General features: G+C 61.2%; 107 protein-coding genes, 4 tRNA genes, 2 pseudogenes and 1 riboswitch. Of the genes and pseudogenes, 58 read left to right on the top strand and 55 right to left on the bottom strand.

The genetic code is table 11. The features are described 5' to 3' along the window. Window positions 1-173: 173 nt before the first annotated feature. Complete coding sequence (locus GOQ25_RS18290) at window positions 174-800, bottom strand: hypothetical protein (protein WP_160351909.1); 627 nt, start codon at window positions 798-800, stop codon at window positions 174-176. Window positions 801-1,037: 237 nt separating this feature from the next. On the opposite strand from GOQ25_RS18290, the gene GOQ25_RS18295 reads away from it, so the two are divergent. The 4 genes from GOQ25_RS18295 (at window position 1,038) to GOQ25_RS18310 (ending at window position 4,749) form a co-directional block, all read left to right on the top strand. Continuing rightward, complete coding sequence (locus GOQ25_RS18295) at window positions 1,038-1,970, top strand: DMT family transporter (RefSeq protein ID WP_202109533.1); 933 nt, start codon at window positions 1,038-1,040, stop codon at window positions 1,968-1,970. Between the two features lie 192 nt (window positions 1,971-2,162). Continuing rightward, on the top strand, window positions 2,163-3,836 hold the full coding sequence (gene ettA / locus GOQ25_RS18300) for an energy-dependent translational throttle protein EttA (protein ID WP_160351910.1): 1,674 nt from the start codon (window positions 2,163-2,165) through the stop codon (window positions 3,834-3,836). A 9-nt stretch (window positions 3,837-3,845) separates the two neighbouring features. Next, entirely contained in the window at window positions 3,846-4,379 is a 534-nt protein-coding gene (locus GOQ25_RS18305; RefSeq protein ID WP_160351911.1) for an isochorismatase family protein, read from the top strand. Between the two features lie 145 nt (window positions 4,380-4,524). Next, complete coding sequence (locus tag GOQ25_RS18310; RefSeq protein WP_160351912.1) at window positions 4,525-4,749, top strand: glycine zipper 2TM domain-containing protein; 225 nt, start codon at window positions 4,525-4,527, stop codon at window positions 4,747-4,749. A 177-nt stretch (window positions 4,750-4,926) separates the two neighbouring features. Here the strand turns inward: GOQ25_RS18310 and GOQ25_RS18315 are convergent, their stop codons facing one another. From GOQ25_RS18315 to GOQ25_RS18340, 6 genes are all read right to left on the bottom strand, one after another. Continuing rightward, a complete protein-coding gene (locus GOQ25_RS18315) occupies window positions 4,927-7,269 on the bottom strand; it encodes an ankyrin repeat domain-containing protein (protein ID WP_160351913.1) in 2,343 nt (780 codons plus the stop codon). 242 nt (window positions 7,270-7,511) lie between these two features. Continuing rightward, window positions 7,512-7,748, bottom strand: coding sequence for a hypothetical protein (locus GOQ25_RS18320; RefSeq protein WP_160351914.1), 237 nt, complete (start codon window positions 7,746-7,748; stop codon window positions 7,512-7,514). Between the two features lie 93 nt (window positions 7,749-7,841). After that, on the bottom strand, window positions 7,842-8,111 hold the full coding sequence (minE, locus tag GOQ25_RS18325; RefSeq protein ID WP_160351915.1) for a cell division topological specificity factor MinE: 270 nt from the start codon (window positions 8,109-8,111) through the stop codon (window positions 7,842-7,844). A 3-nt stretch (window positions 8,112-8,114) separates the two neighbouring features. After that, window positions 8,115-8,930 (bottom strand): septum site-determining protein MinD, encoded by an 816-nt coding sequence (gene minD / locus GOQ25_RS18330; RefSeq protein ID WP_160351916.1) that lies wholly within the window; start codon window positions 8,928-8,930, stop codon window positions 8,115-8,117. A 116-nt stretch (window positions 8,931-9,046) separates the two neighbouring features. After that, window positions 9,047-9,880: a septum site-determining protein MinC gene (minC, locus tag GOQ25_RS18335; RefSeq protein ID WP_160351917.1), complete on the bottom strand. Its 834-nt coding sequence runs from the start codon at window positions 9,878-9,880 to the stop codon at window positions 9,047-9,049. 8 nt (window positions 9,881-9,888) lie between these two features. Continuing rightward, complete coding sequence (locus tag GOQ25_RS18340) at window positions 9,889-11,652, bottom strand: glutamine--tRNA ligase/YqeY domain fusion protein (RefSeq protein WP_160351918.1); 1,764 nt, start codon at window positions 11,650-11,652, stop codon at window positions 9,889-9,891. 119 nt (window positions 11,653-11,771) lie between these two features. Here GOQ25_RS18340 and GOQ25_RS18345 point away from each other — a divergent pair, with 119 nt between their 5' ends. Both GOQ25_RS18345 and GOQ25_RS18350 read left to right on the top strand, forming a co-directional pair. Continuing rightward, window positions 11,772-13,115, top strand: a complete 1,344-nt coding sequence (locus tag GOQ25_RS18345) for a cytochrome ubiquinol oxidase subunit I (RefSeq protein ID WP_160351919.1) — start codon at window positions 11,772-11,774, stop codon at window positions 13,113-13,115. Next, window positions 13,112-14,140 (top strand): cytochrome d ubiquinol oxidase subunit II, encoded by a 1,029-nt coding sequence (locus GOQ25_RS18350; protein WP_160351920.1) that lies wholly within the window; start codon window positions 13,112-13,114, stop codon window positions 14,138-14,140. Before GOQ25_RS18345 ends, GOQ25_RS18350 begins: the two co-directional genes overlap by 4 nt. 56 nt (window positions 14,141-14,196) lie before the next feature. Here the strand turns inward: GOQ25_RS18350 and GOQ25_RS18355 are convergent, their stop codons facing one another. Both GOQ25_RS18355 and GOQ25_RS18360 read right to left on the bottom strand, forming a co-directional pair. Then, window positions 14,197-15,612: an ATP-binding protein gene (locus GOQ25_RS18355; RefSeq protein WP_160351921.1), complete on the bottom strand. Its 1,416-nt coding sequence runs from the start codon at window positions 15,610-15,612 to the stop codon at window positions 14,197-14,199. 13 nt (window positions 15,613-15,625) lie between these two features. Beyond that, the gene (locus GOQ25_RS18360) at window positions 15,626-16,327 is read right to left on the bottom strand and encodes a response regulator (RefSeq protein ID WP_160351922.1); all 702 of its coding nucleotides are present in this window, start codon (window positions 16,325-16,327) and stop codon (window positions 15,626-15,628) included. Between the two features lie 378 nt (window positions 16,328-16,705). On the opposite strand from GOQ25_RS18360, the gene GOQ25_RS18365 reads away from it, so the two are divergent. Together GOQ25_RS18365 and recQ are read left to right on the top strand one after the other, a co-directional pair. After that, a complete protein-coding gene (locus tag GOQ25_RS18365) occupies window positions 16,706-18,112 on the top strand; it encodes a fimbrial protein (protein WP_370519992.1) in 1,407 nt (468 codons plus the stop codon). 80 nt (window positions 18,113-18,192) lie between these two features. Then, window positions 18,193-20,007: a DNA helicase RecQ gene (recQ, locus tag GOQ25_RS18370; protein ID WP_160351923.1), complete on the top strand. Its 1,815-nt coding sequence runs from the start codon at window positions 18,193-18,195 to the stop codon at window positions 20,005-20,007. 12 nt (window positions 20,008-20,019) lie between these two features. On the opposite strand, the gene ruvB is transcribed toward recQ, so the two are convergent. Next, window positions 20,020-21,081 carry a Holliday junction branch migration DNA helicase RuvB gene (gene ruvB, locus GOQ25_RS18375; protein ID WP_160351924.1) on the bottom strand — a complete coding sequence of 354 codons (1,062 nt, stop codon included), beginning with the start codon at window positions 21,079-21,081 and terminating at the stop codon, window positions 20,020-20,022. Between the two features lie 133 nt (window positions 21,082-21,214). Here ruvB and GOQ25_RS18380 point away from each other — a divergent pair, with 133 nt between their 5' ends. Next, window positions 21,215-22,180, top strand: a complete 966-nt coding sequence (locus GOQ25_RS18380) for a threo-3-hydroxy-L-aspartate ammonia-lyase (protein ID WP_160351925.1) — start codon at window positions 21,215-21,217, stop codon at window positions 22,178-22,180. On the opposite strand, the gene ruvA is transcribed toward GOQ25_RS18380, so the two are convergent. From ruvA to GOQ25_RS18410, 6 genes are all read right to left on the bottom strand, one after another. Continuing rightward, the gene (gene ruvA, locus GOQ25_RS18385) at window positions 22,181-22,753 is read right to left on the bottom strand and encodes a Holliday junction branch migration protein RuvA (protein ID WP_160351926.1); all 573 of its coding nucleotides are present in this window, start codon (window positions 22,751-22,753) and stop codon (window positions 22,181-22,183) included. 168 nt (window positions 22,754-22,921) lie between these two features. Then, window positions 22,922-23,476 carry a crossover junction endodeoxyribonuclease RuvC gene (gene ruvC / locus GOQ25_RS18390; protein WP_160351927.1) on the bottom strand — a complete coding sequence of 185 codons (555 nt, stop codon included), beginning with the start codon at window positions 23,474-23,476 and terminating at the stop codon, window positions 22,922-22,924. Further along, window positions 23,476-25,065: a bifunctional phosphoribosylaminoimidazolecarboxamide formyltransferase/IMP cyclohydrolase gene (gene purH, locus GOQ25_RS18395; protein WP_160351928.1), complete on the bottom strand. Its 1,590-nt coding sequence runs from the start codon at window positions 25,063-25,065 to the stop codon at window positions 23,476-23,478. Before purH ends, ruvC begins: the two co-directional genes overlap by 1 nt. Window positions 25,066-25,120: 55 nt before the next feature. Next, window positions 25,121-25,360 (bottom strand): helix-turn-helix domain-containing protein, encoded by a 240-nt coding sequence (locus tag GOQ25_RS18400; protein ID WP_160351929.1) that lies wholly within the window; start codon window positions 25,358-25,360, stop codon window positions 25,121-25,123. 35 nt (window positions 25,361-25,395) lie between these two features. Beyond that, complete coding sequence (dusB, locus tag GOQ25_RS18405; protein WP_160352035.1) at window positions 25,396-26,421, bottom strand: tRNA dihydrouridine synthase DusB; 1,026 nt, start codon at window positions 26,419-26,421, stop codon at window positions 25,396-25,398. 79 nt (window positions 26,422-26,500) lie between these two features. Continuing rightward, a complete protein-coding gene (locus GOQ25_RS18410; RefSeq protein ID WP_160351930.1) occupies window positions 26,501-27,667 on the bottom strand; it encodes a UbiH/UbiF/VisC/COQ6 family ubiquinone biosynthesis hydroxylase in 1,167 nt (388 codons plus the stop codon). 36 nt (window positions 27,668-27,703) lie between these two features. Here GOQ25_RS18410 and GOQ25_RS18415 point away from each other — a divergent pair, with 36 nt between their 5' ends. After that, entirely contained in the window at window positions 27,704-28,156 is a 453-nt protein-coding gene (locus GOQ25_RS18415; protein ID WP_160351931.1) for a TM2 domain-containing protein, read from the top strand. A gap of 51 nt (window positions 28,157-28,207) precedes the next feature. Here GOQ25_RS18415 and GOQ25_RS18420 read toward each other — a convergent pair whose 3' ends face one another. Then, entirely contained in the window at window positions 28,208-29,545 is a 1,338-nt protein-coding gene (locus tag GOQ25_RS18420) for an aminopeptidase P N-terminal domain-containing protein (RefSeq protein ID WP_160351932.1), read from the bottom strand. Between the two features lie 123 nt (window positions 29,546-29,668). Beyond that, a riboswitch (yybP-ykoY riboswitch) is annotated at window positions 29,669-29,872 on the top strand. Between the two features lie 9 nt (window positions 29,873-29,881). On the opposite strand from GOQ25_RS18420, the gene GOQ25_RS18425 reads away from it, so the two are divergent. The 3 genes from GOQ25_RS18425 (at window position 29,882) to GOQ25_RS18435 (ending at window position 32,668) form a co-directional block, all read left to right on the top strand. Continuing rightward, on the top strand, window positions 29,882-30,871 hold the full coding sequence (locus GOQ25_RS18425) for a sodium:calcium antiporter (protein ID WP_160351933.1): 990 nt from the start codon (window positions 29,882-29,884) through the stop codon (window positions 30,869-30,871). Window positions 30,872-31,285: 414 nt separating this feature from the next. Further along, the gene (locus GOQ25_RS18430; RefSeq protein ID WP_160351934.1) at window positions 31,286-31,636 is read left to right on the top strand and encodes a hypothetical protein; all 351 of its coding nucleotides are present in this window, start codon (window positions 31,286-31,288) and stop codon (window positions 31,634-31,636) included. A 183-nt stretch (window positions 31,637-31,819) separates the two neighbouring features. Next, the gene (locus GOQ25_RS18435) at window positions 31,820-32,668 is read left to right on the top strand and encodes a cytochrome c oxidase assembly protein (RefSeq protein WP_160351935.1); all 849 of its coding nucleotides are present in this window, start codon (window positions 31,820-31,822) and stop codon (window positions 32,666-32,668) included. A gap of 36 nt (window positions 32,669-32,704) precedes the next feature. On the opposite strand, the gene galU is transcribed toward GOQ25_RS18435, so the two are convergent. After that, window positions 32,705-33,538, bottom strand: coding sequence for a UTP--glucose-1-phosphate uridylyltransferase GalU (galU, locus tag GOQ25_RS18440; protein WP_160351936.1), 834 nt, complete (start codon window positions 33,536-33,538; stop codon window positions 32,705-32,707). A 64-nt stretch (window positions 33,539-33,602) separates the two neighbouring features. Here galU and GOQ25_RS18445 point away from each other — a divergent pair, with 64 nt between their 5' ends. Continuing rightward, complete coding sequence (locus tag GOQ25_RS18445; protein WP_160351937.1) at window positions 33,603-35,117, top strand: M48 family metalloprotease; 1,515 nt, start codon at window positions 33,603-33,605, stop codon at window positions 35,115-35,117. Between the two features lie 92 nt (window positions 35,118-35,209). Here GOQ25_RS18445 and GOQ25_RS18450 read toward each other — a convergent pair whose 3' ends face one another. The 3 genes from GOQ25_RS18450 to GOQ25_RS18460 are packed head-to-tail and all read right to left on the bottom strand — an operon-like array spanning window position 35,210 to window position 36,994. After that, a complete protein-coding gene (locus GOQ25_RS18450) occupies window positions 35,210-36,319 on the bottom strand; it encodes a YheT family hydrolase (RefSeq protein ID WP_202109534.1) in 1,110 nt (369 codons plus the stop codon). A 5-nt stretch (window positions 36,320-36,324) separates the two neighbouring features. Next, on the bottom strand, window positions 36,325-36,747 hold the full coding sequence (locus tag GOQ25_RS18455) for a nuclear transport factor 2 family protein (protein ID WP_160351939.1): 423 nt from the start codon (window positions 36,745-36,747) through the stop codon (window positions 36,325-36,327). 34 nt (window positions 36,748-36,781) lie between these two features. Further along, window positions 36,782-36,994, bottom strand: a complete 213-nt coding sequence (locus GOQ25_RS18460) for a zinc-finger domain-containing protein (RefSeq protein ID WP_160351940.1) — start codon at window positions 36,992-36,994, stop codon at window positions 36,782-36,784. A gap of 423 nt (window positions 36,995-37,417) precedes the next feature. On the opposite strand from GOQ25_RS18460, the gene GOQ25_RS18465 reads away from it, so the two are divergent. The 3 genes from GOQ25_RS18465 to GOQ25_RS18475 all read left to right on the top strand — a co-directional run bounded on the left by GOQ25_RS18465 (window position 37,418) and on the right by GOQ25_RS18475 (window position 39,987). Beyond that, a complete protein-coding gene (locus GOQ25_RS18465; RefSeq protein ID WP_160352036.1) occupies window positions 37,418-38,089 on the top strand; it encodes an AzlC family ABC transporter permease in 672 nt (223 codons plus the stop codon). Then, window positions 38,086-38,421 carry an AzlD domain-containing protein gene (locus GOQ25_RS18470; protein ID WP_160351941.1) on the top strand — a complete coding sequence of 112 codons (336 nt, stop codon included), beginning with the start codon at window positions 38,086-38,088 and terminating at the stop codon, window positions 38,419-38,421. Before GOQ25_RS18465 ends, GOQ25_RS18470 begins: the two co-directional genes overlap by 4 nt. 150 nt (window positions 38,422-38,571) lie before the next feature. Next, window positions 38,572-39,987: a DEAD/DEAH box helicase gene (locus GOQ25_RS18475; RefSeq protein WP_202109535.1), complete on the top strand. Its 1,416-nt coding sequence runs from the start codon at window positions 38,572-38,574 to the stop codon at window positions 39,985-39,987. Window positions 39,988-40,041: 54 nt separating this feature from the next. Here GOQ25_RS18475 and GOQ25_RS18480 read toward each other — a convergent pair whose 3' ends face one another. After that, window positions 40,042-40,431 carry a thioredoxin family protein gene (locus GOQ25_RS18480; protein WP_160351942.1) on the bottom strand — a complete coding sequence of 130 codons (390 nt, stop codon included), beginning with the start codon at window positions 40,429-40,431 and terminating at the stop codon, window positions 40,042-40,044. A 64-nt stretch (window positions 40,432-40,495) separates the two neighbouring features. Between GOQ25_RS18480 and GOQ25_RS18485 the strand changes: the two genes are divergently transcribed. From GOQ25_RS18485 to GOQ25_RS18495, 3 genes are all read left to right on the top strand, one after another. After that, complete coding sequence (locus GOQ25_RS18485) at window positions 40,496-41,299, top strand: EI24 domain-containing protein (RefSeq protein WP_160351943.1); 804 nt, start codon at window positions 40,496-40,498, stop codon at window positions 41,297-41,299. A 19-nt stretch (window positions 41,300-41,318) separates the two neighbouring features. After that, complete coding sequence (locus tag GOQ25_RS18490; RefSeq protein WP_160351944.1) at window positions 41,319-42,116, top strand: molybdopterin-binding protein; 798 nt, start codon at window positions 41,319-41,321, stop codon at window positions 42,114-42,116. Between the two features lie 150 nt (window positions 42,117-42,266). Further along, window positions 42,267-43,127: an IclR family transcriptional regulator gene (locus GOQ25_RS18495; protein WP_160351945.1), complete on the top strand. Its 861-nt coding sequence runs from the start codon at window positions 42,267-42,269 to the stop codon at window positions 43,125-43,127. A 51-nt stretch (window positions 43,128-43,178) separates the two neighbouring features. Here the strand turns inward: GOQ25_RS18495 and GOQ25_RS18500 are convergent, their stop codons facing one another. The 3 genes from GOQ25_RS18500 to GOQ25_RS18510 form a co-directional block, all read right to left on the bottom strand. Then, window positions 43,179-44,315: an AAA family ATPase gene (locus GOQ25_RS18500; protein ID WP_160351946.1), complete on the bottom strand. Its 1,137-nt coding sequence runs from the start codon at window positions 44,313-44,315 to the stop codon at window positions 43,179-43,181. Further along, window positions 44,312-45,025 (bottom strand): RNA ligase family protein, encoded by a 714-nt coding sequence (locus GOQ25_RS18505; protein ID WP_160351947.1) that lies wholly within the window; start codon window positions 45,023-45,025, stop codon window positions 44,312-44,314. The genes GOQ25_RS18500 and GOQ25_RS18505 overlap by 4 nt, the downstream gene beginning before the upstream one ends. A gap of 221 nt (window positions 45,026-45,246) precedes the next feature. Further along, a complete protein-coding gene (locus GOQ25_RS18510; RefSeq protein ID WP_160351948.1) occupies window positions 45,247-46,224 on the bottom strand; it encodes a tripartite tricarboxylate transporter substrate binding protein BugD in 978 nt (325 codons plus the stop codon). 330 nt (window positions 46,225-46,554) lie between these two features. On the opposite strand from GOQ25_RS18510, the gene phaP reads away from it, so the two are divergent. After that, on the top strand, window positions 46,555-47,133 hold the full coding sequence (gene phaP / locus GOQ25_RS18515) for a TIGR01841 family phasin (RefSeq protein ID WP_160351949.1): 579 nt from the start codon (window positions 46,555-46,557) through the stop codon (window positions 47,131-47,133). 146 nt (window positions 47,134-47,279) lie between these two features. Here the strand turns inward: phaP and GOQ25_RS18520 are convergent, their stop codons facing one another. The 5 genes from GOQ25_RS18520 to GOQ25_RS18540 all read right to left on the bottom strand — a co-directional run bounded on the left by GOQ25_RS18520 (window position 47,280) and on the right by GOQ25_RS18540 (window position 51,335). After that, the gene (locus tag GOQ25_RS18520) at window positions 47,280-48,323 is read right to left on the bottom strand and encodes a quinone-dependent dihydroorotate dehydrogenase (protein WP_160351950.1); all 1,044 of its coding nucleotides are present in this window, start codon (window positions 48,321-48,323) and stop codon (window positions 47,280-47,282) included. Window positions 48,324-48,367: 44 nt separating this feature from the next. Then, window positions 48,368-49,096 (bottom strand): arginyltransferase, encoded by a 729-nt coding sequence (locus tag GOQ25_RS18525; protein ID WP_160351951.1) that lies wholly within the window; start codon window positions 49,094-49,096, stop codon window positions 48,368-48,370. A gap of 113 nt (window positions 49,097-49,209) precedes the next feature. Beyond that, window positions 49,210-49,977 carry a leucyl/phenylalanyl-tRNA--protein transferase gene (gene aat / locus GOQ25_RS18530; RefSeq protein WP_160351952.1) on the bottom strand — a complete coding sequence of 256 codons (768 nt, stop codon included), beginning with the start codon at window positions 49,975-49,977 and terminating at the stop codon, window positions 49,210-49,212. An 82-nt stretch (window positions 49,978-50,059) separates the two neighbouring features. After that, window positions 50,060-50,641 (bottom strand): NUDIX hydrolase, encoded by a 582-nt coding sequence (locus GOQ25_RS18535; RefSeq protein WP_160351953.1) that lies wholly within the window; start codon window positions 50,639-50,641, stop codon window positions 50,060-50,062. A 91-nt stretch (window positions 50,642-50,732) separates the two neighbouring features. Next, on the bottom strand, window positions 50,733-51,335 hold the full coding sequence (locus GOQ25_RS18540) for a DUF2946 family protein (RefSeq protein WP_160352038.1): 603 nt from the start codon (window positions 51,333-51,335) through the stop codon (window positions 50,733-50,735). Window positions 51,336-51,615: 280 nt separating this feature from the next. On the opposite strand from GOQ25_RS18540, the gene GOQ25_RS18545 reads away from it, so the two are divergent. Next, complete coding sequence (locus GOQ25_RS18545; protein ID WP_160351954.1) at window positions 51,616-52,341, top strand: lipopolysaccharide kinase InaA family protein; 726 nt, start codon at window positions 51,616-51,618, stop codon at window positions 52,339-52,341. 117 nt (window positions 52,342-52,458) lie between these two features. Here the strand turns inward: GOQ25_RS18545 and GOQ25_RS18550 are convergent. The 4 genes from GOQ25_RS18550 to GOQ25_RS18565 all read right to left on the bottom strand — a co-directional run bounded on the left by GOQ25_RS18550 (window position 52,459) and on the right by GOQ25_RS18565 (window position 54,231). Beyond that, window positions 52,459-52,532 (bottom strand) — tRNA-Cys (locus GOQ25_RS18550). Window positions 52,533-52,570: 38 nt separating this feature from the next. After that, a complete protein-coding gene (locus GOQ25_RS18555; protein WP_160351955.1) occupies window positions 52,571-53,188 on the bottom strand; it encodes a DUF6097 family protein in 618 nt (205 codons plus the stop codon). Window positions 53,189-53,295: 107 nt separating this feature from the next. Continuing rightward, window positions 53,296-53,371, bottom strand: a tRNA-Gly gene (locus GOQ25_RS18560). 107 nt (window positions 53,372-53,478) lie between these two features. Then, window positions 53,479-54,231, bottom strand: a complete 753-nt coding sequence (locus tag GOQ25_RS18565) for an IclR family transcriptional regulator (RefSeq protein WP_160351956.1) — start codon at window positions 54,229-54,231, stop codon at window positions 53,479-53,481. Between the two features lie 104 nt (window positions 54,232-54,335). On the opposite strand from GOQ25_RS18565, the gene GOQ25_RS18570 reads away from it, so the two are divergent. The 8 genes from GOQ25_RS18570 to GOQ25_RS18605 all read left to right on the top strand — a co-directional run bounded on the left by GOQ25_RS18570 (window position 54,336) and on the right by GOQ25_RS18605 (window position 63,053). After that, window positions 54,336-55,325 (top strand): tripartite tricarboxylate transporter substrate binding protein, encoded by a 990-nt coding sequence (locus GOQ25_RS18570; protein WP_160351957.1) that lies wholly within the window; start codon window positions 54,336-54,338, stop codon window positions 55,323-55,325. A gap of 17 nt (window positions 55,326-55,342) precedes the next feature. After that, window positions 55,343-56,848 (top strand): AMP-binding protein, encoded by a 1,506-nt coding sequence (locus GOQ25_RS18575; RefSeq protein WP_160351958.1) that lies wholly within the window; start codon window positions 55,343-55,345, stop codon window positions 56,846-56,848. Next, the gene (locus tag GOQ25_RS18580; RefSeq protein WP_160351959.1) at window positions 56,845-57,627 is read left to right on the top strand and encodes a citryl-CoA lyase; all 783 of its coding nucleotides are present in this window, start codon (window positions 56,845-56,847) and stop codon (window positions 57,625-57,627) included. Before GOQ25_RS18575 ends, GOQ25_RS18580 begins: the two co-directional genes overlap by 4 nt. Window positions 57,628-57,629: 2 nt before the next feature. Beyond that, window positions 57,630-58,382 (top strand): SDR family NAD(P)-dependent oxidoreductase, encoded by a 753-nt coding sequence (locus tag GOQ25_RS18585; RefSeq protein WP_160351960.1) that lies wholly within the window; start codon window positions 57,630-57,632, stop codon window positions 58,380-58,382. Further along, window positions 58,379-59,221: an SDR family NAD(P)-dependent oxidoreductase gene (locus GOQ25_RS18590; RefSeq protein ID WP_160351961.1), complete on the top strand. Its 843-nt coding sequence runs from the start codon at window positions 58,379-58,381 to the stop codon at window positions 59,219-59,221. The genes GOQ25_RS18585 and GOQ25_RS18590 overlap by 4 nt, the downstream gene beginning before the upstream one ends. A gap of 96 nt (window positions 59,222-59,317) precedes the next feature. Further along, the gene (locus tag GOQ25_RS18595; protein ID WP_160351962.1) at window positions 59,318-60,313 is read left to right on the top strand and encodes a tripartite tricarboxylate transporter substrate binding protein; all 996 of its coding nucleotides are present in this window, start codon (window positions 59,318-59,320) and stop codon (window positions 60,311-60,313) included. Between the two features lie 50 nt (window positions 60,314-60,363). Beyond that, the gene (locus GOQ25_RS18600; protein ID WP_160351963.1) at window positions 60,364-61,956 is read left to right on the top strand and encodes an amidase; all 1,593 of its coding nucleotides are present in this window, start codon (window positions 60,364-60,366) and stop codon (window positions 61,954-61,956) included. A 128-nt stretch (window positions 61,957-62,084) separates the two neighbouring features. Beyond that, a complete protein-coding gene (locus GOQ25_RS18605) occupies window positions 62,085-63,053 on the top strand; it encodes a tripartite tricarboxylate transporter substrate binding protein (protein ID WP_160351964.1) in 969 nt (322 codons plus the stop codon). An 86-nt stretch (window positions 63,054-63,139) separates the two neighbouring features. Here GOQ25_RS18605 and GOQ25_RS18610 read toward each other — a convergent pair whose 3' ends face one another. Beyond that, window positions 63,140-64,336, bottom strand: a complete 1,197-nt coding sequence (locus tag GOQ25_RS18610; protein WP_160351965.1) for an isochorismate synthase — start codon at window positions 64,334-64,336, stop codon at window positions 63,140-63,142. 315 nt (window positions 64,337-64,651) lie between these two features. On the opposite strand from GOQ25_RS18610, the gene GOQ25_RS18615 reads away from it, so the two are divergent. Further along, complete coding sequence (locus tag GOQ25_RS18615) at window positions 64,652-65,914, top strand: MFS transporter (RefSeq protein ID WP_160351966.1); 1,263 nt, start codon at window positions 64,652-64,654, stop codon at window positions 65,912-65,914. A gap of 45 nt (window positions 65,915-65,959) precedes the next feature. Here the strand turns inward: GOQ25_RS18615 and GOQ25_RS18620 are convergent, their stop codons facing one another. From GOQ25_RS18620 to GOQ25_RS18630, 3 genes and pseudogenes are all read right to left on the bottom strand, one after another. Beyond that, window positions 65,960-66,571 (bottom strand): hypothetical protein, encoded by a 612-nt coding sequence (locus tag GOQ25_RS18620; RefSeq protein ID WP_160351967.1) that lies wholly within the window; start codon window positions 66,569-66,571, stop codon window positions 65,960-65,962. Between the two features lie 275 nt (window positions 66,572-66,846). After that, window positions 66,847-66,922: transfer RNA gene (locus GOQ25_RS18625), tRNA-Gly, on the bottom strand. A 205-nt stretch (window positions 66,923-67,127) separates the two neighbouring features. Next, window positions 67,128-67,769, bottom strand: a pseudogene (locus GOQ25_RS18630) (response regulator); the annotation flags it as partial. Window positions 67,770-68,050: 281 nt separating this feature from the next. Between GOQ25_RS18630 and murB the strand changes: the two are divergent. Continuing rightward, entirely contained in the window at window positions 68,051-69,109 is a 1,059-nt protein-coding gene (gene murB / locus GOQ25_RS18635; protein ID WP_160351969.1) for a UDP-N-acetylmuramate dehydrogenase, read from the top strand. Between the two features lie 58 nt (window positions 69,110-69,167). Here the strand turns inward: murB and dapB are convergent, their stop codons facing one another. Further along, the gene (dapB, locus tag GOQ25_RS18640; RefSeq protein ID WP_160351970.1) at window positions 69,168-69,959 is read right to left on the bottom strand and encodes a 4-hydroxy-tetrahydrodipicolinate reductase; all 792 of its coding nucleotides are present in this window, start codon (window positions 69,957-69,959) and stop codon (window positions 69,168-69,170) included. 296 nt (window positions 69,960-70,255) lie between these two features. Next, window positions 70,256-70,684, bottom strand: a pseudogene (locus GOQ25_RS18645) (outer membrane protein assembly factor BamE); the annotation flags it as partial. 167 nt (window positions 70,685-70,851) lie between these two features. On the opposite strand from GOQ25_RS18645, the gene fur reads away from it, so the two are divergent. Beyond that, window positions 70,852-71,271: a ferric iron uptake transcriptional regulator gene (fur, locus tag GOQ25_RS18650; RefSeq protein WP_160351971.1), complete on the top strand. Its 420-nt coding sequence runs from the start codon at window positions 70,852-70,854 to the stop codon at window positions 71,269-71,271. A 47-nt stretch (window positions 71,272-71,318) separates the two neighbouring features. On the opposite strand, the gene recN is transcribed toward fur, so the two are convergent. Together recN and GOQ25_RS18660 are read right to left on the bottom strand one after the other, a co-directional pair. Then, window positions 71,319-72,983: a DNA repair protein RecN gene (gene recN, locus GOQ25_RS18655; protein WP_160351972.1), complete on the bottom strand. Its 1,665-nt coding sequence runs from the start codon at window positions 72,981-72,983 to the stop codon at window positions 71,319-71,321. Window positions 72,984-72,994: 11 nt separating this feature from the next. Continuing rightward, window positions 72,995-73,894 (bottom strand): NAD kinase, encoded by a 900-nt coding sequence (locus tag GOQ25_RS18660; protein WP_160351973.1) that lies wholly within the window; start codon window positions 73,892-73,894, stop codon window positions 72,995-72,997. 137 nt (window positions 73,895-74,031) lie between these two features. Here GOQ25_RS18660 and hrcA point away from each other — a divergent pair, with 137 nt between their 5' ends. From hrcA to dnaJ, 7 genes are all read left to right on the top strand, one after another. Beyond that, window positions 74,032-75,036, top strand: coding sequence for a heat-inducible transcriptional repressor HrcA (hrcA, locus tag GOQ25_RS18665; RefSeq protein ID WP_160351974.1), 1,005 nt, complete (start codon window positions 74,032-74,034; stop codon window positions 75,034-75,036). A 157-nt stretch (window positions 75,037-75,193) separates the two neighbouring features. Then, window positions 75,194-76,282: a ferrochelatase gene (gene hemH, locus GOQ25_RS18670; RefSeq protein WP_160351975.1), complete on the top strand. Its 1,089-nt coding sequence runs from the start codon at window positions 75,194-75,196 to the stop codon at window positions 76,280-76,282. A 78-nt stretch (window positions 76,283-76,360) separates the two neighbouring features. Further along, window positions 76,361-76,609, top strand: coding sequence for a hypothetical protein (locus tag GOQ25_RS18675; protein ID WP_160351976.1), 249 nt, complete (start codon window positions 76,361-76,363; stop codon window positions 76,607-76,609). 88 nt (window positions 76,610-76,697) lie between these two features. Then, complete coding sequence (grpE, locus tag GOQ25_RS18680; RefSeq protein WP_160351977.1) at window positions 76,698-77,249, top strand: nucleotide exchange factor GrpE; 552 nt, start codon at window positions 76,698-76,700, stop codon at window positions 77,247-77,249. Window positions 77,250-77,259: 10 nt separating this feature from the next. Then, window positions 77,260-77,652 carry a thioredoxin family protein gene (locus tag GOQ25_RS18685; protein WP_160351978.1) on the top strand — a complete coding sequence of 131 codons (393 nt, stop codon included), beginning with the start codon at window positions 77,260-77,262 and terminating at the stop codon, window positions 77,650-77,652. 113 nt (window positions 77,653-77,765) lie between these two features. Continuing rightward, window positions 77,766-79,688: a molecular chaperone DnaK gene (gene dnaK, locus GOQ25_RS18690; RefSeq protein WP_160351979.1), complete on the top strand. Its 1,923-nt coding sequence runs from the start codon at window positions 77,766-77,768 to the stop codon at window positions 79,686-79,688. Window positions 79,689-79,807: 119 nt separating this feature from the next. Further along, a complete protein-coding gene (gene dnaJ / locus GOQ25_RS18695) occupies window positions 79,808-80,935 on the top strand; it encodes a molecular chaperone DnaJ (RefSeq protein WP_160351980.1) in 1,128 nt (375 codons plus the stop codon). A 93-nt stretch (window positions 80,936-81,028) separates the two neighbouring features. Here dnaJ and GOQ25_RS18700 read toward each other — a convergent pair whose 3' ends face one another. Beyond that, entirely contained in the window at window positions 81,029-81,355 is a 327-nt protein-coding gene (locus GOQ25_RS18700) for a DUF4148 domain-containing protein (protein ID WP_160351981.1), read from the bottom strand. 305 nt (window positions 81,356-81,660) lie between these two features. Next, complete coding sequence (locus GOQ25_RS18705) at window positions 81,661-84,417, bottom strand: pitrilysin family protein (protein WP_160351982.1); 2,757 nt, start codon at window positions 84,415-84,417, stop codon at window positions 81,661-81,663. Between the two features lie 102 nt (window positions 84,418-84,519). Here GOQ25_RS18705 and GOQ25_RS18710 point away from each other — a divergent pair, with 102 nt between their 5' ends. After that, entirely contained in the window at window positions 84,520-85,077 is a 558-nt protein-coding gene (locus GOQ25_RS18710) for a GNAT family N-acetyltransferase (protein WP_160351983.1), read from the top strand. Window positions 85,078-85,108: 31 nt separating this feature from the next. On the opposite strand, the gene GOQ25_RS18715 is transcribed toward GOQ25_RS18710, so the two are convergent. Continuing rightward, entirely contained in the window at window positions 85,109-86,281 is a 1,173-nt protein-coding gene (locus tag GOQ25_RS18715) for a VWA domain-containing protein (RefSeq protein WP_160351984.1), read from the bottom strand. A 1-nt stretch (window position 86,282) separates the two neighbouring features. Next, window positions 86,283-87,149, bottom strand: coding sequence for a MoxR family ATPase (locus tag GOQ25_RS18720; protein ID WP_160351985.1), 867 nt, complete (start codon window positions 87,147-87,149; stop codon window positions 86,283-86,285). Window positions 87,150-87,290: 141 nt separating this feature from the next. Between GOQ25_RS18720 and GOQ25_RS18725 the strand changes: the two genes are divergently transcribed. Then, window positions 87,291-87,632: a cytochrome c gene (locus GOQ25_RS18725; RefSeq protein ID WP_160351986.1), complete on the top strand. Its 342-nt coding sequence runs from the start codon at window positions 87,291-87,293 to the stop codon at window positions 87,630-87,632. A gap of 13 nt (window positions 87,633-87,645) precedes the next feature. Beyond that, on the top strand, window positions 87,646-88,008 hold the full coding sequence (locus GOQ25_RS18730; RefSeq protein WP_160351987.1) for a cytochrome c: 363 nt from the start codon (window positions 87,646-87,648) through the stop codon (window positions 88,006-88,008). 116 nt (window positions 88,009-88,124) lie between these two features. On the opposite strand, the gene GOQ25_RS18735 is transcribed toward GOQ25_RS18730, so the two are convergent. Continuing rightward, complete coding sequence (locus GOQ25_RS18735; protein ID WP_160351988.1) at window positions 88,125-88,550, bottom strand: DUF1841 family protein; 426 nt, start codon at window positions 88,548-88,550, stop codon at window positions 88,125-88,127. Between the two features lie 249 nt (window positions 88,551-88,799). Here GOQ25_RS18735 and icd point away from each other — a divergent pair, with 249 nt between their 5' ends. The 4 genes from icd to GOQ25_RS18755 all read left to right on the top strand — a co-directional run bounded on the left by icd (window position 88,800) and on the right by GOQ25_RS18755 (window position 94,303). Next, the gene (gene icd, locus GOQ25_RS18740; protein WP_160351989.1) at window positions 88,800-90,056 is read left to right on the top strand and encodes an NADP-dependent isocitrate dehydrogenase; all 1,257 of its coding nucleotides are present in this window, start codon (window positions 88,800-88,802) and stop codon (window positions 90,054-90,056) included. Between the two features lie 360 nt (window positions 90,057-90,416). Next, window positions 90,417-91,556 (top strand): porin, encoded by a 1,140-nt coding sequence (locus tag GOQ25_RS18745; RefSeq protein WP_160351990.1) that lies wholly within the window; start codon window positions 90,417-90,419, stop codon window positions 91,554-91,556. Between the two features lie 393 nt (window positions 91,557-91,949). Beyond that, window positions 91,950-92,228 carry a DUF4212 domain-containing protein gene (locus tag GOQ25_RS18750; RefSeq protein ID WP_160351991.1) on the top strand — a complete coding sequence of 93 codons (279 nt, stop codon included), beginning with the start codon at window positions 91,950-91,952 and terminating at the stop codon, window positions 92,226-92,228. Next, on the top strand, window positions 92,228-94,303 hold the full coding sequence (locus GOQ25_RS18755) for a VC_2705 family sodium/solute symporter (RefSeq protein WP_160351992.1): 2,076 nt from the start codon (window positions 92,228-92,230) through the stop codon (window positions 94,301-94,303). The genes GOQ25_RS18750 and GOQ25_RS18755 overlap by 1 nt, the downstream gene beginning before the upstream one ends. A 52-nt stretch (window positions 94,304-94,355) precedes the next feature. Here the strand turns inward: GOQ25_RS18755 and GOQ25_RS18760 are convergent, their stop codons facing one another. From GOQ25_RS18760 to trxB, 3 genes are read right to left on the bottom strand one after another with little or no spacing between them, the layout of a single operon-like run. Next, window positions 94,356-94,685, bottom strand: coding sequence for a multidrug efflux SMR transporter (locus tag GOQ25_RS18760; protein ID WP_160351993.1), 330 nt, complete (start codon window positions 94,683-94,685; stop codon window positions 94,356-94,358). After that, complete coding sequence (locus GOQ25_RS18765; RefSeq protein WP_160351994.1) at window positions 94,682-95,380, bottom strand: Smr/MutS family protein; 699 nt, start codon at window positions 95,378-95,380, stop codon at window positions 94,682-94,684. Before GOQ25_RS18765 ends, GOQ25_RS18760 begins: the two co-directional genes overlap by 4 nt. Next, complete coding sequence (trxB, locus tag GOQ25_RS18770; protein WP_160351995.1) at window positions 95,370-96,326, bottom strand: thioredoxin-disulfide reductase; 957 nt, start codon at window positions 96,324-96,326, stop codon at window positions 95,370-95,372. Before trxB ends, GOQ25_RS18765 begins: the two co-directional genes overlap by 11 nt. 42 nt (window positions 96,327-96,368) lie before the next feature. Between trxB and GOQ25_RS18775 the strand changes: the two genes are divergently transcribed. The 6 genes from GOQ25_RS18775 to GOQ25_RS18800 all read left to right on the top strand — a co-directional run bounded on the left by GOQ25_RS18775 (window position 96,369) and on the right by GOQ25_RS18800 (window position 104,000). Further along, window positions 96,369-98,732: a DNA translocase FtsK gene (locus GOQ25_RS18775; protein WP_202109536.1), complete on the top strand. Its 2,364-nt coding sequence runs from the start codon at window positions 96,369-96,371 to the stop codon at window positions 98,730-98,732. Next, complete coding sequence (gene lolA, locus GOQ25_RS18780) at window positions 98,732-99,370, top strand: outer membrane lipoprotein chaperone LolA (protein WP_160351997.1); 639 nt, start codon at window positions 98,732-98,734, stop codon at window positions 99,368-99,370. The genes GOQ25_RS18775 and lolA overlap by 1 nt, the downstream gene beginning before the upstream one ends. 47 nt (window positions 99,371-99,417) lie before the next feature. Continuing rightward, window positions 99,418-100,755, top strand: a complete 1,338-nt coding sequence (locus GOQ25_RS18785) for a replication-associated recombination protein A (RefSeq protein ID WP_160351998.1) — start codon at window positions 99,418-99,420, stop codon at window positions 100,753-100,755. A 113-nt stretch (window positions 100,756-100,868) separates the two neighbouring features. After that, window positions 100,869-102,218: a serine--tRNA ligase gene (gene serS / locus GOQ25_RS18790; protein ID WP_160351999.1), complete on the top strand. Its 1,350-nt coding sequence runs from the start codon at window positions 100,869-100,871 to the stop codon at window positions 102,216-102,218. A gap of 159 nt (window positions 102,219-102,377) precedes the next feature. Further along, complete coding sequence (locus GOQ25_RS18795; RefSeq protein WP_160352000.1) at window positions 102,378-103,577, top strand: HPP family protein; 1,200 nt, start codon at window positions 102,378-102,380, stop codon at window positions 103,575-103,577. A 174-nt stretch (window positions 103,578-103,751) separates the two neighbouring features. Then, on the top strand, window positions 103,752-104,000 hold the full coding sequence (locus tag GOQ25_RS18800; RefSeq protein WP_160352001.1) for a hypothetical protein: 249 nt from the start codon (window positions 103,752-103,754) through the stop codon (window positions 103,998-104,000). 176 nt (window positions 104,001-104,176) lie between these two features. Here GOQ25_RS18800 and GOQ25_RS18805 read toward each other — a convergent pair whose 3' ends face one another. Beyond that, entirely contained in the window at window positions 104,177-104,494 is a 318-nt protein-coding gene (locus GOQ25_RS18805) for a virulence factor (protein WP_160352002.1), read from the bottom strand. A 281-nt stretch (window positions 104,495-104,775) separates the two neighbouring features. Between GOQ25_RS18805 and GOQ25_RS19435 the strand changes: the two genes are divergently transcribed. Further along, window positions 104,776-104,973, top strand: coding sequence for a hypothetical protein (locus tag GOQ25_RS19435; protein WP_202109545.1), 198 nt, complete (start codon window positions 104,776-104,778; stop codon window positions 104,971-104,973). A gap of 4 nt (window positions 104,974-104,977) precedes the next feature. Here GOQ25_RS19435 and GOQ25_RS18810 read toward each other — a convergent pair whose 3' ends face one another. From GOQ25_RS18810 to GOQ25_RS18820, 3 genes are all read right to left on the bottom strand, one after another. After that, window positions 104,978-105,679, bottom strand: a complete 702-nt coding sequence (locus GOQ25_RS18810; protein ID WP_160352003.1) for a MarC family NAAT transporter — start codon at window positions 105,677-105,679, stop codon at window positions 104,978-104,980. Window positions 105,680-105,814: 135 nt separating this feature from the next. After that, entirely contained in the window at window positions 105,815-107,215 is a 1,401-nt protein-coding gene (locus tag GOQ25_RS18815) for a HAMP domain-containing sensor histidine kinase (RefSeq protein ID WP_160352004.1), read from the bottom strand. Continuing rightward, a complete protein-coding gene (locus GOQ25_RS18820) occupies window positions 107,212-107,919 on the bottom strand; it encodes a response regulator transcription factor (protein ID WP_160352005.1) in 708 nt (235 codons plus the stop codon). The genes GOQ25_RS18815 and GOQ25_RS18820 overlap by 4 nt, the downstream gene beginning before the upstream one ends. A gap of 152 nt (window positions 107,920-108,071) precedes the next feature. Here GOQ25_RS18820 and GOQ25_RS18825 point away from each other — a divergent pair, with 152 nt between their 5' ends. Further along, a complete protein-coding gene (locus GOQ25_RS18825) occupies window positions 108,072-108,506 on the top strand; it encodes a MarR family winged helix-turn-helix transcriptional regulator (RefSeq protein WP_160352006.1) in 435 nt (144 codons plus the stop codon). A 185-nt stretch (window positions 108,507-108,691) separates the two neighbouring features. Here the strand turns inward: GOQ25_RS18825 and GOQ25_RS18830 are convergent. Then, window positions 108,692-108,781, bottom strand: a tRNA-Ser gene (locus tag GOQ25_RS18830). A 221-nt stretch (window positions 108,782-109,002) separates the two neighbouring features. Here GOQ25_RS18830 and GOQ25_RS18835 point away from each other — a divergent pair. The 3 genes from GOQ25_RS18835 to GOQ25_RS18845 are packed head-to-tail and all read left to right on the top strand — an operon-like array spanning window position 109,003 to window position 111,844. After that, window positions 109,003-109,785, top strand: coding sequence for a 3-hydroxybutyrate dehydrogenase (locus GOQ25_RS18835; protein WP_160352007.1), 783 nt, complete (start codon window positions 109,003-109,005; stop codon window positions 109,783-109,785). Between the two features lie 56 nt (window positions 109,786-109,841). Beyond that, on the top strand, window positions 109,842-110,612 hold the full coding sequence (gene yaaA, locus GOQ25_RS18840; protein ID WP_160352008.1) for a peroxide stress protein YaaA: 771 nt from the start codon (window positions 109,842-109,844) through the stop codon (window positions 110,610-110,612). 8 nt (window positions 110,613-110,620) lie between these two features. Further along, on the top strand, window positions 110,621-111,844 hold the full coding sequence (locus tag GOQ25_RS18845) for a nitrate/nitrite transporter (protein WP_160352009.1): 1,224 nt from the start codon (window positions 110,621-110,623) through the stop codon (window positions 111,842-111,844). Window positions 111,845-111,858: the final 14 nt, after the last annotated feature.

Raw genomic sequence — 111,858 nt, forward strand, 5'->3', positions numbered from 1 at the left:
GTCGGGTTGCGCGGGGCACCGGCCAGATCGCACGGGCTCGGCCCACGAGCAGGGGCCTCGGTCCCTTCGGGACTTCCCCGCGCTCAACAGGCCGGTGCCCCGCGCAACCCGACGCCCGGGACTCGCGTTTGCGGCTGACGTAGGGCGCTGGGAGGGCAGCGGGGCAGACTGCTCTAGTGCAGCGTGTGGCCGTTGGAGTTGACTGGGGGCGTGCCCTGAGCGCCGCAGTCGCAGTTTTCGTCGTGAGCGTGGTTGTGTTTGTTGGAGGCAGGATTTAACGATTGGGGCGGCTGTTTGGTGAGGGGTGCTGCTTCATCGTCTGCATCGGTTTCCTGCTCGTCGTCGTCCTCGGTATCCTCGTCTTCGTCATCATCGTCCTCTGGCAACGGCTCGTCCGTCAGCGCGAAGGGCAACATGTCGTTCAAATCGTCGGACCATGCGGTTTCTTCACCGTTTTGGTCCAGTTTCACGAAGCGCTCGCCTTCGTTCAACGTGATCTGAATCGCCCACAGGTACAGACAGTCGTAGGTGTCGTTATCGGCGGGGTCCAGGCCGCCGCGATTGCCTAGGACCTGCGCGTCCGGACCGCCTAATTGCACGTGGGGCTGGTCGTCATCTTTGGCGCCTTGCTGCACGGGGATGCCAAAGCTCACCCATTCAGTGCCTTCTTCACCCATGACGACTTCGGCCAGAACGGGTTTGCCCAGGTACGCACTGAGCGCATCGGCGGTTTTGGCGAGCATGTCCAGCTCTTGCGTAGTGAAACGCGGGGACGGGGCGACAGGGGTAGAGGCAGTCATGGTGAATCCTGGAGACAGTGCGCCGATGATCGAGGGCCGTTTGACGTGGCGCTGGCCGACGTGCGCGCCAAGCGCGCAAGGCGGCGTGACCGGGCGGCGTGTGTAAAGCGTTATTGTCGCGCGTTTCCAGCAGGGTTCAAGTTTTGCCGCGTGATCTCGGGTCCGGACCGTTAGTCCCGCCGGGGCAGGCAAAAGCCGTAAGCGCTATGATCGCGCCTTTGCTTGCGCAATGTAGTCATGTCGAACGCCAGTCCTGCCCCTTCCGCCCGCCACATGCTGTTTCCGTTGTTCGCGGCGTTGATCTGGTCGCTCAATATGGTGGTGACCAAGATGGCAGCGGATGTCATCGCGCCGGCTACGATTGGGTTTTATCGATGGGTGTTGGCGGGCGCTATTTTGACGCCGTTCTTGTTGCTGAGCGTGCTGCGAGATTGGCGCAAGATCGCACCTCACCTGGGAAAGCTGGCCGTGCTCGGCGCGCTAGGGATGGCGATCTATCAGGGGCTGACGTATGTGGCCGCGGCGACGACGACGGCTACACATATGGGGATCATCACAGCGATGGTGCCGCTGATCACGATTGCGCTGGGCTGCATCGTTCTGCGCGAATGGCCGGTGTGGACGGCGATTGCGGGCGGGGCGTTGTCGCTGTTCGGCCTGGGTGTGTTGTTGGGCGAAGGCAATCCGCTGCAGTTGCTCGAAGGTAGCGGCAGCGTCGGGGATGCGTTGATGGGCGTGGCTGCGCTGTCGTATGCGCTCTATGGCGTGCTGCTGCGGCGCTGGCCCTTGCCGATCGGCGTGTGGCAGTCCTTGTATGTGCAGGTGCTGTTCGGCATTCTGTTTCAACTGCCGACGTTCTTGATGGGACCGGCATCGCCGCTGAATGCGGACAATATTCCGCTGGTGTTGTACGCGGGGATTTTTCCGTCGCTGTTTGCACCGTATTTGTGGATGCAGGGCGTGCGGTATCTGGGGCCGAATCGGGCGAGTATTTTTCTTAATTTGATGCCTGTGGGCACGGTTGCCATTGCTGCCTTTACGCTGGGCGAGGTGCCGCACGGTTATCACATCATCGGCGGGGTGATGGCGTTGGCCGGCGTTAGCGTGGCGCAATGGCGTCCGCGTGGCAAAAAGCAGCGGCGCGGCGCGAAACCGTCAAGACCAGTCTGATCAGACCCGCGCCCTGACCGCCTCCCGCAAGAGGCAGGCGCAATCAGCCCGAGGTGAACTGCGCAACGGGGAGTGCCATGGCGTCGCGCGTGGCACATGACTCCCACTACCCCAGCGGTTCGGACCGCCCGCAGCACCCTTTCCGGCCTACAATCGAGGCTTCTTTGTGATTCGTCCATTTTTTACGAGCCCATGGCCCAATACGTCTACACCATGAATCGCGTCGGCAAAATCGTGCCGCCGAAGCGTCAGATTTTGCGTGATATCTCTCTTTCGTTTTTCCCCGGCGCCAAGATCGGCGTGTTGGGCCTGAACGGTTCGGGCAAATCGACACTGCTGAAGATCATGGCCGGCGTGGACAAGGAGATCGAGGGCGAAGCGATCCCGATGCCGGGTTTGAATATCGGCTACTTGCCGCAAGAGCCGCAACTCAATCCCGAGCACACCGTGCGCCAGTCCGTGGAAGAAGGCCTGGGCGCCGTGGTCTCGGCGAAAAAACGCCTCGATGAGGTGTACGCCGCTTATGCCGAGCCGGACGCGGATTTCGACGCGTTGGCCGCCGAGCAGGCTGAACTCGAAGCCATCATCGCCGCTGCCGCCTCCAGCGGAGCCGACGATATCGAACATCAGATGGAAATCGCCGCGGACGCGCTGCGTCTGCCGCCTTGGGACGCAACGGTGGGCAATCTGTCCGGTGGTGAAAAGCGTCGCGTAGCGCTGTGCCGCTTGCTGCTGTCCAAGCCCGATATGCTGCTGCTGGACGAGCCGACCAACCACTTGGACGCCGAAAGCGTGGAATGGCTGGAGCAATTCCTGCATAAATTCCCCGGCACCGTGGTCGCGGTGACTCACGATCGCTACTTCTTGGACAACGCCGCCGAATGGATCCTGGAACTGGATCGCGGACATGGTATTCCATGGAAGGGCAACTACAGCTCGTGGCTGGAGCAGAAAGAAAACCGCCTCAAGCAAGAAGAAGCCTCGGAATCCGCGCGCCAAAAGACCATCAAGAAAGAATTGGAATGGGTGCGTCAGAATCCCAAGGGCCGTCAAGCCAAGGCCAAGGCCCGTTTGGCGCGCTTTGAGGAACTGTCTTCCTACGAATACCAGAAGCGCAACGAGACGCAGGAAATCTTTATTCCCGTGGGCGAGCGCCTGGGCAACGAAGTCATCGAGTTCAAGAACGTCAGTAAGGCTTATGGCGATCGTCTGTTGATCGATGACCTGAGCTTCAAAGTGCCCCCGGGCGCGATTGTCGGCATCATCGGCGCCAACGGTGCTGGTAAGTCCACGCTGTTTCGCATGATCGCTGGCCGCGAGCAACCGGATTCGGGTACCGTCGAGCTGGGTAAAACCGTGCAGCTGGCTTTCGTCGATCAATCGCGCGACTCGTTGGAAAACAACAAGTCAGTCTTTGACGCCGTGTCGGATGGCGCGGACTTGATCACCGTGGGCAAGTTCGAAATGTCTTCGCGGGCTTACCTGGGCCGCTTTAACTTCAAGGGCGCGGATCAGAACAAACAGGTCGGGCAGTTGTCGGGCGGTGAGCGCGGTCGTCTGCATCTGGCCAAGACGCTCGTGGCGGGCGGCAACGTGTTGCTGCTGGACGAGCCGTCAAACGATCTGGACGTCGAAACCCTGCGCGCGCTTGAAGACGCGTTGCTCGAATTCCCGGGCAGCGTGATGGTCATCAGCCACGATCGCTGGTTCCTGGACCGTATCGCCACGCACATCCTGGCCTTCGAAGGCGAGTCGCAAGTGGTGTTCTTCGATGGCAACTACCAGGAATACGAGGCGGACAAGAAGCGCCGTCTGGGCGAAGAGGGTGCCAAGCCGCGCCGTCTGCGCTATAAAGCTCTGAAATAAGGGAACGCCATGCTGCTTGATGCCGCCGACTCGACCGTATTGATTGTGGATATGCAGGAACGTCTGATGCCCGCGATCATGCGTGCGGAAGACTCGGCGGCTCGAGCACGGGTGTTGGCTCAGGGCGCACAGCTGCTGGGCGTGCCTGTGCTGGCGACGGAACACAATGCCGACGCGCTAGGCGCGACGATTTCTTCGTTGCAATGCTGCGTGCAGTCGGTTTTCCACAAGCGTCACTTTTCCGCCGCTGGCGAGCCCGGTTTCGAGGCTTGGTTGCCGCCCGGGCGCAAGACCATACTGGTCGCCGGCTGGGAGTCGCACGTGTGTGTATTGCAGACGATACTTGGCTTGCAGGCGGCCGGCTGGCGGCCCGTGCTGGTGGCGGATGCGGCCAGTTCGCGTCACCAGTTTGATTACGACATCGGGATGCGGCGCATCCAGGCCGCAGGCGTCCCGCTCATCACCACAGAGATGGCCCTTTTTGAGTGGATGGGGTCTTGTGACCACACCCAGTTCAAACAGGTGTTACGGTTAGTGAAATAGCAGCTAACATTCCCCAGGGATGTCTTAGGGTTTGTCCTACCCATCGATACAATTTCTGGGCTTCCCTCACAGTCAACCCCTCTTCTTTTTGAGATTCTGAGAACTCGAAATAGCACGTGCTTGGAAGCGTGCATAGGAGCTTGTTATGAAAAACGTGAAAACTCTCTCGAAAGCTGGGTTGGCTCTGATGCTGGCGGTGTCCATGGCCGGCTGTTCATCGTGGGACAACATGAGCCGTCGTCAAAAGAGCACGGTCGGCGGTGCGGCCGCCGGTGGTCTGGCTGGCGCCGTGATCACCAATGGTGGTGTGCTGGGTACCGTCGGTGGCGCTGCACTGGGCGGCATCATCGGGGACCAGGTGGGGAAGTAAGTCTCCAAGGCGCGACCGCCCCGGGAAGGCAGAGCTCGGGACGCAGTGTCGAGATGGTGACAAGGCAGTTGAAGTTGCGCAGCACCCCAAGCGTTGGATAATAATCCGACGCTTGGGGTGTTTTTACTGGGCGTTCGCGCTGTACGGCACGGTCCAAACTATGGGGTGCGCCGGTGGTTAGATGGTCGTGTTGGTGCTGCCCTTCGCCTTCGCGAGTCGTTCCGTCGCCAATTTGTCCCTCACTACCGTCAATGCCAACCCTAATGTAGAGCGAGCATCATTCTCCCCATTCGCATGCAGGGCGCGCATCGCCCCGATGAAATCGGCGCCGGCGAGGATCATGCGTTGGGCCGCCAGCCGATTGCCGTCCCAGGCTAATGTCATCAGCGCGTCTTGTGTAGGAACACCAAGGGTGATCAGCGCGCGTAATTTCGCATCGTTGGCGGTATCTTCGGCTAGAGGGTTGATCAAGGAGGAAAACCGCATCGAGGATTGGCGAAGTACGGTATCAGTCAAGAATTTCACTTGGGCGGCTTTGGTGTCGGCCGCCATCGCATCATCATTCGCCAGCGTCAACAGGGCCTCCAGCAAGCTCGCGGGCTTCTGACGAATCAATCTAAACGCTCGCATGTCTTGTTCGCGCTGGGCTGCGCGCAGCAGTGCCATCGGCCACTCGGCGCCTATCGCTTCGAGGAGAGGTACATCGTCCTCCGAGACATCCACTAGCGCGTCATGGAGATTGACGCCGGCGGCCAGTAGCCGCCCCGCTACCTCGGCTTTGTTGTATTGCAACAGCTCTCTGATCGCAGACCCACCTCCTTCAGCACCCGAGTGCAGCAGGAGGTTGGCTAAAGGCAGATCGCCGATTTGTGCTGCTTCGACGAGGGCGCCAGTTCCCTTGCTGACGATGGAGAACAGCTGCTCGACACGTGTGAACTCGCCTTGCTTCACGAAAGCGAGGATATAGGGAGTCAAGGGGTCGATTCCCCATAGCCTCGTTGTGCGCATCGCGAAGGCGACCTTGAATAGATGACCGTCGTTAAGGTTTCCATCCGTCCAGGCCGCCATCATTTCATGAAGCAGTTTATTTGGCGATCCCACGCCCGTTTGGAGCAGCTTGCTGGTTCCGAGGCACCAGGCTGTTATGAGCATGCGCTTCAAATCAGCTTTAGCGCCGCCGCCTTGTAGCAGCCACGCCGCTTCGCCCGGTTTTCCAGCCGCGACGGTGTTTTCGATGGCAATACGTCGGTCATCGGTGGTTAACTGGTCGACATCGAGCTTACGTTCAATCAAAGCGTTGATGATCCCGGCGACAGATGGGTCATCATTGCTCAGCTCGCCTGGCGGTATGCCTGCGGCCATCAAGGTCGCGATGGCATCGCGGCCTTTACGCGGGTCGCGGCCCAACCTGTGGAGCAGCGTCGACGACGGCATGCCGGCGTCCATCAATGTCGTCAGCGCTGTGACGCAGCCGTCTGCCAGCAGATTCTTCAGTACGCCGGCATTGGGCTGCTTCAGCCCGGCCTTGTACAAACTTTTCAAGGCCGCGACATCGCGGTTGATCAAGAGCAGCTCCCACACCTTTGAGTCCCTGATTTGCCCATCGAGCAGCTTCAGCAGGCGGCTTATGCCGATCTCATTGTTGCGCTCGATAAACTTTAGCAAGGTGGCGACCAATGCGGGCGATGTCGGATTGGATAGTCGTCCATTTACTCGGGCGTCAACGACGATGAGCCTCTTCGCGTCCTTCAGAGCGTCAGCGTGGACCAGCTCACGTAGCGCAGTCTGCACGTCGGCGCCTCCGCTCACCAAGGTCGACAACTCCTGGTCAGTGCAAGTGCCATTTTTGAAGCGGGCCAAGATCAGTGCGGACCCGCTGACACCTAGCAGGTGCAATGCTCTGACGGCATTGGTATGTGCCGTCCTGGCCGCTAAAGACAGGCCGTCAGACAGGTTTGCACCCAACGACCGTAGCATGGCCAGCCCTTCGGCACGACCGCCGGGATGAGAGTCGAAGTGCAGGAAATCGACCATGGCCGACGTAGGGTTGGCGCCCGCTTCAACCAGTCGTTTTGCGGCTTGTACGTGTCCGTTTTGTGCGGCCGCGCAGAGCGCGTCCTCGAGTCTGCCGTGTACGCCGGTCTCAAGCAAGGCCTGCACGAGATCAGGGTCGTCGCGAAGCCCGGCGACGGCATGCTCCAATGGAGTACGGCCCTCGTCGTTGCGTGTGTTGACCAGGTCGAACCCCCATTGGTGATTTCGGTGAGCAATGTCGAGGGCGATAGCGCGGCAGCCGCGTCTGACCGCCACATGGAGGATATTTTCCCCGTTATCGAAAAGCCCGTTCGCGGACTCCGCGAAGAGGGGTCCGGACAATTCCCAGAAAGCCGCGACGTCGTCGCTAGCCAGGGCCTTCTCAAGAGCCTTGAGCGCTCCCGGATCAGGAGGTGTATCTTCGCGAACGCTGCCGGGCGTGACGGCGGGTACGAAAGGGGATGCGCAAGGCGAAACAGGTCTCATAAATCGACGCTTTGGAGAAACAGTGGCCGCATGGATCCATGAGCGCTGACCGCAGGGTCAACGCTTGTGGATTACCAATCGGAGAGACGTCACTGGTTCGCCGGCTTCGATGAAGGAGGAAACCTGCGCTGGAAAGCGGGCAGCCATCAGGCACAGTGACTGATGGCTTTGTAACGGCTACTGGGGGCGAGTTCCGTCGCGCGTAAGGAGAAGCTTGGCTGGCGCGGGCTGCTAACCGTTGTTTAACGGCTATTGACCCAATTCTCGGCGTCCTGCACAAACCAGGGCAGGTTCAGTTTCTCGCCTTCACCGGCCTGAATGGTCAGGCGCTGGCCAGACTGCGTGTGATCGGGCGGCGTGGGGTCGGCGCGATAGTCCACCGGATCCGGCTGACGGGATGGCCCGTTGGCGCACGCGGCCAGCATGATGCCGGTCGCTGCCAGAACGGCGAAACGCAGGGCGGGGCGCAAGGGCTTCATCGTGTTGGTTCCGGGTTTTAGGGGGACAGGCAGGGGGACTGCACGACGGAGGCCTGGTGCGGCCTCCACCGCGCTTCGATTGTCGCCAGAGGCTTAAGCCTCTTTGGCTTCCTTCTGAGGCATCTCGATTTTCACCTCCAACACTTCGAGGGTGTCCTGACGTTCCAGCTGTACCTTGATGTCTTCAGGATTGATGTTCACGTACTTGGAAATCACGGCCATCAGCTCTGCCTGCAGTTGCGGCAGATAGTCAGGCGACGTACCGCGCCCAGTGCGTTCGTGGGCCAGGATGATCTGCAGACGCTCCTTGGCAACGTTCGCGGAGGTCTTCTTCTGGCCAAGCAGAAACGACAGGAAAGACATTGCTTACTTCCCTCCGAACAGGCGCTTGAGCAAGCTGGGTTGCTTGTAGTCCGTGAAGCGCAGGGGTTTTTCTTCACCCAGGTAGCGCGCCACCACGTCCTTGTAGGCTTCTGCGACGTCGGTTTCGCGCAGGTGAATGGCCGGCAGACCTTGGTTGGAGGCCTGCAGCACCGCTTCGGACTCGGGAATCACGCCGATCAGCTTAATGCGCAGGATGTCCTCGATATCGGTCAGGGACAGCATTTCGCCATCATTGACACGCTTCGGGTTATAGCGGGTCAACAACAGGAATTCCTTGATCGGTTCGTCGCCTTCGATGGCGCGGCGCGATTTCGCCGACAGAATGCCCAGGATGCGGTCGGAGTCGCGCACCGAGGAGACTTCCGGGTTGGTCACGACCAGCGCGTCATCGGCGAAATAGGCCGCCATCAGCGCGCCCGCCTCGATACCGGCGGGGGAATCGCACACGATGTAGTCGAAGCCCATTTGCTTGAGTTCTTCGATGACCTTGCCCACGCCTTCTTGCGTCAGCGCGTCCTTGTCGCGCGTTTGCGAGGCGGGCAGGATGAACAGGTTCTCGAGGTTCTTGTCCTTGATCAACGTCTGTTTGAGCGAGGCTTCGCCCTGGATCACGTTGACGAAGTCATACACGACGCGGCGTTCGCAGCCCATGATGAGATCCAGATTGCGCAGGCCGACGTCGAAATCGATGACGACGGTTTTATGGCCGCGCATGGCCAGACCGGAGGAAAAGCTGGCGCTCGTGGTGGTCTTGCCAACGCCACCTTTTCCGGAAGTCACCACAACAATTCGTGTCATGACTGTTTAACCCTTATGTTCGAATAAATCGCGTTATCGTAAAGCAAAAAGCCATAAAAGGCTTCTTACAAGATGAGACCGCTCGTGTTTAAAACGGGCGGCCTTTCGTCACAAAATCATTTTTTCAGCGCATCGACGCGCAGCGTTTCGCCATCGAGCGATACGAGCGCGGGCTGATTATGCAGCGAACTGTCGAGTTTGGCTTCCACGACGCGGTACACCCCGGCGATGGCCAGCAGCTCGGCGTCGAGCTGTGTGGTGAAAATGCGGGCCGACGTATCGCCGCGCGCACCCGCCATGGCCTTGCCGCGCAACGGGCCGTACACGTGCACGTTGCCATCGGCGATGACCTCCGCGCCCTGGCTGACCATGCCGATCACGACGAGGTCCGTGTGGCGCGCGTACACGCGCTGACCGGAACGCAGCGGGCGCGTGATCACCATCGCCGTGCTGGGCGCGGCGTGCTCGGTTTGCGAGGCCGAGGCGGCTTTCGCTTGCGTCGCCGTGGCCGTGTCCTCGGTCGTGGTGGCGGCCGGGGCCGGCGTAGGTTTGGTTTCTAACGCGCTTGCCGCGACAGCGGGCACCGGGGTGGCAACATGATTCGCGGGCGCGACTTCCACGGCGGGCGCGGGCCTGCTGACGGGCGTGGACAGCTCCACCGGCGCCAGCCCAGCTGTCTTCGCCGCAGCGAGGTTCGCGCCTTCGGCGACCACGCCTATCGAGGGCAGGTTGTGCTCGCGCAGGGCGGCCAACAGCGCGGGCCAGTCGATCGGGTCTGCGACGCGGCTCGCGTCGATCACCACCGGCTCGTTTTCGAAAAAGCTGCCCGCGTCGGCCATGCGTTGCTCGAGCGCCGCGACCAGCTGCTTGAGGTCAGCGCTATGCAACACCACGCGGATCGCATAGAGCGTGGCGCTTTTGAAATCCAGGGCTAGGGAATCTGTAGTCATGGCGTCGCTCAGGCCGCGGCCCACGAGTCACGCAGCGTGACGACACGGTTGAGCACCGGCGCTTGCGGCGTGGAGTCTTTGCTGTCGGCCGTGAAATAGCCCAGGCGTTCGAACTGCCAGGTCGCGCCGGGGGAGGCGATGGTGCCGGGTTCCAGCCAGGCGTTCACGGTTTCGCGCGACTTCGGATTCAGATAGTCGAGGAATTCCTTGTCGCCGGCATCCGGATGCGGATCGGCGAACAGGCGGTCGTACAGATGTACTTGCGCCGGCACCGCGTGTTTGGCGCTGACCCAGGTGATGTTGCCCTTGACCTTGACGCTGTCCGCGCCCGGGGTGCCGCTCTTGGTGTCGGGCAGATACTCGGCATGCACTTCGGTGATCTGGCCGGATTCGTCCTTGGTGAAGCCCGTGCAGCGCACCACATAGCCGTATTTCAGGCGAACCATATTGCCGGGGAACAGGCGGAAATACTTCTTCGGCGCTTCTTCGCGGAAGTCATCGCGTTCGATCCACAGCTCCCGCGAGAACGGAAATTCGCGTTTGCCGGCTTCCGGATCGTGCGGATTGCGGGGCGCAGTGCAGAGCTCTTCTTGACCTTCCGGATAGTTGGTGATGATGAGCTTTAGCGGGTCCAGCACCGCCACCGAGCGCGGCGCGACCGGGTCGAGTTCGTCGCGCACGGCTTGTTCGAGCAGGCTGTAATCGATGCGCGAATCGGATTTCGACACGGCCGTACGGTCGCAGAACAGGCGGATGGCCGAGGGCGGATAGCCGCGGCGGCGCATCCCGAACAGGGTCGGCATGCGCGGGTCATCCCAGCCGTCCACATAGCCCTCGCGCACCAGCTGTAGCAGTTTGCGCTTGCTGGTGACGATATAGCTCAGATTCAAACGGGCGAATTCGTACTGGCGCGGCAGCGGTTCGGCCAGTTTGCCGAGTTCGGCCAGTCGCGCCAGGATCCAGTCGTAGAACGGACGCTGGTCTTCGAATTCAAGTGTGCAGATGCTGTGCGTGATGCCCTCGAGCGCATCCTCGACCGGGTGCGCCCAGCTGTACATGGGGTAGATGCACCACTTGTCACCCGTGCGATGGTGCGTGGCGTGACGCACCCGGTACATGACCGGATCGCGCAGGTTGATGTTGGGCGAAGCCATGTCGATCTTGGCGCGCAGCACCAGGCTGCCGTCGGGATACTTGCCATCGCGCATCTCTGCCAGCAGGCGCGAGGATTCCTCGGCCGGGCGGTTGCGCCAGGGCGAGTCCACGCCCGGCTCGGTCAGGGTGCCGCGATTCAGGCGGATCTGTTCCGGCGATTGTTCGTCTACATAGGCATGGCCCGCCTGGATCAGCGCCTGGGCGAATTCATACATGAATTCGAAATAATCGCTGGCGAAATACAGGTTCTCGTTACCGTCGGCTTTCCAGTCAAAGCCCAGCCATTTCACCGCCTCGATGATCGAGTCGACGTATTCCTGGTCTTCTTTTTCAGGGTTCGTGTCGTCAAAGCGCAGATGGCAGACGCCGCCGTATTCCTGCGCCAGACCGAAATTGACGCAAATGCTCTTGGCGTGGCCAATATGCAGATAGCCGTTGGGCTCCGGCGGGAAACGGGTGCGGATGCGGGCGGGGTCCGGCTGGCCCTGGGCCTGCACAGAGGCCGGGCCGGGCACGCCAGCCCAGCGCTTGCCCTGATAGCGGTTGGCCTTCAGGTCATCGTCGATGATGTTGCGCAGAAAATTGGTGGCGGCAGGCGTGTTGGAAGCGGTGGTCATGCTATGAGTGTAATCAAGAGGGCATGCAGCAAAGGATCAATTTTGCCACGTTCGCTCACCAATGCCTGCGTTATCCCGGGTCCCCGGATGTGAAAACAGGCTCTACACTACCGGCCATCATGGATATTGTCCCCTTATTGCTGGCCCGCATTCAGTTTACGGCCAGCCTGAGCTTCCTCGCGCTGTTCCTGGCGCTGGCGTTCGCGCTGGCGTGGTTTCTGCTGTTTTTCAAGCTGCGCGCGCACGCGACCGGTGCGCCGGGATGGACGGCCGCGTATCGGTTCTGGGTGCGTTTTTTCGCGCTCGCGTTCGTGTTGGCGTTTGCGTCGGCCTTGCCCGTGCTCATCCAGCTGGGCAGCTTGTGGCCCGGGCTGATGGAGAAAATCGGTAATGTCGCCGCGCCACTGCTCAGTTTTGGCGTGCTGTCGGTCTTTATCCTGAAATCCTGCTTTCTGGGCGTGATGCTGTTCGGCCAACGGCGCGTATCCAACACCGCACACACGTTCGCCGTCTTCATGGTGGCGGTGGGGCAGTCGGCGGCGCTATTTTGGATGTTGGTGCTGCAGTCTTGGGTGCAGACGCCGGCCGGCGCGACGCTGATCGATGCGCGTTATCGGGTGCTGGACTGGGGCGCCATCATCATCAATCCCTCCTTGCCGTGGAATCTCAGCCTCATGGTGCTGTGGTCCGCTTTGGCTGCAGCGTTCCTGATGTTGGGCATCACCGCGCTGCAGGCGCTGCGCCGCCCGTTGCAGGACGGCGAACGCTGCACGTTCAAAACTGCGCTGGTCGTGGCGATGGTGGCCTCCACCTTGCAATTTCCCGCCTTGGATGGCGCGGCAAAGGTGATGGCCGAGCATCAGCCGGCCAAGGCGGCCGCGGCCGCCGGCTTCTGGCATAGCGGATCGGAGCCGAGTTGGTCGCTGATCGGCATCCCCGATAGCAGCGCGAAGAAACAGCACTACGACTGGCCTGTTTATGCATTCGGCGCCGCATGGCTCGGGCACGATGACAAGAGCGGTTATCTGGGCCTCGATAAATTTTCCGGCATGCGTCCGCCAGTCGGACTCACGTTCTGGTCGCTGCGCGTCATGCTGCTGCTGGGCGCCTTGATGTGGCTTGTTTCCTGGTGGTGCGGTTTGCGAACCTTGCGGCGGCACTTGGATCCCGGGGTGCTCTCGCCACGATCGTTACGCCTGCTGGTTGGCATGCTGTATTCAGGCGGACTGGTCGTGCTGTGCGGCGGCATCTTTTCCATGGTCGGCATGCAGCCGTATGCGGTCAATGGCGCCATCACGCAGTCTGAAATCCTGGGCACGACCAGCACCACCAAGTTGGCGCTGGGCCTGGTGGGCTACGGTGTGCTCTATGCGGTGTTGATCGCCGCGTTTAACGGCATGCTGTTTCATGCCGCGCGCTATGGCGTGGTGCCTGTGCGCAAACCCGGAGGTCAGTCGTCATGATCGAGATGCTTGCCGCCTCGTTGGGCGTGAGCGCCAACGATCCGACATTCTGGATTCCGCTGGTGTTTATTTGCATGCTGTTTTTGCTGATCCTGGGTGGGGTCCTGCTCGACGGCTTCGATATCGGCGTGGGTATTCTTTTGCCGCTGGCGCCAACGGAAGACCGCGGCCGGTTGATGAGTCTGTTGAGCCCCTGGCGCGATGCCAACGAATTTTGGCCTCTATTGGGCATCGGGCTTTTCGCGGCGGCGTTTCCGCTGGCCTGGGGCGTGATCTTCGGCAAACTCTACGGACCCTTGGCGCTGCTGGCGATGGGCATGGTGCTGCGTAGTGTCGCGTTCGAATTTCGTATCCGCGCGCGCGATGAACTCAAACCGCGCTGGGTCTTCGCGTTCTGGCTGGGTTCGGTCGCTACCGCATTCGGCCAAGGATTGATACTGGGGCGCATCGCAACCGGCTATCAAACCGAGGCAGGCTATGGTTGGTTCACCGTGGTCATGGGCTTGTGCGTCATCGCTGCCTATGTGCTGCTGGGCGCGGCATGGCTGGTAATGCGGGTTGATGGCGATCTGCAGCGCCGGGCGGCGGCGTGGGGCCGTCATGCGATACGGTGGACGGCGGTCGGCATGGTGGCCGCTTCGGTCATGTTGGGCCTTGCCAATGCCGGTATCTTTTATAAATGGAGCAACCCGACGGGCTTTGCCGTCGTGGCGGCCGTCTGGGCCATCATGCTGCTTTGCTTCTCGGGCTTGGAGATGCGATTGGCGCGCCTGCCGCAAGCAGAGCCTTCCCAACATTGGGTGCCCTTCGCGCTGTGCCTTTTGCTGTACTGGCTGATGCTGGCGGGGCTGGCCTATAGCCTGTTTCCCTATCTGATTCTGGACGATATGACGATCTGGGATGGCACCGCCGCCGTGGAATCGATGCGCTTGGTGCTAGCCGCCGCCGTAGTGGGATTGCCAGTCGTTTTAGTGTTTAACCTGTGGGCCTACCGGTCGGTATTCGGCAAGGCCAAGCGCGGCTAAACGTGGCGTTGTGACGCGCCTGGCCGAGATGGCAAGGCGCGCCGCGTGTCACAGTATCAACCCTGTAGCGGGAATGTGATCCGCACCAACAGTCCGCCGCTGGCGGCCTCCGCTAGCGTCAGCGTGCCGCCGTGTGCGCGCGCGATCGCTTCGGCCAACGCCAACCCCAGTCCCACGTTTCCGGTGCGCGTGCGTGCATCGTCGAGGCGCGCGAATGGCCGTAAGGCTTCCGCTCGCCGCTCGGGCGCAATGCCAGGCCCGTGATCGGCCACATCCAGCACCGCGTATTGGCCTTCGTTACGCAGACTGATGTCGATGGGTGCGGCGCCATGATGCAAGGCGTTGCCGATAAGATTGTCCAGCAAGCGCCCCAGTGCCACCGCGTCGGCTTGAATGTTCATGGGCTCGTCCGGCATGTCCAGCGTGATGGCGGTGCCGGTGCTGGTCCATCCCGCCACATGATCGGCCAACCAATCGGGCAAGGCCAGCGGCGCATAACGATAGGCCGTCGGATCCGTGCCGCGTACGAAGCCGATGAACTGATCGACCATGCGCTGCATATCCTGGAGGTCTTTGCGCAATCCCTCTTTCAGGGCGGGATCGTCGGCCATCTCGACCCGTAGCCACATGCGCGACAACGGGCCTTTCAGATCGTGGGGCAAGCCAGATAGCAAGGTGCGGCGCACCGAATCCGATTCCGCCAGGGCGTCGAGCATGGCGTTAAAACGCTCGCCCAGCGCGCGTGTTTCCTGTGGCCCGGAGGGATCGACGCGCTGCGGCTGACCGGCAGCCAACTGATCGGCGGCATGCGCCAGCCGCGTCAATGGACGCGTGATGTGCCAGGAAAAACCGGCTGCCAACAACAAAATAAAGCCCAGCCCACCCAGCCAGACGGCGATCATCGGCGTACTGAACGACGGATCCAGCCGTTCCAGTGGAATCACCAGCCATTCACGCAAACGTGGGGCGTCTTCGCTGTCCGGGTTACGCGCCAATGAGATGAAAATTTCCGGCTCCGGTCCGTGCGACAGGGCAACGCGCGTGCCGTCGTTCAAGCGGGCATTCAGTTCCCGGATCGGGCCACGCAACTCCCGCCGTAGCGGGTCGTTCGAGGCATGCGCATCGGCTCGTCCATCGCCGGGTGGGCGCCCGGACGGTCCTGGGGGCGGGCGATAAGGGCGCTGCAGCTGGGCATCCGGAGGCAATGTGCGCGACCATAGCCGCCACTGATTCTGTGACGCATTGCGGACAAATTCCGCGCGGTCTTCCGCCGGGACTTGCGACAAAGAGGCGCGCAACGTGCGTATGGTCGTGGCGATATAACCGATAGCCACTTCATCGAAAAACTTGTCGCGGTAGTACGAAACCGTCGCCAGCGTGGCCGCCTGCGTCAGCAACACCGCGCCCAGCACGAGCAAAAACAGCCGCGCATGTAGCGAGCGCGGCAAGAGGAATTGAGCAAGGCGGCGCATGCGAGAGAACCGTTCAGGGCGCGAATCGATAGCCGATTCCCCAGACCGTTTGGATCCAGCGAGGCTGCTTCGGGTCTTCCTCGATCGCGCGGCGCAGTCGCAGGATGGCGATGTCGATGGCGCGGTCATTGCGCTCGCCGCTGTCGTCGTCGCGCGCCAGCGCCAGCAGGCGCTCGCGCGACAGCGGTTTGCCCGCATTGCGCACCAGTGCTTCGAGCAGATTGATTTCCCCACCGGTCAGCTTGACCACTTCGCCGTCGCGCAGCAACTGACGCAACGCCGGGTCGAACGTAAACGGGCCAAACGTGACGGGCGCATCCTTGGTCAAGGCCGACGGTCCGCGCTTGCGGCGCAGCACCGCCTCGATGCGGGCCAGTAACTCGCGCGGATCGAACGGTTTGCCCACGTAATCGTCTGCGCCGGCTTCCAGCCCGATGATCCGGTCCACGGCTTCATCGCGCGCGGTCAGCAGGATGACGGGTATGTCTTCACCCTGTTCGCGCAGACGGCGGCAGGCATCGGCGCCATCGCCGCCTGGGAGCATGCGGTCGAGCACCAGCAAATCGGGGGAATAACGGGCGATGCGGGCAGCAAGGTCGCTGGCATCGGGCGCCAGCAAGGTGTCGTAACCGTGGCGATTCAGATAATCGGCGAGCAGTTGTCGCAACGCGGGGTCGTCATCGACGACCAGCAGCTTGGTATGAGGCGTGTCCATGTCGCCATAGTGGCCGGGGAACCGGCAACGGGCAAGGGGGTCGAAACGAATTGAAATATAGCGCGAATACCGCGCGGGGTCCGGGCCGCAATCGCGCAGCTGGGCAACGGTGTCCGAGGTGCGTCAATCCCCGAGGATTAAAATACCGGTTCTCGACTTTGCGTTGCTCTGGCCAATCTATCGGTATGCTGGTTGCTGCGTAGGAGCGCGCATCGATATTCTGTGTGGGTTAGATTAGGATTTCACCGGCGCGCCGGCCAGGGGCCGTTTTGCCGCTGTTATGCTTTACCAATGTCTGGGTTTCGGGTTTTTGCGTGGTCGGAGGCAATAAATTCGCCCGTGCGATGTGGCGCGCGGCGCGCGCTATCGCTGTGGACCGTGCTGGCAATCGCGTCGTGTGCGCCGCTGAAGGTGTTGGGGGCATCCGCTTTCGAAAATGTACAGCGCGCCCAGCGGGCTCAGGCTGGTGCCACGTCGTCATACCGCGCCGTCATCGAACGTGCCGCCCAGGAAGGCATCGGCGTGCTGTCGCCGACCCAATCAATGCCCGTGGAGCCGCTGGCCGAGGTGCCCTATCAGGAGCTTTCACTCGACCCCTTGCCCTTCGATCCCCTGCCTTGCGATATGCGGCCCTCGGAGGGGCTTACCGACGCTTCAGTACTGACTGATGGACAATCGCCAAGCGACAATCAAACACCGCCCAAGAGCGCTGGCAACGGAGACAGCGAACTGAGTAGCGTGAGTGCTCTCGAAAGCGGTTCCACGACGCCACAGGAGCCCGACGGCACGCAGGTCGCGGACGCTCAGCCAGCCCCGCTGCCGGTTGAATGCGCACACGTATTCCCGGATGTCTCGCCCACCCCGCCGCAGACGTACAGCTTCGGTCTGGAGACCAGCGATGCGGGCCTGCATGAGCCCGTGGTCATCGTGACCCAAACCCGGTCGACGACGCATGCATGGTTTTCCACAGTTGGCTCGCAATATGGCTTTTCCTATAACGGCGGCGGCTGGACCTATCGCGACACCGTGGGGCCCACGGTAGCCCTGGGCAACCTGACGGCCAACGCGCCCGTCTGGGGCAGCACCGCGCCGATTGGCGGCCTGCAGTTGTCATCGGGCTGGAATGCCCAGTCCGAGGTGCTATCCCAAGGTGACCTCGCGTTTTCCTCGTCGGTCGGCCGCTTGAACTACACCGACACCTCTGCCTCGGCCGGGGCCATCGACTATGGCGCTACGGCCGGCAGCGGCTCATTCCGGTATGGCCTGACGCCCGCGCTCACCGTCGAAAGTCAGGTGCAAACCGCCCCGGATATGGCTACTCGCGGCCTGGGCACCACCTATGCCGCAGGCGACATCGGAACGTTCCGGTTGGGCGTGACGCGCAGTGAATTCGATCAGTCCGACGCCTGGCGTTATCGCTTGGGCTACAGCGTGAATCTGTCTGAATCTATCAGCCTTGCCGTGACCAACGAGCAGATTGATGCCGGCTTTGGCGATCTGTCGGTGTATCGCAATGGCGCCGCGGCCTCGCCCACCATGCGAAACACCATCGCCGCAGGCGTGCCGTTGCGCGGCGGGACGCTCACCGGGACCTACACCGGCACCCGGGAAAGCGGCATCGCCGTGGAACAGCGCTTCGGGTTGGAACACAGCCGTTTCGTCGCGCCGGGCGTCCGTTTGGCCTTGGGCGCGGACCGTGACGTGGTCACGGGTGATTACGAGATGCGCGCCGGAATCACGATGCCGGTGGACACCTTTATGCGCGGACGCTGGTTGCACTGGTAGCGGGACGTTTTTGCGCACCCTAAACCCCGCCGATATCAATGCGGCTTAAAATCCCCGCATGACGTTTTCTGCCCACCCCCATGTCTGACCCGCGCGCCCAGGAAGTCCTGCAGCGCGTTTTCGGTTACGAATCCTTCCGCGGCGACCAGCAGGCCATCGTCGATCATGTGATCAGCGGTGGGGACGCGCTCGTGCTCATGCCCACGGGCGGCGGCAAATCGCTGTGCTATCAGGTGCCGGCGCTGGTGCGCGAAGGCACGGGCATCGTGGTGTCCCCGCTGATCGCCTTGATGCAGGACCAGGTCGATGCGCTGACCGAACTGGGCGTGCGCGCGGCGTTTCTCAATTCCACCCAAGACTGGCGCGTCGCGCGCGAGGTCGAGCAGGCCTTTATCAATGGCGAGCTCGATCTGCTGTACGTGGCGCCCGAGCGCCTGTTGACCGATCGCTGTCTGCAGTTGCTGGAACGTGGTCGTATTGCTTTGTTCGCGATCGACGAAGCGCACTGTGTGTCGCAATGGGGGCATGATTTCCGTCCGGAATACCTGGGCCTGTCGATGTTGCACGAGCGCTGGCCCGATGTGCCGCGCATTGCGTTGACGGCCACGGCGACAGCGGCCACTCGGGTCGAGATTGCCCAGCGCCTGGCGCTGGATCAGGCCGAACACTTCGTTGCCAGCTTCGACCGGCCGAATATCCGCTATCGCATCGTTGAAAAAAACGAAGTACGGCGGCAGTTGCTCGATTTGATCCAGAACGAGCACGAGGGCGATTCGGGCGTGGTGTATTGCCTCTCGCGCGCCCGCGTGGAAGAAACGGCGGACTTTCTCTGTCAGCATGGCATCAACGCCTTGCCGTATCACGCCGGGCTTAGCACCACGGTGCGTGCCGACAATCAGTCGCGGTTCCTGCGCGAAGACGGGGTCGTGATGGTGGCCACGATTGCTTTTGGCATGGGGATCGACAAACCCGATGTGCGTTTCGTCGCGCACATCGATCTACCCAAGTCGGTCGAAGGCTATTACCAGGAAACAGGGCGTGCCGGGCGCGACGGCTTGCCGGCGACTGCCTGGCTGGCCTACGGTTTATCGGACGTTGTGCAACAGCGCCGCATGATCGACGAGTCGCAGGGTGATGACGCTTATCGTCGCCGCCTGGGGCAGCAGCTCGACGCGATGCTCGGCTTGTGCGAGACGGTCGAATGCCGCCGCGTGCGCTTGCTGGCTTATTTTGGTCAGACCATCAGCGCCTGCGGCAACTGCGATGTCTGTCTCGACCCGCCGCAAGCTTGGGACGGCACGGTCGCCGCGCAAAAAGTGTTGTCGGCCGTTTATCGTCTTTGGAAAGAACGCGGCCAGCGTTATGGCGCGGGGCACATCATCGACATCCTGCGCGGCAAAAGCACCGACCGCACGCGTCAGCACGATCACGAGTCGCTCAGCGTGTTCGGCGTCGGCGCCGATCTGTCGGAAAACGCGTGGCGGGGAGTGTTACGCCAACTGCTGGCGCAAGGCCTGCTTGCCGTGGACCACGAAGGCTACGGCACGCTCGCCCTGACCGAAGGCAGTCGCGCGATTTTAAAAGGCGAGCGCCAGCTGATGCTGCGCCGCGAACCGGAACGCAAAGCGCGCGGCTCCAAATCCACGGGACGCACCCGCGCCCCGGTCATCGATCTGCCGCCCGAGGCCATGCCCTTGTTCAATGCGTTGCGTAACTGGCGCGGCGAGGTGGCAAAGAATAACGGCGTGCCGGCTTATGTGATTTTTCACGACGCGACGTTGCGAGAAATCGCCTTGGCGCGGCCGTCATCGATGGACGAGCTCGGGCATATCAGCGGTGTCGGCGTGCGCAAGCTCGAAGCCTACGGCAACGATATCTTGCGCCTCGTGGAATAAGCGGCTGCTTCCTTACTTGCTAAACAAATCCGCGCTCTGTGACGGCGGCGTCAGGCCCAGATGCCGCCAGGTCGTCAAGGTCGCCGTACGGCCACGGGGCGTGCGCTGCAGATACCCATGCTGAATCAGATACGGCTCGATCACGTCTTCAATCGTGTCGCGTTCCTCGCCAATCGCGGCGGCCAGACTATCCACGCCAACCGGGCCACCGTCGAATTTATGCACGATGGCTTCGAGTAGCTTGCGGTCCATCAGATCCAGACCCTGCGGGTCGACTTCCAGCATCGCCAACGCCCGCCCTGCGGAATCCGCATCGATCACGCCCTGGGCCTTCACCTCGGCATAGTCGCGCACGCGGCGTAGCAGTCGGTTCGCAATCCGCGGCGTGCCACGCGCCCGGCGCGCGACCTCGGCGGCGCCATCCGGTGTGATCTCGGCATTGAGCAGCCCCGCACTACGCGTGACAATGCGCGTCAAATCGTCGGCGTTATAAAACTCCAAGCGCGAGACAATCCCGAATCGGTCTCGCAATGGATTCGTCAGCATGCCCGCGCGCGTGGTTGCGCCCACCAGCGTGAACGGTTGCAGATCCAGCTTCACGCTACGCGCGGCGGGACCCTCGCCGATCAAAATATCGATCTGAAAATCTTCCAGCGCCGGATACAGAATTTCCTCGACCACGGGCGAGAGTCGATGAATCTCGTCGATGAACAACACATCGTTTTTTTCCAGATTCGTCAACAATGCCGCCAGATCACCCGGCCGCTCCAATACCGGCCCCGAGGTCTGTCGTAACTGCACCCCCATCTCATGCGCGATGATGTGCGCGAGCGTCGTCTTGCCCAGCCCCGGTGGGCCGAACAGCAGCACATGATCCAAAGCCTCGCCACGCTTGCGCGCTGCGGAAATAAAGATCTCCAGCTGTTCGCGCGCGCGCTGCTGACCGACATACTCTTGCAGCGCCTTGGGGCGCAACGCGCGTTCGATCGATTCCTCGTTGGGCGAAACCGGTTGTGGCGTCACCAAGCGGGGGGCGGAGGGCAGGGAAGAGAGCGAGTCAGACTGGATGGCCATAATTCAGAATATGCGGGCTGTCGCGGCGCAAACGGTCAAAATCAAAAACCGCGCCAGCGACTGGACATCGTACACCACGCGGCCGAACTGCAGATATCATGGCAAGTTGCGTTAACTGCTCCCAGGAAGCCTCATGTCAGCCGTACTGCCTACTTACGAAGACGTCGTCCGCGCCAGCGAAATCCTCAATGGCGTTGCCCATCGCACGCCGGTGCTGACTTCCACCACCGCCAACGCGCGCACCGGTGCCGAGATCTTCTTTAAATGCGAGAACTTCCAGCGTATGGGCGCGTTCAAGTTCCGGGGCGGCTACCACTCGATCGCCCGCCTGACGCCAGAACAGCGCGCCGCGGGCGTGGTCACGTTTTCCTCGGGTAACCATGCCCAGGCTATCGCGCTAGGCGCGCGGGAACTGGGCGTGCGCGCCACCATCATCATGCCGCTGGACGCCCCTGCCGCTAAACGCGCGGCAACCGAAGGCTATGGCGGTCACGTGGTGACCTATGACCGCTACACTGAAGACCGCGAAGCCGTCGCGCGCCGCATTCAAGAGGAAACCGGCGCGACGCTGATCCCGCCTTACGATCATGCCGACGTCATCGCCGGGCAGGGCACGGCGGCCAAGGAATTGTTCGAAGAAGTCGGCGAGCTCGATCTGTTGTTCGTTTGTCTTGGCGGCGGTGGCTTGTTGGCCGGTTCCACGCTGGCCGCTCAGGTGCTAAGCCCCAACTGCGAAGTCTATGGCGTAGAGCCCCAGGCCGGTAACGACGGCCAGCAATCGTTGCGCAAGGGCGAAATCGTCCGCATTCCCGCGCCCAAATCGCTGGCCGACGGTGCCGTGACGACGCACTTGGGCAATTTGACCTTCGCCATCATCAAAGCCGGTGTCAAAGACATCGTCACCGTCCCCGACGAGCAGCTCGTCAACACGATGAGGTTCTTTGCCGAACGCATGAAAATGGTGGTGGAACCGACAGGTTGCCTGGCTTCGGCCGCCGCGCTCGATCAGGTCGTGCCGGTGCAAGGCAAGCGCGTGGGCGTGATCATCAGTGGCGGCAACGTGGATCTGGCCGCCTACGCCAAGCTGCTGGCTGCTTAATCAACGCACCAGGGATTTAAGCGCCAGCCGGATACCATCCGACACGCTGGTGCCTTCGGGCAGGGCTTTCAGCGCAGTGCGCGATTCCTTGTCCGAATAACCCAGGGCCAACAGCGCATTCAGAATGTCGGATTGCGCATCGGGCACCGGTTGAACCGTCGTGCCCAGATCGGCGCCGAGCTTGCCGCGCATTTCCAGCAGCAGCCGTTCGGCGGTTTTTTTGCCAATACCTGGCACTCGCGTCAACCTGCCGGATTCCTGCAGGGTAATGGCCTGGGCCAGTTCGCTGACCGACAGACCCGACAACACCGACAGTGCCGTCCGCGCGCCGATGCCACTGACCTTGATCAGCTCGCGAAACGCACTGCGCTCATTCGCGCTGGCAAACCCGTAAAGAATATGCGCGTCTTCCCGCACCGTCAGATGCGTGTACAGGGTCACGCGCGAACCCAGCTCCGGCAATCCATACAAGGTGCTCATCGGAACTTCGATGTCGTAACCCACGCCGTTGACGTCAACACACAGGGTGGGCGGTTGTTTCTCGATCAAGGTTCCAGTAATGCGTCCGATCATGGTGCGAAAGCCAGCAAACAAAAAATAGGAAACGTGCGCAATGTCGCACGGCTTGCGGTCATTCTACGCGGGATCATCCACCGGATTACGTCAGGCTCGCCGACATATCGTGCGGCGTGAGCGGTTGCGGCTTACGCAACCGTTACGCCCGTACCAACTTACCGGTCATCAGCCAACGACCCGTCCGGCACGCACGCGCGCACGGCCACTGCCAACCATGATCGCCGCTTCGGACAGGTTGCTCATTCGCGCTTGCAACGGCCCCACGTGCGCATGGCAAATCGCGCAGGCCAGCGCATCGGCAGAGTCAGGCGCGGGCGTGCCATCCAACGACAACAATCGCTGCACCATCATCTGCACTTGTTCTTTTGCCGCGCGGCCGGTGCCGACCACGGCTTTCTTGATTTGCAGCGCCGTATATTCATGCACCGCCAACTGGCTATCGGCCAGCGCGCACAGCGCCGCGCCACGCGCCTGTCCCAGCAATAGTGTGGATTGCGGGTTGGTATTCAAAAACACGATTTCCAACGCCGCCACGTCAGGCTGCGTCTCGCGCGCCACCTGACGCAGATTGTCCAGTATGACTTTCAAGCGTTCCGGCAGCGACAGCGCCGGCGGCACCACGATGGTGCCGCTCGCGACATAACGCAGCCGCATACCCTCGACATCGATCACACCGAAACCGGTGCGCCGCAGGCCGGGATCAATGCCGAGGACGCGCATCAGTGACGGAAATGACGCGTGCCGGTCAGAACCATGGCGATGCCATGTTCATCGGCGGCGGCAATCACTTCGTCATCGCGCACGCTGCCGCCCGGCTGGATCACGCAAGTCGCGCCAGCGGCGACCACCACATCCAAACCATCGCGGAACGGGAAGAACGCATCCGACGCCACGGCCGAGCCTTGCAGCGACAGACCGGCGTTTTCTGCCTTGATCGAGGCAATGCGCGCGGAATCGACACGGCTCATCTGACCCGCGCCCACGCCCAGCGTCATCCCGCATCCCACGAACACGATGGCGTTGGACTTGACGTACTTGGCGACCTTCCAGGCGAATGCCAGGTCGTTCATTTCCTGCTCGGTGGGCTGACGCTTGGTCACCACCTTCAACGCGTCGCGCGGCACTTGGAAAGCATCCGGCGTCTGAACGAGCCAGCCACCGCCCACACGCTTGATGTCGAACTCGTTCTGGCCGGCGCCCATGGGCACTTCCAGCACACGCACGTTCTTCTTGGCGGCCAACACGGCCAGCGCCGCGCCGTCGTACGCGGGCGCCAACAGGACTTCCAGGAACTGGCTGCTGACGGCTTCCGCGGTGGCCGCATCGACCGGGCGGTTGAACGCGATGATGCCGCCGAAGGCCGAGGTCGGGTCGGTCTTGAACGCCTGTTGATAGGCATGCAGCGTGTCTTGCGCGATGGCCACGCCGCAAGGATTGGCGTGCTTGACGATCACGCAAGCCGGCGCGTCGAAACTGCGCACGCATTCCCACGCCGCATCCGCGTCGGCGATGTTGTTGTAGGACAGCTCTTTGCCCTGCAGCTGACGATAGTTGCCCAGCAGACCGGCGGGTCGCTTGGCGTCCACATAGAAGGCCGCTTTCTGATGCGGGTTCTCGCCATAGCGCAGTTCCTGCACCTGCTGCACTTGCACCGTCAGCGTGCGCGGGAAATCGGCACGGGCGGGCGTGGCTTCCTGGACAGGCGCGGGCTCGGTCAGGCTGGTCAGGTACGCGGCGATCGCGCCGTCATACGAGGCGGTGTGCGCATAGGTCTTCGCGGCCAGCTCCAGGCGCAGCGCGTAGGAGGTGCTACCGGTCTGATCGATTTCCTGCAGCACGCGCGAATAGTCGGCCGGGTCGATCACGACCGTGACGCCGCCGGCGTCCGTGCCGTGGTTCTTGGCAGCCGCGCGCAGCATCGCCGGGCCACCGATGTCGATGTTTTCCACGGCATCGGCAAACGTGCAATCCGGCTTCGCAATGGTTTCGCGGAACGGATACAGGTTGACCACCAGCATGTCGATGCGGTCGATGCCATGCTCGGCAATGGTGTCCAGATGTTCGGCGCTGTCACGGCGCGCCAGCAGGCCGCCGTGGATCTTCGGGTGCAGCGTCTTGACGCGTCCATCGAGGATCTCCGGCGAACCCGTGTGGGCGGCGACTTCGGTGACGGTCAGGCCGGAGTCGGCCAGCAGGCGAGCCGTACCCCCGGTCGAGAGCAGACGGACACCGCGCGCGGCCAGCGCGCGGGCAAATTCAACGATGCCGGTCTTGTCGGACACCGAGAGCAGGGCAGTTTCGATTTTCATGTTGACGGTTGATAACGAGGAAAGCGTTCAGGGCCGAGGCACGCGCGGGCGAGGATTACGGCTGGATGTTGTGCGCCTGGAGTTTCTTGCGCAGCGTGTTGCGAGTAATGCCCAGAATCTCGGAAGCGCGCGACTGATTGCCGCCCGAACGTTCCAATGCGACTTCGAGCACCGGGCGTTCGACGCAGCGCATCACCATTTCCCACATATCGTGGGGTTCGGAGTCGCCCAGATCTTCGAAATAGCGCGCCAGACTGGCGCGCACGCAATCTTCCAGGACATCGTTCTTGCTCATTTTGTACAGATTTATAGGTAGAGGTGGGAGGCGGATCACGCCGCCATCAGCGGTTGCTCAGCCGGTGCCGGGTGTGCCGGACCGCTAAGAGCGAGTTGGTTGAACCAGTCCGACACCGCTCGCCATTGATCGCGAGTGTTGTCGATCTGATTCATGTGGTCGCGGAAGTCGTCTGCGCCGGGCAGACCTTCCACGTACCAGCCGATATGTTTACGTGCCGAGCGTACACCGGTGTGTTCACCGTAAAAACGGTAGTGGTCATCCAGATGCTCCAGCAAAAGATCGCGCAGTTCCTCGTAAGAGGGGGGCGCCAGCGTCTCGCCCGTGCGCAAGTAGTGGTCGATTTCGCGGAAAATCCACGGATTGCCCTGCGCGGCACGCCCGATCATCACGGCGTCGGCGCCGGTATAGTCCAGCACATAGCGGGCCTTTTGCGGGGAGTCGATGTCCCCGTTAGCCACCACGGGAATGGAAATCTCGGCCTTGACCGCGCGTATCGTGTCGTACTCGGCTTCGCCCGTGTACAGATCCGCGCGTGTGCGCCCATGCAGCGCGAGGGCGGCAATGCCGGCTTCCTCGGCGCGACGGGCCACGCGCAATGCGTTACGGTGTTCGCGGTCCCAGCCGGTACGGGTCTTGAGCGTGACCGGCACGCCCAAGGGCGCACAGGCGGCGACCACCGCATCCAGGATGCGCGCCACCAGATCCTCGTCACGCAGCAGCGCCGAACCCGAGGCCAGATTACAGACCTTCTTCGCCGGACAGCCCATGTTGATATCGATAATGCGCGCGCCACGCTGGGCGTTGAACACGGCCGCCTCGGCCATCATGGCCGGATCTGCGCCGGCGATTTGCACCGCCACGGGCGCGATCTCGCCTTCATGATTCAGCCGGCGCGAGGTCTTGACGCTATCCCACAGGCGGGGATTGCTCGCCGCCATCTCGGACACGGCATAGCCCGCGCCCAACCGTTTGCATAATTGACGGAAAGGGCGATCCGTCACCCCCGCCATGGGGGCGACCAGAACATTGTTGGGAAGCGTCCACGGGCCGATGCGCATGCGCACATTTTAACCGACGGCGAGTGGGGCATTTTTTGGGGTCGAATACGGCCCTTATTTCGGTCTTCGCCTAGCCCGATCAGGCGCGCAATCCCTGCAGCAGATGCCGGGCCAGCGGAGCGCGCAACGGCGCCACTGCATCCAGCGCCAGCAATCCTAAACCGCACGCATGTTCGACGGGTGCCAAGCCCGTGGCGAAAGCGCGCGGCATCAAATCGGTCAAACCGCCCGTGATCAGCCGGTCCGCGCGTCGGGCATTGGCGAACTGGGCCAGTAGCGGATTCGGGCTTTCCTCGGGCGTGTTCGACCACGCGGCCAGCGCCTGTGCCAGCCGCGCCGCGTCGCGCAGCCCCAGGTTCAGACCCTGGCCCGCCACGGGATGTAAGGTTTGCGCCGCGTTGCCAATGGCCACCAGTCGCCCCTGCACCTGCGTGCGCCGGGCATTGAGCGCCAACGGGAACACATGTCGTGCGGCCTGGCTCGACAGCCGTCCCAGCCGCGTGCCGAATGCCTCGGTCAGCGCGGCCGAGAACGCAGCTTCGTCCAACTGCGACAGCGCGGCGGCCCGCTCCGGGGCGTTGCACCACACAACGGAATAGGCCCGCGCATCCAGCGGATGCGGCAACAGCGCCAGCGGTCCCTCGCGCGTGAAACGCTCCCACGCCCAGCCAGCGCGCGGCAGGGTGGCATACGCCGTGGTGACAATTGCGTGCTGGTCATATTCGCGCCGCAGGTCCGTGCCGCTGCTGCCATCGGACTGCACCGCCAGGCGGGCGCGAAAGTGCGTGTCGCCTTGGCGAATCTCCACGCCCGCGCCATCCTGATTCACCATTTGCGCGGAGGGGCCTTGCAGCACGGTCACGCCGCTATCGGCCACCGCCGCGTGCAGCGTCGCGTGCAGAGCCGCGTAAGGCACCACGCTGCCCAGGCGCGGCACCTGGAAATCCGTGTGGTGAATGACCGTGCTACCCAGCCGGCCTCGCTGCGAAACATGCACATGGCGAATATCCGCTGCCCGGCTTGGCCAAGCGCCAAGCGACTCCAGCAACACCCGACTGCCATGATTCATGGCCAACACGCGCGGGTCTTGGCCCGGCTCACGCGCGGGACCCGTTGCGGCTGGCGGCGTGCCGGCTAGCAATGCGATCCGTTGTGGATCCGGGCATTGGCGCGCCAGGAGCAGCGCCAGGGCATGGCCGACCGGGCCAGCGCCCAAAATGGCGATATCGTATGCAGGCTGAGTCATACTTCCATTCTAGCGCCCAGACCCTACAATTCCCTCATGACCTCCGCTACTACGCTTGCTTCTCAGTCCGCAGACCGCCGGCGCAACAAAGTCGTGCTGGGATTGCTGGCCTGCTTTCTAGGCTGGTTGGGCGCGCATTGGTGGTATCTGGGACGCCGCTACGCGTGGCTCGTCACGCTCGCTTCGGTCTGCTGTCTGGTCGCGGCGACGCAATTTCCGGTGTGGTTCGACAACCCGGCGTTTTTTCTGGTCTTTATTCCCATGGTCGACGGGTTTATCGAAGGCGTCGTCTTCAGTCTGATGTCCGACGAGAAATTCGACCGGCTCTACCATCCCGGTCAGGGGCGGGTTACGCGTACCGGCTGGGGCCCCGTGCTGGTCGCGCTCTTTGGCACGCTCATCGGCTCGATCGCCACCATATTCGCCATCGCGATGGTGGTGGTGTACACGTGGACGGCGCTGGGGTGGCTTGACGGATACGTGCTGTAGCCCCGATCTGTCGAGGCTCCCGCCGCCATTCCCGCATCGTCGGCATCAACGTTATTCCCGCATGAGCGCTTCAATTTCGGTCGCCGACACCGGCACACCGCGAGTGAGCAACTCGCAGCCATCCGGCGTCACCAAGGCATCATCCTCGATCCGGATGCCGATGTTGTGGAAAGCTGTCGGAACGTCATCGGCCGCACGGACATAGATGCCGGGCTCCAAGGTAAGCACCATCCCCGGTTGCAACGTCCGCCAGGGCCGGTCCATGCCAATCGCATCGCGTTCGCGATAATCGCCCACGTCGTGCACATCCATGCCAAGCCAGTGACCGGTTCGATGCATGTAAAACCGCGTATACGCGGCCGAGTCGATCACGCCATCCAGCGAGCCGGTCAACAGTCCTTCGTCCAGCATCCCCTGCGCCAATACCCGAACCGCGGCCTGATGCGCGTCATCGTAAGGGCGTCCCGGAGCCGTGACCTCCACTGCCGCCTGCTGGGCTGCCAGTGTCAGGTCATAAAGCGCGCGTTGCGGACCGCTGAATTTTCCATTCGCCGGAAACGTACGTGTGATGTCCGCGGCATAGCTGTCGTATTCGCAACCCGCGTCAATCAACACCAGGTCTCCATCGCGCAGCACGGTATCCCCCGCGAGGTAATGCAGCACACATGCGTTCGCGCCCGCCGCCACGATACTGGGATAGGCGGGCGACTGCGCCCCTTGCCGCCGGAATTCGTACAGCAGCTCGGCCTCCAACTGATATTCGCGCATGCCGGGCCGCGTCGCCCGCATCGCGCGCCGGTGCGCGGCGGCCGATATACGGGCAGCCTGTCGCATCGCGGCCAGTTCGCTGGCATCTTTGATCAGGCGCATGTCCGCCAAGATAGGGCGCAAATCCTGTAGCTGCGCGGGGGGCTGGCGCCGTCCACGGCCCCGTTGCTCGGCCTGTTTAAGCCATTCGCGCAGCTTTGCCTCGGTGGCCTGCTCTGCGGCAAACGGTGTGTACAGCGCGGCCTGATCTAGCAGCAACTCGGGCATTCGCTTGTCCAACTCGTCGATCGAATACGCCTCGTCCACGCCATATCGCGCCACCGCATCGTCCGGGCCGCAGCGGTAACCTTCCCAAATTTCCTGCTCGGGGTTTCTCGGACGGCAAAACAAAATCGTTCGATCGCTTTGACCCGCCACCAGCACCAGCCACGCCTGCGGTTCCGTGAATCCGCTCAGATAGTAGAAATTGCTGTCATGCCGATAGGGATACTCGACATCCCGGTTACGCATGGCCTCGCGCGCCGTGGGAACAATCGCAATCCCGCCGCCGGCCGCACGCATTTCGTCCAACAGGCGTTCGCGACGAGTGATAAAGGGGCTGATATCTGCAGGATGGTTCATGTCGATCCGACGCAAGAGTCCAGAATGATTGCACTTTACTCCGCTATGTGCACCGCGTTCGACATTCCGGCGACGCCAGCCCGTATGGCGGCGATTCCTTGCACACATCCTGCTACAATCCGGGCCACTGTCATTGGGGAGTAGCCATCCTTTGATCCCCAAAGGAGTCAGCGTCAACAAGCTTGGTGGTGTTTCACCCCATGGCGCTGACGGCCTCCGGCGCGGAGCCATCCGCCCGCCGGATTCGCCAGGCGAGACCATTGGCCGCAACGCGTTCACCTGGCCGGGCGAGCCGCGTTGTCGCGCCTTTGGTATCTGCTCGTCCGGCGTTGCATCATGATTCTCACGCTGTTGCTGTTTTTTCTATCAGCCCTGACCATTTATTTCGCCTGCGAATTCTTCGTCAACGGCATCGAATGGGTCGGCCATCGTCTTAATCTCGGCGCCACCGCCACCGGGACGGTTCTCGCGGCCTTCGGTACTGCCTTGCCAGAGAGCGCGGTGACCTTCATGGCCGTGGTGTTTGGCGAATCGCCTGAACAAAAAGACATTGGCGTGGGCGCGGCCATGGGTGGCCCGCTGGTGTTGGCGACGTTGGCCTATGCGGTCGTCGGTTTGGCCATCTGGCGCATGCATCGTGTCTCCTGTATCAACGCGGACCAGCCACGTCTGGCCCGCGATCAAGCTTGGTTCATGGGCATCTTTATCTTCAAGGTCGGTCTGGGTTTGCTCGCCTTCGCCTGGAAGCCTTGGCTGGGCATCTTGTTCGTCGGCGTCTATGCCCTGTACGTCAAGCGCGAACTCTCCAATGACGAAGCTTGCGCGGACTGCGAAGACCTCGAACCGCTGAAGATACGTCCGAACGACAATAGCCCGAGCATGGCCTGGGCATGTGCCCAGACGTTTTTCGCGCTGCTGGTCATTGCCGGCGCTTCGCATGTCTTCGTCAATCAGATCGAGATCATCGGCGTCGCGCTGGGAGCGTCGCCCCACGTAGCCGCGCTGCTGCTCGCGCCGGTGGCGACGGAGCTTCCGGAAATCATGAATGCCCTGATCTGGGTGCGACAAGGCAAGGAACGTTTGGCGCTGGCCAATATTTCCGGCGCGATGATGATTCAGGCCACCATTCCCAGTGCGCTGGGGATCGCGATGACCCCATGGCTGCTGGACGCGCCATTGCTTGCCGCGGGCCTATTGACGTTGGTGTCGATCGGCATTCTCTGGCAGCGCTTTCGTCGCGCGAGCATGAGCGTAGGCGTGCTGTCAGGCGTGGGCGCGCTTTATGGCGTGTTCGCTTTGTATCTGGCTTGGTATTTCCTGCTCTGATGCCGCGGGCGGGTCGTTTGCCCGCCACTTCAAGGCTGTCGCTGCCGTCACATCCAGACGCAAACTTTCGGGAAAACCCTTGTTTGAGCCGCCAAGTTCGCGTAAAATCGTTTTGTTTACAACATTCGGAGTTCGTTCTGTGAATACCGATTCCGGCGACAGTAGTCGATCTTTTATCGACGTCGCTGCCTGACAGGATCTCCAGCAGAATCTCCTTCTGCCGCATCCTGTTAGTGCAGGGTGCGGTGTACCGTGACAAGTTCTTTGTCGCGTCTCCCCACCAAAACCGCCAGAACCGCCGCTGTCTGACTGCAGGCTCGTAGGCCGCGCCGTGCGTGCGCATGCCCATCGAGTGCCGCTGTCTAGACGCGTGCGTATTCGCCTGAATGCTTCGACCTTTGACGGGAGGCTGCCATGCGTTTATTTGATCTATTCCTGCGTCGTGCTGGTGTGGACCGCAACAGCGCGCTCACGCGTCGCCAAGGAACATCCCGATTGACGCTCGAGTGCCCGCGCGACGCCTTGGGTGATGTGCGCAAGCAAGTCTGCTCCGACTTCGGCGCAGCCGGGCTCAATGTATCCCAGTTCCAGATCGAAACCGGGCGCGATGCGGACTACGCCTCGGCCTGCATCACGGTCAATTGTCCTCCGGAGCTGCGTCCGGAGCTGATGTCTCAGGCTCGCCGCCTGCAGGCCCATCCCGCTGTGCGGCGGGTGCATTTCGGCACCTCGGCGCGTTCGACGAACGCCGCTGTCGCCGCCTGACGCAACACCACGAGTGCCGCGGCCGGGCCTCCCCGAGCCGCGTCTCACTGGCCGCGCCTTGGCGGCCGCACCTAGCCGGCCGCACCTAGCCGGCCGCACCTCTCCTCGGCACTGCTCTACAATGGTTCGTCGCTCGCATCGCACGGGCCAGCCCGTCCCTCGTCGAGCATCACGGATGGTGGCATGGATCATCTCGCTTGGCTCGTCCCCTGGGAGTTCTCCCCAACCCTGCTGGCCGCGTTTGGCGTGGCTATCGTGCTATTTTTGCGCGGCAGACGGGTCCATCGCGTGACGCTCGCCCGGCAATGGCTGTTCTGGACGGGCTTGGTGCTGCTGTATCTGTCGCTCCACACGCGGGTCGACTATTACGCCGAGCGGATGTTCTTCATTCATCGCATTCAGCACTTGGTGCTGCATCACCTTGGACCACTACTGGTCATGGCGGCGTTCCCCGGGTCCGCGATGCGCGCCGGCCTGCCCTTGCATTGGCGCAGGCGCTTGCGAGATTTTCTCCAGACCCGAGGGGCGCGCGTCCTGGTCGGCGTGCTGACCAACTCCTATTTCGTACCGGCGCTTTTCGTTTTCCTGGTCTTGGTGTGGTTGCTGCCGACGGTGCAGTTTTATTCCATGCTGGACTGGCGCCTGTATCGTTTGATGAATTGGTCGGTAGTGATCAGTGGGTTCATGTACTGGAATCTGATTCTGGATCGCCGTCCCAGCCCGCCCGCGGCCATGAGTCCCGGCGGACGCGTTATTTCGCCGGTGCTCACCATGGCGCCACAGATGGTGGCCGGGGCGATCATCACGTTTACGGAAAGAGATATCTATCCGCTGTTCGAACTCTGCGGACGTGCCATCGGCATGTCCGCGCAGACCGATCAGATGATAGGCGGATTGACGATGTGGATCCCCGCCGCCTTTGTCGAAGTCATCGGGCTGATGGTGGCGCTAGGCACCCTGATGCGACTGTCCGGCAAAGGCAGACTGCGTCCCGAGGATCGTGCCGTGCGTTACTCGCAGGCGAGTCCGTGATCTCGGGCGGCCCCTGATACCGGCCGGCCCTCCATCTCAGATCAGGCCGTGGTACTTACGCCCAAGCGTCACGGTCGCCTCGAACATCCCGGCCTTGCTGCCGCAGTCGTAGCGTCTTCCCTCATAACGGTGAGCGATGACCCGGCGTTCTTTCAGCAGGGACGCAATACCGTCGGTCAATTGAATTTCATTGCCGGCGCCCGCCTGCGTGGCGCGCAGATGATCGAAGATCTCGGCCTCCAGCACATAACGACCCACCACGGCCAGCGTCGACGGTGCTTGGTCGGGGCTGGGTTTTTCGACAATGTGCGACACGAGCGCGGAGCGATCGTCGATGGGCTCGGCGGCCACGATCCCGTATTTGTTGGTGTCTTCGCGCGGCACATCCTGCACACCCACCACACTGGCATCCTGCGCATAGGCGGCCTGGATCAACTGAGTCAGAGCTGGGGTTTCGGCATCGATCAAATCGTCTGCCAATAACACCGCGAATGGCTCGCGGCCCACGGCGGCCGCGGCGGTCAGGACGGCATGCCCAAGCCCCAGCGGCGCCGGTTGGCGGATGTAGACGCAGTTAACGTGGCCAGGCAGGATATTGCGCACCAATTCCAGCAGGTCATGCTTGCCCTTGCGTTCCAATTCCGATTCCAGTTCGGGTGCCGAGTCGAAGTGGTCTTCGATGGCGCGCTTATTTCGGCCCGTGACAAAAATCAGATCGGTTACCCCCGCCGCGACCGCTTCTTCGACCGCATATTGGATCAAAGGCTTATCCACGACAGGCAACATTTCTTTCGGCATCGCCTTGGTGGCAGGAAGGAAACGCGTGCCCAGTCCGGCGACGGGAAAAACAGCTTTACGAATGGGACGCATGTCTGCCTCGGCTGATCTTCATTGTTTGATGAAAACTTTTACGGCTCATAGCTATCATATTGCCATGAACCGCCGCTATTCGAATTTTCGCAAACCGCTTGTGATGCGCTGCCTGGCTGGCTTGTTGGGCTTGGCCGTGGCGCTTCCGCTGGCTCCGGCCGTCGCGCAGCCTGTAGGCTTGCCTTCCATGGGAGCGGCGTCCTCGGCCGATTTATCGCCCGCGCTGGAACGTCAACTGGGCGAGGCCATCATGGCCCAAGGCAGGCGGGATCCCACCTTCATCAACGATCCGGAAGTCACACAGTACCTGACCACGCTGGGACGCAAGCTGGCTAATTTCGCGCCCGGCGCGGTGCCCGATGTCGAGATGTTTGGCGTGCGCGACCCGCAGATCAACGCGTTTGCGATGCCCGGGGGATTCATCGGGGTCAATAGCGGCCTGATTGTGCAATCGACGAGCGAAGCGGAGCTTGCCTCCGTGCTCGCTCACGAAATCGGCCATGTGGTGCAGCGTCACATTGCCCGCGGCATGACGCAACAGAATCAGAGCGGTGTGGTGATGATGGCCAGTCTGGCCGCGGCGCTGCTTGCCGCGTTGGCGGGCGGGGGCGGAAACCTGGCCGTGGGTGTCGCCGCGTTCGGGCAGGCGGCTGCAATCAACCAGCAATTGGGCTTTTCGCGCGACGCCGAACGCGAGGCGGACCGCGCTGGTTTCACGATGCTGACCCGGGCCGGCTACGATCCCGATGGAATGGTGCGCATGTTCTCGCGCTTGATGGGCGCCTCGCGTCTGAACGAGGGTACAGGGGGTGGGGCGTGGGCCAGCACTCACCCCTTGTCGATTGAGCGGATGTCCGATATCCAAAACCGGGTGCGCAATCTGCCTGCGGAAAAATACACCGACAGCGACGACTATTGGTACATACGTGCCAAGATGCGCGTGATTCAAGGTCGTGACGCCGTCAGCCTGCGATCGGCGACCCAGGTGCTGCAGGACGACTCCCGCCGGTTGACGGGGGTACAGCAATCCGCGGCTTTCTATGGGCTCGCGCTGCAGGCGTTTCAGCGCAATCAAATCGACGAGGCCCAGCGGTATCTGGAACGAGCGGAGGCGGGCGGGCGCAGTTCGCCCCAGCTCGCGCGGCTGGCGATTGATCTGGCGGCGGCGCGCAGGGACGGCGCACAGGCGCTGCAGCTTGCCGCAGCGGCCATCAAACGCTGGCCGCAGCAGCGCGCATTGGGCATTGCGTACGCACAGGCACTACAAGGCGTGGGTCGCCACGCCGAGGCGCAGAGTTATCTGCGCGAGCGCATCAAGCAATGGGGCGATGATGAGCCTGGGCTCTACCAGATGCTGGCTTATAGCGAAGAGCGCAACGGGCACCCCGTCGAAGCACGCCGAGACATGGCGCGTTATTACGTGTTGACCGGCGCCTACGCCGCAGCCGAGGCGCAGCTGCAGCAAGCGCGCAATCTCTCCAAGGATTTCTACGAACAATCGCAGATCGACGTGCAGATTCGCGATGTGAAGGAACGCCTTGCTCAGGAGCGCGAACTGCTTGAACGATTTAAAGGCTGATAGGGCTCGAAAAGGACAGCGTGACCGTTATCAGGATAAAGATCGGGCGGTCGTCCGAATAGGGGCCCGGACGGCCGCGCGCTGCTGAGCCGCTATTGACCGGTTTCGAAGAACCGTTGCAGCCGCTGCGGCAACCAGTTCAGATGGCCGGGAAATGCGCCCGTCGGAAAGCCCGCGTGGCCGCCCTGAGCAGGCTGATGCAGCAGCACATGGCTCGAGCATTCGCGCGGCAAGGGCAGGGCGCTCTCTGGCATGAACGGATCGTTTCGCGCGTTCAACACCAGCGTCGGGATCTCCACGCTCGCCAGCCACGGCTTACTGGACGCGCGTGTCCAATAATCCAGCGCATTGCGAAACCCGTGCATCGGCGCGGTATAGGCATCATCAAAGTCGCGCAGGTCACGCGCATGGGCAATGCGCATCACGTCGATGGCGCCGGGAAAGCGCCGCGCTTTTTCCAGGACCTTGTGCTTCATGGTCTTCAAGAAATAAGCGGTATACACGCGCCGGTTGAACACGCCATGCGAAAGCGCATTGCCGCCCGCCACCAGATCCAGCGGCACGGACACGCCCGCGCAAGCAGCCAGCCATGACACCTGACTCTGCTGCTCGCCGATATATTTCAGTAGCGCATTGCCTCCCAGCGATACCCCCACGGCATGCCAGCGCGCGTGCGGAATGCGAGCCCGCACGGTATCCAGCATAAAACCGACCTCGGTAGAGTCCCCCGAATAGTAGGCGCGCGCCAGCCGGTTGGGTGTGCCGGAGCAGCCGCGAAAATGCGCGACCGCGACTATCCAGCCACGCGCCCGGAAATGATGCGCAATGGATTGCGCATACCGGCTCAGACTGCCGCCTTCCAGACCATGGAAAAGCAATAGCGCCGGCGTGTCCGGCGTTTGCGGCAAAGACAGCCAGTCTTCATCGGTAATCCAACGCGCTGCGGCCGTCTTTCCCGACACGACGGGCGAAGCCGAATCGATTGGCTGACCGTTCGCGCGCTTGTGCGGGAACAGCCCCGGCCCGGTCCAATCGATATCAATGAAATCCGTGTCCGGTGTTTCTACGCGCTGGCGTACGAACGCAATGCTGTGATGCTGCGCAAAAAAGGCAGCATAAATCGTCTGGCTATGACGGTCGGGGAGCCAGGCGGGAACGGGACAAGGCGATGTATCGAGACGGGCGATGGACACGCGAACCATCCGTCCTAATGCAGCCGCTCGGGCACGTCGTACAAGTCCAGCACCTCGGCCTCGGCGGGCGCGGGCGAGGCATGATGTAGCACCATGCGCCAGCCCGTGGGGCCCTTGTGATAGACGTTGGTGGCGTAGCAATGGGCGTACTGCGTGCTTCCCCGGCCGTTTATGGTGACCTGTTCCACCACGGTGTGGACCGAACACATCATCGTTTGCAGCGCTTGAACGCGTAGGGGACGGATACGCAGCGGCCCGGGCGCCAGTGTCTGCTGCCAGCACTCATGGACGGCCGCTTGCCCCACCGCGCGCAAACCGCCAGGATGGATACAAATGACTTCCTCGTCGTCGGCCCAGATTTGCATCAGGCGGACAGTGTCGGCTTGCTCAAGCGCTTCGTAAAACGCTTGTTCGGCTTCTTCGGGCGTGGCGAACATGAGTGAGGAGCGGGCAGGTTAAGACGCGACGGTCTCAGTGACCGCGCACCACGGTGCCGGGCTTGAGCCGATACTCGGTGCCACAGTAAGCACAACGGGCCGATCCGGTATGGGTGACGTCCAGGAACACGCGCGGGTGCATGCTCCAGAGCGGCGCCTTCGGGCCGGGGCAATAGACGGGCAGGTCTTCAGCGCCGACTTCAACGATATCCTGGGCGGGCGCGGCGGCAGAGGCGGCAGCGGTCATGAGTTTTCCTGAAAAAGACGAGTTATGAGACCAGAGAGGGGAACCCTACGAAAAGTTCCGTCAGGGGGAAACCTGCGTTGCCGTGCAGGGGACGCGTCGCCACGGTGGTGTCACGCCACGCCAAGCGCGTACGGTCGTACCGGATAAAGCTGTCGCGATCCGCCATCGACATAGTGTTCCCCTATCAAGAGGCGCTATTGTATCAAGCAGCAGAGGTACAATGCCCGGTTTAGCGTCGGGTGTCGGCCTACGACATCGGACGATGCGCCCATGCTGCGGCGTGCGGGATTCTATCGCCGATGAATTCCATGCCGTCCCGTGTGTTCCTACTAGGGTTTTGCCGTGCCCCGTGAGTCCGTCAGCGGTTCCAACATTGATTCAAAATTGATCCGGCAGGAGCGTTTGGTGGCATTCCGCCAAGGTGTGCGTACCGTCGTGCCGGCGCTGATTGCCACCGGGACATGGGGCATGGTCACAGGCGTGGCCATGGTCAAGTCGGGCCTGACCGAGTCCATGGCACTGGCCATGACGCTGATGATGTATGCCGGATCCGCGCAGCTCACTTCCTTGCCGCTTATCGCCGCCGGCGCGCCGCTATGGTTGATCTTCATGGCGGGTTTTGTCGTGAATCTGCGCTTCATTATTTTCGGCGCGGCGCTGCACCCCTATTTTCGTCATCTGTCCTGGCCTCGCCGGCTCGGGCTAGGCTATTTCACGACGGATATGGGGTTTGTATTTTTCATGTCGAAGTACGGCGATGACGCCGACCGGGGTACGCGCGAGCAGCTGTGGTTCTTCCTTGGGACCATCGTGCCGGGCTGGCTCACGTGGCAGGCTGCATCCATCGTCGGCATCTATCTGGGCGGGATCGTCCCCACGGACTGGTCGCTGGATTTTGCCGCCGTGCTGGCTTTGCTGGCCATCACCATCCCGCTGGCCAATTCCAAGCCCATGCTGATTTCCATGTTGGCCGCGGGGATCGTGGCGTGGGTGGGGCAACTGCTGCCGCTGCGCCTGGGGCTGGTCGCCGCCGTCGTGACCGGGATCGTGTCCGGGATGCTGGCCGAACGATTTTTCAAGAAAGGCGCCAAATGAATCTCTGGCCGTCCGAAATTTACGTTTATAGTGCCATCGCGCTGCTCACTGTATGCAGCGTGCTGACCCGCGCCGGCTATATGGTGTTTGGCGATTATCTGCCCCTGCCCGATGTCGTGCGGCGTGCATTGCGCTATGCGCCCGCCGCCGCGCTGACCGCCATCTTGGTGCCTGACCTGATGCCCTGGAAGGCGGACACCGGCCCGGCGTTCGATTACCGGCTGGTGGCCGCCATCGCGAGCATTTTGGTGTTCTTACGCTTTCGCAGCGCCGTGCTGGTGATCGTGGTTGGCATGGTCTCGTTATGGGGCTTGCGCTGGCTGGCCGGTTGAGCCTGATCCGGTCCCGATCGATGTGTTTTTGCTATCGCAACTCTGGTAGTATGGCCGGTTGCGCTAAAATAAAGTTATCCACAGCAATCCGGGCTTAGCTGCACTTTCTCGTTTTGTTCTTTTTCGTTGCCCCGGCATCTGCCCATCCTGATGACTGACACTACCCAATCCGCAGTCCCCACCTCTGATACTCCCGCACCGACATTCGCCGACTTCGGGCTGCATCCACAGTTGCTACAGTCGGTGATCGATACCGGCTATACCACCCCGACTCCCATTCAGGCGCAGGCGTTGCCGGCAGTCATATCGGGTCGGGATGTGATGGGGGCGGCACAGACCGGCACGGGTAAGACCGCGGCGTTTACGCTGCCCATCTTGCACCGCCTGATGCCGCTGGCCAATACCAGCGCATCGCCTGCCCGACATCCGGTGCGGGCATTGATCCTGGCGCCGACGCGCGAGCTGGCCGATCAGGTCTATGAAAGCGTCAAACGCTATAGCAAACACACGCCGCTGCGTTCGGCCGTGGTGTTCGGTGGCGTGGATATCGGCCCGCAAAAAGAGGCCTTGCGCCGCGGTTGCGAGATCCTGGTGGCCACGCCGGGTCGCCTGCTGGATCACGTCGAACAGAAAACCGTCAACCTCAGCCAGGTCGGCATTCTGGTGCTGGATGAAGCCGACCGTATGCTGGACATGGGCTTTTTGCCCGATCTCGATCGCATCGTGCGGTTGTTGCCGGCGCAACGCCAGGGGCTTTTGTTCTCGGCCACGTTCAGCAACGAGATTCGCAAACTGGGCCGTACCTATCTGAACCAACCGGTCGAAATCGAAGTCGCTGCGCGTAACGCCACGGCCGATACGGTGACCCAGATCGCCTATCAAATGCCGAGCGACGCCAAGCGCGCCGCGGTCGTGCATCTGGTGAAGTCCAAGGGCCTCAAACAGGTCATCGTGTTCTCGAACACCAAGATCGGTACGGCGCGTCTGGCGCGTGAACTCGAGCGCGATGGCGTCAGGGCCGAGTCCATTCATGGTGACAAGAGCCAAGCCGATCGCATGAAGGCCCTGGAGGCGTTCAAGGCCGGCGAACTCGAAGTGCTGGTGGCGACCGATGTCGCCGCGCGCGGGCTCGATGTCGCGGGCGTGCCCTGCGTGATCAACTACGATCTGCCGCACAATGCCGAGGATTATGTTCACCGTATCGGTCGTACCGGCCGTGCGGGCGCATCGGGCGAGGCCATCGCGTTCTTCACCCCCGAAGAAGAGCGTTATCTGCTGGATATCGAAAAGCTGACCAAACGCCCCGTGCCGCGCGGCCAGCTGGACGTTCCGCAGGCCTTGGTCGCTCGCAGCCACACGCGCGAGCCGCGCAGCCGCGATCGCCGCAGCAGCGGCTACGGCCAGACCGCGTCACGTCAGCCGGCGGATGATTTCTTCTACAAACCGTACGAGCCGTCGCCTTCCGCCACGTCCGCGGTGCAAGCTCAGCCCGAAGAGCGGCCCAGCACGCCGAAGCGTCAACTCGCGGTTCTGTTGGGTGGACGCGGCAAGCCTAGCGGCGCTTAACTTTCTGTATAGCAAGCGAGGCGGCCCCCAAAGGCCGCCCGATAACGCTACGCGCTAGACGCTCAATAACGCTGTAGGCAGATCCGGCAACTGCGTCTGCACGGCCGGACTTTGCGGCGTGAGGCTTTCCAACAGCCTTTCCAGATGCCCGATGTGCGGCAGCATCGTTCCATAAAACAGCACGCGCGATCCGAACTGCACTAGCAGCGTCGGGAAATTTTCGACATCCTCATCACCCAACAGCTCTGGGTGATCCTCGATGTCGATCCACACGAACACGCGCTCGGGGTACTGCTCGGCCAGGGCGGCGAATTTTGGGCGGTATTGCGCGCAGGTGTCGCACCATGCGGCGCAGAAACAGGCAACCAGGCATCCGTCGGCGGGGAGGACCTGCAAAGCGCTGCGCAAGGCAGCCGTGTCTGAACCGGGTTCAAGTAAAGCCATGTCGATGAAAGCGTAACGGGTTTGAGACTATGATACCCGGCATGTAAACCCGCGGGTCCTCGATATGATTCCACCTCGTCCCGAGTACGCTGTCTCTTCTTCCGTTCAGCGTGCCGCCTCCGGCACGGCCGGCGTGGCGCAAGCCTTCAAACGCGCCTTGGTCTCTCAATGCCATCCGAACATGCTGATGGCGGTGTTGCTGCCTTTCGTCATTGCCCTGTTGGGCGCCTTGCTGCTGCTATGGCTATTCTGGACGCCGCTGACAGAATGGCTCAGTGTGCAGGCCTCGCAATGGCAAATGGTCAACGATGTCGATGCCTGGTTGGTTGGCATCGGCCTGTTCTCGCTAAAGCTCTATCTGGTGCCGGTGATCGCGGCCGCGATTCTCTTGCCGGTATCCGGCATACTGGGCCTGGCGATTGCCGCGGTGTTCGTGATGCCGCTGGTACTGCGCCATGTGAGCGCGCGCGAATATGCTGGCGTGTCGCGCCAGGGGCGTAACGCCACGGCTTATAGCGTGTGGAATGCGATCTGGGTCAGTGCTGTGTTTGCCGCAGGCTGGCTGCTCACCTTGCCGTTTTGGCTGATACCGCCCATGGGAGTCGTACTGTCGATTTTCTGGTGGGCGTTTGCATTTTCGCGCATGATGCGCGTCGATGCCATTGTCGAACACGCCAGCCCCGAAGAACGGCGAATCTTGCTGGAACGTCATAATATCGGCTTCTGGGTGATCGGCCTGATCTGCTCTCTGATCAATCTGCTGCCGCCAGCCTGGATTATCCTCCCCGTGTATGCTGGGCTGGTCAACGCCCATTATGGGTTGGAAGCCCTGCGCCGTTTGCGAGAAGAACGTGTCCTTCCAGCCTGACTCTGTCGCGACTCCCGCCATGACCTCACCTTTGCCTGCAAGCCGCTCGATCCGCATGCTGATCGTGGGCGACGAAATCCTGTCCGGACGCCGTCAAGATAAACATTTTTCCAAATGCATTGAACTGCTGTCCGCGCGCGGCCTACGTTTATCCGGCGCCGAGTTTCTGCCGGATGATCGGGCGACCCTGACCGCCGCCTTGCGCCGCAGCTTTGCGACGCAAGACATCGTGTTCTGCTGTGGCGGCATAGGCGCGACCCCGGACGATCACACCCGTCAGGCGGCCGCCGCCGCGCTCGATTTGCCGCTGGCCCTGCATCCCGAAGCCGAAGCAGCCATCACGCTGCGCGTGGCCGAAATGGCCCAGGAAGGCAAGGCGCCAGCCGACATGGCGGCTCCCGAAAACCAGCAACGGCTCCAGATGGGGGTGTTTCCCCAGGGATGCGAAATCGTCCCAAATCCCTACAACCGTATTCCCGGCTTCTTTATCCGCGACCATACGTTCTTGCCCGGTTTCCCGGTGATGGCGTGGCCCATGCTGGAATGGACACTGGATACCCGTTATGCCGCGTTGCATCATGCGGACGCTCACGTCGAACATTCCTTCCTGGCGTTCGGTCTGCCCGAGTCGCGCATCGCGCCGGTGATGCAGGCACTGGAGCAACGTTGGACGGAAGTCAGCGCATTCAGTCTGCCCAGTGTGGGCCAGACACCGCATATCGAGCTGGGCGTCAAGGGCGACCCCGCTCAGGCGGCCGAGGCCTTGGCGTTCTTGCGGGCGGAAGTGTTGCGCCTAGGCGGTCGATTGACGCCCTGATTTGGCTCACCGCGCACCAGCGAGTTGCCAAACGGCCCGCAAAATTTCACAATACGGGAAATCCGAAAATGCTGCATCGCCGCAATTGCACCATCATAGAGCGCGGTGCGGCAGCCCCTGGATGCCATTTCTCTCTTTGTGAACGATGCCATGACAGCGAATGTGTCGGACCCCGATAACGAACGGTCAACGAGCCAGTCTCCAATCGCGATTCAGGTGATTGAACGGGCAATGCGTCTGCTGGACGCGCTCGCCGCGCATTCCGACCCGGTCACCCTGAAAGAGCTGGCGCTATCCACCGGCCTGCATGCTTCGACCGCGCACCGCATCCTGAATGATCTGGTGGTCGGCCGCTATGTGGAGCGCGTCGACAATGGTCTGTACCAGCTTGGCATGCGCCTGCTGGAATTGGGCTCGCTGGTCAAAGGTCGGCTCAATGTACGGGAAGCAGCAATCTCGGCCATGCGCGCGCTGCATCGCCTGACCGGGCAGACCATCAACCTGTCCGTGCAACAGGGCGACGAGATCGTCTACATCGACCGTGCGTGGAGCGAGCGCTCGGGCATGCAGGTGGTGCGCGCCATCGGCGGGCGTGCGCCGCTGCATTTGACGTCGACCGGCAAACTATTTTTGTCTACGCTGGAAAGCCGCTTGGTACGCGCCTATGCCATGCGTACCGGCTTGGCCGGCAACACGCGCAATAGCTTGACCGACATCGACAAGCTCGAACGCGAGCTTGCCTTGGTGCGGCGTCATGGTTACGCGCGCGATAACGAAGAACTCGAGCTCGGCGTGCGTTGTATTGCCGCCGGTATTTTCGATGACACTGGCAAGCTCGTTGCCGGTCTGTCGATTTCGGCGCCGGCTGAACGTCTGCAAGACGAATGGATTCAAGCCTTGGTGGAATCGGCTCGCTCGATTTCTGAGGCGTTGGGGTATGAGCCCCTGGCCGCCAACGAACGCAGCGCGGCAGGCTCCGGGTTGGCGCCGCAGCTGCTGCGTACCTCTTGATGGCTCATCAGTAGCGGGGCGGATACATCGCCGTGCCCGCAGCGCGGGTGCTCAGGTCAGGTAATGCACTTGATGGGCTTCCGTCAGTAGCGGCGGCTCCCATTTCAGCGTCAAGGCTCGCAGTGTCTTATTGGTCAGGGAGGAGTCACGCCGCGAGTTGCGTCGAAACAGTTCGGCAGGTGGCTGCTCCAGGTAGATCAATTCCACTTCGGCGTCATACGCAAACAGCAGATCCAGCGTTCTATCGCGCATCTGTGGCGACAGATGCGTCGCGTTCCAGACGAAAGGCCGATGCGCGCGCAGCAACGCTTTGGCTTGGTCACGGGCGTAGTGGGCTGCTTTGCCGTCATTCTCGCCATGCTTGAGCCCGAGCTCGCGGCGCGCTTCGTCAAAAGACACCACCGGCAGGCCGCCGCGATGCTGGGCGACCCAGGTATCCTTGCCTGTGGCGGGTAAGCCGCTCATGACCGTGACCTTGGAGCCCGGCCGCTGAAAGAGGGGGTAATCGGGATGCACATCCGCCCCACGGAAATAGCTCACGCGCGTGTGAGCGTCCGCGAAAGATCGCGGCAGGCCATAACAGCCTTCTTCCCGCGCGACTTCCCGGAACAGCTCGATATTGTCCAGCACCTGTTGCTGGCCCGCATAAACACGGCCTCGCATATCGGCTTGCGCCAGCATCCCCAAGAGCGGAACACTGACTTGCCAGGAAAGCTCGTGCACGATGAATTGCGGAGACTTCTTCCGGCGCGATCCCATCATCGCGAAAAACGGTACTTGATGGGCAAGGATCAGATTGCACACCGCCTCGCGGATAGCGAATGGCGCACCGGCTTCCCAGAGCGCGATGCGGGTGTCGATGGCGCCCTTGCGAGAATGACCGGGCTGGCTCGGCTGGCCGGTTGTGGGTTCGACTATGGTGGTGCTGTACTTCGCTACGTCGTGAAGCAAGGCCGCCAGAAACACGATCTCTCGGTCTTCGCGGCTCGCTTGCTGGTAGGCAGGGTCCGCGAGCAAGGCTTCCACCACCAACATGGTGTGAATCCACGTATTGCCTTCGCCGTGATAAAGCGGATTCTGCTCGGCCAGCTTGGCAAATTCCAATTGGGGAAAGGCAGCCAGGCAATCATTGAAATCAGCGGGCTTGCCGGGTGGTGGCACGAGGCTCTGGATGTCCTGCCACATCATAATGATGCCAGCCCGATGGTTGCGGATGGCGCGCTAACCGTGGCGCCATCCTGTTGTGTGGGCGCTTTATCGCCGCGCGTATCCTTGAGTCGATTAGGCACAACCGGCGCCTGCATCCAATGACTGTCCGTTTGCACATGTCCAGGCCGCACATACTTGGCGACGGACACGCCGAAGTCCCTCAGATCGAAAGCGCTTGCCACGCGGATCACCACGCCTTCCTCCCGGGTAAGATCGAGGCCCGCTATCAATCGCTGGATAGCGGCTCGCTCATAAACGCCGTCATAGAGCAGCGGCACGGGAGTAATCCCTAAATTCGTCATCAGGTCGAGCGACGTGTCCCAGTCCAAACATGTCTGACCGCGCCACACCGAAAAACCCATGAAATAGCTGGGCAAGTCGCTATAGGCGATGGAATGACGCGCATAGAGATTTTCGCCGCAGATGCGTATGTCGCCGGGAATGCGATACGCCATCGACGCATGAAACCGGGCTAGCCAATCGCGCGACGGATGATGCCGGCTGTCGACCGAACGGGCATGAAAGCCATCTCGATAGAGAGAGGTGTTCTCGCCGTCCATTTTGACCGTGACGATCACCCGCCGGCCACCGAAATGGGCATCGGTGCGCAGGCGCCTGTCATCCCGTTGCGCCCCCGGAGAGGCAGGCAGATGCGGTGTGGTGGGATATTTGAATGGGGACATAGTCATGATGGGCTCATGACTTTGTTACCGTTACGACCAACGGGTTCCATTCCTGGGCGGTCGGAATCGCGCGGGCGGCGGGACACGCGTTTCTCGCGTCGCGCGTATTCGACACGTGCAATTGCACGTGGGATGGCTCAAAAATCACAACCCGGCCCGGCGGTCTTGCGCGGCGCTTATCCCACGCAAGTCCGTCGGGCCGGGCAGCCGGCCATTGTTGCTGTTGCTTACTGAGCTTCTATTTTGGCTTTCTTGAACAGTCCAGCCCATTGCGGGACTTGCTGTTTGACCTTCGCATCCAAGGCTTGCGGATTGGCTTCGTCATTCAGGACTTCAGCGCCCAGACCCGCCATGCGTTCCTTGAATTTCGGATCGGCCATGCCGGCTTGCAGCGACTTGACCAGCTTGTCCACCACCGGTTGCGGGGTGTTTTTGGGCACCCACATGCCGTGCCAGATCCCGACCTCGAAACCCTTGAATCCCGATTCGTCCATGGTGGGCAGATTCGGCAGGGTGGGTACGCGCTTGAGGCTGGTCACCGCATAGGCCTTGACCTTGTTCGCGGCGATGTACTGCGAGGTGTTGGTCGTCTGGTCACACAGCAGATCGACCTGCTTGCCCAGCAGATCGTTCATGGCCGGGGCCGTGCCCTTGTAGGGGATGGTCAACAGATCGACGCCCAGCGCGTCCACCAGCATGGTGCCGCACAGATGGCTGGCCGCGCCAATACCGGCGTTGGCCAGCGAGATCTTATCCTTGTTGGCCTTGATGTATTCCACCAGCTCGTTGATGTTGTTGGGTGGGAAATCCTCGCGGGCGATGATGGTCATCGGCACGTCGACCACCAGCCCGATCGGGGCGAAGGTCTTGTCCGGGTCATAGCCGGGATTTTTATATAACGAGGGCGCCGTGCTGTAGCCCAGATGCATCAGCAACACCGTGTAGCCATCGGGCTCGGCGCGTCCGACTGTCGAAGTACCGATCGTGCCGCCCGCGCCGGTCTTGTTTTCCACCACCACGCTCTGGCCAAGCGTCGGGCGCATGGCTTCGGCCAGCGAGCGGGCCACGTTATCGGTGGGGCCACCGGCCGCGAACGGGACGATCATGGTCACGGGGCGCTCGGGGTATTCGGCTTGTGCAGCGCCGGCTGCGAAAAGCGCGCTGGCGGCAAGCAAAGCCGTGAGCGTACGGGGCAATAATGTCATGAAGTCTCCTGTTGTCGCCGGGTAGGCGACATTCATAGTGCGTAAACCGAGAGGGATTTTTGTAAAGTTCTTCGGTGGCAGCTCAGTTTAAGAAACAATAGGTCTCAAGTCACGTGGGATTACCCGTACTGCCTCCCTCGGGGCGCCCCGCTGGCATTTTTGCGTTGCATCAAAAGTGCTTGACACCCCGATTTAAGTCCGTAGAATAGGATTTTGTGCAGCGCAACAAACGTCGCCGGCCTTAGCTTCACATTGGTTCCGAAGACGTTTAGCCCTATCCGTCGTAACGAATAGCTATAGCCGGGCTCGCCCGGCTCACCGGAGACCACCATGAACGCTATCCCCCAACAAGTCCTCGACCGCCAACTTTCCGCCTTGAACGCGTTTACCGCGACGCAGGCCACGCTGTTTTCCGGTTTCGAAAAGCTGGTGGACTTGAATTTGAAGGTCGTCAAGGCGACGCTGGACGAGGTCGCGCTAACCTCGCAGCAAGCGTTGGCCGTCAAGGATCCTCAAGAAGCCGCCGCGTTCGCCACCTCGCTGGTCCAGCCGGGCGCGGAAAAAGCCATGGCCTATGGCAAGCACGTGTATGACATCGTCGCTGGCGTGCAGGGCGACTTGGCTAAGCTGGCCGAGGCGCAAGTCGCGCAAGGGCAGCAACAGTTGGCGGACGCCGTCGAACAACTGTCGAAAAATGCACCGACTGGCTCGGAAAGCGCAGTGGCTCTGTTGAAGTCCTCGCTGGCAACCGTCAATGGCGCCTATGAGTCGCTGACCAAGGCCACCAAGCAAGCCGTGGAAGCCGCCGAGTCGAATATGAACGCCGCCGCCAATGCAACGTTCAAGGCCGCGACCGACGCCGCGGAGGCCGCTGGCAAAGTCGGCCGTACTGCCCGCCGCGCCGCCTGATCGCAGGCATCCAAGCGCGTGCCTGCAATGCCCTTTGCTTGTCGGCACGCTGCTTGCTGTAGTAATGTCGAGTGACAAGAGCAGAGCTGGAATTAGCCATCCCTCGGGATGGCTTTTTTTCGCCTGTATGAATTGCAGGCGTTGGCTTACATCCCTCGGATCGCTTGTACGCACTCGCTCACGAGCGCGGGGCCGCGGTAAATCAGTCCGGTATAGACCTGTACCGCGTTGGCGCCCGCAGCGATTTTCTCGCGCGCTTGCTTGCCAGAAACGATACCGCCCACGCCGATGATGGGATAGTCCGTGCCCATGCGCTGCCGCAGTTTCGCGATCACGCCAAGCGACAGCTCATGTACGGGCGGGCCGGACAAGCCGCCGGCTTCCTCGGCATGGGGCAGGCCAGTGACCGCGTCACGAGACAAGGTGGTGTTGGTGGCGATTACTCCGTCGATGCCGTGGCGGGGCAGCAGATCGGCGATCGCGTCGATCTGAGCGTCCGTCAGATCCGGCGCGATTTTCACGAGTAATGGCACATGACGCTGATGCTGGTCGGCAAGCTCGGCGCGTTTATCACGCAGCTGGGCCAGCAGGGCGGCCAATTCGTCCTCGCCCTGTAGCGCGCGCAGGTTCTTGGTATTGGGCGAGGAAATATTCACCGTCACATAATCGGCATGCGGATAGACACCCGCCAAGCCCAATACATAATCGTCCGCGGCGCGTTCGATCGGCGTGTCGGCGTTCTTGCCGATATTGAGTCCTAGAATTCCGCCTTGCTGGCGCCATTGGCTGCGCTGCACATTGGCGATAAAGGTTTCCAGACCCAGGTTGTTAAAGCCGAGCCGGTTGATCAGCGCTTGAGCGCGCGGCAGGCGGAAGATGCGCGGCTTCGGATTGCCCGGCTGCGCTCGCGGCGTCACCGTCCCCACCTCGACAAAGCCGAACCCCAGGTTGCCCAGCGCGTCGATATGCGCGCCGTTCTTGTCCAGCCCGGCCGCCAAGCCCACGGGATTGCGTAAGGTCAGGCCCATGAGCGTCGTGGGCGTCTCCGGCTGCTCGTGCATGAGCTTGCGGGTGACACCGCAGTCGTATGCGCGCTGCAAGGTGGACAGGGTGACTTCGTGCGCGGTTTCGGCGTCCATGGAGAACAGCGCCGCACGCGCCAGGGGGTAGGCTTGGAAGAGGATCGACATGGGGCGCAATTGTACCGATTTGTCAGCCGGAACACGCAATGGTCTTAGAGGCCATACGCCTCGCGCCACTCGCCCTCGACATACATCTGGAACGGCCGGAAATTCGCTTTATAGGCCATCTTGCGGCTGTCGCGAATCCAGTAGCCCAGATAAAGCCAAGGCAGGCCGAGCGCACGGCATTGTTCTAGCTGCCACATCACGTTGTAGGTGCCGAAGCTGCCGCGCGTGTCCGGGTCATAAAAGGTATAGACGGAGGATAAGCCTTCGTCGAGCACATCGATGATGGACACCATGCGCAGCACATCCGCCTCATCGCGAAACTCGACCAACCGGGTGTTGACCCGCGTGGTCAGCAGAAACTGCGCATACTGCGTACGGCTGTCTTCGTCCATGCCGCCACCGGGGTGACGGCCATGCTGATAGCGGCTGTAAAGATCGTAGTGTTCTGGCGCCCAGGCCAGCTCTGCTACGAACGCGCGCAAGGATTGATGATCCCGCCGGGCGCGGCGCTGGCTGCGATTCGGGGTGAAGCGCTCCACATCGACACGGATGGGCACACAGGCCCGGCAGTTGTCGCAATGGGGGCGATAGGTGAACTGACCACTGCGGCGAAATCCCTGTTCGACCAGTTGCGAATAGGTGCCCGCGTTGATCAGATGACCGGGCGCCGCGACCTGCGAGCGCGCCTGCCGCTCGGGTAAATAGCTGCAGGGATACGGCGCAGTCGAATAGAACTGCAGCGCGGCGAAAGGAAGTTCTTTTAACTGGCTCATTGCGGTCGCCCCGGTAACGGCTCGTGCGTGGTCAGGCCAACCATGTTAACGCGTGCGCGGGCGTAGGCAATACTGAAGTCGCGCGCCGAGCGAGGGAGGATTTGGCTTTCGCCTTAACCCGCCGCGGCCGAGGCGGACACCGAGCGGGCATGCAGCACGCCGTGGCTATCCAACCACCCCGGATACCACTGTGGACCCTCTAAACGTGTCGCCGCGCGAACATGGGCGATGAAATCCGCTCGTGCTACCGGCCGGGCGCCCAGACTGGCCAAGTGGCGCGTCTGCTGTTGGCAATCGATCCAGCTGACGCCCTGACAGCGCAGAAAATTCACCAAATAGGCCAGGGCGATTTTGGAGGCGTCGGCCACCCGGGTAAACATGGATTCACCAAAAAACATGCCGCCCAGGCTGATCCCATACAGACCGCCAGCCAAGGACCCATCGATCCAAGTCTCCACACTATGCGCGCCGCCCGCGTGATGCCAGTCCAGGTAGGCTTGCTGCATTTCATCGGTGATCCACGTGCCGGACTGCCCATCGCGCGGTGCAGCGCAGTGTTGCATCACGGTTGCAAAAGCGGTGTCTACACGGACCTCCACCCGCGCCTTGGGGCCAGATTCCTCCCGGGCGATTTGACGCAACCGTTTACGCAGCGAGTGCGAGGGCGCGAAATCGTCGCAACGCAACACCATGCGCGGGTCAGGGCTCCACCACAGTATCGGCTCGCCGTCGCTGTACCAGGGAAAGATACCGTTGGCGTACGCGTCCTGTAGCCGGCCCAGCGACAGGTCCGCGCCCACGGCCAGCAAGCCCGCAGGCTCATTTAACGCGAGTTCAGCCGGCGGAAATGGGGTCTCGGTATCAAGCCAGTACAGTTTCACGGCGCTAGGCTAGAGGCATACGGCCCCGGCTGGGGCGCGAGTGGCGGGGTACTGTGAGTTTCTGACGTGGGCATATCTCGGATCAGCGATGCCAATCCAAGGTGTAGTGATGGCAGCCGAGATTGCCGCTGCGACGGTCATCGAAATATTGCTTCAGCGTCGTGCTCACCGTCCGAAACGAAATCTCGTCCCATGGGATATCGGACTCATCGTAGTAACGCGCCTCCAGACTTTCCGGCCCCGGATCGAGTTCCGGCCCCAGCGCCTGCGCTAGATAGAAAATATGAACCTGATCGATCTGTGGCACATCGATCACGGTAAAGAGGGCGCCGAGCTCAATTTGCGCGCCGGCCTCTTCCAGCGTTTCCCGGGCGGCGCCCTGAGCAGTGCTCTCGTTGAGCTCCATGAATCCCGCCGGCAGCGTCCATGTGTTGTAGCGTGGCTCGATGGCGCGCCGGCATAGCAAGATTCGCCCTTCCCAGACGGGCACGGTTCCCACCACCATGCGGGGGTTTTGATAGTGGATCGCCCCACAGTGGTCGCAGACGTCGCGTTCGCGATTATCGCCATCGGGCACGCGGCGGCTGAGGGACGAGCCGCATTGGCCACAGAACAGCGTGCGGCGCGGCGCAGGGAAATAGGTCGGGGGCGGTCGGTCAGTCATGCCGGTGATTCTAACGGTTGGCAGGCGGTCAGGGAAACGCGCCAGACGCTATGCGCGGCAGTGGCGCGATAGTGGCTGGCTCGCAGGTCCTTCAGGTTGGTCGCGGGTTTGCGACAAACCCCAGCACGTCGGGGAGTGTCGCTCGCGCGACTTCGCCGTGCCAGAGCGCCGGCTCGCGGTAGTGGGCATAGTGCAGCTGTGCATTCGCCAGGTGCGCTGAGCTATCCGCCAATACGTCGAGCAGGGCGCCGCCGTCGGCTGCGAGCTTGATGTCTGATAGCACGCGTTCGACATCGTGACTGTCCACGAGGCCGCCGCCAAGGTCCGTCTGGGCATACACCCGGCCGTCCTCGTCCAGCCACCACCCATCGATACGCGATACGGCTTCGCCTGTATGGGTGATCAAATTCGCGTCGGTGTCGGCCACACGCAAAATGTAGGGCGCGGCGTCCAAACGGACATAAGCGCGCTGTGGCCCGTTTTGGAAGAACCAACGCCCCTGCTCGTCGCAGGCGTAATTGCGGTTGATGAAGCCCACGATCTGTGGGCTCGTGATGCTTTCGCCGGGGCCGCCGTCGCATGCATCCCCCTGTTCGTGGATGTGCCAGCGGCCGCGCTCATCGAGTGACAGCCAGCCATAGACGGCCGGTACGTTCGGCCAGCGGGCGAGGGCTTGCTTGACGATAGGATCCATAAACATGAAGGCGGGGTGTTCCTAGAGATTGCATTTAACCAGATCGTCAGGGATGTGGACGCAGATCCAGCGAGAACGCTGACGCTTTAGGTGGCGCGCATGCGGCATGGCTTCAGGCAACGTTTCACCGCGAATGTGGATTTCGTCGCGCACGGACAACACGTTCAGAGGTCCGCGGGGTGTCTTCGGCCGAATCGGAACAGTCCTAGCCAATCTCCCGACGGGACTGACATAGAATGAAACAATTAATACGAAGGTGTGTTTGTTCTAAGGGGGCGCTATGTTGATCGAAGCTGAGGCCCGGGCTCAGGCGCAGACGCAGACGTCTCTGGCCGCGCTGCCCGCTTCATGGTGGGAAGCCCATGGCGACTGGGTTGAAGATGTGAACCAACGCCGCGGAGGCTATAGCGGTATTCAGAAACTCCCCGATCCGGCGGGAGATCGGGCGTATTTCGTTAAACGGCAAGTCAATCACGTCTATCGCGATCTGCGGTTTCCCTCGGGCCGGCCGACTTTGCTGCGGGAGTGGCTGAATATCCATCGTTGCGCAAAGCTGGGCGTTCCGACCGCCGAGCCGGTGTTTTTCGATATGCGCAAGGGCGCGGCCGGCTGGGAAGCGGTTCTGGTCACTCGCGAGCTGCCGGGCTATATCAGCCTGGACGAAGGGATACGCAAAGGTCGATGGACCCAAGCACAACGTCTTGATATCTGGTCGGCGCTGGTGCGGGCGCTCGCGCCCTTACACCGGGCAGGACGTAAACATGGGCATCTCTACCCAAAGGAAATCTTTGTCCGGTATGAGTCAGTGGCTGAAATCGTCTTGCTGGACTGGGAAATTGCCCGGTATGTCGGCCGCAGTCGCTGGGCCGCGCAGTCGGATCTGGGTCGCTTGTGGCGCTCGTTGATCGAGCTGGGGATAGGGGAGGCTGAACGGCGGGTCTTTATGGACCGTTATCAGGCTGCCAGTGGGTTGGGTCAGCTAAAGCTGCGCGGGGTGCCGGACTGAGGGGCTCAGCCCTAGCCACGCTGCTTGCGGCACCCCACCTGTTCCCAAACTCCGTCGTTTTGAACGTACACCCCACCAAAAGAAAAAGGCCCTCATCACTGAGAGCCTTATATCTACTGGAGGCGCAAGCCGGAATCGAACCGACGTACACGGATTTGCAATCCGCTGCATAACCACTCTGCCATTGCGCCAGAGGCCTAATTAGCCAAGCCCGCTATTCTACACGAAATTATTGAGTTGTCTCGCCCGTCTCGGGCTCGCGTGTGGAGGGCGTCAGATCCAGATCCACATCCTGGATGCGGTAGTGCACAGCCACCAACTGAGCGATGGCGTCGGGCGCGAGGCGCGAGATGTCGTGTCGAGCAAGGAATTCGGGGTTCCAGCGTTGCAATATCGCGACCCACCATCGGCTCAGGCCTTTGCCGGTCAGTCTGGCGGCCCTGGCGCGCACGTAGAAGTGGGCGAGCGCGAAGGCTACGAAAAGTCCTGCGGTCAGTGTGCTCAATCCGTGCAAAAGCGATTGTGCATCAAAAGGTAGGGCGGCCAGTATGCTGGTCAAGCCGCCTTCGGCAGCGGCCAATGTCGCGACGCCGCAGCTTAGCGCCGCGACGATAAAGAGTAGCCCCATCATCAAAGGCAATCGACGCTCGCCGCGATAGCGGCGCAGCGATTGCGTATACGCATGGTCGTCTATCGTGCTGTCCAGCGCCTCGATCTGCTGAAACAGCGATTGTGATTTCTCAACGCCGATTTTTTGGCCGTTGATTAACGCATGCATGCCGAGCAGCTGCTGCCTGGAGAAAGGAACAAACTGAGGCGATGCGTCCAGGCGATAGGAAAATTTCACGGCAGGCGGCTCGTGTGAAGAGGCTTCGAACAACAAAAACAAAAAAGGCCGAACATGACTGTCGGCCTTTTGGGGTGATGACTTGCTCAAAAAGCCATCAGAAATTCTGGAGCGGGAGACGAGTCTCGAACTCGCGACCTCAACCTTGGCAAGGTTGCGCTCTACCAACTGAGCTACTCCCGCGTCGCTGCTGTTGATGTGTCATCAGCAGAGAAACGAGATTCTATATGGGTTTTTTTGGATCTGCAAGTCGATGTGTGTTCGAGACAACAAATTTTGTGTGTCGGGCCTCATGCCACGCTACCGACTTCGCGCCGAATGAGCTCGGCGATCGTGCGCTGACGGGCCGATGGCATGCGATCAAGGATGCAGGATACGCTCACGGCCACCCTTGGATAGCCAGAACGATCAAGCAGGGCAACGCCCACTCCCAATACACCCGAGACGGCTGCGTTGCCGACCGCCGACCATCCGCGATCACGCGTGGCCTGCACCAAGAGACGCATGTGGGAAGCCGTCATGTGTCCATAGGAGCGCAGCGATGCGGCATTCTGCTCGATTAGTGCGTTGGCTTCATCGGAGGGTAGCGCCGCCAGGAGTGCCAGGCCCGCGGCGCCCACGCCCAGGGGCTGGCGGTGGCCCACGGTCACGGCAAGCACCTGCACGGGGTAACTGCCGATTTCGCGATGCAGACATAGGGAATCGGAGCCGACCCGGCAGATCAAAAATGAAGAATCGCCGGTCTGATCGCTAATGCGCCGCATCGCGGGCGCCAGCCGAGCTACCGACAAACCCTGGTCGCCCACGACTTGCGATTCGTTGGCCGCGGCCCGGTACAGGCCCGACTGCTGGTCGCGTACCGCATAACCCTCTTCGACCAGAACCGTGATGTAGCGATAGACACTGGTGCGCTGCATGTCCAGCGCACGCGCGATTCCCGGCACGTCCAAGCCCTCTGGCGCACGCCGTAGGGCCGCCAGGATATGCAGCCCGCGCCGCAGGGTGCTCGCGCCATGGCTACCCGATTCACTGGTTTTGTTCATTATTCAAACACCTTTGCTTTGCCTTGGCTCCCCTGAAGTAGATGATATTCCACGCAGCATCGACATAGGTTGTCCAAATAATAAACACCCCATTGGAGACTGACATGCATTCTGTTATGAGGAAATTTGCGCGGGTCGTGGTGATGGCGGTTGCGGGCATGACGGTAGGATCGGTGGCACAGGCGCAGGAGAAGTACCCCACGCGCCCGATCACGTTGGTCGTCGGCTATGCCGCAGGCGGTGCGACCGACATCGTTGCTCGCTTGGTGGCAAAGTCACTGTCCGATACGCTGAGCCAACCCGTCGTGGTGGAGAACCGCCCCGGCGCCAACAGCAACATTGGCGCGGAAGCGGTGGCGCGGGCCAAGCCGGATGGCTACACGCTATATGTGGGGTCGATTGCGAACACCATCAATCGGACCCTGTACGAGAAGCTCAATTACGACATCAAGAAAGACTTCACCCCGGTTGCGTTGCTAGCCACCATTCCGAATGTGCTTGTCGTGCATCCCAAGCTGCCGATCAATTCGGTCAAGGAATACATCGCCTACGCCAAGCAGCATCCGGGCAAGCTGACTTGCGCATCTTCGGGTAGCGGGTCCTCTATCCATCTTTCTTGCGAAATCTTCAAGCTCGAAACGGGCACCGATATTTTGCATGTGCCGTATCGCGGCAGTGGTCCGGCGGTCGCCGATCTGCTGGGCGGGCAGGTCGACTCGATGTTCGACAACCTGCCGTCGTCCTTGCCGCAGGTTCAGGCCGGCAAGCTGCGCGTGTTGGGCGTCACCTCGCTTGAGCGCGTGCCATTCGTGCCAGATGTGCCGACACTCGCCGAATCCGGGTTGCCGGGCTTTTCTGTGCAGTCCTGGTTCGCCGTGATGGCGCCAGCCGGCACGCCCGCGAACATCGTCGAGACCCTGAATGCGGCCATCAACAAGGGCCTGCAGGGCGAAGCATTGCGCGAAGCCTATGAAAAAGGCGGATTCGTGTCTCCCGCCCAGCCCAACACGCCCGCGACGCTGCAGAAGTTCGTCGATGAGGAAATCGACAAATGGGGCAAGGTCGTGACGTCGGCTGGTCTCAAAGTGCAATGACGAATCAGGAGTAGTTTGTGTACCCAATTGACTTCTTTTTGCGGGCCGCTGCCCGACATAGTGACCGCATCGCCTTGGATACGCCGCGAGAGACGTGGACGTATCGGCGGCTGCGCGACGAGGCGTTGGCGCTGGCCGCCGCGCTGCAGGACATCGATCCTACGCCGCAGACGCGGGTTGCGATCTGTGCCGGAAATAGCGCGCAGCACGTCATCGCCTTGCTCGCGGTAATCGCTGCCGGAAAGGTCTGGGTACCCCTGAACTATCGCAGTACCAAAGCAGAGATCGCCCGCATACTCGATGCGACCGAGCCGTCGATCGTGCTGACCGATAACACGGGCGCCGGCTTGGTCGGGGATGGTCCGTGGACCCGGCTGGATCTTGCGGGAACGGGTTCGGAACACACGCTCCCGGCTCTGCTGCAGAGGTATGCGGGGCGAACACCGATCCGATGTGAACCTGGCCGCGATGCCACGCAGGCGATTAAATTCACCGGCGGTACAACAGGCTTGCCCAAGGGTGTCATGCAACCCTATCGCGCCTGGACGGCAGGCATCGTCAACCAGATTCATGCGTGGAAACTGACGCATGAGGATCGCTACGTCGTCGCCGCACCCGTCACGCACGGTACGTCCACCTATCTGATGCCAGTGTTGGCGCAGGGCGGTACGCACCTGTTCTTAGAGGAATCGAATCCGGCCACTGTCACCGCGGCGTTCCGAGAGCGTGGCGGCACGCTGGCGTTCATGCCGCCCACGCTGATCTACATGCTCATGGCGCAGCCCGGTGTGTCTCGCGCGGATTTTCCCCGCTTGCGCAATCTGATCTACGGAGGTGCTCCCATGCCGGTTGAAAAGTTCGAACAGGTGCGCGAGTTCTTTGGTCCCGTGGTGGGCTCTACCTATGGCCAAACCGAGGCGCCTCAGATCGTGACCGCCATTACCCCGCAAGACTTCGAGGATCCGCGCAATATGGGATCGGTCGGCTGCGCCACCTGGTTTTCTGAGTTTGCCATCATGGATAAGGACGGCAAGCTGCAGCCCGCGGGCGAGCCTGGCGAGGTCGTGGTGCGTGGGGATCTGGTGATGACCGGGTACTGGAGGCTGCCGCAAAAGACCGCGGAAACCATCGTGGATGGCTGGCTGCATACCGGCGATGTCGGCGTGGTGGATGAGCGCGGTTACCTGTACATCAAAGACCGCCTGCGCGACGTGATCATCACGGGCGGCTTCAATGTCTATCCCATCGATGTCGAAAACGCATTGGCTCAACACCCGGCGGTGTATGAGTGCTCCGTGTTTGGTATTCCCGATGATAAGTGGGGAGAAGCGGTGCAGGCGGCCGTACAGTTTCATCCTGGCGCCACCGCCGATGAGCAAACGTTGATGGCGTTCGTGCGCGAGCGACTGGGGCCTGTGCATACCCCTAAACGCATCCACGTCTTTGACAGCCTGCCGCGATCGTCGGTGGGCAAAGTCCTCAAGAACAACGTCCGAGATTCCATTATGAAGGAGACAGCATGAACCGCCCTGTTACCCGCCTGTGCGCACATCACCTCGAAGGCATGTCCTATCGCGATGCCGATCTGGTCGAAGACCTGATGGGCAAGAAGACCTTCACCGAGGTCCTGTTCTCGCAGATCATGGGCCGCGAAGCCCGTCCGGTCGATCTGCGCATCGTTGACGTTGTGCTCGTCACGTTGATGGAGCATGGGCTGACGCCGAGCGCGATCGCGACACGCGTGATCTATATGAGCGCGCCGGAAAACCTGCAAGGCGCGGTGGCGGCGGGCTTGATGGCGGTGGGCAGCAGTTTTGTCGGCACGATGGAAAACTGCTCGCTGCTGTTAGAGCGCATCGTTTACGCCAAAGATCCCGAGGCCGAAGCGCGCGACATCGTGCAGGGCTATCGCAGCAGCAAGAAACCGCTGCCGGGTTTTGGTCACCATCTGCATAAGCCCGACGATCCGCGTGCGCTTAAATTGTTGGAACTGGCGCGCGCGGAACCGGACCTGAAAGGCGAGTGGGTCAATGCATTGACGCTGCTTGCCCGCATGGTCGACGAGATCTACGGACGTCACATTACGATCAACGCGACGGGTGCTGTGGCGGCCTTGCTGGGCGAGTTGGGCGTACCGACCAAGTTGATGCGCGGCTTCGCCGTGATTTCCCGGGCGGCGGGCTTGGTGGCGCATGTGGCAGAAGAGCAGGAAAGCCCTTCCGGTCGCTTCATCTGGGACACCATCGATCGTGAGATTCCTTACGTGGGCGCGGGCAAGTCTGCGCATCATCAGGGGGACTAAGCATGCAGACATCATCGTCGCAAGGGCCTGCATCGCGTGTGGTGCTGGTTACCGGAGGTAGCGCGGGCATAGGCCGCGCCGTCATCGAGCGTTTGCTGGAAGATGGCTATGAGGTGGTCAACTTCGACCTCAAGGCGCCAGCAGCGCCATTGCCAGGAGAAACGCATGTCGAAGTCGATCTGGGTAACCCCGATGCGACGCGGCAGGCCGCAGAACGCCTGGCCGCCGAACGCGATGTGTTGCGTCTGGTGAATAACGCTGGCACCGTGCGCCCGGCGCTATTGGAGAACGCCACTACCGACGATCTCGCGTTTGTGATGGCGTTGAACATCCAGACGCCCATGCTGCTGGCCCAGGCGTTGTTGCCCGGCATGCGTCGGCATCAGTTCGGCCGCATCGTCAATATTTCGAGTCGTGCCGCTTTGGGCAAGACAGAGCGCACCGTTTACGCCGCCAGCAAGGCCGGCCTCTTGGGTATGACCCGGACCTGGGCATTGGAAATGGGTGCGGACGGCATCACGGTCAACGCAATTGGCCCCGGCCCAATCGCGACCGAACTCTTCGAACGCGTCAATCCGCCGGGCGCGCCGCAGACGGAAAAGATCCGTTCCAGCATCCCGGTGCGACGCATGGGTACCCCCGCTGACGTGGCGCATGGCGTGGTGTCCTTTTTGGATGACCGGGCGGGCTTCATCACTGGCCAAGTGTTGTACGTCTGCGGCGGCATGACGGTGGGCTTGGGGAATGCAGCATGAAAGAGGAACTGGCCTATTTAGAGGGCGTTTTGCCCGTCGCCAGTGAACGCTTGAATGGTCGGGTCGCGCTGGTCTCGGGCGGTGGTTCGAGCGGGCCCGGTTGGAGCATCGGCAAGGCTTGCTGTGCCACCTTGGCAAGGCACGGCGCCACGGTATGCGTGCTCGATGCCAACCGTGATGCCGCCGAGGATGCACTGACATTTGTGCATGCGCTGGGCGCGCGGGGTATCGCACTGCAGGCCGACGTCGCCGATCCCGACGCGATGGAACAGGCTGTTCAGACAGTGATGTCGGAATATGGCCGCATCGATATTCTGCAAGCCAACGCAGGCATCGGCAAAGTCGGTGGACCCGAAGACACGCCACTGCCCGATTGGGAACGCATCCAGAAGGTCAATGTGGACAGCTTGCTCATCGTGAGCCGGCTGGTGCTGCCCCTCATGCGCGAGCAAGGCGGCGGCAATATCGTGACGGTGTCATCGGTGGCGGGCTTGCGTTACCTGGGCTATCCGCACCTCGCTTATAACGTGACCAAGGCCGCGCTGATTCAGTTCACCCGCATGATCGCGCAGCAATATGCAGGCACCGGCATACGCGCCAACACCGTAGTACCGGGCCTCATCGATACGCCGCGCGTGCGGCATACGGTCGGCCGCATGTTTAGCGCTGATGACTTCGAGGCGGCACGCGCCGCCCGAGACAAGCAAGTGCCGATGGGCCGCATGGGCACGCCCTGGGAGGTGGCTAATGCGGTGGCGTTTCTGGTGTCCGACGAAGCGAGCTACATCACCGGTACTGAGCTCGTGGTCGATGGGGGCTTGATCGGCAAGTACGCATGATGAGTCAGGACTTTTGAAGTCTGCTTCGAGGCAGTCTTTGGCCGGTTCGCAGGATCGCGAATCTTTAGCAGTGCTGTTAACTAAGGGGAAAATAAAGTGTGGAATCACCGCAGCATTAAATCTTTGATTGGCGTGGCCGCGATCGCGGCGGGTTTGACGGGCGCAGCTTCAGCATCCGCCCAGGGGGCCTATCCGCAACGACCCGTCACCATCGTCGTGGCCTTTGCACCGGGCGGCGCGACGGATGTGCTTGCACGCAAGCTGGCTCAAAAACTTGGCGATCATTACAAGCAGTCGTTCGTGGTCGAGAACAAACCTGGTGCCGGCGGGAACATCGGCACGGCCTACGCGGGCCGCGCGGCGCCTGACGGCTATACCTTGTACCTCGGCACGGTGGCCTCGCATGGTGTGGCGCCCAATCTTTATAAGAACGTCGGCTACGACCCCATCAAAGACTTCGCGCCTATTGGTCTGATCGCAGCCAGTCCGCAAATCGTGGTGGTTAACAAGGAGTCGCCGATCAAGTCGATAGATGACCTCGTCAAGCACGGCAAAAGCGATAGCTCCACGTATGCCTCTTCGGGCGCGGGCACGACGATTCACCTGGCAGGCGAGATGTTTAACCTCAAGGCAGGCACCAAGATGGAACATGTGCCGTTCTCGGGTAGTGGTCCCGCGGTCAATGCATTGCTCGGAGGGCACGTGGACGTGATGTTCGACGATATGCCGTCCTCCGCGCCACATGTCAAAGCCGGCAACCTGCGTGCATTGGCCGTCACGGGCAAGACCCGTTCGGATCTATTCCCTGATGTCCCCACGTTGTCCGAGGCCGGCAAAGACCTGGGCCTGGAAGGCTTTGACGTATCCGCCTGGTTCTTCCTCGGCGCGCCCGCTGGCATTCCTGACGCGGTTGCCGATTCGCTTAACCAGACGCTCAATGTCATCCTCGCGGAGGACGATATGAAGCGCTATGTTGGCGAACGGGGTGCCCAGACTCTGCCCGGCTCGCGCGAAGACGCATCGCGCTTTATTGCGTCCGAACTGAGTAAGTGGAACGACATCATCACGGCCGGCAATATTCCCAAACTCTAAGACCGAGGCATGTTGCATGCATACGAATATCCAGTACACAGGAGTGCGCCGTGGACACCCTGCGCGATGACCATCGAGATGTGATCAACGCTTGGCGCGACACGGCCGCCCGATTGACGCGGGAAGTGGACGGCGTGTCGGGGCTTACCGCGGTGCCTCACGCGCAAGCCTTGCACGCCACGGCACAAACCTGCACGCCTGCGCAAACTCGCCTCTCCGCGCCGCCGAGCGGTTGGCAGGATTGGTGGGAAAAGCGTCACGCGCTGGCTGCACGCGAAGTCAGCGCGCAAGAGATCGCCCATGAAGCGTCCAAGCGCCTTGCTGAAGTACACGGCGCGACGAACGCGTGCATGGAGATTCTCGAGCCGTTGGCGATGGCCCAGGCGAGAGCCGTTGACGAGGGCATCGCCCGTGGTGATGCGATGCCCTTACTTGCCGGTATGCCGCTCGCCCATAAAGACCTGCTGCACCGCACGGGTTATGACGTGGGTTATGGCAGGCGGGACGCAATTGCATCCACCAGCACCGCGACGGTGCTGCGCCGTTTCGACCAAGCCGGCGCGCTGCATCTGGCGCGCCTGCATATGACCGAACTGGCGTTCGATCCGTCGGGTGCGAATGAGAGCGTGGGCAGTTGCCGCAATCCGTGGGCGCTGGACCGTATCACCGGGGGGTCGTCGAGCGGCTCGGCCGCTGTCGTTGCCGCTGGCGCCGTCGATGGCGCGCTGGGCAGCGATACCGGCGGCTCTATCCGGATCCCGGCGGCGTTGTGCGGCGTGACGGGCATCAAACCCACCTACGGTCTGGTCAGTCGCGCGGGCGCGATGAGCCTGAGCGCCTCGCACGATCATTTGGGGCCATTGGCACGCAGTGCGCGCGACTGCGCGTTGATGCTGCAGGCCATTGCGGGTCATGATCTGGCCGACGCCGGCAGCGTCACGGCACCGAGCGCGCAGGACTATCTGGATAGCCTGGATGCCACCATTGCCGGACTGCGCATCGGCGTGCCGCGCGGCTACTTTACCCGCGATCTCGATCCCCAGGTTCAGTCCGTGCTCGATCAGAGCGTTGCCAGTTTTCAGGCCTTGGGCGCGGAAATCCGCGAGGTACCCGACTTTCCTTACGACGCCATCAACGATCTGGCCATCCTGATGATCCGCGCCGAGGCCACAACGCTCTATGACGAGCTGATTCGTCCCGGCTCGGGGAGTCTGGGGAAATTCACGGCCTCGCGCCTCGGTGAGGGTGTGTCCATTCCCGCCACGTTGTACCTGCAGGCCGCTTCGCTGCGCGGTCCCATGCTGTTGAAGTTCGTGCGCACGGTGATGGCAGAGGTGGATGTGTTGATGGCGCCCGTGTTTCCCACCATGACGCCGCGCATCGATGCGTTCGACGCGATCGATGCACGCTCCAGTGCCTTGCGTGGCGCGCTCACGCGCCTGACGCGGCCCTTGAACTATCTGGGCCTTCCCGCGCTTTCCTTGCCGGGCGGCATGGGCAAGCCGGATGACTCGGAGGTGGAGCTGCCAGTGGGCTTTCAGCTCATCGGGCGGCCTTATAGTGAATCGTTGCTGTTGCGGGCGGGGCATGCGTTTCAAAAGGCCACGTCCTGGCATCTGCACCGGCCGCCTCCTCTGAGGTGAGCGACCATCGCGGGCATTGACGCATGAGCGCGCATGATCGGGCGATATCGCCCGATCACATCCCGTCATTGCGGAGTACACTGCGCGGCATCACGATTCTTATAGCAACAGCACGGAGATATCGCATCATGCGCAAATTCCTATGGGCCGCCTGCCTGGCCGTCCTGCCGTTTGCCGCGGCAGCGCAGGTCACTACCGATTGGCCGACCAAGCCACTGACTTTGATTGTGCCGTTTGGCCCCGGATCCAGCCCCGATACGATGGCGCGTGCGATTGCCGAAGAAGCCAGCACTAAGCTGGGGCAGCCCATCGTGGTGCAGAACAAGCCCGGCGCCAGCGGCAATCTGGGTACCGCTCAGATCGCCAAGGCCAAGCCCGACGGTTACACCTTCGGTGTGTCGATCACCGGACCCCTGGTCAACAACACCGTGTTGTACAGCGACCTGCCTTACGATCCCAAGAAAGAAATCGAGCCGCTGACCTTGGGCGTGCATCAGCACAATATTCTGGTGGTGCCCGCGAATTCGCCCATCAAGTCGTTTGACGATTTGCTCAAGGCGATGAAGTCGCAGGACAAGCCCTATAACTTCCCCTCGACCGGTGCAGGTACGGTGTCGCATCTGGCCGTGGAACTGCTGCTCGAACGCACCGGCGGCAAAGCGGTGCATGTGCCTTATGCCTCGTCGCCGGCAGCCGTGACTTCATTGATCGCGGGGGATACGGACTTTGCCGCATTGCCGCCGATTGCCGTGATGCCGATGATCAAGGATGGCCGCCTGCGCGCGTTGGCTGCCGTGTCGAAAGATCGCCTGAGTTTCCTGCCCGACACGCCGACGATCGAAGAACTTGGCGTGCCTGGGATCGAAGGTTCTGGCTGGATTGGGTTTGTTGCGCCGGCCGGAATTCCCGCCGACGTGCAGCAAAAGCTTTCGTCCGCGTTAGCCGGGGCCATCAATGCACCGGCGGTCAAAGAGCGACTGGCCACCTTGTTCATGGAGCCCGCCGCCAACAGCCCGCAGGAGTTCCGCCAGTACATGGATGAGGAACTCAACCGTTGGGAGCCCTTGATCAAGCGTCTGAATCTGACGGTGAACTAAACCCTGAGTCAGCCAGATAGCAAAAGCCCGGTGATGGATTTCACCGGGCTTTTTTTCGCGTTATCGCAGAACGCTCGGTCCGCGATTTAGCTGATCGCGCGCATGAAGGTTTCCATCTTCGTTGCGGTTTCGGTGATTTCGCTCTGCGGATCCGAACCGGCAACGGTGCCCGCGCCAGCATACAAACGCAGCGAACGATCACCCGTCTGCAACGCGCAGCGCAGGGTCAACGCCCATTCGCCATCGCCATTGGCGCGCTGCCAGCCCACGAGGCCCGCGAAATAGCCGCGCTCGAAAGGCTCCAGTTCGCGGATGTGTTGGAATGCGCGATCCGTGGGGTGCCCGCAAATGGCCGGTGTCGGGTGCAGCGCGCACGACAGATCCAACGCGGTGACTTGCGGGTCCCGCAGCGTGCCAGTGATGTAGGTCGACAGATGCCACAGTGCATCCGTACCGATCACAGACGGGCCATCCGGCACATCGAGTTCATCGCAGTAGCTGCGCAGAATCCTGACGATGTCGCTGACCACATAGCTGTGTTCACGCAGATCCTTTTCCGAAATAGCCAGGCCCTCTTTACGGGCACGATCGATTTCCGGATCTGGATGGCGGCCAATGGAGCCCGCCAGCGGGTTCACAAAAATGCGCGCGCCTTCGCGTCGCACCAGCAGTTCGGGGCTGGCGCCGACCATGGTGCCCGCGGGGGTGGCGGTGTCCGCAGCGTCAGCTTGGCCCGCGATACCCCATGCCGGGATGGCGAAGGTATAGCCATGCGCATTGCGCGCGAGCAAGTCGGGCAGCAGTTTTTCGTAATCGACCGGGCGATCCAGCGTCACATCCATGGCGCGCGAAAGCACGATTTTTTTCACATCGCCTTGCGCGAACAGTTCCAACGCACGTCGCACCATATCGCCATAGACTTCCGGCGCGGGCACCGGTTGACGGTCGATGGCTTTGGGCCGCGAGGTGTCGCCCGTGGTGGACGCTGCCTGTTGGGGTGCTGCGCGTGGTGGCACCGGCGCTTGCTGATACTGCGCGGGGATGGTCAAGCTGGCGGGATTGCGCGCGTCAAAAGGCACTAGACCGAACAGAATCGCGTCCTGATTGCCTTGCTTGTCGGCTTGGTCAAACAGGGCCTTGATGGTGTCGCTGGTCGCCGGCGCGTAGGCGCTTAACGTGCCGGCGCCGTGGCGTGCCCGGAATTGCTGGGTGGGAGAGGCGAAAAAAATGTCGCCGATCTTAAAGCCGTCCAGCAGCCACGCCGACGAGGATTGCTTGCTCATTGTGGTGTCTCATTTCCAAAAAACTTATTGCCGACGTTGCAGGTGGTGCACCATCGGCCTCGCGCGGCCAGGGATGGCCGGCTGGCGAGAAACGTAGTGCGTGACGGTATCAGAAAATGGCATGCGAGTGCGTGTGTTCTTCCGCTGGGTGGCACAAGGCGCACGCCTCGGTTGGTCTCCCATGTCTTATATAAGAGTGGCACAATGGCGGTCCGATGATGCCTGGACGGTTAAAGGGATCGGCCGATGAGGACCGCGTAAGCGTGTTCACCCGAGCCCGAGGCGTCCATCCGGCAGCGTGAACCTCTACCTTATATGCCCGCCACTATCGACCGACTTAGTCTTTTCCGGCAGCCTTCGGGTTTCTTGTCCTTTCTGCTGGCGCGCGTTCTTGCGATGGCCGCCACGCAGATTCAGGCCGTGGTCGTGGCGTGGCAGGTTTACGATTTAACGCGCGAGCCCTTGGCGCTGGCCTATGTCGGATTGGCGCAGTTTCTGCCCATGCTGTTCCTGTTGCTACCGGCCGGAGATCTGATCGATCGTCTGCCCCGCAAATACATTCTGGCTATCAGTTGGGCGGTGGGTGCGATGTGCAGCGGTTTGCTGTGGTGGCTGTCTGATCACGGGCTCGCGGGGGTGGGCAATATCTATGCGGTGTTGGTGCTGTTTGGTGCCTCGCGCGCGTTTTCCGGCCCTGCGATGCAGAGTTTATTGCCTCAATTGGTCACTCGCGAGCAACTGCCGCAGGCTATCGCGACCAATAGCATGGTCATGCGTTCTGCCTCGATCGGCGCACCGTTGTTAGGTGGCTTGCTTTATGGAATTGGTGGCAGTCATACGACTTACCCGGTGTGTTTGCTGGCCTTTTCCGCGGGGGCGTTATTGCTGATCCCCGTCCATGTGTTGGCCTCGGCCCAGTCGGCTGGGCAGACGGCGAATGCCAGCGGCACGTCGATCTGGCAGCGGTTCGGCATCGGCATCCGGTTTATCTTTGCGCGTCCGGTGGTGCTGGGCACGATCTCGCTGGATCTGTTTGCTGTGTTGCTGGGCGGCGTAGTCGCACTGCTGCCGATTTATGCGCAGGAAGTGTTGGAAGTCGGCCCGCAAGGCCTGGGGCTGTTGCGCAGTTCCATCGCGCTGGGCGAGGTGGGGGCGGGGATTTTTCTCAGTATGCGTCCCTTTGATGGTCGGGTGGGTAAACGTATGTTGATCGCCGTAGCCGTGTTTGGACTGGCGAATCTTTTGTTTGCGTTTTCCCAATGGCTCTGGCTTTCCTGTCTCGCGCTAGCGGTGGCGGGAGCGGCGGATATGGTCAGTGTCTACGTGCGCGGCGCGTTGATCCAGTTTGCGACGCCGGATGAGATGCGAGGCCGCGTCAATGCGGTCAACATGTTGTTCATCGGCTCATCGAACGAACTGGGTGAGTTTCGTGCCGGGGTGAGCGCCGCATGGTTAGGCGTTGTGCCCGCGGCCGTGGCGGGCGGGCTCTGTACGATGCTCGTTGTCACCGCCTGGAGCCGGCTTTTCCCGTCATTGCGATCGATTGATCGGTTCGAGGACGCGCAGCGTCATCGATGACGCGGAGCGGGTGGGCAACGGCGGGCGAGTCCTTCCTGCAGCGCCTTAGGGCCGCCGGTGCAACCATTTCATGTACGCGGAACGTGTCAGTTCCGACACCGAATCCAGCGTTTTCTGATGGGTGAGGCGATGTCGCGCCGCCAACCGTGCATCGGCCACGGTGCGCGACTTGCAGAACCAATGGCAGCTGTGTTGCAACAGATAAAGTTCCGCGGACAGGTGATACGCGCGGGTCTTGGGGTCGAAGCCAGGTTCGTTATCGACCACATGACGCAGGCCGGCGGCATGGATGCGCAACAGGTCTCGAAAGTCCCGCGTAACCGAGGGAAGATAACGTTCCGCATAGGGCAAGCAAAACGGCAGGGCGATCAAACTGGCGGCTTGCTGGTTTTCTTTTTGAAAGCTGTTAGCCAGGGTATGCACTTGACCCGCGACAATACGCTCGGTCTGGACGTAGGTTTCTAATACCTGCAGCTGCCGCGATTCGCCTTCTTCGTGGATGGCGCGCAAATAGCCTTGCGTCAGGTTCTCCATATGGCGTTCGAGCTGCAGATTCGACAGATGCTGAGCCAGCAGGGAAATATGCGCGCGTTGATACCGAACGCGGGCGACCTGCCAAACCACGACGACGATCAACAGGATAAGAGCGGTGTCCATTTGCCTCGGTTCCACCACGAGCAGCGCCAGGCGCTGTCGCGGACAACAAAAGGCCCAAACGGGATGTTGGGCCTTTGGGGGATGCTATAGATGCTGTAGCGGATGGGCGAAAGTGTAACACCCGTGTTTGCGGGGTTATCGGCCAATTCAATGTCTGGTGTAGCGGGGAGACAGGCCAGCCTAAGACCATAGGCCACTGGCGTGCTGCAATGCAAAAAGGGCCTTTCGGCCCTTTTTGAATGACTTCCGGATGCAGGCATCCGACAATCTGAATTTGGAGCGGGAGACGAGTCTCGAACTCGCGACCTCAACCTTGGCAAGGTTGCGCTCTACCAACTGAGCTACTCCCGCGTCGCTGCTGTTGATGTGTCATCAGCAGAGAAACGAGATTCTATATATCTTTTTTTAAAGATGCAAGTGCTGGGCTCCCAATAGGGATTCTGGGCGCGCGCGGCATGGTCGGAGGTGGCTCTTCTGGCGTCGTCGGTACGTGGCTGTCTTGCCCGTCAGAGTGTGGCGTTGCACCGTCGGGCAGAGGCATTAAGGCTTGCGCTGCCTCGACCGCGTACTTTGCCAGCCCAGGCTGGCTCTCGATATTGAGTTTGCCTCGGATATTCAGGCGGTGCGTTTCCACTGTCCGGACCGATACGTTCAGCAACTGCGCGATGCGTTTGTTGCTGTAGCCGCGACCTAGACAGGCGAGCACTTCGCGCTCGCGTCGCGTGAGTCGCTGTCTCACTGCCTCCGTCGCCGAAAGTCGCATCGTCACCTCCGCACTGAACACCGTGTGGCCTTGCATGACCGCATGTACGGCAGCGACGATGTGCGGCGCCGGCTCGTCTTTCAATAAATAGCCTCGTGCCCCGGCACGCACCGCGCGCACGATGTTGTCCGTGCGGTCATACATCGACAGCACCAGTACGGCGATGTTGGGGAAATGCCGGTGCAATCGTTCGATCAACGACAGCCCGCCCATGCCAGGCATATCCAGATCCATCAGCACCATGTGCGGCAGGGTTCGCCCAAGCGGATCTCGGGCGAGACAGGCATGCAAAAAGGCCAGCGCGCCTTCGGCATTCTCGGCTTCGCCGATGACGCGCAGGTCGGTGGTCATCTCCAGGCACAGTCGCAAGCCGCTGCGTATTAAGGGGTGATCATCGATGAGCAACAGACGGGCGACTTCATGGGCATGTGACATGGTGAGACGGCGCGCGGCTGCTGGGACTATCGTCCCTACTAAGCGCTGCCTGGTTTTCTTAGGCTGAGCGTACGCCGTGTTAGACGAAATACAACACAGTGTCGGGGGGAGTGCGGTAGAAACAGGCTTAATCCGATGTGGACCCCATAAAAAGCGTCTATGGAAATTCAGATTTCCGAGCAACGTATAGTTGCCGGAGAGGGCGCAAGAGGCTGGCGCCTCATTCGGGCTGCTGTAAGATGTCTGCGCTTCAGCATGCCCGATATGCCCGATATCACTCCATGACGGATTTTTCTCAGTCCCCGCCGCACGCGCCATTGACGCCGTCGGATCGGGATCTCACCACGCTCAATACGCTAGGCTTGTCCGCGCGCGCGCAAGCGTGCGTGACATTGAGTCATGTCGATCAATTGCCCACGCTTACTGATCTGGCACTGCAGTATCCCGGGCTGCTCGTGCTGGGCGGCGGCAGCAATATGGTGTTGCCCGCATGGATTCAAAGCCTCGTCGTGCGCGTCGCCTTGACTGGCGTGCGCCTGATCGAAGAACGCAGCGATGCATGGATTATCGAGGCCGGCGCAGGCGAGAACTGGCACGACTTCGTCACCACCTGCGTTGATCGCGGTTGGAGCGGCCTGGAAAATCTGGCTTTGATTCCAGGCACGGTAGGCGCCGCGCCCGTGCAAAACATCGGCGCGTATGGGGTCGAGCTGGCCGACCGGTTTAGCGGGTTGAGTGCATGGCATGTGGGCCAACGGCGGTTGGTGCAGATGACATCAGCAGAATGCCGGTTTGCCTATCGCGACAGCGTATTCAAGCATGCCGCGCCCGGGGAATGGATTATTGTGTCGGTGCGATTTGCCTTGCCCAAACCGTGGCGGCCGGTACTGGATTATCCTGACCTGCGACGCTATTTCGGCGATCTTGCCGCGCCCACAGCGCGCGACATTTATCAAGCAGTCTGTGAGATCCGGCGCGCCAAGTTGCCCGATCCGGCCGTGGTCGGCAACGCCGGCAGTTTCTTTAAGAATCCTATCGTGTCCGCCAGCGTGCGCGACACGTTGCTACAGCAATATCCCGGGTTGGTGTCCTATCCGCAACCGGACGGCCGCTACAAACTCGCCGCCGGATGGTTAATCGATCAATGTGGTTGGAAAGGCAAACAGCTGGGCGCGGCGGGCGTGCACGATCGGCAGGCGCTAGTCTTGGTCAACAAGGGCGCCGCGACCGCCGACGACATCATGACACTGGCCGCGGCCATTCAGCGCGATGTGGCCGCCCGCTATCAGGTGCATTTAGAACCAGAGCCGGTGGTATGGCGCGACCATTCTGCGGCGTAGCGGAGTGATTTGGCCGGAGACGATCCGGCCTGCCCAGGCGTGGGCCACGCGCACCGGGTTACAGCCCGAGCACGGCCTGCATGTCGTACAAGCCGTGTTGCTTAGCCTTCAGGAACTGCGCCGCGCGCAGCGACCCCTGGGCATAAGTCGCCCGGCTGCTGGAGCGGTGCGTGATCTCGATGCGCTCGCCATTGCCGCAGAAAAACACCGTATGGTCGCCCACGATATCGCCACCGCGCACGACTGAAAATCCGATGGTGCCCGGTTCGCGTACGCCTGTGTCGCCGTGTCGCGTCCAAGTCGCCACATCCGGCAGCGCCACATTCCACGCGGACGCCACGGTCTCGCCCATCTTCAACGCGGTGCCCGAGGGGGCGTCCACCTTGTTGCGGTGATGGGCTTCAAACACCTCGACGTCATAGCCGGAATTCAGGATGCGCGCGGCGACATCCAGCAGTTTGAGCGTCGCGTTGACGCCGACGCTCATGTTCGGCGCGAACACGATGGCGATCTTTTGCGCGGCTACATCGATGGCGGCGCGACCCGCGTCATCGAATCCGGTGGTGCCGATCACCATGCGTGTGTTGTGACGCACGCAGGCTTGCAAATGCGCCAGTGTCGCTTCGGGACGCGTGAAATCGATCAAACAATCGGCATCGGCTAGTGCGTCCAGCTGGTCCGTGATCAACACGCCCGTGTCACGCCCCAGAAAGGCGCCGGCATCTTGGCCCAGATCGGCCGAGCCGCTGCGGCATAGCGCCACGGTCAGCGTCATGTCGGGGCAGTTCAGTACAGCTTCGATGAGCATGCGGCCCATCCGGCCGCCGGCTCCTGCAATTGCAATACGCATGTAATCCTCGTGCAACAGGTTTAACGTAGCGGCTCGGCGCCATTGAAGGCCGGGTTGGCGGCGCTGTCGGCGCCCTGTGTCGGCGCGTTCAAGAGCAGCTCGCGCTGACGCACGCGACCGGACGAGGGTTGCGATGCGCTTGCGTCCGATTCCGACATGCTGGGCGCGCGCACACTGCTGCCGCCATTAGCCTCGGTGTCTTGGCTCGCGGGCAAGGCTCCGCCCGGCGGGGTGCCCAGCGCGGGCAACTGAGCGGCGTCTGACGGCATCGGCGCCTGAGTCGGCGTCTGAGCGTTCTGGCGCGCGGTCTCGGCGTCGATGGTCTCGTCCGTGGCTTGCTGCGGCGTGCCTTCGGCATTGAGCTGGAAAGGCTGCAGCTCGGGCTGCTGGTCGCCATCCCAACGCACCAGTACGTCGTGGTCGAACCAAACGGTGAACTTGCGTTCTTGCGCGGCACCATAGCCCGGCTTGAAATAGTAGGGGTAGTCCCAGCGATCCGCGTGCAGCACGCTGGTCAGCGTCGGGCTGCCCAATGCGAACCGTACCTGTTCACGGGTCATTCCAGGCTGCAGCAAGGCCACCTGCTCTTGCGTGATCCAGTTGCCTTGCTGGACCGGCGCTTTATAGGGAAAGCCCCATTTGCCGGAGGTGCAGCCCGCCACGGCGACGGCGACGGCGGTGGCTGCCAAAGCGGTTTTCAAAAACCGGGTTGGGTTACGTGCAATGTTGAACACCAAGCGCCCCTATCTCAGGTTTAAAGCGGGTAAAACCGTTATCATAAAGGTTTCACAATGCGGTAGCTCCGTGGGGCAGCGGAAAAGGGCGGCATGCTGCTTCACTTTTTGCACCGTATTTTCTGCCCCTGCCACCGCGGAAAGAGAGCGATTACACCATGACAGACCAAAGCGAACTGAAAAACATGGGTTTGAAGGCGACTTTTCCCCGTCTGAAAATCCTGGATATCTTCCGCAAAGCAGACGAAAGGCACCTGAGCGCAGAGGATGTCTATCGGGCCTTGATTGGCGAAAACGTCGAAATCGGACTAGCGACCGTCTATCGTGTTCTGACGCAGTTCGAGCAGGCCGGCATTCTGACTCGTAGTCAATTCGATAGCGGCAAGGCCGTGTTTGAGCTGAACGATGGCGATCATCACGACCATCTGATTTGCACGAATTGCGGCAAGGTCCTGGAGTTCTCGGACCCTGATATCGAAAAGCGTCAGCACAAAGTCGCCAAGGACAATAATTTCGTCCTCGAGAGCCACGCCATGGTGCTGTATGGCACTTGCGGCGACTGCCAGAAAGGTCGTTAACGTAAAAGGGTCGCCTTGGCGGGCGACCCTGGTCTGATGACGCGCTTCTAGCGCGGGATGGTAGCCACCACCCCTCCCAGCATTTCGCGCGCATGATCGCGCGTGGTGCTGGTGATCTTGATCCCGCCCAACATCCGGGCGATCTCTTCGACCCGCTCATCGTTATCCAGCTCGACGATTCGCGAACGCGTGGTCCCCGCTGTTTCTTTCTTGCTGACACGGTAATGCGCGTTGCCGCAGGCGGCGACCTGGGGCAGGTGGGTGACGCATAGCACTTGATGCCGTTCGCCCAGCGATTTCAACAGCTGTCCCACGACCTCGGCGACTGCGCCACCGACGCCGCTATCGACTTCATCGAAAATCAAGGTCGGCACGCGAGCAGCGCGGCTGGCGATGACCGATATGGCAAGCGAAATACGCGAAAGCTCGCCGCCCGAGGCCACTTTGCCCAGCGGCCGCGGGGTGGTGCCGGCATGACCCGCCACGAGGAATTCGACTTGATCGCTGCCATGCGCGGACGGTGCCGCGGCGTTGACCACAGGTTCGAACCTGCCGCCTTGCATGGCCAGTGTTTGCATGGCCTGAGTGACTTCCTTGCCCAAGCTGTTGGCGACCTTCAGACGGGCGGCGGACAATTGGTCGGCGGCGACGCGGTATTGCGTTTCGGCTAACTGCGCGCGGGTACGCAAGGCTTCCACATCGCCCGCTGCTTGCAGGTCGCTTAACTGCGCGTGCACGCTCTCGCGTAAGGCAGGTAGCGCTTCGGGTCCGGTTTTGAATTTGCGCGCGGTCTCAAAGACGGCGCTCATGCGCGCGTCGACCTCGGCCAAACGCTGGGGATCCAGCTCCACGCGGCTGACATAGTTATTCAAATCGGACACGGCCTCGGACATCGCGATGCGCGCCGATTCGATTTCATCGAGCACCCCTTGCAATGCGGCGTCGTGCCGCAGCATTCCTTGCAGGCGATGCTGCGCGGTGTTCAGGCGATGCAGCGCCGAATCATTCTCGCCATCGAGGGCTTCGAGGATTTGCGCCGCACCGTCGAGCAAGGATTGTGCATGGGCGAGTTTGGTTTGCTCGGCTTGCAGTGCATCCCATTCGTCCGCGCGCAACGCGAGTTGATCGAGTTCATCGGCTTGCCATTGCAGGCGTTCTCGTTCGGCCTGCAGACCGGCAGCATCTTTCTCGGCAAGTTCGAGCTGGCGCGCGACGGCGCGCCAGTCTTTCCAGGCCTGTGCCACCGCGGCGCGCAATTCGCCGTGTCCGCCATGCGCATCCAGCAAATCGCGCTGGGCGTCCGCGCGCATCAGGCTTTGATGCGCATGTTGCCCATGGATGTCCACCAGATTGTCACCCAGCTCGCGCAGTTGCGTCAGCGTCGCGGGCATGCCGTTGATATAGCCCCGGCTACGTCCTTGCGCGTCAACGACGCGCCGCAAGGCGAGCTCTTCGCCGGTATCCAGGTCGCGCTCGGCCAGCCATTCGCGCAGGGCAGGCGACAGATCGAAAATGGCCGTGATATCGGCCCGGGCCGCGCCTTCGCGCAGCACGCCCGCATCGGCGCGGCCTCCCAATGCCAAAGCCAGCGCGTCGATCAGGATCGATTTCCCCGCGCCGGTTTCGCCGGAAAAAACGGTAAAACCCGAGCCGAAGTGAATCTCGGCCTGTTCGACGATGACGAAGTCGCGAATATGCAGAGTGCGCAACATAGTTGTGAGGCTTATTCCACGCTGGCCGACGCCTGCGGCATCAGGTTCCAATGTAGCTTGCGACGCAAGGTCGAAAAGAAACTGTAGCCCTCGGGATGCACGAAGCGAATCGTGTAGGGCGCACGCTGAACCGAAATACGGTCTCCGGGCTGCAAGTCGGACCAGGTCTGCATGTCGAAATGCACGCTGGCGCCGGTCTCGACGCGCCCGATTGCGGTGAGTGTCATGCTGAGTACGCCGCTGCCGGGAATCGCGATCGGTCGATTCGATAGGGTCTGTGGGGCGACCGGCACCAACACCATCGCATCCAGGCCGGGATGCAGTATCGGACCATTCGCCGACAACGCATACGCGGTGGAGCCCGTCGGCGTCGCGATGATCAAGCCATCGGCACGCTGCGCATACATGAACGCGCCATCGAGTTCGACGCGCACTTCGATCATGCCGCCGCGCCCGGCGCGGTTGAGCACCACATCATTGAGCGCCGGCGCGCTATACATCAGCTGATCGCCGCGCCAGACCGACCCCTCGAGCAGCATACGGTCTTCGGCGCGGTAGTTGCCTTCGATGATGCGGCTCAGCGCATTCTGCGATTCCTGTACGGGGATGTCGGTGATAAAACCCAGGCGTCCATGGTTGATGCCCACCAGCGGCACGCCGTAAGGCGCGAGCGTGCGCGCTGCGCCGAGCACTGTGCCGTCGCCACCCATCACCACGGCCAGCGAGGCCGTCGCGCCGATGTCCTTCAGGGTAGCGATGGGGTAGTCGGTCAGTCCGGTGTTCTTGGCTGTATCGACATCGATCAGCACCCGTCTGCCCGTCTGGATCAGCATGTCGGCCAGCACGCGCAGCGGTGCGTCCAGGCCGGTATCCTGATGTCTGCCTATCAGTGCGACAGTGGGAAAATGCATGGTGAAACAACCGAATATCGAGGAAAGGCGGCACGATAGCCGCGTAATGTGCCGATTATATGGGGCGCGTTTACGCGCCGGACGGGCAAGGGGGATAAAAAAACCCCTTTCATGAAAGATTCCTTACAATAGTCCACATGGATGATCGCGCTCGTGCATTATTAAAGGCCCTGATTGAACGTCACATTGCCGATGGACAACCGGTAGGCTCGCGCACGCTGTCCAAGGTGTTCGATCTTTCCCCGGCCACTATCCGCAATGTCATGGCGGATCTGGAAGATATGGGCTTGATTCACAGCCCGCATACCTCCGCCGGCCGAGTGCCCACGCCGCGGGGCTACCGTATGTTCGTGGATTCCCTGCTGGCCGTGCAGCCGTACGAGTTTCAGCCGCTGCAGCTAGGCGAGGCCGCGTTGAAAGCCAACGAGCCCTCGCGCGCACTGAGCGCGGCCGCCGCGCTGCTGTCTAACCTCACGCAATTCGCCGGTGTGGTGCTCACCCCGAAGCGCGCGCAGGTGTTTCGCCAGATCGAGTTCATCCGCTTATCCGAGCGGCGTGTCCTGCTCATTATCGTGACGCCCGATGGCGACGTGCAGAACCGCATCCTGTCCGTGCAGCGGGACTACACCGAGTCCGAATTGCTGGAGGCGGCCAATTTTTTCAATACGCATTTCGCGGGCAAATCCTTCGATGCCGTGCGCCGCACGCTCACGACCGAGCTCGCGCAGTTGCGCAATGACATCTCGCGCCTGATGCAAGCGGCCGTGGAGGCGGGCGCCGAAGCCGCCGAGGATGGCGACGAAGTGATCATCTCGGGCGAGCGCAAACTCCTAGATGTGACGGATATCGCCTCGGATATGGATCGTCTGCGCAAGATGTTCTCGCTGTTCGAGAAAAAGACCGAGCTGCTTCAGCTGCTGGATACTTCGAGCCGGGCGCAAGGCGTGCAGATTTATATAGGCGGTGAATCGCAACTGCTGCCGATGGAAGATATCTCTGTGATCACGGCACCGTATGGCGCGGATGGCCGGGTCATCGGCACCCTGGGGGTTATCGGCCCGACACGCATGTCGTATGACCGCGTGATCCCGATTGTTGATATCACCGCGCGGTTGCTGTCCAACGCTTTCAGCCATAACTAGTAAGATGCAGCAGCCGGCCATATCGGTCGGCGGCGGCGCGCAGCGTATTTTGCCCTGCGCGTGTGGTGTCGCGGGCCATGCCACGTGCCACGCGGTCCGCGTCTGGCTGTCGCGATTCAGATCGCGTCGAGCTCAACGTTTTCTTTAGGGGGTCTTCGTGTTTTTGCGCCTGTTTAAGTATCTATGGCCCGAACGCTACCTGCCTGAACCCGCCGTGGCGGATCCTTTTGACGAAAACCCCGCTATCCGCGCCCCTGGCCCGGTAGGCGTACTGCTGGTAAACCTGGGCACGCCGTCCACGACCACGCCACGCGACATCCGCAAATATTTGGCGGCGTTTCTGTCCGATCCGCGCGTGATCGAGATTCCCCGCTATCTGTGGTTGCCGATTTTGCATGGTCTGGTGCTTGCCCGCCGCCCGCGCCGCCTGCAGCCGCGCTATGAAAGCATCTGGATGGAAGGCGGCTCGCCCCTCTTGGTCTATAGCCAGCGCCAAGCCGAGGGCGTGGCGCAAGCCTTGCAGGCGCGAGGCAAGGATGTGCGTGTGCAACTTGCCATGCGCTATGGTGAACCTTCCATCGCGCAGGGCATCGCGGCGCTGCGCGAGCAGGGGTGCGATCGCATTTTGACCGTGCCGCTATATCCTCAGTTTGCCGCCAGCACCACGGCCACGGTCTTCGACGCCGTCGCCAGCCACCTGGCCAAGCTGCGCGACCAGCCGGAAATGCGTTTCATCAAACGATTCCATTTGCATCCGGGGTATCTGGATGCACTGGCACAGAAGATCTCCACGTATTGGGACCGCAATGGCCGCCCGCAAAAGCTGGTCATGAGCTTTCACGGCCTGCCTCGCTATTCGGTCGAGCTGGGCGATCCCTACTATCGGGATTGCTTGCAGACCGCGTCCGCGCTGCGGGACCGTCTGGATTTGACGGCCGAGCAAATCGAGGTCACCTTCCAAAGCCGTTTCGGCGCGGCGCGCTGGCTGGAGCCCTATACCGAGCCCACGCTCAAAACGCTGGCCGCGCAAGGCGTGACCGAAGTCGACGTCGTCTGCCCGGGCTTTGTCGCCGATTGCCTGGAAACGCTGGAGGAAATCAGTCAAGAATGCCGCGACGCGTTTCTGCAGGCAGGCGGCCGCCAGTTCCGCTATATCCCCGCGCTGAACGATCACCCTGCCTGGATCGGTGGGCTGACTGATCTGGTCGACAATCACTTACAAGGTTGGATACCCGCCGATCGCTAAGGCCCGTACACTGAAAAGGCGCACTCGGGTGGATGACCCGCCCCGGGCGCCGATACGGTTGCTTTTAGGAGATCGATAATGAAACCATCCAAAGAGTCCGGAAAAGAACCCAACTCCCAGCCCAAGGGGCCGGCCCAGACGGACGAGCGCGGGGAAGAGCAGCTCGATCAAGCCCTGGACGATACCTTTCCCGCCAGCGATCCCCCTGCAGCGGTGAACCCTGACTCGGATGCCGAGGAAGAAGCGCTCGAAGACGAGCTGGACGAGGCGCTGGACGATACGTTCCCGGCCAGCGATCCGCCTTCGACCACGCAGCCCGGCGGTTAAATAACGCGGTTTACGCCGGGCCTCTTGAAATCGGGGATTAGGCCCCCATTATTGGGGCCTACGTTACTGTTTTTTGGAGGATTCCCCCATGACGGCATCTCAAGAGCCTGTCGATCAAGCTCCCGAGTCCCAGGGTTCCGGCGAGCAAACCCCGGTCACGATTGAGTCGTTGCAAGCCGAGATCGCCGCATTGCGCGCCGAGCTGGAGGCCGCAGAAGCGACCGTGGCCAGCCAGAAAGATCAGTTGCTGCGTACGCACGCCGAAGCGGAAAACGTCCGCCGCCGCGCCCAAGAGGATGTGTCCAAGGCCCGTAAATTCGGCATCGAGTCCTTCGCCGAGAGCCTGGTCCCCGTGCGCGACAGCCTCGAGGCCGCATTGGCCCAGGCCGACCAGACGCTCGACGACCTGCGCGCCGGTGTCGAAGTCACGCTCAAGCAGCTAACCAGCGCCTTCGAGCGCAACCTGCTCAAGGAAATCGCTCCGGCTCAGGGCGATAAATTCGACCCCCATCTGCATCAGGCCATTTCCTCGGTGCCGGCCGAGCAACCCGCCAACACAGTGGTGCAGTTGCTTCAAAAAGGCTATGCCATTGCCGACCGCACGCTGCGTCCGGCCCTGGTAACCGTCGCCGCCGGTTAAGGGCGCCGAGATGTCTGGCCCCATGAATTTCGACCCATCGCAGGTCTTTGACGTCTTCGGGATGCGACCCGTCAGCAGCGCCGATCTCGACGCGGCTGTCGTCAACGCGCCGGGCGAGGACCTGCGTTGCGTGTTCTTATGGGGCCAGGACTGTTACAACTGCAATCTGTTCAAGCAGGCTGCCTTGTTGCATCAGCAGGCGCTGCTGGACCTGGGTTTAACGTGGTTCCAGGCCGACGTCTACGCGGACGAGGCCTTGGGGCTGCGCTTTGCGTTGCATGGGGTGCCGACCTTCGTGTTTTACCGTGGCGGCAAGCGTCTGGGACGCATCACCAGCTGGCCCGGGTTGCCGCAATTTGTTGGCGCCGTGACGCGTTTACAGGCCTCAGCCAACAATTCGTAGCAACGTGCGTTTTGGGGTCTTGAAAAACCTCACGAGCAACCCCAGTTAGGTTGGGACTGAGTTTTAACCCGAAAAATTTCCGTATTCAGAATTTCTAGCAAGGTATTCCAACCATGAGCAAAATCATCGGCATCGACTTGGGCACGACCAACAGCTGCGTGGCTGTCATGGACGGTGGCCAGGTCAAAATCATCGAAAACGCTGAAGGCGCCCGCACCACGCCCTCCATCGTCGCCTACATGGACGATGGTGAAACCCTGGTCGGCGCTCCCGCCAAACGCCAGGCGGTGACCAACCCGAAGAACACCCTGTACGCTGTCAAGCGCCTGATCGGCCGCAAGTTCGAAGAAAAAGCCGTTCAGAAAGACATCGACCTGATGCCCTACAGCATCGTCAAGGCCGATAACGGCGACGCCTGGGTCGAAGTGCGCGGCAAGAAAATGGCGCCTCCCCAAGTGTCGGCCGATGTGCTGCGCAAGATGAAGAAAACCGCCGAGGACTACCTGGGCGAAGAAGTCACCGAAGCCGTGATCACGGTGCCGGCTTACTTCAACGACAGCCAACGTCAGGCGACCAAGGACGCCGGCCGCATCGCCGGTCTGGAAGTCAAGCGCATCATCAACGAGCCGACCGCGGCCGCGCTGGCTTTCGGCCTGGACAAGACCGAAAAGGGTGATCGCAAGATCGCCGTGTATGACTTGGGTGGCGGTACGTTCGACGTGTCCATCATCGAAATCGCTGACGTGGACGGCGAAAAGCAGTTCGAAGTGCTCTCGACCAACGGCGACACCTTCCTCGGTGGCGAAGACTTCGACCAGCGCATCATTGACTACATCATCGGCGAATTCAAGAAAGAGCAAGGCACCGACCTGTCCAAGGACGTGCTGGCCCTGCAACGACTGAAAGAAGCCGCTGAAAAGGCCAAGATCGAGCTCTCGTCCAGCCAACAGACCGAAATCAACCTGCCGTACATCACGGCCGATGCATCCGGTCCGAAGCACTTGAACCTGAAGATCACGCGCGCCAAGCTCGAAGCCTTGGTCGAAGAACTGATCGACCGCACGATCGAGCCCTGCCGCGTCGCGATCAAGGACGCTGGCGTCAAGGTTTCCGATATTGACGACGTGATCCTGGTCGGCGGTATGACCCGTATGCCCAAGGTCCAAGAAAAGGTCAAGGAATTCTTCGGCAAGGATCCGCGCAAGGACGTGAACCCCGACGAAGCCGTGGCCGCTGGCGCCGCGATCCAGGGTTCCGTGCTGTCGGGCGACCGTAAGGACGTGCTGCTGCTGGACGTCACCCCGTTGTCGCTGGGTATCGAAACCCTGGGCGGCGTGATGACCAAGATGATCCAGAAGAACACCACGATCCCGACACGTTTCTCGCAAACGTTCTCGACCGCTGACGACAATCAGCCGGCCGTGACGATCAAGGTGTATCAGGGCGAGCGTGAAATCGCCGCGGGCAACAAGAGCCTGGGTGAGTTCAATCTCGAAGGTATCCCGCCCGCGCCGCGCGGTGTGCCGCAAATCGAAGTCACGTTCGACATCGACGCCAACGGCATTCTGCACGTGTCCGCCAAGGACAAGGGCACCGGCAAGGAAAACAAGATCACCATCAAGGCCAACTCTGGTTTGTCGGAAGACGAAATCCAGCGCATGGTCAAGGATGCCGAGGCAAACGCCGAGGAAGATCGTCGTATCGCCGAGCTGGCTCAGACTCGCAACCAGGCCGACGCGTTGGTGCACGCCACCCGCAAGTCGCTGACCGAGTATGGCGATAAGCTCGACGCCTCCGAGAAGGAAGCCATCGAGAACGCCATCAAGGAACTCGAGGAAGTGCTCAAGGACGGCGACAAGGCCGCGATCGACGCCAAGGTTGAAGCGCTGTCCACGGCCTCGCAAAAGCTGGGCGAGAAGATGTACGCCGACATGCAGGCCGCTCAGGCCGCGCAGCAGGCGGGCGGCGAAGGCGCCAAGCCGGCTGATGACAACGTGGTCGATGCTGACTTTAAAGAAGTCAAGCGCGATCAATAAGTCTGGTCAAGACGGTCATCTATGACGTCAGAATGCGCCCGGTACCCGGATCGTCCGGTTACCGGGCGGATTCGTTCTGAATCATCCCAAGTTATCGCTCGTTCTCGAGCCTAGTTAATATGGCAAAACGCGACTATTACGAAGCGCTCGGCGTGGCGAAAAACGCTACGGACGAGGAGCTGAAAAAGGCCTACCGCAAGCTGGCCATGAAATACCATCCGGACCGCAATCCGGATAACAAAGACGCCGAAGAAAAGTTCAAGGAAATCAAGGAAGCCTACGAGGTCCTTGGTGACGAGCAGAAGCGTGCCGCGTACGACCGCTACGGTCATGCTGGCGTGGATCCAAATGCCGCTGGCATGGGTGGCGCGGGTATGGGCGGAGGGTTCGCCGACGCGTTTGGCGATATTTTTGGCGAGATTTTCGGTGCCGCTGGCGGCCGCCGCGGCGGTGGCCCTCAGGTCTATCGCGGTGCCGATCTCAAATACTCGCTGGAAATCACGCTGGAGCAGGCCGCACAAGGCTTTGACACCGAAATCCGCGTGCCCAGCTGGGAAAACTGTGAAGTCTGCCACGGCAGCGGCGCCAAGCCTGGGACCACGCCCAAGACCTGCCATACCTGCGGCGGCTCCGGCGCGGTGCGTATGCAGCAAGGCTTTTTCAGCGTGCAGCAAACCTGCCCGACCTGCCACGGCAGCGGCAAAGAGATCACCGATCCTTGCACCGCCTGCGATGGCGTGGGCCGCAAGCGTCGCAACAAGACCCTGCAGGTCAAGATTCCCGCCGGGATCGACGACGGTATGCGCATCCGCTCCAGCGGCAATGGCGAGCCAGGTCTGAACGGAGGGCCTCCGGGGGATCTGTACGTCGAGATTCACATCAAGCAGCACAAGATCTTCCAGCGTGACGACGACGATCTGCATTGCGAGCTGACGATTCCGTTCACCACGGCAGCCTTGGGCGGCGAATTGCAGGTGCCCACCTTGGGTGGAAAGGCGGAAATCACGATTCCCGAAGGCACTCAATCGGGCAAGACGTTCCGGTTGCGCGGCAAGGGTATTCGCGGGGTGCGTGCGAGCTATCCGGGCGATCTGTACTGCCACGTGGTGGTCGAGACGCCGGTGCGCTTGAACGACGAACAAAAAGCCATCTTGCGTCAATTTGAGGCGTCGTTAAACGACGGCGGCGAGCGCCACTCGCCGCAGAGCAAATCCTGGACGGACCGCGTCAAGGAGTTCTTTAGCTGATGCGTCTGCGTATCGCTGTCATGCCCCGTCGAGGCGTGACAGCGATCGCGGGTACCCCGGATTGACCTCAGGTGAGGAATCCGGATACCCCCCTCACGGGTAATCCAGTTCCCCGAAATGGTATTCACCCCTGGCCTGGGCTTCGGCCAGTTCGGCCATGACTTGCGCCCGCGTTTTGTGCGGGCGCAGCGCCTGCTCCACCGGATACTCCTGTTCCCCATACGTCACCAACCCGGCCGCTTTGGCTTTGACCAGATCGGCGCGCACCTCCGCGCGCGTCGGCGCGTTGGGATCTACGTGTCCATATACCCCCTGGTAGGGAATGTTGTTGGGCTCGATATTCGGCGAGGGCTTTTCAGTTTCCTCGTCCGCGTCCCGCAGACGCTGGGGCACTGGGGGTGGAAAAGAGATGGGTAGCATGCCGGACCTCCGTGATGATGTGCCGGTGAAACAATGATGATAAGCACAGACGTGACCGTGCCCTGGCGCCATTTTTATGCCGATGCGATTGCGCAGGGAAGGGGCGTGCCCACCAATGAATCTTGATAAATCGGACAGATCTGGGGCGCCTGACGCAATACGGTAGCGTAGAAATAAAAACGCCGGCCCCGGAGGCCGGCGTAGCAGGCGAGGCCGGATGATCCGGCCCCATCGCTCTTTCGTCCAAATTGTCCGTCGCGTGGCGCGTCAGTCCATCAACGAGCTTTGCACGGACGCTCCAGACATCAGTGCGCTTTGTTCACCGAGAAATCCCCGGCCACCGCGGTACTGAACTGCGCCGGCTGCAGGTACTTACGCACGGCGGCATTGACCTGATCCGCTGTCAGCGCGGCGATTTTCTCGTCCATCGCAGCAGACCATTCGAACGTGCGCTTGCGGCTCATGTAGTCGATCCAGGTCGAGGCCAACACGCCGTCCTGCGCGCGTGACAGCTTGCGGTAGTTCAACAGGGCGGCAATCCCGTCGCGGACTTCTTGCTCGGTGAAGCCATCCTTGGTGGCGCGCGCCAGTTCTTCCTGGATGGCTTTTTCCAGGCGTTCGCGGTTCTGCGGCGCGTAGATGGCGTACATTGTCCAGCTGCCTGAGGGCTCGTACGCCGACACGCTGAGATTGCTGCGCACGTTATACGACAGCCCTTCCTGCTCGCGCACGCGATTCCACAGACGCGAAGTCTCCGACGTACCCAACAGGAAGTTCGCCAGATACAGTGCCGGGAAATCGGCATCGGTGTCTTGCAGCTTCAACGGCATGCGCGAGATGAAAAACGCGTTAGCCTTGTCCGGCGTATCGATATCGAAATTCGCAGGCTTGATGTCGCGATAAGGATTATCCAGACGTTTGAACGCCGGTGCTTTCTGCCAGCCGTTCAGGCCTTTGGTCAGCGACTGCTTGACCGCGGCAGGGTCAAACTCGCCGACCGCGGCGAATTTAATCGCGCCCGCGCCATAAAAGCGTTTGTGAAACGCCACGAGTTCGTCACGCTTGATCGCCTCGGCCTCTTTGAGTTCCTCTTCGTAGGTCGGCACATAGCGTACATCGTCGACCGGCCACACATTGTCGTGGCGCGCCAGCGCGCGGCGAGCCAATGCGCTCGGCTCGTTCATCGCGCTACGAATCGAAGTTACGGCCTGACGCTGATATTCCTCGACCTCGGCCTCCGGGAAACTGGCATGACGCACCACGTCGAGCACCAGATCCACCAGGGCAGGCAAGTGTTCGCCAGCCGTGGACATGGACACCGTCAGCGTCGTGCCCGCGCCATTAAAGGACACATCCGCCTGCAGCGCGTCGAAGCGATCCTGGATCGCCTGACGCGTGAGCGTTGGCGTACCGCGTTCAAGCAGATCGGCCACGGTCGAGGCATTGACCCGCTGACCACGCAGGGTGGTGGCATCGCCGAACTGAATCAACAGCTCCGCCTGTACACGGCCACCGCGCGTCGCTTTGGGCAGCAGCGCCACTTCGACCGGGCCATTGGGCAGGTTCAGTGTTTCGCGCTGCGTGAGCTTGTCGATGTTGGCCGGCGACGGATCAAAAGCCTCGGCTTGCTTGAAATCCGGATCGCCCTTGTAGTCCTTCAGTGCCGCGCTCAGATCCGGGCGCGTCAGTAGCGGCGCGCGGTCCGGTTTCTCGGTGGGAATATAACGACCTTCCGTACGATTGCTGGCCTTCAGATACTTGACGGCGACGTCCTGCACGTCCTCGAGCTTCGCATCGCGCACGCGGTCCCGATGCAGGAAAAACAGACGCCAATCGCCCGCGGCGATCGATTCCGACAACGCAACACCCAGGTTTTCCGGGTCGGAATAAAGCTGCTGCCATGCCGTCAACCACTTGCTGCGGGCGCGATCAAGCTCGGCCTGCGTGAAAGGATGGTTCTTGATCGATTCCAGTGTGCTCGTGAGCGTCTGCAACGCCTCGTCTTGGTTCATGCCCGGCTGCAATTGCGCGCCGAACATGGCCAAGCCCGGGTCCTCTTGGTCCATGGCGAATCCAAATACGTCCGCGGCCAGCTTCTTGGGCACCAGCGCATGGTAGAGGCGGCCCGACGGCGTATCAGACAGAATCATGGTCGCCAGATCAAAAGGCGCATACTCGGGGCTGCCAGCGGCGGGGATGTGATACATGGCGGCCACCAAAGGCGTGCCGCCGGCACGGCGCAGCGTCACCGAGCGTTCCCCGTCTTGCACGGGCTCCACGGTGTACTCTGGCGGCAGCGCGCGGTCGGACTTGGGCAGCTTGCCCAGCGTTTCGCTGATCGCTTCGAGTGTCGTCTGCGGATCGAAGCTGCCGCTGACGATCAGCACCGCGTTATCGGGCTGATAGTACTCGTGATAGAACTTGCGCAACTGCGCGATGTCGACGTTCTCGACGTCCGAGCGCGCGCCGATGGTGCTCTTGCCATAGTTATGCCACTGAAACGCGGCGGCCATCATTTTCTGCATCAAGACGCGAAATGGGCTGTTTTCACCGCTTTCCATCTCGTTGCGCACCACGGTCATCTCGGAATCGAGGTCTTCGCGGGAAATGGTCGAGTTCACCATCGCATCGGCCTGCCAGCCCAGATACCATTTCAAGGTCTCCGGGTCGGCGGCGAAGCTGGCGAAATAATTGGTGCGGTCACCCGAGGTGGAACCGTTGGCTTGCAAGCCGCGCTTGGAGAACTCTCCCAAGGCATTACGTGTCGTGGGCGTGCCCTTGAACAGCATGTGTTCAAGCAAATGCGCCATGCCGGTCTCGCCGTAGTTCTCGTGGCGCGAGCCGACCAGATACGTCATATTGACGGTCGTGGTGGGCTTGGATGCGTCCGGGGCGAGCAAAACACGCAGGCCATTCGCTAATCGATATTCTGTGATGCCCTCTACCGAGGTGACCTCGGTCATTCCCGCAGGTAGCGTCGCGGCCCCGACGTGGAAGGCCAAAAACGAAGTGACTAGGAGCGCATGAAACCGGGCGCCCAGGCCAAAAAGCGATAATCGCATAGTAACCATCCATGTAACGAGCGAAAGTCGTTGGAGTGTATACGGTTCATTTGGTTCCGCCATCCCCCTGGTGCCACCCCTCGCGTCGCTATAATTTCCGCGATGAAATCTGACCCTACCCCAGTCGGCGTGACGGGCGCCGTGCCCGTGCAATGTACGCTGACCCGTCATGGTCCCGCGATCCTGGCGCTCTTTAATGACGCCATCCTGAACTCGACGGCGCTATACGACTACCAGCCGCGCACGCAAGCCTCGATGCAGGCCTGGTTCGCCGCGAAAGCCACCGGGAATTTCCCCGTATTAGGCTACGAGAACGCGGCCGGCGAGCTGATGGGCTTTGCCAGCTACGGCAGTTTCCGTGCGTATCCCGCCAATAAGTACACGGTGGAACATTCCGTGTATGTCGATCCCCGCTTTCGTGGGCAAGGGCTGGCCGAGGCCTTGATGCGTCGGGTGATCGACCATGCGCGTGAGAGGCAGCTTCATGTGTTGGTGGGCGGGATTGACGCGACCAACACCGCCAGCATCCGTCTGCATGAAAAACTGGGCTTTGAGCATGCCGGCACGATTCGTCATGCGGGCTTCAAATTCGGACGATGGCTAGATCTGGCGTTTTATCAACTGATCCTGGATACGCCGTCAGATCCCGTGGATGGCTAAGCGGGGCCTGCATAGGCCCCGTCATAACGCATCATTTGGATAGCTGTCGCATCGCCTGCTCCAGGCCCGCCACGGTGACCGGATACATGCGATCCTGCATGATCTCGCGCACCAGCGAGATGGATTGTCGATATTGCCACGATGCCGTGGGTTCGGGATTCAACCACGCGGCTTTAGGCCAGGCGTCGAGCAGGCGGCGCAGCCATACCGCGCCGGCCTCTTTGTTGTAGTGCTCCACCGATCCACCGGGATGCACGATCTCGTAGGGGCTCATCGTCGCATCGCCGACAATAATGAGGCGCCAGTCGGAGTTGTACTTGCGCAGTACATCCCAGGTGTCAAAGCGTTCGCTTTGCCGCCGGCGATTGCTCTGCCATAGCGTTTCGTACGGGCAGTTATGGAAGTAGTACACCTCCATATTCCGGAATTCGCTGCGCGCGGCGGAAAACAGTTCCTCGACGCGCGCGATGTGATCGTCCATGCTGCCGCCGACATCCAACAGCATCAGCACCTTGACCGTGTTGTGTCGCTCGGGCACCAGACGCAGATCCAGATGCCCGGCGTTGCGCGCCGTGCTGGCGATGGTGTCATCCAGATCCAGCTCCAGATCCGCGCCCTCGCGCGCGAAACGGCGCAGGCGTCGTAGGGCGACCTTGAAGTTGCGCGTGCCCAGTTCGAGCTGGTCGTCGTAATCGCGAAATTGGCGTTCATCCCAAACCTTGACGGCCGTGCGATTGCCCGCCGATTGGCCGCCGACGCGGATGCCTTCCGGGTGATAGCCGCCATTGCCGAAGGGCGAGGTGCCGCCGGTGCCGATCCATTTACTGCCGCCAGCGTGACGCTCTTTTTGCTCTGCCAGGCGCTGCTTGAAAAGCTCCATCAGCTTGTCCCAGCCGTGCTTTTCAATGGCGGCCTTTTGTTCCGGCGTCAGGCTTTTTTCGAACTCCTTGATCAACCAGTCCAGCGGGATGTCTTTGCCTGCTGGCAGCTTGGCTTCGATGCCGCGATAGTAGGCGCCGAAAGCCGCGTCATAGCGGTCGAAGAGCGACTCGTCCTTCACCAGTGTGGTGCGCGCCAGATAATAGAAATCATCCAGCGTGGGCGCCATCACGCCTTGCTGCAGGGCTTCGAGCAGGGTCAGGTATTCCTTGACCGAGACGGGCAGCTGATGGGCGCGCAGGTGGTAGAAGAAGTCGATCAGCATATCAGCGTCGCGTACCGCGCGTCATGGCTGCCAGCCGCTCCAGCAGCTGCAGATCCTGCTCGTTTTTTAACAGCGCGCCGGCCATCATGGGGATGGCGGTGGCCGCATGCGCATCGATTTCGGCAGCGCTTGCGCCTTCGACCAAGAGCAGGCGCAGCCAATCGAGGAACTCGGAGGTCGAGGGTTTCTTTTTCAGGCCGGGCGCTTCGCGCAGTGCAAAGAACGTATCCAGTGCCGCGCGCAGCACGTCCTGTTTGATATCCGGATAGTGCACGCCGACGATATCGCGCATCGTGTCGCGATCGGGGAATCGGATGTAATGGAAAAAGCAACGGCGGAGGAAGGCGTCGGGCAGATCCTTCTCGTTATTCGACGTGATGATCACCAGCGGACGATGGACCGCCGCGATTGTCTGCCGCGTTTCATACACATGGAACTCCATGCGATCCAATTCACGCAACAGATCGTTAGGGAACTCGATGTCGGCCTTGTCGATTTCGTCGATCAACAGCACTACCGGTTCGGGTGCCTCGAAGGCCTGCCAGAGCGTGCCTTTGACAATATAGTTGCCGATATCGCGGACTTTTTCGTCGCCTAATTGCGAGTCGCGCAGACGCGATACCGCATCGTATTCGTAGAGGCCCTGGTGAGCCTTGGTGGTCGATTTGATATGCCATTGCAGCAGGGGCCGGCCCAGTGCGCGGGCGACTTCTTCCGCCAGCATTGTCTTGCCGGTTCCGGGTTCCCCCTTGATCAACAGCGGGCGTTGCAACGTCAAGGCAGCGTTGACCGCCAGCTTGAGGTCATCGGTAGCGACGTAGCGGTCGGATCCTTCGAAGCGGGCGGCGGAACTCTGGGCAGCGGACATAGGCGATGAAAGGTGAGCGGGGCAATCCCGGTTTAGGTTTGGCTTCAGAACAAGTATCGTACAATCATTCGGCTTGTAGCTGGGTCCAGGCCCAGCCGCTCATCCCGAGCACAGTTTTCAGCCTTACAAAGAGCCAATTCAATGAAGTTGAAAACCTATCTGTCCTCGCTGGTTGTAGTGGTTTCCTGTGCGATCTCTGGTCATGCGGCCGCGGCTGATGCTGCGCCCACGGGCAATATCCAGAACGCCAAAGACAAAATCTCCATGTGCGTCGGGTGCCACGGCATCCCTGGCTACAAGGCGAGTTTTCCCGAGCTTTATCACGTGCCGATGATTGCTGGCCAGAACGCCAAGTACATCGAGGCCGCCCTCAATGAGTACAAAAAAGGCGCGCGCAGCCATCCCACCATGGATGCGATCGCGGGCAGCCTGAGCGACCAGGATATCGCTGATCTGGCCGCTTACTACTCCAATCTCAAATGACGAGGGGCCTTAGATGAAACGGACGGTGTATACCCTGGCGGGCTTGATCGTGGCAACGACTGGCGGATTCGCCCAGGCACAGGACCTGGCGGCCGGTAAAGCGGTGTTCGATAAATTCAACTGCGCTTCGTGTCATGGCGCGGACGCGAAGACATCGGTGGACCCGGCGTACCCGGTATTGGCGGGGCAGCATGCGGATTATCTGATTCAGGCTTTAAAGGCCTACCGGCGTGGCGCCGCGGGCGCACCCGCGACCGCGAACGTGCGCAAAAACCCCATCATGGGCGCTTTCGCCGTGCAGCTGTCGGATAAGGATATCGAGCAAGTGGCGCACTGGCTATCGGCGCAGCCCAGTGACCTGGGCGTGCGTAAATAGCCTGACGTGGATTGGCCTTCTGGCTGACGGCGAATCTCTGTGGCTGTCTGCCATGGCGACACGCCGTCTTCCATGCGCGACGCGCTTGGGCTGTCTGCCTGCAGCCGCCACCGCCTTTATCGGCTCGCGCGTTGGCGGATCAGATCGATATAGGCATCGCTATCGAGCGGCGTGCCCAGGCGTTGGGCTTCCCACACGACTTGCCCCAGGCACTCCATGATTTCATGGGCGGCCTGGTGCGCATCGCTGCGCGCGACCAGTTGCTGATAGGCCTGCCGGATACCACGCGGATGGTCGATGGATAACTGCTCCGCGATGGCCAGATGCATCGACAGATGCAGAAACGGATTGGTGCGCCCTTTCTCCACCGGATATTCGGCCGTCATCGCCTCGGGATCCTCGAGATCGCCGTGGTATTCGGGATGCTCGATCATCCAGTCCAACGCCATGGACTCCAAAGGCGTCAGGACCTCGGCGTCGCGGTGCTTGCGCCAGGCTTCGATAAAGAATTCGCGGACTTGGTCCCGAGAAGGGTTGAACATGGGGCAGTGCTTGCAAAAGGGAACCGCACCATTTTAGCGCTCCACCGCCGAGCGCCCGGCCTCGGGCCGGCGGGTGGCGCTAGAATTAGCGTCGATCCGCCGTCTGGCTCGGTTGCCATGTGGGTTCTGCGCCATGCGTTTCCTTGAATCGCGTCCTGGGAGAGGGGACATTCGGGAGCGGTACAGGCGCCATGAACCGCGCTTCGATCGAACCGGTAGGCAAAGCCATCCACTATCCGAGGAGCACTCATGTCCTACCAACATATTAAGGTCCCCGCTGAGGGCCAGAAGATCACCATCCATGACGACGGGACGCTGAATGTCCCCGACCATCCTGTCATTCCTTATATTGAGGGTGATGGAACCGGCATCGACATCACCCCTGTGATGATCGATGTGGTCAACGCGGCCGTGAATAAAGCGTATGACGGCACACGCAAAATTCATTGGATGGAAGTGTATGCCGGTGAAAAAGCCACGAAGGTCTATGGCCCCGATGTGTGGCTGCCCGAGGAAACACTGGCCGTTGTCAAAGACTATGTCGTGTCCATCAAAGGACCGCTGACGGTGCCGCATAGCGGCGATATCCGCTCACTGAACGTGGCCTTGCGTCAGCAGCTCGATCTTTATGCCTGCGTGCGCCCGGTGCGCTATCACAAGGGCGTACCTTCGCCCGTGCGTGAACCGCAGAAGATCGATATGGTGATCTTCCGGGAAAATTCCGAGGACATTTACGCCGGCATCGAATATGCGGCCGATACCGACGAGGCGCGCGCGCTGATTCAGTTTCTGCAAGACAAGTTGGGCGTAAATCAAATTCGTTTTCCCGACACCTCGGCCATCGGCATCAAGCCCGTATCGCGCGAAGGCACTGAACGCCTGGTGCGTAAAGCGATTCAGTATGCGATCGATCATGACCGCTCCTCGGTCACGCTGGTCCATAAGGGCAACATCATGAAATTCACCGAAGGGGGATTCCGTGACTGGGGCTATGCACTGGCACAACGGGAATTCGGCGCACGGGTGATTGATGGTGGTCCGTGGTGCAAACTGAAGAACCCCAAGACGGGCCGCGAGATTACGATCAAGGATTCCTTCGCCGACGCTTTCTTGCAGCAGGTTTTGCTGCGTCCGGCCGAGTATGACGTGATTGCCACACTTAACTTGAATGGCGACTACATCTCGGATGCGCTGGGTGCGCAAGTGGGCGGCATTGGTATCGCTCCCGGCGGCAACCTGTCGGACTCGGTGGCGATGTTCGAGGCTACCCATGGCACGGCGCCGAAATACGCGGGCAAAGACTACGTCAACCCCGGTTCGTCGATCCTGGCGGCCGAAATGATGCTGCGTCATCTCGGCTGGGTAGAGGCCGCGGATTTGATCATTACGAGCATGGAAAAGACCATTGCCTCCGGGCACGTGACCTATGACTTCGCCCGTTTGCTTGAAGGGGCCACACAGGTGTCATGCTCGGGCTTTGGTCGTGTAATGCGCGAAAATATGTAGCCTAAATCGGGGTTAAGTGCGACAATCTATCGCATTATTGCAAAATAAACCGGCTGTATCTGTCTCAAATATCGGCTAATACGCCGGCATCCTCCGGTATCTTGTCGCTTTCTTTTGGAATCTCGCCAGACGAACGAATGTTGTTTAATCGCAATGCTCGAGTAACTGGCGAATGTTATTTGTGAAACCAAAGATTTCGGTGTTGTTTTGGGTTGCACTCTGTAGAATCAGGTCGGTGTTGTTTTTTGTTACATCGTGTAGTGCCTAGTTTTAGGGCGCTGTCCGCCTTTCTCTAACGTATGGCTCTGGCGGTCTCCGTGGGTGGGGACTACGGCTTTCTCTACTGATCGGGATAAGGACATGAAACTAACAAAAACTCTGTTGGCTGGCGCTATCCTCGCTGGAATGAGCGGCACCGCGTTGGCAGAAACGCAAGTGACCTTGTACGGTTTGATCGATACGGGCCTGACCTACCAGCGTGGCAAGGTCGGCACGGACGACCAGAATCGCGGTGAGTACGGCGGCGATTATCATTCCCGATTCGGTATGACCGATGGTATCCAGAGCGGTTCGCGCTGGGGCCTGCGCGGCACCGAAGATCTGGGCGACGGCGTGCAAGCCGTTTTTGTCCTGGAAGGCGGGTTCAACTCTTCGAATGGTAGAAGAAAACAAGGCGACCGTCTGTTCGGTCGTCAAGCCACGGTTGGTCTGCAGAGCGACGCGTGGGGTCGTCTGGATTTGGGCCGTCAAACCAACATCGCGTCTAAGTATTTCGCGGACATCGATCCGTTCTCGCTGAGCTATTTGAATGCCTCGATGGGGTCGGCTTTCAGTGCCGCCAACACGGTTCGCTACGACAATATGGTCATGTATCAGACCCCGTCGTATAGCGGATTCCAGTTTGGCATCGGTTACTCGTTCAATGTGGACGACGTATCCCGCCCGGGCGGATTCAAGACCAACGACAATAGCCGTGGTGTCACCACCGGTCTGCGCTATAACAACGGCCCGCTGGCTGTGGTCGTGTCTTATGACCAGCAGTTCCTCAAGCCCAACCAGCCGCAACCGAAGCAGGCCATTATTGGCGCGGCGTATGACTTCGAAGTGGTCAAACTCTCGCTGGCCTACGGCTGGGGCAAGGACGGTGTGCTGTCGGGTCAAGAAGACTTCGGCTTTTACGGCGGCGGAGTTAACACCAATACCCCGGCGCGCGGTCAAGGCGACACCATCGATGCGTTCACCTGGAAAGGCTTGAAGATCAACTCGTACCTGGTCGGTGTTAGCGCTCCGGTCGGCGGCGCCAGCAACGTCTTCGCTTCGTGGCAACGTGCAGACCCCAACAAGGGGCTGGAAGCCATGGACATCTACAGCGTGGGGTACACCTACGACCTGTCCAAGCGCACCAACTTGTACACGTTCGCTTCGTATGCGGATGCTGCTGGCTTCGTAGACGGCAACAAGATGACGACGGTTGGTGTCGGCCTGCGTCATCGCTTCTGATATCGAGGTACGGGTCGCCCTCTTTCCGAGCGGAGTCGGGGCACCTTGTTCTTGGCCACCCACGATGTGGGTGGCTTTTTTTTATGGCAAAATGCACCGAAATGGTGCGAATGCAGTGTTGTTTCGCGCTAACTTAGGGCATTCCCCTAGTGTCCTTGGCCCGTTCGTGGTGCACAATTGCTTTCATGCAGGTGAGGAGACAAATAGCCCAAAAAAGGGCGACCGGCGGCACCGGTATAAACAAACTAGCAGTACCCAAATAAAAGCAAAACGCACAACGGCTGGCACCAGGAGGTGCCGGCCGTTGTCGCATAAGGCTCATCTTGCGCATTTGCCCATCTTGCCCACCGTGCGTATGCTGCGTTAGAAACCCGACCGGGCGGTCCACTTTCCATGCCGCAAATCGACGATCCTCCCCCACATGCCCTGCGCAGATATTGGCGGCGCAATCTCATGCTTATCGGGGTGTTGCTCGGCATCTGGCTGTTGCTTACCTTCGTCCCCGCCTACTTTGCCCGCGAGCTGACATTCGATTTCATTGGCTGGCCCTTCGCGTTCTGGATGGCCGCTTATGGCGCGCCGCTTTGCTATCTGGTTCTCGTCGTGCTCTACGCACGCTTCATGAATAAGGCGGACGCACGGTTGGCGGACGAGGAAAAGCGGAGCGATTAATGCCGTTTACCGGAGACAGTCCGCGTGAGTTCGACAAGCGGTTGCGGCGCATCTATGTGCTTTACACGGCGGGCTTTGCCCTGCTTATCGTGTTGTTGGCGCTGGCCGAGCTCGCCGGCTTGCCACGCAATTGGATCGGATACGCGTTCCTGCTGGTGACCGTCAGCCTTTATGCGGGTATCGGTATTGTCTGTCGCACCTCCGATCAGGTTGAATACTACGTGGCGGGACGCCGGGTACCTGCCGTCTATAACGGCATGGCCACCGCGGCGGACTGGATGTCGGTGGCCTCGTTTATTGGCGTGGCGGGCACGCTTTATCTGACGGGGTATGGCGGCCTGGCCTACATCATGGGCTGGACGGGCGGCTATGTACTTGTGGCGCTCTTGCTGGCGCCGTACCTGCGCAAGTTCGGCCAGTACACGTTGCCGGACTTCATGGGGGCGCGTTATGGCGGCAATCTCGCGCGATTGGCCGGTGTAGCCTGCGCGGTGCTGTGCTCATTCACCTATCTGGTAGCGCAGATCTATGGCGTGGGCATCATCACCACGCGCATGACCGGTATTTCGTTCGAGCTGGGCATTTTCGTGGCCTTGGGCGGCATGCTGGTGTGTTCGTTCCTGGGCGGTATGCGCGCGGTGACGTGGACTCAGGTGGGGCAGTACATCATCCTGGTGGTGGCGTATCTGGTGCCCGTCATCTGGTTGTCGATGAAACATACCGATCTGCCCTTGCCGCAGCTGGCTGGCGGCACTGTCTTGCAGGAAATTACCGAGCGGGAAACCCAGTTGGGCAAGGACGTGTCCGAACTGCAAGTACGCCAGCTATGGAAGGCGCGCGCCGATGAAATGACCCAGCGCCTGGAGGCGCTGCCCGAATCCTGGTCTCAGGAAAAGGACCGGCTGCGCCAACGGTTGGCGGAATTGACGGCGATAGGGGCGTCCATGGTGGATGTCCGTACGGTCGAACGCGAACTGGAGACATATCCCGAAAGTGTAGAGGCCGCGCGAGCGGCATGGTCCCAGGCGCGCGCCACCTTTGAAGCGCGCGGCGCGCGGCCGGTGCCCCACGCCGAACCGTTCCCTGCCGCCGATCCCCAGGAACGTCAGCAGATGCGGCTGAACTTTTTATCGCTGGTGCTGTGTTTGATGCTGGGCACGGCCGGCATGCCGCATATTCTGATGCGGTCGTACACGACGCGTTCGGTGATCGAAGCGCGGCGTTCGGTCTGCTGGTCCTTGTTATTTATTCTGCTCTTATATTTCATGGCGCCCGCGCTGGCGCTGCTCGTTAAATACGAGGTCTACACACAGGTCGTGGGAAGCGATTTCGCGCACCTGCCCAGCTGGGTGCACGCGTGGAGCGCGGTCGACGTCAATCTGCTGGATCTGGTTGACGTTAATCGCGATGGCAAGGTGCAGTTAGGTGAAATCAGCATGGGCGCTGACGTGGTGGTGCTGGCCATGCCGGAGATCGGCGGCCTGCCCTATGTGATTTCGGGGTTGGTGGCCGCGGGCGGGCTGGCCGCGGCGCTTTCGACTGCGGACGGGTTACTGCTGACTTTGTCGAACTCTCTGTCGCACGACATGTGGTATCGGGTCGTGTCCCCGCGCATGTCGGCGGCGCGGCGGGTGATGGTGTCCAAGATCCTGCTGCTGGCGGTCGCCTTTGCCGCGGCCTGGGTCGCGGCGCGCAAGCCGGCGGATATTCTCTTCATGGTGTCCGCCGCGTTTTCTTTCGCAGCCTCATCGTTTTTCCCCGCGCTTGTCATGGGCATATTTTGGCGGCGTGCGAACAAATGGGGTGCTGTCTTCGGTATGGGCGTAGGCCTGGCGGTGACGTTTACCTATATGGCGCACACGCATCCGTGGCTGCGCGAATGGGTGTTCGGCATCGATCGCGCGCAGCCGGTGGAGCTGTGGTGGGGCATACAGCCTATTGCAGCGGGCGTGTTTGGCGCGCCTGCGGCGTTTCTGACGATGATTGTGGTGTCGCTGCTAACGCCGCCGCCCGATCGCGCCACGAATCGGCTGGTGCATTATCTGCGGGAACCCGATGGCAAATCCGAGGCCTAGGCATGATCGGGCAGGGCTGGCCGGATGCGCCGGCTGAACGACTTAAAGCGACTTAATGGCCAACCGATTTCGAAAAGACATTCATCACCACAACCCCCGCGATGATGAGCCCAATGCCGATTATGGCGGGCAGATCCAGGTGCTGGTCAAACAGCAGGGCGCCGATTAACGAGATCAGCACGATGCCCACGCCCGACCAGATGGCATAGGCAACGCCCACCGGGATATACCGTAGCGTCATCGACAGAAAATAGAACGACACCGCATAGCCCGCCACGGTCAGGGCCGAGGGCGCGAGTCGGGTAAAGCCTTGCGAGCCTTTGAGCGCACTGGTGGCGATGATCTCGGCCACGATGGCAATACCCAGGTATATCCATTTCATGCGCGTCGTGTCCCGGTTTGTCGCAATAGCACCAGCAACGCGCCCGCGCCGCCTTCTCGTTCAGAGGCCTCAGAAAACGCCATGACGTCGGCTTTCTGAACCAGCCATGTGCGCACTTTGTCTTTGAGGACCGGCTCCAGCCCCTGGGAACCATAGCCTTTGCCGTGGACAATGCGTACACAGCGGATGCCATGTTCGAGGCATTCGTCGAGGAACGACACCACGGCGTGGCGAGCTTGTTCGACGCGCAGTCCGTGCAAGTCTAATTCGGCTCCGGCGGGCCATCGCCCCCGGCGCAGATTCCGCGCCGTGTCGGGAGCCGCATCGGCCCGCACGAACGCGGTGCCGCCCTCGGAGAGTAAGTGCGCGACGTCCGCGCCGTCGGATAAGCCGGCATCGGCACGGGACAGAGTTTCTCCCATCGCCGCCGCGCGCCGCATTGCGACGGACTCATCTATCGGTTTGCGCACGACGGTTGCGGCCGAGAGGGTCTTCGCCGTGTCCGGCCTGACCTCACGGCGTCCGGTGGGTTTTAGTGGCGTGACCGATTGCGTGGCTTTGCGAAACGCGTCGGGGTCCACATCGGCGGCTCGCGCGGCGGCCTCGCGGGCCGCGCGCTCGGCCTCGGCGCGCGAGCGCTGCAACGTCTGCTGCAGCCGTTTCAGGTCGGCCAGGCCGCCTTTGTTATTGCGCATTCTCCAGCCACCGTTGTGCGTCCAGAGCGGCCATGCAGCCCGTGCCGGCGCTGGTGATGGCTTGACGATAGACATGATCCTGCACATCGCCTGCGGCGAATACGCCTGGCACCGAGGTCATGGTGGCCATGCCCGACAGGCCGCTCTTGGTGACGATGTAGCCGTCCTTCATTTCGAGCTGACCTTCGAAAATGCCGGTATTCGGTTGGTGACCGATGGCGATGAAAGCGCCCATGACGGCCAAATCCTCGGTCTCACCAGTCTCGGTATGACGGATACGCACGCCCGTCACGCCGCTATCGTCGCCCAAGACTTCGTCCAACGTGTGAAAGAGCTTGAGTTCCATATTGCCGTTGGCGACTTTTTCCATCATCTTGTCGATCAGGATCGGCTCGGCGCGGAACTTGTCGCGGCGATGAATGACGGTGACCTTGCGGCAGATATTGGAGAGATACAGGGCTTCTTCGACAGCGGTATTGCCGCCGCCGACGACGACGACATCCTTATTGCGATAGAAGAACCCGTCGCACGTCGCGCAGCCCGACACGCCGCGGCCCATGAAGGCCTCTTCGGACGGCAGGCCCAGGTACTTGGCCGATGCGCCCGTGGCGATGATCAGCGCGTCACACGTGTAAATATTGCCCGTGTCGCCCGTCAGGGTGAATGGGCGCTTGGACAGGTCGACTTTGGCGATATGGTCGAACAACATCTCGGTATTGAAACGCTCGGCATGCTGCTGAAAGCGCTGCATGAGCTCCGGCCCTTGCACGCCGGCGAAGTCGGCCGGCCAGTTGTCGACGTCAGTGGTCGTCATCAATTGCCCACCCTGCGCCAGGCCCGTCACGAGCACCGGCGACAGATTGGCCCGGGCGGCGTAGACCGCGGCCGTGTAACCGGCGGGGCCGGATCCAAGTATCAAAACTTTAGCGTGTTTAGAGGTGGACATAGGTCAGTATCTTTAGAGTGATGCCCAATTATAATGAGCCGCATGCCGCGTATTTCAACTGCCTCCCCCCGCGCTTCGCGCAACACCCGTAACGGCCCGTCTCCGCTGCAAACGCGTATCTCCGGCTTGCTCCGCGAGGCGCGCTGGATTTTGTTTGCCGCGTTGGCTGCCTGGCTCACACTGGTGCTCGCCACGTGGTCGCCCTCTGATCCGGGGTGGTCGCATTCTGTCACCAATGAGGCGATCCATAACCGCGGCGGGATGTTTGGCGCCTATCTATCGGACATCCTGCTCTACCTGTTCGGCTTTTCTGCCTGGTGGTGGGTCGTGCTCCTCTTACAGCGCGTCCGTGCCGGTTATCGACGGCTGGCCAGCCATTTGCGGGCCAATACCAACAAGCCCGACGAGGTTTTGCCACGCGTGCGTTGGGAAGAAGGGATTGGATTCTTCCTCGTGCTGATTGGTTCCCTCGGAATCGAGGCGCTGCGGCTTTATAGCTGGGGCATGCATCTGCCGGGAGGCACCGATGGCGCCAGTGGCGCGGGCGGTGTGATCGGGCAAATGCTGGCGACGAACCTCTCGCAGGCCGTTGGGTTTACCGGGGCGACACTGGCGCTGTTGGTGATGCTCGCGATTGGCCTGAGCCTCTTTTTCTCGTTTTCCTGGCTGCATGTGGCCGAGCGGGTGGGCATCTGGGTCGAGGGTGTGGGCCGTCGTATTCGCGATACTTACACCGCGCGCCAGGACCGCAAGGTAGGCGAGGTCGCCAAGGCTGTGCGCACCGAAAAAGTTGAAGCCAAACACGAGAAACTCGCGCACGAGCAGCCGGTGCGCATCGAGCCCGCCATCACCGTGGTGCCCCGCTCGGTCCGTGTCGAAAAAGAAAAGCAGCAGACGCTGTTCTCGCCGCCCCCTGGTGATGGCGATCTGCCCGCGATCGGTTTGCTGGATGCACCCGCGCAGAGTCAGGAAACCGTATCGGCCGAGACCATCGAGTTCACCTCGCGGCTCATCGAAAAGAAACTGGCCGATTTCGGTGTGAATGTCACCGTTGTCGCCGCGCAAGCGGGGCCCGTCATCACCCGGTACGAGATCGAACCCGCGACCGGTGTCAAAGGCAGCCAGATCGTGAATCTGGCCAAGGATCTCGCGCGCGCGCTGAGTCTGGTCAGTATTCGCGTGGTGGAAACCATCCCCGGTAAGAACCTGATGGGCCTGGAGCTGCCGAATCCGCGTCGGCAGATGGTGAAGCTGTCTGAAATCCTCGGGTCGCAGACCTACCACGCCAGCAACTCGGTCGTCACGATGGCGCTCGGCAAGGACATCGCGGGCAACCCGGTGGTGGCCGATCTCGCCAAGATGCCGCACTTGCTGGTGGCGGGTACCACCGGCTCGGGTAAATCGGTGGGGATCAATGCCATGATCCTGTCGCTGCTCTACAAGGCCGGCCCGGCCGATACGCGCTTGATCCTGATCGATCCCAAGATGCTGGAGATGAGTGTCTATGAAGGCATTCCGCATCTGCTCGCGCCCGTCGTCACCGACATGCGCCACGCCGCCAACGCCTTGAACTGGTGTGTCGGCGAAATGGAAAAGCGCTACCGCCTGATGAGCAAAATGGGCGTGCGTAACCTGGCTGGCTACAACGCCAAGATCCGCGATGCCATCAAGCGCGAAGCACCGATTCCCAATCCGTTCTCGTTGACGCCCGATCAACCCGAGCCGCTGTCGCCCTTGCCGACCATCGTGGTGGTGATCGATGAGCTGGCCGACCTGATGATGGTGGTGGGCAAGAAGATCGAAGAACTGATCGCGCGCCTGGCGCAGAAAGCGCGCGCGGCGGGCATCCATTTGATACTCGCCACGCAGCGCCCCAGCGTCGATGTGATCACCGGCTTGATCAAGGCCAACATCCCCACGCGTATTGCGTTCCAGGTGTCGTCCAAGATCGACTCGCGCACGATTCTGGATCAAATGGGCGCGGAAACGCTGCTGGGCCAGGGCGATATGCTGTACATGCCGCCTGGCTCCGGGTTGCCCGTGCGGGTCCATGGTGCGTTCGTGCACGATGACGAAGTTCACCGCGTGGTCGAGCATTTGAAAACCCAAGGCGAGCCCAACTACATCGAGGGCCTGCTCGAAGGCGCGATCGAAGGCGAGACGGGCGATGGCGTGGGCAGCGTGACCGGCATGACCGATGCGGAAACCGACCCGATGTACGACCAGGCTTGCGAAGTCGTGCTTAAACATCGCCGTGCGTCGATCTCACTGGTGCAGCGTCATCTGCGAATTGGTTACAACCGTGCGGCACGGTTACTCGAGCAGATGGAGCAATCGGGTATGGTGTCGGCAATGCAATCAAACGGCAATCGGGAGATCCTGGTGCCGGCGAAAGAGGAAGCCTGATGTCAGTTGCCTGCCGTACTTGGGCCGTCGGGGTTGCGACGGCCGCGCTGCTCGCGATGAGCCCAATGGCCGCGATGGCGGCCGATGCGCAAACTCAGCTCAAGGCCTTTGTCGCGAATGTGAATAGCGCGACGGGCAAGTTCACCCAGTCCACCACCGGCGCGCAGGGCGCCACGCAAAGGGCGCAACGTGGCGACTTCGCGTTCCAGCGTCCCGGTAAATTCAAGTGGGCGGTCAATCAACCGTACGAACAGCTCGTGGTGTCTGATGGGCAGCGACTGTTTCAGTACGATCCCGATCTCGCGCAGGTCACGGTGCGCCAGGTGGATCAGGCCATAGGCGCGTCGCCCGCGGCGATTCTGTTTGGCTCGGGCGACCTTGAGCAAGCCTTCAATGTGTCGCCACTGCCTGCTCGTGACGGGCTCGAATGGCTGCGCGCGAAGCCGCGCAGCGCCGACGCGGGCTTTGCCCAAGTCGATATTGGCCTGCGGAACAATCTGCCCGCGCGCGTCGAACTGCTCGATTCGTTCGGACAGACCACGCGTGTCGAGCTATCCGACATCCAGGCCAATCCATCCCTGCCGGCGACCGAGTTCAGCTTCACCCCGCCTTCGGGTGTGGACGTGGTCAATATGTAAAACGGATCAGCCCGTGATCCGTTATTCCTCGCCGACCTGATGCCGTCATGACCGACGACCTGTTTGCTGACGATCCCGCGCACCGGCCTTATGTGCCGCTAGCCGAGCGCCTGCGTCCGCGTACGCTTGCCGACGTGGTGGGGCAGACGCATCTGCTGGGCCCGGACAAGCCCTTGCGTGTCGCATTCGAGTCCGGCCGTCCGCATTCGATGATTTTCTGGGGGCCGCCTGGCGTGGGCAAGACCACGCTTGCGCGCTTGATGGCCGATGGCTTCGATGCCCAGTTCATTGCGATCTCCGCTGTGCTGGGCGGCGTGAAAGATATCCGCGATGCCGTGGTGACCGCTCAGGTTGCGCAAGGGCAGGGCAGGCGCACGATTCTGTTTGTCGACGAGGTGCACCGATTTAACAAGGCGCAGCAGGACGCGTTCTTGCCCTACGTGGAAAGTGGCCTGTTCACCTTTATCGGCGCCACAACCGAGAACCCTTCGTTCGAAGTGAATTCCGCATTGCTGTCGCGAGCGCGCGTGTACGTGCTGCAGTCGCTCAATGCCGAGGAACTGCAGCAGCTCATCGACCGGGCGATCAACGCGTTGAACGATGGGCAGCCGGAGTCGGCCCATATGCGAATTCACCCCGATGCGCGCGAACAGTTGGCGGCATGGGCCGATGGCGATGCGCGTCGTCTGATCAGCGCCGTCGAAGTCGTGGCCGAGTCGGCGCAGGCCGCGGGCCGGCAAGAAATCGACGCGCAGTGGCTGGAAATTTCGCTTTCGCAGAATCTGCGGCGTTTCGACAAGGGCGGTGATGCGTTCTACGACCAGATCAGCGCCTTGCATAAATCGGTGCGGGGTTCTGACCCGGACGCGGCGCTTTATTGGCTCTCGCGCATGCTCGATGGCGGTGTTGATGCGCGTTATCTGTCGCGCCGGATCGTGCGCATGGCCTGGGAAGACATTGGCCTGGCCGACCCGCGCGCCATGCAAATCGCCAACGATGCCGCCGCCACGTACGAGCGTCTGGGCAGCCCCGAGGGCGAACTGGCGTTAGGGCAGGCGGTCATTTATCTCGCCGTCGCCGCCAAGAGCAATGCCGGCTACAACGCCTACAACCAGGCGCGCGCTTTTGTGAAACAGGACAAGAGCCGCGAAGTCCCCATTCATCTGCGCAATGCGCCGACCAAGCTCATGAAAGAGCTTGGCCACGGCCACGCCTATCGTTATGCCCATGACGAGCCGCATGGATACGCCGCAGGGGAGAATTATTTCCCCGAAGGCATCCGCGCGCCACGCTGGTATCGCCCCGTGCCGCGTGGTCTGGAAATGAAGATTGCAGAAAAGCTGGCTTTTCTGCGCAAGCTCGACGAAGAAGCCCGTCAGAAATAAAAGGCTAAAATCCAAGACCGTCTTGCGTTCGCGGGCTTCACGGCTCGCGGCGCATCGCCCGCCATGGCGGCTTAGTCGCTGCCGGCTTTTGTCAACCTGAATCCTGCCCGCTCATGCTAGACCCGATACTGCTGCGTAAAGACCTGCAAACCGTCGTAGAACGCCTCCAATCCCGTGGCGTCGAATTCGACACGCAACGGTTCAACGAGCTGGAGTCTCGCCGCAAGGCCGTCCAGACGCAGACCGAGGCCTTGCAAGCGCGTCGTAATGCGCTCGCCAAGCAGATCGGCCAGCTGAAATCCCAGGGGCAGGACGCCTCGGCCGTGCTGGCCGAATCGCAAGCGATTCCGGGCCAGCTCAAGCAGCTCGAAGACGAACTCGCCACCGTGCAACAGTCGCTTCACGAGTGGCTGATGTCGATTCCGAACTTGCCGCACCCGAGCGTGCCCAAGGGCGCGTCCTCGGACGACAACGTCGAAGTGCGCCGCTGGTTGCCGAATCCTCCCGCCGCGGACGGCAATCCGCAGCCGCTGGGCTTCGAGCCCAAGGATCACGTCGCGCTTGGCGAACCGCTGGGCCTGGATTTCGATCTGGCGGCGCGTCTGTCGGGTGCGCGCTTTTCGTTCATGCGTGGCCAGGTCGCGCGCCTGCATCGTGCCCTCGCACAATTCATGCTCGATTTGCAAACTGGCGAGCATGGCTATACCGAGTGCTATACGCCGTACATCGTCAATAGCTCGACCTTGTTTGGCACCGGTCAGTTGCCGAAATTCAAGGACGATATGTTCGCCGTCTCCAAAGGGGGCGAGGATGAAGAACCCAAGGTGCTGGACGATCGTGGCAATGAAATCGTGCGCGAAGACCAGTATCTGATTTCCACCTCCGAAATCACGCTGACCAGCTCGGTGCGCGACACCATCGTGCCCGAAGCCGATCTGCCGCTGAAATTGACTGCGCATACGCCGTGCTTCCGTTCCGAGGCGGGTAGCGGCGGTCGCGACACGCGCGGCATGATTCGCCAGCACCAGTTCGACAAAGTGGAAATGGTGCAGATCGCGCACCCCGAGGCGTCGTATCAGGCTCTCGAAGAAATGGTCGGCCACGCCGAGCGTGTACTGCAACTGCTCGAATTGCCTTATCGCGTGATGCTGCTGTGCACGGGCGATATGGGCTTTAGCGCGGCCAAGACCTTCGACCTCGAAGTCTGGCTGCCGGCGCAAAATAACTGGCGCGAAATTTCCTCGGTATCGAACTGCGAGACCTTCCAGGCGCGTCGCATGCAGGCGCGCTTCCGTCCGGCGCAAGGCAAGCCCGAATATCTGCATACGCTCAACGGTTCGGGTCTGGCCGTGGGCCGCGCGCTGGTGGCCGTGCTGGAAAATTATCAGCAGGCCGATGGCAGTATCGTCGTCCCCAAGGCCCTGCAGCCCTATATGGGTGGTCTGACCGTCCTGAAGGCCTGAAGTCCTGGGCGCGCGCCGTCACGCGACGGCCGCGCCTGATCCCAGATCGCCGGTGTTGCAGGCCGGTCGGTCGTTGTTCATGGTTCCGGGCAGCTGCAGCGGTGCCCCTTTGTGCCGCCTTCGCGCGCGGGATGCTGCGTCTGTTACGCATAAGCTCCTATGGCCGCATCGCGATCGTCACTTTCCTCCTGGTTAATGCGTTTCTGGCCCCAACCACTGCATGTGCCGGCCAAGGAACGCCTGCGCGCCTGCGTGGGCATTCTGATCGGGCTTCTGGTGACGGGCGTGCTATCGACGGCTGTGGGCGAGCCCGAGCACAATACTCCGCTTCTGCTAGCGCCCATCGGCGCCTCCGCTGTATTGCTGTTCGCCGTACCGTCCAGCCCCTTGGCACAACCCTGGCCACTGTTGGCGGGTAATGTCATCGCGGCGCTTGTGGGGGTGACCGTCGCCAAATGGCTGCCTGATCCGATGCTGGCCACTTGTGTGGCCGTGACGCTGGCGATTGGCTTGATGTTCATGCTGCGTTGCGTGCACCCGCCATCCGGCGCGATCGCGCTGACCGCGGTGTTGGGCGATGCCTCGGTGCATGACGCGGGCTATGCATTCGTGCTCAACCCGGTGCTGCTGAATTCGTGCCTGATGTTGGCCTGCGCACTGCTCTACCATGCCGCTACGCGCGGCAACTATCCCTATGCGCTGTTCCGTAAGGACGAGCCCGAGCTTCCGGAAAAGGAGGAATGGGCAGGATTGCTGCGGCATGACATCGATGAGATTCTCCAAGAGCGCGGCGAATTGCTGGCCATGGAATCCGGTGATATTTACGAAGTAGCGCGACAGGCGCTAGAACGCGCCCAACAACGGCGCACGCGCACGTTGCGCTGTGGCGAAGTGATGGTGGCGCCCGTCGCGACCTTGGCCCCCGACACCAGCGTGCGCCAGGCGTGGAAACTCCTGAAACGTCTAAATGTGTCTGCCCTGCCGGTGGTGGGCGAGGGCGGTCGTTACCTGGGCATGGTGACACAGCTCGAATTACTGCGCCGACGCTCGACTACCGGTCGCGCGTGGCCTCTGTGGCCGGGGCCGGGCGGCTATCGTTCGCCATTGCGGGGTATGTTGGCCGCAGGCGTCGTCCCCGTTAGCCCCGATACCTTGATATCGGCGGCCGCCACCCGAATCCTCAAATCCCCGACTGAGGGTGTGCCCGTGGTCGATAGCGCTGGCCGGCTGGTCGGCATGCTGTCAGTGGCGCAATTAGTGCACGACAGCTACCTGGATCCCCTTAATACCCCCACCGGTCCTGCCTCAGGCACGGCAGTTGCTAACTCTGATGTCGCTACACGAGCCGATAAGGTGTAGTTCGATTTATCGGTGACTGTCATATTTCCAACTTATTCATACCGTAACCTGTTGGCAACGATCCGGTTTTTGATGTCAGTAAATGTACGCACGTAAATTAGGGCCGCATCTTTAAGGCACAATACGCGCATCCGTTTACCGGAGTTGTTGTCACCAAGCTTGGGGGTACAAAAAATGAATTCGAAGATGATCGGTGATTTTAGGGTGCGTTGCGACGTGGTCGAGGAGGACGGCCAAGGCTTCAAAGTGCGCATCTGGACGCGTCGCCTCGGTGCGAATGCACCGGAGAAAAGTTGGATGATTCCCGGCCAGCAGCCGCTGCCCAGTCTGACCGAAGCCGAGCAACATCGCATGCAAGTGTTCGAGGGTATTAACGGAGTACGATTCAATGGTGAACCTGAATTCGCGCACCCGTCCGCATAATGGCTGGTGGCGTGCACCCAGCACGCCCCGCCGTATGCCCACGCCGCCAACCCCCGTGAAAATCGTGGGGTGAGGAGCGACAGGGACGACTATCAGCGCAAGGCACTGGTAGTAGTGCACTCAGTGCAAAGGGCGGCGCAAGAAATGCGCCGCCCTTTTTTCGCCCGCGTCAGGAATTAATGTCGGTGACCGTGTTTAGGCCCATGGTGTTTGTGGGGATGATGATGATGCTTCGGTCCCTTTCCAGGGTGATGACGATTGCCGTAGTAATACACAGGGGCGGGGCGCACGTAGTGCGGAGCCCGGTAGACGGGAGGCGGGGCGTAGACCACCGCCGGCGGAGGGGCGTAGACGGGCTGCGGCGCGACATAGACCGGCGCTGGGTAGATTACACCCGGCACACCGATCGACACCCCAATATCCACACGGGCCATGGCCGCACTGGACATCATCAACCCGGCAACGCTAAGGCTCGCGATGAACCACTTTTTCATTTGGATCCTACCTTGCCGCCCGAAGGCAGCCATAGTGAACGAATGGGGCCATTGTCGGACTTTTTCACCCCTAAATCGTCTCGCTCCCCGGTCAAAACGCGACAAACCGCTACAGGGGGCGGCCCTCATCCGGCGTTTTTGCTGCAACGCAAAAATCGGGGCTGTGTCATCTTTCCCAGGGCGAGGCGCCCCGCTGTAATCGACTGAAATTTCATGCCGTTGTCAGCGTTGCAACGCTCCAGTTACATTCTTACACCAACCTTCTGGATATACTGAGCCACATGGAACCGAAATCGCATGACCTCAAGCCCGGCTACTATTGGTACACCATGCAGGGTGATCCCCCTGCCGTGATCCACATCCATGAAAATGGTGGTGCGTCCTTGATGGGCACGGATTTTCGCCTGGAGGCTGAAGGCGTCGCCGACATGCTCGCGCAGGGCGAACGGTTTTTCTGGATCGAACCGCCCGCCTTGTGATGGATCAGGCCGGTACGGGCCGGCCCATTAGCTCGAATATGCCGTTGATGATGATTTGCACGCCCATGCAGATCAACAGAAAGCCCATGATGCGCGAGACGGCATCGATGCCCGATTGACCGAGAAAGCGCGTCACTTGCTCGGCGCTGCGCATACATATCCAGAAAATTCCCGCGATCAGCACGGCGACCGTTATGACCGCCAAGTGCTGCCACAGGTGCAATGCGCCTCCACTGTGCATCGCCGATGCATTGCTGATAATCAACGCAATCGTTCCCGGCCCGGCAGTGCCTGGCAAAGCCAGCGGGATGAACGAAATGTCGCGCGGAGGCGGGCGATGCGGGCCGTGAGACGTGTCCAGGTGCACGGTCGTCTCCGGGGCCATATTGATTTGTGCATCCGTTTCGCTTTGGGTACTGGCGGGAAATAGCATGCCGAACCCAATGTAGGCCACGATCAGCCCGCCCGCGATGCGCAGCCCCGGTATGGAAATGCCAAAGCCGGAGATGATGGCGTGGCCCGCGTAGAAGCACACCAGAATGATGGCCAACACATAAAGCGTGGATCGATCGACCTGGCGGTTGCGCTCTTCATGAGTAAAGTCCCGGCCGAGCGCCAGCAACAGCGTCACGCTCGTGAGGGGGTTAGCCAGCGGCAAGAGCGTGAACAGCCCCAGGCCCACCAGCTTCAAATATTCTATTAACACGCGAGTTTCTCCAACAGCGGGGGCCGGGCAGGCGTACGGTCATGCAGGGCAGACCGTCACCGTGGACAGGCAAGTGGCGGCCGCGATATGGCCAGCTGCGCGGCTCCAAGCGGGCGCGCGGAGAGCACCTTGACGCTAAGCCGAGGCCGCGATGACCTCCGACCCTTGTGGGAAAATCAGCCGCACGCATAAACCGGGTTCGGCATTGTGTAACGTCATCGTCCCATCGTGCAAGCGGGTAATCGCCATGACTGTCGTCAAGCCCAACCCATAGCCAGGCACATGCCGGTGTGCACGGTAAAAACGTTCGCCGATACGGGGCAGTTTCTCGGGTGGGATACCCGGGCCGTTATCCGTCACGGTCAGTGTAGTCTGGTGTGAATTTTGCGTGATTGTGATCTGGATGCGGGCATGCGCGCCCGCGTACTTCAGCGAATTGTCCACCAGCGTGGCCAGCGCGCCAGCCAGCAAATCGGGATCGCCGCGCATGGGCGCGGGCGTACTGCTGTCCAGCCACAGTTCGGCGTTCTGTTCTTCTGCCACTGCCTCGTACAAGTCCACGACATCATGGGCGATGGTGTCCAGTCGTATCGGTTCGAAGTCTTTGCGGCGCGCGCCTGATTCCAGCTCCGCGATATGAAGCAGCTTTTCCGAGATCTTCACCAGATCATCCAGCTCCGCCGATAAACGCTCCACATTGGCGCGGATTTCTTCGCGCGGCGCACCGTTCCAGTCGATGGTACGCAATCGAGCCTGCATGCGCGTGAGCGGTGTGCGCAGCTGGTGCGCCACCGCGTCCGAGACATTGCGCACGCCATGCATGAGCTGTTCGATGCGATCCAACATGCCGTTGATATCGTTGGATAACATGGCAAATTCGTCCTGCGTCGGATGCGCCGGGATGCGCTGGCCCCACTGACCCGCGCCCACTTGGGCAGCAGTGCGCCGTATGACCTCGACGCGTCGCTGCAAAACGCGCCGAAAAAGCGCCGCGCCCAGCAGGACGAGCAGCGCAATGACGCCCGTGGCGGCCAAGCTTACCGTTCGAATCAAGTCCGTGAGCTCGTACAAGTCGCGCAGGTCATGGCCGATGATCAGTGTCGATCCGTCGGGCAGAGTGCGGGCCACCAGATAGCCGTGCGCGGGCTCGCCCCGTAGCAGGACGGATCGCATCACGCCGCTGCCGTTTAGCGGCGCATCGCTGGGATCCCAGGCGATGTTTCCCACCACCATGCGGCCGATCGGATCCAGCAGCATAAACATCTCGGTGTCCGAATTGACGTGATCGGCCATCTCCAGCGTGATCTCGTTCGCCAACCCGGCCAGCCCGCCTTGCTCATAATGCGCGTTCATCCTCTGCGCGGTGATTTGCACCTGACGGGAAAACTGCGACTCCAGAATCTTGACGCTCTGGTAGTAGACGAACATCAAGGACACGAGCGAGGTCAGCAACGCCAGCACGCTGTAATTGAGCGTCAGGCGAAACGCGACCGAGTTCGAGATCGCGTTGAACAGCTGGCCCAGACGGCGGATCATGATGTGCGTGGATCGAGCGCGCCATCGGGCGCCGCCAATCTGTAGCCCACCCCGCGCACGGTATGGATCAGCGGCGTGTCGGATTCGCCATCGACCTTTTGGCGCAGGCGGCTGATGTGCACATCGATCACGTTTGTCTGCGGGTCATAGTGATAGCCCCAGACCGTGGCCAGCAGCATCGTGCGCGTGAGCACCTGGCCGGCGTTATTCATCATATAGGCAAGCAGTTTGTATTCCCGCGGCTGCAGCGCGATCGTCCGTCCGCCTCGGGTGACACGCCCACTGACCAAATCCAACGTGAGATCCGCCACGATCAACTGCCGCTGTTCGTATTGCGGCGACGCGCGACGGATCAGGGCCTCGACCCGCGCGGCAAGTTCGGGGAAAGCAAAGGGCTTGGTGAGATAGTCGTCGCCGCCTGCCTTCAACCCGCGCACGCGCTCGTCCAACGCCGTCAACGCACTGAGCACCAGAACGGGAGTCTTCTTGCCCAGCGATCGCAGTGACCAGAGGATCGACAATCCGTCGACATCGTTGGGCAGCATCCGATCCAGGATGATGGCATCCCAGTGCTCGGTGGTCGCCCGCTGGAGCGCGGTCGCGCCGTCCATGCTGATGACGGGGTCATAGCCCAATTCTTTGAGCCCGTTTGCGATATAACGGGCATTGTCAGCGTCGTCTTCGACGATCAGGCAGCGCCACATAAGATCTCCCGATTGATAGGCAGGCCTGTAGCGGCGCATTCTAGCGCATAGCTCTCGCCGCCGCGCCGGGCCTCGTCCCTGCATACATTGCGAATTCTTAATGATCCTGTAATGACAGCCTGCAGCAGTCGTGTCCTACCATGGTTCCTGCTATGGATACACCCGCGACACGATTGAACGAAAAGGGCGCCACTTTGGCTCCTTCGGATTTTGCCGTGCTGGCTGATTTTCGTTATCAGCTGCGCCGCTTTGCTTTAAATAGCGAAACCGAAGCTCAGGCGCATGGTCTGGCTCCGCAACAGCATCAGGCCTTGGTAGTCATCAAGGCCCAGCCTACAGCTCCCACGGTAACCGAGCTGTCGGAGCGTCTTTGCATTAAATCGCACAGCGCAGCGGAACTCGTCAATCGCTTAGTGCAGATGGGCATGCTCGAGCGCCGCGCCGATCCCAATGATGGCCGCCGCGCGCTGCTGTATCTGACGCCGAATGCCGAACGCACGCTCGAAGCGCTTTCGGCGGCGCATCTCTCGCAGTTGCAGAATATTCGGCCGCTGTTGATGGGGATGTTGGAGAAGTTTGATCGCTGAGAGCGAAGGGCTGATAAAGCGTCGTGCCGAGCTGCCGTTTTATTGGCGACTCGGCGCACGACGTTATTCTGATTGGCTGTAAAGCAACAAAAAACTAGGCCCGGCCGGTCAAAATTCCCCCACCAGCCCAAAAACAAAAAGCCCCTCATGTGAGGGGCTTAACGTCTGTAAGTGCTTGAAAGCACTGGCGGAGAGGGTGGGATTCGAACCCACGATACGCCTAAACGTATACCGGATTTCGAGTCCGGCGCATTCGACCACTCTGCCACCTCTCCTGGTGGTGCACTACATCGATTTCATCCGGAGCCATGGTCGCGCGCCGAAGAACGTAGAGCAGCAAAGCCAAGCATTATACATAAAAATTTCGGAAAGCAAAAACAGGGCTGAAGTCCCCTTTGCGGGTGGGGCCACGGCGGTATCTGCAGGGGCCTGCAGTTACACTTGAAGCCCTGGCCCGACTCGTCCGGCGTGGGCCGCTTCGCCAAGGAGAATTCGCATGCTCAAAGGAAAGGTTGCTGTCGTCACTGGCTCTACTAGCGGCATCGGCTTGGGTATTGCCCGGGCATTCGCCCAGCAAGGCGCGGATATCGTGCTTAACGGCTTTGGCGACGCGGCGCAGATCGAGACCTTGCGGGCGGATCTGGCGCAGGAGTTCGGCGTGACCGTGCTCTACGACGGGGCGGATCTTTCGCGAGGCGAGGCAGTGCGGCAGCTGATCGCCAACACTGTCCAATCGCTCGGGCGTATCGATATTCTGGTGAACAACGCCGGTATCCAGCACACCGCATTGATCGAAGATTTCCCCGCCGAAAAGTGGGATGCCATTCTCGCGCTGAATCTTTCGGCCGTGTTCCATGGCACGGCGGCCGCGCTGCCACATATGAAGACCCAAGGCTGGGGCCGCATCATCAATATTGCTTCGGCGCATGGTCTGGTGGGTTCGCCGAACAAATCGGCTTATGTGGCCGCTAAACATGGTGTGGTCGGCCTGACCAAAGTCACCGCATTGGAGACCGCCGGCAGCGGCGTGACCGCCAACGCGATTTGTCCGGGCTGGGTCCGTACCGCATTGGTGGAAAAACAGATCAGCGCGTTGGCCGAGGAACATCATGTTGATCAGGACACCGCCGCGCGCGATTTGCTGAGCGAGAAGCAGCCTTCGCTGCAGTTCGTGACACCCGACCAACTGGGTGCGACGGCGGTCTTCCTGGCCTCGGATGCGGCCGCGCAGATCACCGGCACCACGCTTACTGTCGACGGCGGCTGGACGGCGCGTTGAGCGCCACACTTGCTTGCCCACGACGCACCACAATTTTTAAGTAGGAATTCCGGCACATGCTGTTTTTGCTTTCGCCTGCCAAGAAGTTAGATTACGACACGCCCGTTCATATAGAGCAGCACACGCAGCCCTTGTTCGTGAAGCAGGCGCAGGAACTGATCAAGGTTTTGAAGAAGCTTTCGGCCGACGAGGTCGCCGAGTTGATGAGCCTGAGCCCCGCGCTGGCGCAGCTCAATGTCAACCGCTATGCCGAGTGGAAACCAACCTTCACGCAGGACAACGCGCGCCAGGCGGTGCTCGCGTTCAATGGCGATGTTTACGAAGGCCTGCAGGCCTCTAGCCTATCGCAGGCGCGGCTGGAGTGGGCGCAGGATCATGTCGCGATTCTGAGCGGCCTGTATGGTGTATTGCGTCCCCTCGATCTGATGCAGCCATATCGGCTCGAAATGGGCACGCGACTGGCCACGCCCAAGGGCAAGAATCTCTACGAGTTCTGGGGCACCAGCATCGCCGATTATCTGAACGAACGGCTCGCTGACCAAAAGTCGCCCATCATTGTGAATCTGGCCTCCGAGGAATATTTCAAATCGGTGGACCAAAAGGTTCTGAAAGCCCGCGTCGTGCAATGCGTTTTCCAAGATTGGAAAAACGGCGCCTGGAAAGTGATCAGCTTCCATGCCAAGCGAGCACGGGGCTTGATGGCGCGCTATGCGATCGAACACAAAGTCGCCAAGCCCGAAGGACTGCAGAAGTTCGATTCCGAGGGCTACGCCTACGATGCCGACGCATCGAGCGCGGACAAACTCGTCTTCCGTCGCAAGGTCTGAATCGTCACATGCCCGCCGGATTGCGCGTCTTCGCTTTTTTCTCGCTAGGGTATCTGGTCTCATATCTGTTTCGCGGGGTGAATGTCGGCTTCGGGCCGATCCTGGTGCAGGAACTGCATTTGTCGGCGGGCGATCTGGGCACGTTGACGAGCCTGTATTTCCTCGGTTTTTCGTTGATGCAGATTCCCGCCGGCATCTTCCTGGATACCTGGGGGCCTCGGCGGGTTAATGCCTTGATGTTGCTGGTCGCGGCCACGGGTACGCTGGTGTATGGCCTGTCGGATTCGCTTGCAGGATTGATGGTGGGGCGGCTGTTGATCGGGGCAGGGGTGTGCGTGTGCCTGGGGGCGGCGTTTCAGGCGCTGGCGCGTGTGTTCCCATTGCAGCGCTTGCCGTTGATCAACGGACTGGTGATGGCCGTGGGTGGTTTAGGCGGCGTGCTGGTCGGGGCTCCGTTGTCCTGGGCGTTGAACATCAGCTCTTGGCAAGCCATCAGCATCGCCCTCGCGGGTGTGACCTTGGCCGTATCCGCGTTGATTTGGTTCGGTGCCCCTGCAAAAAACGAAGCACCGCGCCAACCGCCCAGTCTTGCGACCCAGCTACAAGGCACATGGGCGCTGCTACGCAATGCGCGCTATTGGCGTTTGGTATCGCTGCCCGTGATGACGGGTGGGGCGTTCTATGGCGTGCAGTCGTTATGGGCGCGGCCCTATCTGACGGATGTGAATGGCGTCAGTGGCGGGCAGGCGGCCGCATTGGTGTCGCTGCTGGGCGTGGCCATGATCGTGGGGAATGTAGGTTTGGGCGCGATGGCGCGGCGCGTGGAACGTATGGGCCTGGGCTTGTATGGATTCGGTGGCCTTTGCCTGACCTTGTATCTGCTGACGCAGGCATTGATCATCTGGCAAGCGCCGGTGCCGCTCGAATGGTTGTGGGCCGCTTATGGCGCATTCGGTTCGGCCAATATTCTGGTGTATGCGTTATTGGCCGGAGAGTTTCCGCCAGAGCTGCTGGGACGCGTAACGGCCACTACGAACCTGCTGATGTTCCTGATGATTTTTCTTTGCCAGGTCGGCATAGGCTGGATTGTCGACTGGTGGCCCGCGCAGGCTGGCGTTTATCCGCCCGAGGCGCATGTGACAGCATGGAGTGTGGTGTTGGCGCTGCAGGTGGCCGCTGCGGTTTGGTACTTCTGGCCGGTGCGCAAGCGTGGCGGGCAACCGCTGGCATAGCTGCGTATCTCAGC

Source organism: Bordetella sp. 15P40C-2 (genome assembly GCF_009763235.1).
Taxonomy (GTDB): domain Bacteria; phylum Pseudomonadota; class Gammaproteobacteria; order Burkholderiales; family Burkholderiaceae_B; genus Bordetella_A.

Coding starts and splice junctions, on each gene's coding strand:
- GOQ25_RS18705 (WP_160351982.1), bottom strand. CDS start 84,417: ATGCGATTATCGCTTTTTGGCCTGGGCGCCCGGTTTCATGCGCTCCTA.
- trxB (WP_160351995.1), bottom strand. CDS start 96,326: ATGTCCACCTCTAAACACGCTAAAGTTTTGATACTTGGATCCGGCCCC.
- GOQ25_RS18565 (WP_160351956.1), bottom strand. CDS start 54,231: ATGAACAAAACCAGTGAATCGGGTAGCCATGGCGCGAGCACCCTGCGG.
- GOQ25_RS18430 (WP_160351934.1), top strand. CDS start 31,286: ATGCGTTTATTTGATCTATTCCTGCGTCGTGCTGGTGTGGACCGCAAC.
- GOQ25_RS18545 (WP_160351954.1), top strand. CDS start 51,616: ATGTTGATCGAAGCTGAGGCCCGGGCTCAGGCGCAGACGCAGACGTCT.
- yaaA (WP_160352008.1), top strand. CDS start 109,842: ATGCTGTTTTTGCTTTCGCCTGCCAAGAAGTTAGATTACGACACGCCC.
- GOQ25_RS18700 (WP_160351981.1), bottom strand. CDS start 81,355: ATGCTACCCATCTCTTTTCCACCCCCAGTGCCCCAGCGTCTGCGGGAC.
- GOQ25_RS18580 (WP_160351959.1), top strand. CDS start 56,845: ATGAACCGCCCTGTTACCCGCCTGTGCGCACATCACCTCGAAGGCATG.
- GOQ25_RS18715 (WP_160351984.1), bottom strand. CDS start 86,281: ATGCTGATCGACTTCTTCTACCACCTGCGCGCCCATCAGCTGCCCGTC.
- GOQ25_RS18455 (WP_160351939.1), bottom strand. CDS start 36,747: ATGTTCGCCACGCCCGAAGAAGCCGAACAAGCGTTTTACGAAGCGCTT.
- GOQ25_RS18450 (WP_202109534.1), bottom strand. CDS start 36,319: ATGGTTCGCGTGTCCATCGCCCGTCTCGATACATCGCCTTGTCCCGTT.
- GOQ25_RS18495 (WP_160351945.1), top strand. CDS start 42,267: ATGACAGCGAATGTGTCGGACCCCGATAACGAACGGTCAACGAGCCAG.
- GOQ25_RS18420 (WP_160351932.1), bottom strand. CDS start 29,545: ATGAACCATCCTGCAGATATCAGCCCCTTTATCACTCGTCGCGAACGC.
- GOQ25_RS18585 (WP_160351960.1), top strand. CDS start 57,630: ATGCAGACATCATCGTCGCAAGGGCCTGCATCGCGTGTGGTGCTGGTT.
- GOQ25_RS18610 (WP_160351965.1), bottom strand. CDS start 64,336: ATGAGCAAGCAATCCTCGTCGGCGTGGCTGCTGGACGGCTTTAAGATC.
- GOQ25_RS18765 (WP_160351994.1), bottom strand. CDS start 95,380: ATGCGCAATAACAAAGGCGGCCTGGCCGACCTGAAACGGCTGCAGCAG.
- GOQ25_RS18795 (WP_160352000.1), top strand. CDS start 102,378: ATGGCCGCATCGCGATCGTCACTTTCCTCCTGGTTAATGCGTTTCTGG.
- GOQ25_RS18485 (WP_160351943.1), top strand. CDS start 40,496: ATGATTCCACCTCGTCCCGAGTACGCTGTCTCTTCTTCCGTTCAGCGT.
- recN (WP_160351972.1), bottom strand. CDS start 72,983: ATGTTGCGCACTCTGCATATTCGCGACTTCGTCATCGTCGAACAGGCC.
- GOQ25_RS18345 (WP_160351919.1), top strand. CDS start 11,772: ATGGATATTGTCCCCTTATTGCTGGCCCGCATTCAGTTTACGGCCAGC.
- GOQ25_RS18720 (WP_160351985.1), bottom strand. CDS start 87,149: ATGTCCGCTGCCCAGAGTTCCGCCGCCCGCTTCGAAGGATCCGACCGC.
- minC (WP_160351917.1), bottom strand. CDS start 9,880: ATGACTACAGATTCCCTAGCCCTGGATTTCAAAAGCGCCACGCTCTAT.
- GOQ25_RS18525 (WP_160351951.1), bottom strand. CDS start 49,096: ATGAGCCAGTTAAAAGAACTTCCTTTCGCCGCGCTGCAGTTCTATTCG.
- GOQ25_RS18445 (WP_160351937.1), top strand. CDS start 33,603: ATGAACCGCCGCTATTCGAATTTTCGCAAACCGCTTGTGATGCGCTGC.
- GOQ25_RS18305 (WP_160351911.1), top strand. CDS start 3,846: ATGCTGCTTGATGCCGCCGACTCGACCGTATTGATTGTGGATATGCAG.
- GOQ25_RS18410 (WP_160351930.1), bottom strand. CDS start 27,667: ATGACTCAGCCTGCATACGATATCGCCATTTTGGGCGCTGGCCCGGTC.
- purH (WP_160351928.1), bottom strand. CDS start 25,065: ATGAAAATCGAAACTGCCCTGCTCTCGGTGTCCGACAAGACCGGCATC.
- dnaJ (WP_160351980.1), top strand. CDS start 79,808: ATGGCAAAACGCGACTATTACGAAGCGCTCGGCGTGGCGAAAAACGCT.
- serS (WP_160351999.1), top strand. CDS start 100,869: ATGCTAGACCCGATACTGCTGCGTAAAGACCTGCAAACCGTCGTAGAA.
- GOQ25_RS18815 (WP_160352004.1), bottom strand. CDS start 107,215: ATGATCCGCCGTCTGGGCCAGCTGTTCAACGCGATCTCGAACTCGGTC.
- GOQ25_RS18510 (WP_160351948.1), bottom strand. CDS start 46,224: ATGACATTATTGCCCCGTACGCTCACGGCTTTGCTTGCCGCCAGCGCG.
- ruvB (WP_160351924.1), bottom strand. CDS start 21,081: ATGGCCATCCAGTCTGACTCGCTCTCTTCCCTGCCCTCCGCCCCCCGC.
- fur (WP_160351971.1), top strand. CDS start 70,852: ATGACAGACCAAAGCGAACTGAAAAACATGGGTTTGAAGGCGACTTTT.
- GOQ25_RS18290 (WP_160351909.1), bottom strand. CDS start 800: ATGACTGCCTCTACCCCTGTCGCCCCGTCCCCGCGTTTCACTACGCAA.
- minD (WP_160351916.1), bottom strand. CDS start 8,930: ATGACACGAATTGTTGTGGTGACTTCCGGAAAAGGTGGCGTTGGCAAG.
- GOQ25_RS18435 (WP_160351935.1), top strand. CDS start 31,820: ATGGATCATCTCGCTTGGCTCGTCCCCTGGGAGTTCTCCCCAACCCTG.
- GOQ25_RS18480 (WP_160351942.1), bottom strand. CDS start 40,431: ATGGCTTTACTTGAACCCGGTTCAGACACGGCTGCCTTGCGCAGCGCT.
- GOQ25_RS18500 (WP_160351946.1), bottom strand. CDS start 44,315: ATGATGTGGCAGGACATCCAGAGCCTCGTGCCACCACCCGGCAAGCCC.
- GOQ25_RS18540 (WP_160352038.1), bottom strand. CDS start 51,335: ATGGATCCTATCGTCAAGCAAGCCCTCGCCCGCTGGCCGAACGTACCG.
- murB (WP_160351969.1), top strand. CDS start 68,051: ATGACGGATTTTTCTCAGTCCCCGCCGCACGCGCCATTGACGCCGTCG.
- GOQ25_RS18350 (WP_160351920.1), top strand. CDS start 13,112: ATGATCGAGATGCTTGCCGCCTCGTTGGGCGTGAGCGCCAACGATCCG.
- GOQ25_RS18785 (WP_160351998.1), top strand. CDS start 99,418: ATGACCGACGACCTGTTTGCTGACGATCCCGCGCACCGGCCTTATGTG.
- GOQ25_RS18730 (WP_160351987.1), top strand. CDS start 87,646: ATGAAACGGACGGTGTATACCCTGGCGGGCTTGATCGTGGCAACGACT.
- GOQ25_RS18425 (WP_160351933.1), top strand. CDS start 29,882: ATGATTCTCACGCTGTTGCTGTTTTTTCTATCAGCCCTGACCATTTAT.
- GOQ25_RS18360 (WP_160351922.1), bottom strand. CDS start 16,327: ATGGACACGCCTCATACCAAGCTGCTGGTCGTCGATGACGACCCCGCG.
- GOQ25_RS18615 (WP_160351966.1), top strand. CDS start 64,652: ATGCCCGCCACTATCGACCGACTTAGTCTTTTCCGGCAGCCTTCGGGT.
- GOQ25_RS18750 (WP_160351991.1), top strand. CDS start 91,950: ATGCCGCAAATCGACGATCCTCCCCCACATGCCCTGCGCAGATATTGG.
- GOQ25_RS18320 (WP_160351914.1), bottom strand. CDS start 7,748: ATGAAGCCCTTGCGCCCCGCCCTGCGTTTCGCCGTTCTGGCAGCGACC.
- GOQ25_RS18590 (WP_160351961.1), top strand. CDS start 58,379: ATGAAAGAGGAACTGGCCTATTTAGAGGGCGTTTTGCCCGTCGCCAGT.
- GOQ25_RS18380 (WP_160351925.1), top strand. CDS start 21,215: ATGTCAGCCGTACTGCCTACTTACGAAGACGTCGTCCGCGCCAGCGAA.
- icd (WP_160351989.1), top strand. CDS start 88,800: ATGTCCTACCAACATATTAAGGTCCCCGCTGAGGGCCAGAAGATCACC.
- GOQ25_RS18760 (WP_160351993.1), bottom strand. CDS start 94,685: ATGAAATGGATATACCTGGGTATTGCCATCGTGGCCGAGATCATCGCC.
- ettA (WP_160351910.1), top strand. CDS start 2,163: ATGGCCCAATACGTCTACACCATGAATCGCGTCGGCAAAATCGTGCCG.
- GOQ25_RS18605 (WP_160351964.1), top strand. CDS start 62,085: ATGCGCAAATTCCTATGGGCCGCCTGCCTGGCCGTCCTGCCGTTTGCC.
- GOQ25_RS18310 (WP_160351912.1), top strand. CDS start 4,525: ATGAAAAACGTGAAAACTCTCTCGAAAGCTGGGTTGGCTCTGATGCTG.
- GOQ25_RS18315 (WP_160351913.1), bottom strand. CDS start 7,269: ATGAGACCTGTTTCGCCTTGCGCATCCCCTTTCGTACCCGCCGTCACG.
- GOQ25_RS18685 (WP_160351978.1), top strand. CDS start 77,260: ATGTCTGGCCCCATGAATTTCGACCCATCGCAGGTCTTTGACGTCTTC.
- GOQ25_RS19435 (WP_202109545.1), top strand. CDS start 104,776: ATGGAACCGAAATCGCATGACCTCAAGCCCGGCTACTATTGGTACACC.
- dapB (WP_160351970.1), bottom strand. CDS start 69,959: ATGCGTATTGCAATTGCAGGAGCCGGCGGCCGGATGGGCCGCATGCTC.
- GOQ25_RS18800 (WP_160352001.1), top strand. CDS start 103,752: ATGAATTCGAAGATGATCGGTGATTTTAGGGTGCGTTGCGACGTGGTC.
- recQ (WP_160351923.1), top strand. CDS start 18,193: ATGTCTGACCCGCGCGCCCAGGAAGTCCTGCAGCGCGTTTTCGGTTAC.
- GOQ25_RS18745 (WP_160351990.1), top strand. CDS start 90,417: ATGAAACTAACAAAAACTCTGTTGGCTGGCGCTATCCTCGCTGGAATG.
- minE (WP_160351915.1), bottom strand. CDS start 8,111: ATGTCTTTCCTGTCGTTTCTGCTTGGCCAGAAGAAGACCTCCGCGAAC.
- GOQ25_RS18340 (WP_160351918.1), bottom strand. CDS start 11,652: ATGACCACCGCTTCCAACACGCCTGCCGCCACCAATTTTCTGCGCAAC.
- GOQ25_RS18725 (WP_160351986.1), top strand. CDS start 87,291: ATGAAGTTGAAAACCTATCTGTCCTCGCTGGTTGTAGTGGTTTCCTGT.
- GOQ25_RS18735 (WP_160351988.1), bottom strand. CDS start 88,550: ATGTTCAACCCTTCTCGGGACCAAGTCCGCGAATTCTTTATCGAAGCC.
- GOQ25_RS18490 (WP_160351944.1), top strand. CDS start 41,319: ATGACCTCACCTTTGCCTGCAAGCCGCTCGATCCGCATGCTGATCGTG.
- GOQ25_RS18415 (WP_160351931.1), top strand. CDS start 27,704: ATGACCTCCGCTACTACGCTTGCTTCTCAGTCCGCAGACCGCCGGCGC.
- hrcA (WP_160351974.1), top strand. CDS start 74,032: ATGGATGATCGCGCTCGTGCATTATTAAAGGCCCTGATTGAACGTCAC.
- GOQ25_RS18805 (WP_160352002.1), bottom strand. CDS start 104,494: ATGAAAAAGTGGTTCATCGCGAGCCTTAGCGTTGCCGGGTTGATGATG.
- GOQ25_RS18755 (WP_160351992.1), top strand. CDS start 92,228: ATGCCGTTTACCGGAGACAGTCCGCGTGAGTTCGACAAGCGGTTGCGG.
- GOQ25_RS18505 (WP_160351947.1), bottom strand. CDS start 45,025: ATGACTATGTCCCCATTCAAATATCCCACCACACCGCATCTGCCTGCC.
- ruvC (WP_160351927.1), bottom strand. CDS start 23,476: ATGCGCGTCCTCGGCATTGATCCCGGCCTGCGGCGCACCGGTTTCGGT.
- dusB (WP_160352035.1), bottom strand. CDS start 26,421: ATGCGCATCGGCCCGTGGACGCTTCCCAACAATGTTCTGGTCGCCCCC.
- GOQ25_RS18825 (WP_160352006.1), top strand. CDS start 108,072: ATGGATACACCCGCGACACGATTGAACGAAAAGGGCGCCACTTTGGCT.
- GOQ25_RS18400 (WP_160351929.1), bottom strand. CDS start 25,360: ATGAGCAAGAACGATGTCCTGGAAGATTGCGTGCGCGCCAGTCTGGCG.
- GOQ25_RS18570 (WP_160351957.1), top strand. CDS start 54,336: ATGCATTCTGTTATGAGGAAATTTGCGCGGGTCGTGGTGATGGCGGTT.
- ruvA (WP_160351926.1), bottom strand. CDS start 22,753: ATGATCGGACGCATTACTGGAACCTTGATCGAGAAACAACCGCCCACC.
- lolA (WP_160351997.1), top strand. CDS start 98,732: ATGTCAGTTGCCTGCCGTACTTGGGCCGTCGGGGTTGCGACGGCCGCG.
- GOQ25_RS18520 (WP_160351950.1), bottom strand. CDS start 48,323: ATGTCGATCCTCTTCCAAGCCTACCCCCTGGCGCGTGCGGCGCTGTTC.
- GOQ25_RS18470 (WP_160351941.1), top strand. CDS start 38,086: ATGAATCTCTGGCCGTCCGAAATTTACGTTTATAGTGCCATCGCGCTG.
- dnaK (WP_160351979.1), top strand. CDS start 77,766: ATGAGCAAAATCATCGGCATCGACTTGGGCACGACCAACAGCTGCGTG.
- GOQ25_RS18355 (WP_160351921.1), bottom strand. CDS start 15,612: ATGCGCCGCCTTGCTCAATTCCTCTTGCCGCGCTCGCTACATGCGCGG.
- GOQ25_RS18710 (WP_160351983.1), top strand. CDS start 84,520: ATGAAATCTGACCCTACCCCAGTCGGCGTGACGGGCGCCGTGCCCGTG.
- grpE (WP_160351977.1), top strand. CDS start 76,698: ATGACGGCATCTCAAGAGCCTGTCGATCAAGCTCCCGAGTCCCAGGGT.
- GOQ25_RS18535 (WP_160351953.1), bottom strand. CDS start 50,641: ATGACTGACCGACCGCCCCCGACCTATTTCCCTGCGCCGCGCCGCACG.
- GOQ25_RS18775 (WP_202109536.1), top strand. CDS start 96,369: ATGCCGCGTATTTCAACTGCCTCCCCCCGCGCTTCGCGCAACACCCGT.
- GOQ25_RS18845 (WP_160352009.1), top strand. CDS start 110,621: ATGCCCGCCGGATTGCGCGTCTTCGCTTTTTTCTCGCTAGGGTATCTG.
- GOQ25_RS18835 (WP_160352007.1), top strand. CDS start 109,003: ATGCTCAAAGGAAAGGTTGCTGTCGTCACTGGCTCTACTAGCGGCATC.
- phaP (WP_160351949.1), top strand. CDS start 46,555: ATGAACGCTATCCCCCAACAAGTCCTCGACCGCCAACTTTCCGCCTTG.
- GOQ25_RS18475 (WP_202109535.1), top strand. CDS start 38,572: ATGACTGACACTACCCAATCCGCAGTCCCCACCTCTGATACTCCCGCA.
- GOQ25_RS18620 (WP_160351967.1), bottom strand. CDS start 66,571: ATGGACACCGCTCTTATCCTGTTGATCGTCGTCGTGGTTTGGCAGGTC.
- GOQ25_RS18295 (WP_202109533.1), top strand. CDS start 1,038: ATGTCGAACGCCAGTCCTGCCCCTTCCGCCCGCCACATGCTGTTTCCG.
- GOQ25_RS18460 (WP_160351940.1), bottom strand. CDS start 36,994: ATGACCGCTGCCGCCTCTGCCGCCGCGCCCGCCCAGGATATCGTTGAA.
- GOQ25_RS18820 (WP_160352005.1), bottom strand. CDS start 107,919: ATGTGGCGCTGCCTGATCGTCGAAGACGACGCTGACAATGCCCGTTAT.
- GOQ25_RS18675 (WP_160351976.1), top strand. CDS start 76,361: ATGAAACCATCCAAAGAGTCCGGAAAAGAACCCAACTCCCAGCCCAAG.
- GOQ25_RS18660 (WP_160351973.1), bottom strand. CDS start 73,894: ATGCATTTTCCCACTGTCGCACTGATAGGCAGACATCAGGATACCGGC.
- galU (WP_160351936.1), bottom strand. CDS start 33,538: ATGCGTCCCATTCGTAAAGCTGTTTTTCCCGTCGCCGGACTGGGCACG.